Annotated in this window: 99 protein-coding genes and 4 pseudogenes (1 of these 103 cut by a window edge); 48 read left to right on the top strand and 55 right to left on the bottom strand. The window is 72.0% G+C overall.

All coding sequences use genetic code 11. The features are described 5' to 3' along the window. Positions 1-1016 precede the first annotated feature (1016 nt). On the top strand, positions 1017-1754 hold the full coding sequence (locus ACZ4QV_RS21535) for a bleomycin resistance protein (protein ID WP_467763264.1): 738 nt from the start codon (positions 1017-1019) through the stop codon (positions 1752-1754). A 248-nt stretch (positions 1755-2002) separates the two neighbouring features. Here ACZ4QV_RS21535 and ACZ4QV_RS21540 read toward each other — a convergent pair. After that, a pseudogene (locus ACZ4QV_RS21540) lies at positions 2003-2182 on the bottom strand (hypothetical protein); the annotation flags it as partial. A gap of 509 nt (positions 2183-2691) precedes the next feature. On the opposite strand from ACZ4QV_RS21540, the gene ACZ4QV_RS21545 reads away from it, so the two are divergent. Next, positions 2692-3051, top strand: a complete 360-nt coding sequence (locus ACZ4QV_RS21545) for a hypothetical protein (RefSeq protein WP_467763265.1) — start codon at positions 2692-2694, stop codon at positions 3049-3051. Between the two features lie 39 nt (positions 3052-3090). Here ACZ4QV_RS21545 and ACZ4QV_RS21550 read toward each other — a convergent pair whose 3' ends face one another. The 5 genes from ACZ4QV_RS21550 to ACZ4QV_RS21570 all read right to left on the bottom strand — a co-directional run bounded on the left by ACZ4QV_RS21550 (position 3091) and on the right by ACZ4QV_RS21570 (position 7075). Next, entirely contained in the window at positions 3091-3231 is a 141-nt protein-coding gene (locus ACZ4QV_RS21550) for a hypothetical protein (protein WP_467763266.1), read from the bottom strand. Between the two features lie 37 nt (positions 3232-3268). Then, positions 3269-3571, bottom strand: a complete 303-nt coding sequence (locus ACZ4QV_RS21555) for a hypothetical protein (RefSeq protein ID WP_361152706.1) — start codon at positions 3569-3571, stop codon at positions 3269-3271. Positions 3572-3731: 160 nt separating this feature from the next. Beyond that, on the bottom strand, positions 3732-4058 hold the full coding sequence (locus ACZ4QV_RS21560; protein WP_467763267.1) for a hypothetical protein: 327 nt from the start codon (positions 4056-4058) through the stop codon (positions 3732-3734). A gap of 358 nt (positions 4059-4416) precedes the next feature. Further along, positions 4417-6261, bottom strand: coding sequence for an RICIN domain-containing protein (locus tag ACZ4QV_RS21565; RefSeq protein ID WP_467763268.1), 1845 nt, complete (start codon positions 6259-6261; stop codon positions 4417-4419). 67 nt (positions 6262-6328) lie between these two features. Next, complete coding sequence (locus tag ACZ4QV_RS21570) at positions 6329-7075, bottom strand: hypothetical protein (RefSeq protein ID WP_361152699.1); 747 nt, start codon at positions 7073-7075, stop codon at positions 6329-6331. A 272-nt stretch (positions 7076-7347) separates the two neighbouring features. Between ACZ4QV_RS21570 and ACZ4QV_RS21575 the strand changes: the two genes are divergently transcribed. Next, complete coding sequence (locus ACZ4QV_RS21575; protein WP_361152696.1) at positions 7348-8445, top strand: hypothetical protein; 1098 nt, start codon at positions 7348-7350, stop codon at positions 8443-8445. A 40-nt stretch (positions 8446-8485) separates the two neighbouring features. Beyond that, entirely contained in the window at positions 8486-9007 is a 522-nt protein-coding gene (locus tag ACZ4QV_RS21580; RefSeq protein WP_361639197.1) for a hypothetical protein, read from the top strand. Between the two features lie 52 nt (positions 9008-9059). Here ACZ4QV_RS21580 and ACZ4QV_RS21585 read toward each other — a convergent pair whose 3' ends face one another. Next, entirely contained in the window at positions 9060-10475 is a 1416-nt protein-coding gene (locus ACZ4QV_RS21585; RefSeq protein WP_467763269.1) for an NHL domain-containing protein, read from the bottom strand. Positions 10476-10998: 523 nt separating this feature from the next. On the opposite strand from ACZ4QV_RS21585, the gene ACZ4QV_RS21590 reads away from it, so the two are divergent. After that, positions 10999-11430, top strand: coding sequence for a hypothetical protein (locus ACZ4QV_RS21590; RefSeq protein WP_361592356.1), 432 nt, complete (start codon positions 10999-11001; stop codon positions 11428-11430). An 89-nt stretch (positions 11431-11519) separates the two neighbouring features. On the opposite strand, the gene ACZ4QV_RS21595 is transcribed toward ACZ4QV_RS21590, so the two are convergent. Both ACZ4QV_RS21595 and ACZ4QV_RS21600 read right to left on the bottom strand, forming a co-directional pair. Continuing rightward, positions 11520-11999: a hypothetical protein gene (locus ACZ4QV_RS21595; protein ID WP_467763270.1), complete on the bottom strand. Its 480-nt coding sequence runs from the start codon at positions 11997-11999 to the stop codon at positions 11520-11522. A 227-nt stretch (positions 12000-12226) separates the two neighbouring features. After that, positions 12227-13180 carry a LysR family transcriptional regulator gene (locus ACZ4QV_RS21600; protein ID WP_361152681.1) on the bottom strand — a complete coding sequence of 318 codons (954 nt, stop codon included), beginning with the start codon at positions 13178-13180 and terminating at the stop codon, positions 12227-12229. A gap of 199 nt (positions 13181-13379) precedes the next feature. On the opposite strand from ACZ4QV_RS21600, the gene ACZ4QV_RS21605 reads away from it, so the two are divergent. The 3 genes from ACZ4QV_RS21605 (at position 13380) to ACZ4QV_RS21615 (ending at position 16744) form a co-directional block, all read left to right on the top strand. Next, positions 13380-14552 carry an epoxide hydrolase family protein gene (locus ACZ4QV_RS21605; protein WP_467763271.1) on the top strand — a complete coding sequence of 391 codons (1173 nt, stop codon included), beginning with the start codon at positions 13380-13382 and terminating at the stop codon, positions 14550-14552. Beyond that, complete coding sequence (locus ACZ4QV_RS21610) at positions 14549-15031, top strand: SDR family NAD(P)-dependent oxidoreductase (RefSeq protein WP_467763272.1); 483 nt, start codon at positions 14549-14551, stop codon at positions 15029-15031. The genes ACZ4QV_RS21605 and ACZ4QV_RS21610 overlap by 4 nt, the downstream gene beginning before the upstream one ends. A gap of 360 nt (positions 15032-15391) precedes the next feature. Continuing rightward, on the top strand, positions 15392-16744 hold the full coding sequence (locus ACZ4QV_RS21615; protein ID WP_467763273.1) for a fumarylacetoacetate hydrolase family protein: 1353 nt from the start codon (positions 15392-15394) through the stop codon (positions 16742-16744). Positions 16745-16789: 45 nt separating this feature from the next. Here the strand turns inward: ACZ4QV_RS21615 and ACZ4QV_RS21620 are convergent. The 6 genes and pseudogenes from ACZ4QV_RS21620 to ACZ4QV_RS21645 all read right to left on the bottom strand — a co-directional run. Continuing rightward, a pseudogene (locus ACZ4QV_RS21620) lies at positions 16790-17279 on the bottom strand (NF041680 family putative transposase); the annotation flags it as partial. 403 nt (positions 17280-17682) lie between these two features. Further along, positions 17683-18480, bottom strand: a complete 798-nt coding sequence (locus tag ACZ4QV_RS21625; RefSeq protein WP_361639216.1) for a DJ-1/PfpI family protein — start codon at positions 18478-18480, stop codon at positions 17683-17685. Positions 18481-18482: 2 nt separating this feature from the next. Then, on the bottom strand, positions 18483-19481 hold the full coding sequence (locus ACZ4QV_RS21630) for a GlxA family transcriptional regulator (protein ID WP_361152669.1): 999 nt from the start codon (positions 19479-19481) through the stop codon (positions 18483-18485). A gap of 115 nt (positions 19482-19596) precedes the next feature. Next, a complete protein-coding gene (locus ACZ4QV_RS21635) occupies positions 19597-20706 on the bottom strand; it encodes a trypsin-like serine peptidase (protein ID WP_361152667.1) in 1110 nt (369 codons plus the stop codon). Between the two features lie 137 nt (positions 20707-20843). Then, on the bottom strand, positions 20844-21686 hold the full coding sequence (locus ACZ4QV_RS21640) for a chymotrypsin family serine protease (RefSeq protein WP_467763274.1): 843 nt from the start codon (positions 21684-21686) through the stop codon (positions 20844-20846). A 31-nt stretch (positions 21687-21717) separates the two neighbouring features. After that, complete coding sequence (locus ACZ4QV_RS21645) at positions 21718-22815, bottom strand: alpha/beta hydrolase (RefSeq protein ID WP_361592343.1); 1098 nt, start codon at positions 22813-22815, stop codon at positions 21718-21720. A gap of 241 nt (positions 22816-23056) precedes the next feature. On the opposite strand from ACZ4QV_RS21645, the gene ACZ4QV_RS21650 reads away from it, so the two are divergent. Then, positions 23057-24028 (top strand): LuxR C-terminal-related transcriptional regulator, encoded by a 972-nt coding sequence (locus ACZ4QV_RS21650; RefSeq protein ID WP_361152661.1) that lies wholly within the window; start codon positions 23057-23059, stop codon positions 24026-24028. Positions 24029-24910: 882 nt separating this feature from the next. Here ACZ4QV_RS21650 and ACZ4QV_RS21655 read toward each other — a convergent pair. Next, entirely contained in the window at positions 24911-26446 is a 1536-nt protein-coding gene (locus tag ACZ4QV_RS21655) for a class I adenylate-forming enzyme family protein (RefSeq protein ID WP_361152658.1), read from the bottom strand. Between the two features lie 69 nt (positions 26447-26515). Beyond that, positions 26516-27349: a hypothetical protein gene (locus ACZ4QV_RS21660; protein ID WP_361620148.1), complete on the bottom strand. Its 834-nt coding sequence runs from the start codon at positions 27347-27349 to the stop codon at positions 26516-26518. Between the two features lie 176 nt (positions 27350-27525). On the opposite strand from ACZ4QV_RS21660, the gene ACZ4QV_RS21665 reads away from it, so the two are divergent. Both ACZ4QV_RS21665 and ACZ4QV_RS21670 read left to right on the top strand, forming a co-directional pair. Next, positions 27526-28248: a hypothetical protein gene (locus tag ACZ4QV_RS21665; protein WP_467763275.1), complete on the top strand. Its 723-nt coding sequence runs from the start codon at positions 27526-27528 to the stop codon at positions 28246-28248. 141 nt (positions 28249-28389) lie between these two features. Further along, positions 28390-28785 (top strand): STAS domain-containing protein, encoded by a 396-nt coding sequence (locus ACZ4QV_RS21670; protein ID WP_361152651.1) that lies wholly within the window; start codon positions 28390-28392, stop codon positions 28783-28785. A gap of 271 nt (positions 28786-29056) precedes the next feature. On the opposite strand, the gene ACZ4QV_RS21675 is transcribed toward ACZ4QV_RS21670, so the two are convergent. Beyond that, entirely contained in the window at positions 29057-29380 is a 324-nt protein-coding gene (locus tag ACZ4QV_RS21675) for an LPXTG cell wall anchor domain-containing protein (RefSeq protein ID WP_361639246.1), read from the bottom strand. A gap of 333 nt (positions 29381-29713) precedes the next feature. Next, a pseudogene (locus tag ACZ4QV_RS21680) lies at positions 29714-30238 on the bottom strand (chaplin); the annotation flags it as partial. Positions 30239-30557: 319 nt separating this feature from the next. Between ACZ4QV_RS21680 and ACZ4QV_RS21685 the strand changes: the two are divergent. Then, complete coding sequence (locus ACZ4QV_RS21685) at positions 30558-31019, top strand: lamin tail domain-containing protein (RefSeq protein ID WP_361152649.1); 462 nt, start codon at positions 30558-30560, stop codon at positions 31017-31019. A gap of 212 nt (positions 31020-31231) precedes the next feature. Continuing rightward, complete coding sequence (locus ACZ4QV_RS21690) at positions 31232-31732, top strand: hypothetical protein (RefSeq protein WP_361592580.1); 501 nt, start codon at positions 31232-31234, stop codon at positions 31730-31732. 32 nt (positions 31733-31764) lie between these two features. Here ACZ4QV_RS21690 and ACZ4QV_RS21695 read toward each other — a convergent pair whose 3' ends face one another. Beyond that, on the bottom strand, positions 31765-32490 hold the full coding sequence (locus ACZ4QV_RS21695) for a GAF domain-containing protein (RefSeq protein ID WP_361152645.1): 726 nt from the start codon (positions 32488-32490) through the stop codon (positions 31765-31767). A 169-nt stretch (positions 32491-32659) separates the two neighbouring features. Between ACZ4QV_RS21695 and ACZ4QV_RS21700 the strand changes: the two genes are divergently transcribed. Next, entirely contained in the window at positions 32660-32992 is a 333-nt protein-coding gene (locus tag ACZ4QV_RS21700; RefSeq protein ID WP_467763276.1) for a hypothetical protein, read from the top strand. A gap of 52 nt (positions 32993-33044) precedes the next feature. Here ACZ4QV_RS21700 and ACZ4QV_RS21705 read toward each other — a convergent pair whose 3' ends face one another. The 3 genes from ACZ4QV_RS21705 to ACZ4QV_RS21715 form a co-directional block, all read right to left on the bottom strand. Beyond that, positions 33045-33317: a hypothetical protein gene (locus ACZ4QV_RS21705; RefSeq protein WP_467763277.1), complete on the bottom strand. Its 273-nt coding sequence runs from the start codon at positions 33315-33317 to the stop codon at positions 33045-33047. A gap of 206 nt (positions 33318-33523) precedes the next feature. Further along, positions 33524-34288: a GNAT family N-acetyltransferase gene (locus tag ACZ4QV_RS21710; RefSeq protein WP_467763278.1), complete on the bottom strand. Its 765-nt coding sequence runs from the start codon at positions 34286-34288 to the stop codon at positions 33524-33526. Positions 34289-34869: 581 nt separating this feature from the next. Continuing rightward, entirely contained in the window at positions 34870-35106 is a 237-nt protein-coding gene (locus ACZ4QV_RS21715; protein WP_361152638.1) for a hypothetical protein, read from the bottom strand. A 71-nt stretch (positions 35107-35177) separates the two neighbouring features. Here ACZ4QV_RS21715 and ACZ4QV_RS21720 point away from each other — a divergent pair, with 71 nt between their 5' ends. Further along, positions 35178-35834, top strand: a complete 657-nt coding sequence (locus ACZ4QV_RS21720; protein ID WP_361152635.1) for a TetR/AcrR family transcriptional regulator — start codon at positions 35178-35180, stop codon at positions 35832-35834. Positions 35835-35924: 90 nt separating this feature from the next. Here the strand turns inward: ACZ4QV_RS21720 and ACZ4QV_RS21725 are convergent, their stop codons facing one another. Continuing rightward, entirely contained in the window at positions 35925-36542 is a 618-nt protein-coding gene (locus tag ACZ4QV_RS21725) for a TOPRIM nucleotidyl transferase/hydrolase domain-containing protein (RefSeq protein WP_361152633.1), read from the bottom strand. Between the two features lie 57 nt (positions 36543-36599). Next, on the bottom strand, positions 36600-37295 hold the full coding sequence (locus ACZ4QV_RS21730) for a TetR/AcrR family transcriptional regulator (protein ID WP_361152630.1): 696 nt from the start codon (positions 37293-37295) through the stop codon (positions 36600-36602). Positions 37296-37393: 98 nt separating this feature from the next. Between ACZ4QV_RS21730 and ACZ4QV_RS21735 the strand changes: the two genes are divergently transcribed. From ACZ4QV_RS21735 to ACZ4QV_RS21750, 4 genes are all read left to right on the top strand, one after another. Next, positions 37394-38614 (top strand): cytochrome P450, encoded by a 1221-nt coding sequence (locus ACZ4QV_RS21735; protein WP_361152627.1) that lies wholly within the window; start codon positions 37394-37396, stop codon positions 38612-38614. Between the two features lie 34 nt (positions 38615-38648). Next, the gene (locus tag ACZ4QV_RS21740; RefSeq protein WP_361152725.1) at positions 38649-38861 is read left to right on the top strand and encodes a ferredoxin; all 213 of its coding nucleotides are present in this window, start codon (positions 38649-38651) and stop codon (positions 38859-38861) included. Between the two features lie 291 nt (positions 38862-39152). Continuing rightward, positions 39153-40250, top strand: a complete 1098-nt coding sequence (locus ACZ4QV_RS21745) for an LPXTG cell wall anchor domain-containing protein (protein ID WP_467763279.1) — start codon at positions 39153-39155, stop codon at positions 40248-40250. 62 nt (positions 40251-40312) lie between these two features. After that, positions 40313-40900, top strand: coding sequence for a hypothetical protein (locus ACZ4QV_RS21750; protein ID WP_361152622.1), 588 nt, complete (start codon positions 40313-40315; stop codon positions 40898-40900). Between the two features lie 66 nt (positions 40901-40966). Here ACZ4QV_RS21750 and ACZ4QV_RS21755 read toward each other — a convergent pair whose 3' ends face one another. From ACZ4QV_RS21755 to ACZ4QV_RS21780, 6 genes are all read right to left on the bottom strand, one after another. Continuing rightward, the gene (locus ACZ4QV_RS21755) at positions 40967-42214 is read right to left on the bottom strand and encodes a sensor histidine kinase (protein ID WP_467763280.1); all 1248 of its coding nucleotides are present in this window, start codon (positions 42212-42214) and stop codon (positions 40967-40969) included. Between the two features lie 309 nt (positions 42215-42523). Then, a complete protein-coding gene (locus tag ACZ4QV_RS21760) occupies positions 42524-43360 on the bottom strand; it encodes a DUF6042 family protein (RefSeq protein ID WP_467763281.1) in 837 nt (278 codons plus the stop codon). Positions 43361-43477: 117 nt separating this feature from the next. Further along, positions 43478-44725: an FUSC family protein gene (locus tag ACZ4QV_RS21765; RefSeq protein WP_361639675.1), complete on the bottom strand. Its 1248-nt coding sequence runs from the start codon at positions 44723-44725 to the stop codon at positions 43478-43480. A 188-nt stretch (positions 44726-44913) separates the two neighbouring features. Continuing rightward, positions 44914-45741: a SigB/SigF/SigG family RNA polymerase sigma factor gene (locus ACZ4QV_RS21770; protein WP_361152615.1), complete on the bottom strand. Its 828-nt coding sequence runs from the start codon at positions 45739-45741 to the stop codon at positions 44914-44916. A 303-nt stretch (positions 45742-46044) separates the two neighbouring features. Next, positions 46045-46962, bottom strand: coding sequence for an aminoglycoside phosphotransferase family protein (locus tag ACZ4QV_RS21775; protein ID WP_467763282.1), 918 nt, complete (start codon positions 46960-46962; stop codon positions 46045-46047). Positions 46963-47101: 139 nt separating this feature from the next. Next, positions 47102-48451 (bottom strand): cytochrome P450, encoded by a 1350-nt coding sequence (locus ACZ4QV_RS21780; RefSeq protein ID WP_361152610.1) that lies wholly within the window; start codon positions 48449-48451, stop codon positions 47102-47104. A 421-nt stretch (positions 48452-48872) separates the two neighbouring features. On the opposite strand from ACZ4QV_RS21780, the gene ACZ4QV_RS21785 reads away from it, so the two are divergent. Further along, positions 48873-50258 carry a cytochrome P450 gene (locus ACZ4QV_RS21785; protein ID WP_361590825.1) on the top strand — a complete coding sequence of 462 codons (1386 nt, stop codon included), beginning with the start codon at positions 48873-48875 and terminating at the stop codon, positions 50256-50258. Between the two features lie 84 nt (positions 50259-50342). Here the strand turns inward: ACZ4QV_RS21785 and ACZ4QV_RS21790 are convergent, their stop codons facing one another. Further along, positions 50343-51635: a cytochrome P450 family protein gene (locus tag ACZ4QV_RS21790; RefSeq protein WP_361590823.1), complete on the bottom strand. Its 1293-nt coding sequence runs from the start codon at positions 51633-51635 to the stop codon at positions 50343-50345. Between the two features lie 609 nt (positions 51636-52244). Between ACZ4QV_RS21790 and ACZ4QV_RS21795 the strand changes: the two genes are divergently transcribed. After that, on the top strand, positions 52245-52586 hold the full coding sequence (locus ACZ4QV_RS21795; RefSeq protein WP_361152604.1) for a hypothetical protein: 342 nt from the start codon (positions 52245-52247) through the stop codon (positions 52584-52586). A gap of 160 nt (positions 52587-52746) precedes the next feature. Here ACZ4QV_RS21795 and ACZ4QV_RS21800 read toward each other — a convergent pair whose 3' ends face one another. Continuing rightward, entirely contained in the window at positions 52747-53106 is a 360-nt protein-coding gene (locus ACZ4QV_RS21800; RefSeq protein ID WP_467763347.1) for a MarR family winged helix-turn-helix transcriptional regulator, read from the bottom strand. A 277-nt stretch (positions 53107-53383) separates the two neighbouring features. Here ACZ4QV_RS21800 and ACZ4QV_RS21805 point away from each other — a divergent pair, with 277 nt between their 5' ends. Together ACZ4QV_RS21805 and ACZ4QV_RS21810 are read left to right on the top strand one after the other, a co-directional pair. Beyond that, on the top strand, positions 53384-53755 hold the full coding sequence (locus ACZ4QV_RS21805) for a VOC family protein (protein ID WP_361152601.1): 372 nt from the start codon (positions 53384-53386) through the stop codon (positions 53753-53755). A gap of 586 nt (positions 53756-54341) precedes the next feature. After that, positions 54342-54518 carry a hypothetical protein gene (locus tag ACZ4QV_RS21810; RefSeq protein WP_361590821.1) on the top strand — a complete coding sequence of 59 codons (177 nt, stop codon included), beginning with the start codon at positions 54342-54344 and terminating at the stop codon, positions 54516-54518. 16 nt (positions 54519-54534) lie between these two features. On the opposite strand, the gene ACZ4QV_RS21815 is transcribed toward ACZ4QV_RS21810, so the two are convergent. Beyond that, positions 54535-55044, bottom strand: a complete 510-nt coding sequence (locus ACZ4QV_RS21815; protein WP_361590819.1) for a DUF1360 domain-containing protein — start codon at positions 55042-55044, stop codon at positions 54535-54537. Between the two features lie 198 nt (positions 55045-55242). After that, on the bottom strand, positions 55243-56181 hold the full coding sequence (locus ACZ4QV_RS21820; protein WP_361152595.1) for an SCO4651 family lipoprotein: 939 nt from the start codon (positions 56179-56181) through the stop codon (positions 55243-55245). A gap of 267 nt (positions 56182-56448) precedes the next feature. Between ACZ4QV_RS21820 and ACZ4QV_RS21825 the strand changes: the two genes are divergently transcribed. The 4 genes from ACZ4QV_RS21825 (at position 56449) to dctA (ending at position 60555) form a co-directional block, all read left to right on the top strand. Continuing rightward, positions 56449-56850, top strand: coding sequence for an STAS domain-containing protein (locus tag ACZ4QV_RS21825; protein WP_361152593.1), 402 nt, complete (start codon positions 56449-56451; stop codon positions 56848-56850). Positions 56851-56946: 96 nt separating this feature from the next. Beyond that, a complete protein-coding gene (locus ACZ4QV_RS21830) occupies positions 56947-57831 on the top strand; it encodes a LysR family transcriptional regulator (RefSeq protein ID WP_361639663.1) in 885 nt (294 codons plus the stop codon). Positions 57832-57997: 166 nt separating this feature from the next. After that, on the top strand, positions 57998-59056 hold the full coding sequence (locus ACZ4QV_RS21835; protein WP_361152588.1) for a tartrate dehydrogenase: 1059 nt from the start codon (positions 57998-58000) through the stop codon (positions 59054-59056). Between the two features lie 146 nt (positions 59057-59202). After that, positions 59203-60555, top strand: a complete 1353-nt coding sequence (dctA, locus tag ACZ4QV_RS21840; RefSeq protein ID WP_467763283.1) for a C4-dicarboxylate transporter DctA — start codon at positions 59203-59205, stop codon at positions 60553-60555. On the opposite strand, the gene ACZ4QV_RS21845 is transcribed toward dctA, so the two are convergent. After that, positions 60509-61525: an SDR family NAD(P)-dependent oxidoreductase gene (locus tag ACZ4QV_RS21845; protein ID WP_467763284.1), complete on the bottom strand. Its 1017-nt coding sequence runs from the start codon at positions 61523-61525 to the stop codon at positions 60509-60511. The two genes, dctA and ACZ4QV_RS21845, sit on opposite strands and share 47 nt — an antisense overlap. A gap of 203 nt (positions 61526-61728) precedes the next feature. Here ACZ4QV_RS21845 and ACZ4QV_RS21850 point away from each other — a divergent pair, with 203 nt between their 5' ends. The 5 genes from ACZ4QV_RS21850 to ACZ4QV_RS21870 all read left to right on the top strand — a co-directional run bounded on the left by ACZ4QV_RS21850 (position 61729) and on the right by ACZ4QV_RS21870 (position 66887). Then, a complete protein-coding gene (locus tag ACZ4QV_RS21850) occupies positions 61729-62535 on the top strand; it encodes an alpha/beta fold hydrolase (RefSeq protein ID WP_467763285.1) in 807 nt (268 codons plus the stop codon). After that, positions 62532-63863: a PP2C family protein-serine/threonine phosphatase gene (locus ACZ4QV_RS21855; protein ID WP_361639657.1), complete on the top strand. Its 1332-nt coding sequence runs from the start codon at positions 62532-62534 to the stop codon at positions 63861-63863. Before ACZ4QV_RS21850 ends, ACZ4QV_RS21855 begins: the two co-directional genes overlap by 4 nt. Then, on the top strand, positions 63860-64198 hold the full coding sequence (locus ACZ4QV_RS21860; protein ID WP_361152576.1) for an STAS domain-containing protein: 339 nt from the start codon (positions 63860-63862) through the stop codon (positions 64196-64198). Before ACZ4QV_RS21855 ends, ACZ4QV_RS21860 begins: the two co-directional genes overlap by 4 nt. A gap of 565 nt (positions 64199-64763) precedes the next feature. Next, complete coding sequence (locus ACZ4QV_RS21865; protein ID WP_361152574.1) at positions 64764-66470, top strand: hypothetical protein; 1707 nt, start codon at positions 64764-64766, stop codon at positions 66468-66470. A 174-nt stretch (positions 66471-66644) separates the two neighbouring features. After that, on the top strand, positions 66645-66887 hold the full coding sequence (locus ACZ4QV_RS21870) for a hypothetical protein (protein WP_361590808.1): 243 nt from the start codon (positions 66645-66647) through the stop codon (positions 66885-66887). Positions 66888-66943: 56 nt separating this feature from the next. Here the strand turns inward: ACZ4QV_RS21870 and ACZ4QV_RS21875 are convergent, their stop codons facing one another. Both ACZ4QV_RS21875 and ACZ4QV_RS21880 read right to left on the bottom strand, forming a co-directional pair. Continuing rightward, positions 66944-67561: a GNAT family N-acetyltransferase gene (locus ACZ4QV_RS21875; RefSeq protein ID WP_361152569.1), complete on the bottom strand. Its 618-nt coding sequence runs from the start codon at positions 67559-67561 to the stop codon at positions 66944-66946. Between the two features lie 195 nt (positions 67562-67756). Next, complete coding sequence (locus tag ACZ4QV_RS21880) at positions 67757-68173, bottom strand: ATP-binding protein (RefSeq protein ID WP_361152567.1); 417 nt, start codon at positions 68171-68173, stop codon at positions 67757-67759. Between the two features lie 494 nt (positions 68174-68667). Between ACZ4QV_RS21880 and ACZ4QV_RS21885 the strand changes: the two genes are divergently transcribed. Both ACZ4QV_RS21885 and ACZ4QV_RS21890 read left to right on the top strand, forming a co-directional pair. Next, on the top strand, positions 68668-69228 hold the full coding sequence (locus ACZ4QV_RS21885) for an STAS domain-containing protein (RefSeq protein WP_361152564.1): 561 nt from the start codon (positions 68668-68670) through the stop codon (positions 69226-69228). Positions 69229-69412: 184 nt separating this feature from the next. Further along, complete coding sequence (locus ACZ4QV_RS21890) at positions 69413-69826, top strand: STAS domain-containing protein (protein WP_361152561.1); 414 nt, start codon at positions 69413-69415, stop codon at positions 69824-69826. Between the two features lie 84 nt (positions 69827-69910). Here ACZ4QV_RS21890 and ACZ4QV_RS21895 read toward each other — a convergent pair whose 3' ends face one another. The 5 genes from ACZ4QV_RS21895 to ACZ4QV_RS21915 all read right to left on the bottom strand — a co-directional run bounded on the left by ACZ4QV_RS21895 (position 69911) and on the right by ACZ4QV_RS21915 (position 74901). Next, positions 69911-70267, bottom strand: coding sequence for an STAS domain-containing protein (locus ACZ4QV_RS21895; RefSeq protein ID WP_361152558.1), 357 nt, complete (start codon positions 70265-70267; stop codon positions 69911-69913). A gap of 371 nt (positions 70268-70638) precedes the next feature. Continuing rightward, on the bottom strand, positions 70639-71025 hold the full coding sequence (locus ACZ4QV_RS21900; RefSeq protein WP_361152556.1) for an SH3 domain-containing protein: 387 nt from the start codon (positions 71023-71025) through the stop codon (positions 70639-70641). Positions 71026-71216: 191 nt separating this feature from the next. Next, a complete protein-coding gene (locus ACZ4QV_RS21905; protein WP_361590804.1) occupies positions 71217-72938 on the bottom strand; it encodes an acyl-CoA dehydrogenase family protein in 1722 nt (573 codons plus the stop codon). Positions 72939-73063: 125 nt separating this feature from the next. After that, positions 73064-73615, bottom strand: a complete 552-nt coding sequence (locus ACZ4QV_RS21910; RefSeq protein WP_361152552.1) for a PadR family transcriptional regulator — start codon at positions 73613-73615, stop codon at positions 73064-73066. An 86-nt stretch (positions 73616-73701) separates the two neighbouring features. Next, positions 73702-74901, bottom strand: coding sequence for a PP2C family protein-serine/threonine phosphatase (locus ACZ4QV_RS21915; protein ID WP_361152549.1), 1200 nt, complete (start codon positions 74899-74901; stop codon positions 73702-73704). Between the two features lie 771 nt (positions 74902-75672). Between ACZ4QV_RS21915 and ACZ4QV_RS21920 the strand changes: the two genes are divergently transcribed. Then, positions 75673-76857 carry a cytochrome P450 gene (locus ACZ4QV_RS21920; RefSeq protein WP_361590799.1) on the top strand — a complete coding sequence of 395 codons (1185 nt, stop codon included), beginning with the start codon at positions 75673-75675 and terminating at the stop codon, positions 76855-76857. A 164-nt stretch (positions 76858-77021) separates the two neighbouring features. Continuing rightward, positions 77022-78151, top strand: a pseudogene (locus ACZ4QV_RS21925) (ATP-binding cassette domain-containing protein); the annotation flags it as partial. Here the strand turns inward: ACZ4QV_RS21925 and ACZ4QV_RS21930 are convergent. Both ACZ4QV_RS21930 and ACZ4QV_RS21935 read right to left on the bottom strand, forming a co-directional pair. Then, entirely contained in the window at positions 78152-79069 is a 918-nt protein-coding gene (locus ACZ4QV_RS21930; protein WP_467763286.1) for an aminoglycoside phosphotransferase family protein, read from the bottom strand. A gap of 85 nt (positions 79070-79154) precedes the next feature. After that, positions 79155-81473, bottom strand: coding sequence for an ATP-binding cassette domain-containing protein (locus ACZ4QV_RS21935; RefSeq protein WP_467763287.1), 2319 nt, complete (start codon positions 81471-81473; stop codon positions 79155-79157). Positions 81474-81748: 275 nt separating this feature from the next. Here ACZ4QV_RS21935 and ACZ4QV_RS21940 point away from each other — a divergent pair, with 275 nt between their 5' ends. The 6 genes from ACZ4QV_RS21940 (at position 81749) to ACZ4QV_RS21965 (ending at position 91291) form a co-directional block, all read left to right on the top strand. Continuing rightward, positions 81749-83647, top strand: coding sequence for a hypothetical protein (locus ACZ4QV_RS21940; RefSeq protein ID WP_361590786.1), 1899 nt, complete (start codon positions 81749-81751; stop codon positions 83645-83647). Then, positions 83644-85227, top strand: coding sequence for a SagB family peptide dehydrogenase (locus ACZ4QV_RS21945; protein WP_361590784.1), 1584 nt, complete (start codon positions 83644-83646; stop codon positions 85225-85227). The genes ACZ4QV_RS21940 and ACZ4QV_RS21945 overlap by 4 nt, the downstream gene beginning before the upstream one ends. 145 nt (positions 85228-85372) lie before the next feature. Further along, positions 85373-85555 carry a hypothetical protein gene (locus tag ACZ4QV_RS21950; RefSeq protein WP_125043509.1) on the top strand — a complete coding sequence of 61 codons (183 nt, stop codon included), beginning with the start codon at positions 85373-85375 and terminating at the stop codon, positions 85553-85555. A gap of 94 nt (positions 85556-85649) precedes the next feature. After that, positions 85650-87602: a TOMM precursor leader peptide-binding protein gene (locus ACZ4QV_RS21955; RefSeq protein WP_361152721.1), complete on the top strand. Its 1953-nt coding sequence runs from the start codon at positions 85650-85652 to the stop codon at positions 87600-87602. Positions 87603-87696: 94 nt separating this feature from the next. Then, entirely contained in the window at positions 87697-90291 is a 2595-nt protein-coding gene (locus ACZ4QV_RS21960) for a lantibiotic dehydratase (RefSeq protein ID WP_361639598.1), read from the top strand. Continuing rightward, complete coding sequence (locus ACZ4QV_RS21965) at positions 90278-91291, top strand: lantibiotic dehydratase C-terminal domain-containing protein (RefSeq protein WP_467763288.1); 1014 nt, start codon at positions 90278-90280, stop codon at positions 91289-91291. Before ACZ4QV_RS21960 ends, ACZ4QV_RS21965 begins: the two co-directional genes overlap by 14 nt. 128 nt (positions 91292-91419) lie before the next feature. Here ACZ4QV_RS21965 and ACZ4QV_RS21970 read toward each other — a convergent pair whose 3' ends face one another. After that, positions 91420-94317: a helix-turn-helix transcriptional regulator gene (locus ACZ4QV_RS21970; RefSeq protein ID WP_467763289.1), complete on the bottom strand. Its 2898-nt coding sequence runs from the start codon at positions 94315-94317 to the stop codon at positions 91420-91422. Between the two features lie 303 nt (positions 94318-94620). On the opposite strand from ACZ4QV_RS21970, the gene ACZ4QV_RS21975 reads away from it, so the two are divergent. Both ACZ4QV_RS21975 and ACZ4QV_RS21980 read left to right on the top strand, forming a co-directional pair. After that, positions 94621-95400, top strand: a complete 780-nt coding sequence (locus ACZ4QV_RS21975; RefSeq protein WP_361152529.1) for an SDR family NAD(P)-dependent oxidoreductase — start codon at positions 94621-94623, stop codon at positions 95398-95400. 229 nt (positions 95401-95629) lie between these two features. Then, positions 95630-96037, top strand: a complete 408-nt coding sequence (locus tag ACZ4QV_RS21980; RefSeq protein ID WP_361152527.1) for a DUF779 domain-containing protein — start codon at positions 95630-95632, stop codon at positions 96035-96037. Positions 96038-96198: 161 nt separating this feature from the next. Here the strand turns inward: ACZ4QV_RS21980 and ACZ4QV_RS21985 are convergent, their stop codons facing one another. Next, positions 96199-97146, bottom strand: coding sequence for a hypothetical protein (locus tag ACZ4QV_RS21985; protein WP_361152524.1), 948 nt, complete (start codon positions 97144-97146; stop codon positions 96199-96201). 516 nt (positions 97147-97662) lie between these two features. Between ACZ4QV_RS21985 and ACZ4QV_RS21990 the strand changes: the two genes are divergently transcribed. Continuing rightward, positions 97663-98193, top strand: coding sequence for a methylated-DNA--[protein]-cysteine S-methyltransferase (locus tag ACZ4QV_RS21990; RefSeq protein WP_467763290.1), 531 nt, complete (start codon positions 97663-97665; stop codon positions 98191-98193). Between the two features lie 424 nt (positions 98194-98617). Then, on the top strand, positions 98618-99085 hold the full coding sequence (locus ACZ4QV_RS21995) for an RICIN domain-containing protein (protein WP_467763291.1): 468 nt from the start codon (positions 98618-98620) through the stop codon (positions 99083-99085). Positions 99086-99172: 87 nt separating this feature from the next. Here ACZ4QV_RS21995 and ACZ4QV_RS22000 read toward each other — a convergent pair whose 3' ends face one another. Beyond that, on the bottom strand, positions 99173-100282 hold the full coding sequence (locus tag ACZ4QV_RS22000; RefSeq protein WP_467763292.1) for a Gfo/Idh/MocA family protein: 1110 nt from the start codon (positions 100280-100282) through the stop codon (positions 99173-99175). Between the two features lie 136 nt (positions 100283-100418). On the opposite strand from ACZ4QV_RS22000, the gene ACZ4QV_RS22005 reads away from it, so the two are divergent. Together ACZ4QV_RS22005 and ACZ4QV_RS22010 are read left to right on the top strand one after the other, a co-directional pair. Continuing rightward, positions 100419-100766, top strand: coding sequence for an ArsR/SmtB family transcription factor (locus ACZ4QV_RS22005; RefSeq protein ID WP_361152515.1), 348 nt, complete (start codon positions 100419-100421; stop codon positions 100764-100766). A 43-nt stretch (positions 100767-100809) separates the two neighbouring features. Continuing rightward, positions 100810-101817: an NADP-dependent oxidoreductase gene (locus ACZ4QV_RS22010; protein ID WP_361152512.1), complete on the top strand. Its 1008-nt coding sequence runs from the start codon at positions 100810-100812 to the stop codon at positions 101815-101817. A gap of 111 nt (positions 101818-101928) precedes the next feature. On the opposite strand, the gene ACZ4QV_RS22015 is transcribed toward ACZ4QV_RS22010, so the two are convergent. The 7 genes from ACZ4QV_RS22015 to ACZ4QV_RS22045 all read right to left on the bottom strand — a co-directional run. Next, complete coding sequence (locus tag ACZ4QV_RS22015; protein WP_467763293.1) at positions 101929-102219, bottom strand: DUF5133 domain-containing protein; 291 nt, start codon at positions 102217-102219, stop codon at positions 101929-101931. A 50-nt stretch (positions 102220-102269) separates the two neighbouring features. After that, the gene (locus ACZ4QV_RS22020) at positions 102270-103175 is read right to left on the bottom strand and encodes an RNA polymerase sigma factor SigF (RefSeq protein WP_361152509.1); all 906 of its coding nucleotides are present in this window, start codon (positions 103173-103175) and stop codon (positions 102270-102272) included. Positions 103176-103409: 234 nt separating this feature from the next. After that, the gene (locus ACZ4QV_RS22025; RefSeq protein WP_361152507.1) at positions 103410-103820 is read right to left on the bottom strand and encodes a DUF3662 domain-containing protein; all 411 of its coding nucleotides are present in this window, start codon (positions 103818-103820) and stop codon (positions 103410-103412) included. Between the two features lie 429 nt (positions 103821-104249). Beyond that, complete coding sequence (locus ACZ4QV_RS22030; protein WP_361152504.1) at positions 104250-105083, bottom strand: ABC transporter permease; 834 nt, start codon at positions 105081-105083, stop codon at positions 104250-104252. Beyond that, positions 105080-106036 (bottom strand): ABC transporter ATP-binding protein, encoded by a 957-nt coding sequence (locus ACZ4QV_RS22035; protein WP_361152502.1) that lies wholly within the window; start codon positions 106034-106036, stop codon positions 105080-105082. The genes ACZ4QV_RS22030 and ACZ4QV_RS22035 overlap by 4 nt, the downstream gene beginning before the upstream one ends. Positions 106037-106092: 56 nt before the next feature. Continuing rightward, entirely contained in the window at positions 106093-110538 is a 4446-nt protein-coding gene (locus tag ACZ4QV_RS22040; RefSeq protein ID WP_467763294.1) for an amino acid adenylation domain-containing protein, read from the bottom strand. Continuing rightward, on the bottom strand, positions 110523-112768 hold the final stretch of the coding sequence (locus ACZ4QV_RS22045) for an amino acid adenylation domain-containing protein (protein ID WP_467763348.1). The gene runs 5305 nt beyond the window's last position; only the last 2246 of its 7551 coding nucleotides appear in the window; its start codon lies beyond the right edge, outside the window; its stop codon occupies positions 110523-110525. Before ACZ4QV_RS22045 ends, ACZ4QV_RS22040 begins: the two co-directional genes overlap by 16 nt.

The following is a 112768-nucleotide window of genomic DNA, read 5'->3' on the forward strand; positions in this document are numbered from 1 at the left end:
ACAGGATCAGGCGAAGGCCGCCTTCGCGTCCGCTGAACTGCGGAAACGCTGGTCAAGTTCGAATCGCGTTCGACGCCAGACCTTAAATGACAAGCCCAGCGGTTGTCTCGCTACTCATAGCGAAGATCGTAGGGGCGCCCCCACTCTTCTCAGCCGCCTGTCACCATGAGGCTCACAGCCCATTTCCCCAGGTAGGCGCGTTGAATTGTGAGCCTTTGGGCTGTGAGGTGCAGCGTGACAGCCCGTATCCATTGCCGTATCCACCGATAGCCGAGGACCTGGATCACACGATTCGGTGAACCGCTGCTCTGCAGGTACCGCTATCTACTCCTTGTGGGCGGCACGTTGTCAGTCCGCCTGCCTAGCGTCCGTTTCGAGGCAACTCCACGTACACCACTGGGCCGGTTCCTGGACTGCGAGCTGTCGGCCGGTCCCAAGCCGTTGCGCGAGAGCTTCCGCGCCCGTGGACGAAGCATCGCTCATCGGCATCGAGTCCACCGGCGCCTCGTACGGCGGAGCGGGCCTGCGGATGCGCGCCGTCGGCAATGAACTCGCCGCGCGCCTGACCGACGCCGTGCACCGCCTGGACCTCGACCACCGCGAGACGCCGGTGGGCCGCGCTCACGACGAAGAACAGGAGCTGGCCCGCATGCTGCTCGCCGCGGCCTGGTACCAGGTCCGCGCCCGTAATCGTCGCCTGCGGCAGGCCACCACCCTGGGCGGGCGAGGACGCCCGCGCTGGGCCAGAGCCCCCGGCGCAGACCGGTTCGCCACCCGCCCGGAGGCGATGGTGATACGGGTGAGGAACCTGGCAGATCACCGGCTGGCCGAAGCCGCCGCTGCCAGCGTTCACAGCCTGGCTACCAGCCGGCAGGGCCTCGTGCGCGAACGCCAACGCCGCGCACCCAAATCCACCCAAGCGGATGCCCGCGTACCGGTGCCGGGCGGCTCACGCTCGCCTCGGGGCCCGCTAGTCTGTGCCACAAGACATCTTTCGGCCGACCGAGGAGTCCAACATGGCCAACGAGGTGGCCATACCTCAGCTGCCCTGCCGCTCGATCGACGATGTCGTCCCGTTCTACGAGGCGTTGGGGTTCTTCACGATCTATCAGCAGATGCGCCCGAACCCCTACCTGGCCATGCGCCGCGAAGACCTGGAGATGCACTTCTTCGCCATCGAGGGCTTCGACCCTGCCGACTCCTACGGCGCGTGCGCGCTCTACGTCCCCGACACTGCCGCCCTGCACCGCGCTTTCGCGCAGGGCCTGCGCGCGGCGTACGGTAAGGTGCCCGTCTCCGGAATCCCGCGGATGACCACACCCCGCAAGCGCAAGAACGACGGCCGCCGCACGGGGTTCACCATGGTCGATCCGGGCGGCAACTGGATCCGGATCTTCACCACCCCGGAGAAGGACCAGCCGGGCGCCGCGCCGTCGCCGACGAACAAGCTGGCCACGGCCCTGGAAAACGCCGTCGTCCTCGGCGACTCCAAGGGAGACACCGCCCAGGCCGCAAAGATCCTGGACGCGAACCTGGCCCGGGAACAGGAGACAGCGCACCCCGCGGACCTGATCGAAGCCCTCGTGTACCGCGCGGACCTCGCCTTGCGCCAAGACGACCCCGAGCGGGCCCGGGCCCTGCTCGCCCTCGTGCGAGCGACACCCCTTCAGGACAGCGAGCGCAAACGTCTCACCGACTGCTTCGCCCTGGCCGAGGAAATGGCGAAGGACCTGCCTGAGGACACGCGCAACTGATACGTGGCGATGCAGTCGGCACAGCGCCTACCGCTGGCCAGCGGTACCGTATCTGACACTGCCGCGCCGTTTGCTGCCACCCGGCTATTGTCTCGGCCACCGTCATCCGCACGAGCCACAGCCGCTCAACAGACCCGAACATGCCCCGGCAGCTCACCGGCACGCTCGCGGGCCTCGTCCAGTTGCTCCCGCAAGATGTTCCACCGCGACTCCACTGCCATGGCCACCGAGTTCCCATACTGGCGCTGTCAGCTTTCGGACCAGACGAGCAGGTGTGTACAGGGCCATCCTGTGTCGGTGCGTTCGGCCTGGGCCTTGGTCTGGGCGAGGCGGTAGGAGTCGGTGCCGGTCTCGATGATGTGGCCGCCGAAGGACAGGCGGTCGACGATGGCCGCGCAGAGCCTGGGGACGGTGAAGGTCTTGGCCCAGCGTGCGCCGTGCGGCGCTTCGTTGTATCCCCGAAGCAGTCGGGATGAACATGGAGGTATGGTTCTTGGTTCGCCGGGCTTACTTGAGCGCGAAAGCGTGAGGGGACAACAGCATGCTCGGAAAGCGGTATCGGTCTGGAGGCGTCCAGGGCGGGGTGCCGCAAGGCCCGCGCGATATGGCTAAGGCTTGATTGCTCGAAGCCCAATTCCCAGCGGTGCGAAAGACACCCGTCGAAACGACGCCTGAATTCGACGTCACGCCATGTTTCGGTCGCGGTTGGAGGCTGGAGCAACCTCCATGGCGTTGAGCGCCTCCCAGCGAGGGTGGCAAAGGGAACGAGTGGGAGGCCTAGGTCACGCTAAACACGTACAGCGAAGACGTACCACGGGATCGCCGAAGCCATGCGGCTGGACTGCCTCCCGTCTCCCACCCCAGCAGCGGGGTACCGGACTCGGTCTCCAGTGCGGCAGCAGCGTCAATCGTCGGATGCGACGTCCTGACATGGCCAGTGGCAGCCGAGGGTCTGCCGGTGGAGCCGTTGGCCGGGGCGCTGTCGGACGAGCGGCGCGAGCAGCTGGGGGACATCGTCCCGTCGTGGTGCCCGGCCTGGCCGGTGGAGTGGCAGCGGGCCTTCCACCTCGTCCGACTCCATCTGGAGGCCGGCCGCCCACTGCCGACCGAGCCCGGCGACGTCGTGCACCAGGGCGAGGGCCTCGGCCGGTGGGTGCGCTCGGCCCGGCTCGGCTGGGACAACCTGACGACCGTGCAGCAGTGGATGTGCGAGCAGGGCCTCGGAATCGAGCCTGCGGCTGAGGACGAGAAGCCGCCGCCGCGCCGTACGCAGGCCGACAAGTGGGCGATGAACTAACAAAACTGCCAAGCAGTTCTACGAGCGCGAGGGCCACCTTCAGGTTTCGAGGTAGCACGTCGAGCGGATCGTCGGCGAGGACCAGGAGGAGCGGGAGCACAAGCTGGGGGCCCGGGTCAGCAACCAGCGCAGCCGGCCCGCGACACTGACACCGGAACGGGTGTGACAGATGTCTGCCATCGGAATGCGATGGGTACGACTCGATTCCTGTGGGGTGTTACAGGACGGCGATGTGGAACGGCTGCGCCGCCTCAGTCCCATTTTTGCCGGTCAGGACCTGCACGACATGCGGTCCCAGGCTGTGGACGTAGACCTCGGTCCCCCAGTTGGCCCCGCTGTCGGCGGTGACTTGCAGCGCGGCGTGAGTCACGTCGACGGTCTCGGCGATGATCACCTTGTAGGTGCCGGTGCCGACTTTCTCCACGCGGAGGATGTTCTTCGTCTTCTCCACGATCCCGTCGCGGGTCACCATGGCGGCGGCGCGGGCGTAGGGGGCGTACAGCCGGATGGGATCGGCCATGGCGTGACCTCCAGGTGGTTGTCTTGGCGAGGGCCGTTTTTCTCATACTGTGATCGGCCGGGTGAGATCGGGGCACGGACAGGTCGAAGGGCTCGTGCCCCGGGGTTGCCGTCTTGGTGAGGCGGCCCGACCGTGTCGGTGAGGGGCCGGCCAATGAGGCTTATAGAACGATCACGGTGAAGGGGCTGTCTACGCGGGCAGCGCCCGCGTACGTCGTCACGCCCAGGGTGTGCGGGTCGTCACTGGTTTCATAGGGGTTGATATAGATCTGGGCCGGGACGGACGAGTCAACCCGGCCGATCAGGGAGGCCAGCGGCACGGCTTTGTCCAGGTCGATGTCCTTGCTGACCTTCACGGAGTACCTGCCGTCTGCAATTCGTCGGACTTCGACGACGCCTTGGGCTCGTACGACGGTGCCATCCCCATTGACCACGGCCGCGGCTTGGGCATAGGGAGCGTTGGCCAGCGGGTAGGAGGGGGTGCTCACAGCTCGTTCCTCTTTCCTTAGGGAATGTCGGCCGCACCGGGAGGGGGCACATGTGGGTGTGGAAGCTAGCCTGTTCGTGACGGAACGGTCGGTTGGGATGGCGTGTTGGTGCCGCCGTTAATCGGCGCTGATGGCCTTGATGGGCGCGTCAGAATCTCCCGGTGCCGTGGGGAAGGGGCGCGACATGCGCCGGCTGGTCCGGATCTCGCTGTGGGGGTTGCGTCAGTCCGTACGTACCGAGGTTCCTCAGGATCGGCTTCGCGGCGGGGGCGTAGCGCGCCTCGTGTCGGAACGGGGTGACCGGGTTCTGGCACGCCGGCGGCGAGTCGCCGTGCCGTGACTGCGGCGCCTTGCGGGATTATCGGGTCCTGAAGCGACGGTGGAGGTTGCGGGCCACGTACACCCCGGGGCCGCCGAAGCCGATGATGTCGGTGCGTCCCTCTCCGGTGATGTCGGCGAGGAAGCGGGGGTGGCGGTCGATTCGCCAGGCGCCGGCGTCGTCGTGGTAACCGAAGCCGCGGCACACCAGTTGGGCCTGGTCGAACTGCCCGTCGCCGCGGTTGTGCGCCACCCAAACGCCTTCGTCGCCGAAGCCGATGATGTCCGGGGTGCTGTCGCCGGTGACGTCGGCCAAGAGCCGCAGGTGTTTCTCGCCCGTCCATCCCTGGGCGAGTCCGAAGTCGTTCAGGACGAGTTTCGCGGGCTCGAAGGTGCCGTCGCCGCGCCCGCGGGCGACGACGACGCCCTGCGGGCCGAAGCCGAGGATGTCCACTGCTCCGTCAGGGGTGGTCGGAAGCAGGAACCGGGGGTGTTCCTCGGCCGTGCTCCATCCCTGGTCGACCCCGAAGTCGTCGAGGACGTACAGGGGTTCGGTGAAGGTGCCGTCCTCGTTCTGGAGCGACAGCCACAGTCCGTCGTCGTGGAAGCCGGCGATGTCGGCACGTCCGTCGCCGGTGGTGTCGACGAGGAAGCGGGGGTGCTTGTCGGGCAGCCAACCACCCGCTTCCTCGTTGTGGCCGAACGCCTTGAGGGCGGGTTCCTCGGTGAGTGGTGCGAAGGCGCCGTCCTCGTCCTGGAGCGACAGCCAGAATCCGTCGTCGTGGAAGCCGGCGGCGTCGAGCCTGCCGTCGCCGGTGGTGTCGACGAGGAAGCGGGGGTGCTTGTCGGGCAGCCAGCCGCCCGCTTGGACACCGTGTCCGAAGGCCTGGAGGGCCGGCTCGGCCCCCGAGGGCTGGAACGTCCCGTCCTCATCGCGAGCAAAGACGCGCAGGCCGTCGGCGGAGAGGACGACGATGTCGGGGTTTCCGCCGCCTGTCGTGTCCGCGAGGGTCCACAGGTCCGCCGGGCTCGCGGAGGGGGCCGCTGCGTGCAGGACGCGTTCGTCGTCGAACGTGCCGTCGCCGCAGCTGGAGGCCGTGACCAGGCCCGTCGTGGGTTTGAGGCCGACGATGTCCGCTCCTCCCGATCCGGTGGTGTCGGCGAGGAACCGTGCGCCGGGCCCGGCCCACCAGGTGGGTCGCCCCTCGGGTGAGCGGTTGGCTCCGTCGCTCTTCCACCCGCCGGCCTCCTGGTCGCTCCCGAATGCCTCAAGAACCAGCAGCATGTCGCTGAAGGCGGGGGTGGCGCCGGGTGCCGGGCGCAGTGCGGGCGAGCGGGTCAGCCGCCAGGACTGGCGGCTGTTCCAGTGGCTCAGTGGTGCCCAGCGCAGCACCGGGTCGCTGGTGCGCTCGGGCTCGGCCGTGACGAATCGCCAGCGCTGGCTCTTGGCGTTCTCGTCGTACTCGCTCAGGACGACCGCGGTGTCGTCCGGGCTGGGGTCGGCGAGGTCGAGGACGGCGCCGTCGGTGGCGGTCTCGATGAAGTAGCAACCGGCTTCGCCCTCGACGGGGACGACATGCCACTGCTGGGCTTGCTCGTTGGCGGCGGCGTTCCACTGGCGGACACTGCGGTCGGCGGCGACTGGGTTGTCGAGCACCTTGCCGTCGGCCGCGTTACGGATCACGTACGCCTGCTCGTCCTGGGCCTGTCCGCCTTGTGCGGCCTGTACCGGGACGAGTTGCCACTGTTCCGGGCTCGGGTCGCCGTCCGGCAGGTCGCGGACGGCGAGCGACCCCTCCGCGCCCGGCGCGTCCTTGACGCCGAGGGCCTTGCCCGTGGCAGCGTTGACGATCTGCAGCTTCAGCTCTTGCGTGGGTACGGGCATCGTGCTGCCCCTTCCAGGCGGTGCGGGCGTAGGTCAGGGATGGGTCTGATGCGGCGGTGGACGCCGGTCACGTGAAGACGTGGTGGTAGGGAACGCTCCACTCGTTGGGCAACCGCGGGTAGAAGGTGTTGATGACCGTCCCGGTGAAGTCGCCGCCCCAGTTGTAGGTGAGGCGCACCTCGCTGTCGGCGGCCACCGCGTAGTCCTTGAACCCGAGGATGGTGTCGGGGTGGGTGATCGGCACGAACGTGATCCCGCCCCACGGCGTCACCGTGACGACCCAGAGCTGTGTGTCCTCGGGCGCGCCGTTCTTCCCGCGCCACTTGTCGTCGACCTTGTCCGGCAGTCCCACCTGGACGGTGTCGGCCGGGCTCGCGGGGGCGTCTTGGTGCACGGTGACACGCCGACGCTGCGGCTTCGGGGTGCCGTCGTCACCGCGCCCGGCATCGGTGTGCCCCGCAGCAACGGGGGCGGTCGGCCCTGGTCCGGTGGCGGGGGTGGGCGGCACCTGGCCCGCGGCGCTCTCGAGGAAGTACAGGGGGCGCTGCCCGAAGAAGCCAGCGGGGGTGATGTACCAGAGGTGGCCCTTCGCCTGCTTGGTGGCGTCGTCCAGTGCGGTGGCCAGCTCGACGCCCTTGTCGTGGACCGAGTCCGTCAGTTCGGCGGGCCGCAGATAGCCGCCGTTGAAGGCGTGGACGAGCATGACGGGCCGGTTCTCGACCAGTGCCGCCACGATCGCGTTGTCGTAGCTGTTGACCGCTACCGGGCCACCGACCACCAGGTTCGACATCGTGGTGCGTTCTTGGGTGTACATCGCGAAATACCTCACCTGTTCTGGATGTGGAGAACAATGCGTCCGGTGCTCAGCGATATCACCGATTAGCCGATGCGATCGACACCTGCCCGAAGTTACCCTGGAACAAGCGGAGTTGAGAGAGTGTGGGGCGTTTGTCACTCGATTGAGGGTGATGAACGGTGACACCTTTCGGTGAATTAAATGCCATGCTAGCTTCGATCGCCAGAACGCGTGCACATTCCGTTCACATTTGCCGAGCAATATTCGGCCACATTAGTCGAGGATGGGGAATGTCTTCCAACGCGTACAATCTGGGACGGACCAAGCGCCAGCCGCTGACGAAGAAGAACCTGAAGGAACTCCGCATCGACTGGCCGGCTCTGCTGAACCACCCCAACCTGGTCTACGTCGACGACGCAGGTGTGCCGCACAAACCCATCGGGCTCTCCGTGAACAAGCAGCGTTACGGCATCATGCCCGGGACCGTGACCGCGTTCCAGCTGGGCTGGATCGCCTACATGAACCTCGGGGAGCCGCTCGTCGAGGAGCGGTGCGACATCAGGCAGCCCCCGCCCGACATGTGCTCTTCGCGTACGTACGTCAACCGCAGTCAGACGTCCAAGATGACCTTCACCGACTCGGTCGACTTCAGCGTGTCGAACGACATCAAGTGGTCGCTCCAAGGGGATGCCAAGCTCACCTTCGGCGGCAGCATCAGCGCACAACTGCAACTGCAACTGCAGAACCAGCTGCGGATGGACCTCCAGGAGCAGATGCAGGCGCAGTGCCAGAACGAGGTGGCGAACAAGAACGCGAACACCGTGACGAACAAGAACAGCAAAGACAGCGTCGGAGTGGACAACGCGAACGCCACCGAGAACGCGGTGCGGAACGCGGCGACGAACTCCATGTCGAACACGGTGACGGAGTCGGTGGGTTTCACGACCACGGGCAGCGCCACCGGCACCGCCATGCTCAACGCCTCGCTGGCGCTGGGCATCCAAGGCTCCGTGAGCGGTTCCCTGAGCACCAGTTGGGCCTCGAAATCGCAGATCTCCGGTGAGGTCCCCCCGGGCGGCCGCGTGGAGAGCGTCGTCACCCAGCGGCGCTGCCACAAGCACTACTACTACGAGATCCCAGTGACCTTCTCCGGGTTCATCGCGGTGTACTACGACGTGCCGGTGGCGGTCCTGTCTCCCCCGCAGCCCGCCGACTATCCCGGCCTCGACCAGCTGGTCGCCCACCCCATCAGCCACCTCGGCCTGACCGCCGGCGGCTTCCACCTGCACGGGCTGGCCGAGGTCGTCTCCGTCCTGGACGTCCACCACACGATGTTCGACTGCCAGAGCCTGACCGACAGCGACCGCTCGCTGCACAAGCACACGTGAGCCGGCACCACGCCGAGCACGACGAGCAGAGGTGACCACCATGGTGTTCAACAGCATCTTCGACTTCGCCGGCCAGAGCGCGGGGTTCTTCTCCGTGACCCACGGCGACCGAACGCACCCGACCGCGGACCCCGGCTTCGACTTCGACTCCGACTTCGAGGAGGACGTCACCGACACCACATACGACGACAAGAGCACGAGCCTGTCCGCCGATGCGATCCACGGAGCTTCCTCGCGCGCGAAGATCGTACAGGAGCAATCGCCCGAAGCGCGCCTCATCATGGGCTTCCTCGGCTCCTTCGTCCAAAAGACCCAGCAGGCGGCCGGCCCGACGGGGTACACCCAGGATCTCGGCTCGGTGCCCACAGCAGCGTCCGAAGGCATGGAGCAGTCAAACGCGAAGATGGCGAACAACCCCGACCTGAAGAAGAACGAAGACCTGCAGAACAAACCGGACAAGGGCAAGTACACCGGCATGCCCAAGACGCCGGCGAAGCCCGAGGCGCCGGAGGCCGGCAAGGCACCCAAGGCGACCGCCGACAAGCCGCCCGGCTCCAAGTGACGCCTTGGTCGTGAAGGGGGCAGAGGCGGGAGCGCCTCTGCCCCCTTCGGCATCACGCGGGCAGCAGCTGCCACTGCCGGCCCTGGTGGTCGCCCTCCGCTCCGTCCTGCCTGATCGCCGTACGGGCGTTGGTGTCCGCTCGCAGGTACAGTCCGCTGTTGCGGTTCGCGATCTCGTACACATGCGGAGCGTCCGCCGCCGAGCCCAACGGGATCAGCCTCCACTGCTGGTGGTGCGCGTCGTCCCCCTCATAGGCGCGTTGCGCGATCACAGCGCCGGGCCACTCCTGCCCCCCGACGACCTCCAACGCCTTGCCGCTGCGCACGTTCTCGATCCGGTACAGGGCCTCGCCGTCGTCCTGGCCGACCACGACCAGCCGCCACCGCTGATGCCCCCGGGGAACGGGGAGGGTCTGATGGATCTCGGCACCGTCCTTGACGGACTCGCGCGCGACCGCCATCCGCAGCCTGCTGCGGGCGTTGGCCCAGCAGACCACCGTGCCGGACTTGGGCAGCCTCGGTGAAGCGATCTTCCGGACCCGGTTGTTGATGTGGTCGGCGATGTAAAGGGCGTCGATGCTGTTCAGTGCGAGTCCGAACGGGTTGTTCAGCTGGGCCGAGCCGGCCGGGCCGTCATCTCCGCCGAAGTCCGCCTCGCCCGTGCCGGCGACCGTGCTGATCGTCCCGTCCGCGGCGACCTTACGCACCCGGTGGTTGTACTGGTCGCAGAGGTGGACGCAGTCGGCACTGTCCACCGCCACCGCCACGGGGTGGTTCAGCCGGGCTGCTTCCGCCGCCCCGTCGTCACCACCGAAGTCCGCCTCGCCCGTGCCGGCGAACGTACTGATCGTCCCGTCCGCCGCGACCTTGCGAATCCTGTGGTTCTCGGCGTCGGCGATGTAGACGACGCCTGCGCTGTCCACCGCCACTGCGTGCGGGCCATTCAGCTGAGCCGCTTCCGCCGCCCCGCCGTCACCACCGAAGTCCGCCTCGCCCGTGCCGGCGAACGTACTGATCGTCCCGTCCGCCGCGACCTTGCGAATCCTGTGGTTGTTGTGGTCAGCGATATAGACGACGCCTGCGCTGTCCACCGCGACGCCGTACGGGCGGTCCAGCTCGGCGGCGGCGGCAGGACCGCCGTCGCCACCGGCACCCGCGGCGCCCGTGCCGGCGAACGTGCTGATCGTCCCGTCCGCCGTGACCTTGCGCACCCGGTGGTTGCCCGCGTCGGCGACATAAACCGCGCCCGTGCCGTCCACCGCCACCCCACGCGGGTGGTTCACCAGGGCGGAGACGGCCGGGCCGTCATCGCCCCCGTAATCCGCCTCCCCGGCCCCCGCGAACGTACTGATCTTCCCGTCCGCCGTGACCTTGCGGACCCGGTGGTTGCTGTATTCGGAAAAGTACACGGTGCCGGTGCCGTCCACCGCGACACCGTACGGATGGTTCGACTCAGCCGCTACAGCCAAGCCTTCGTCCCCGCCGGAGCCCGCCTCCCCGGTCCCCGCGAACGTGCTGATCAGCGGGTCGGAATCCGCGCCACCTGTGGCTGCCCCATGGGCAGTGCTCATCATCTTCCCCTCACCGTTCACCAATCGACCGCTACGGGCGCAGGCAATAGGTCGGCCATTTCCGGGCTGGTGCCGCACTGCCTGCACCGCTTGGTCGGCCTGGTCTTCTTGTCGAGCGGACGAATCCTGCGCTCACGCACGAAGCAACCGTCTGCTGCATGCGCTGCTCCCATGCTGGAGGCCGATAGATCACCGCCCGAGCCTGCGGCAGGCAAACCCCTCCATCCAGTGGTCCAGAAGCACCGCCCCACCACGCCCAGCGCATGTCGGCACGACCGACGCACAGCGTGCCCCTGTGCCCCGGCGCACGCGCCAAGATGCGGGCGCCAACAGCTGGTTGTGGTCGCCCCCCCTTCAGCAGCCCGCCTCCCCCGCCCCGCAGGAGTCTCCGGAACCGGAGCCGGGCCCGGCCACGGAGCCGATGCTGGACGCGAAGGCCGTCCTGGCGACGGCGGAGCGGTTCCCGTGGGCCACAGCCGCACCAGGCGAGCAGCACTGGCCGGACGGTGGTGACCTCCTGGACGTCGCTCTGAGCGCGGTGCGCCCCGAGGAACACGAGGGGTACATCGAGCGCCTGGAGGCGTTCGGGGAGCAGCACCGCGCCCGCCTGCAGGAGCTGCTACGCACCCACAGGCCGGGCAGCCGGCCCGCCTCGCACGGCCGGTACGCGCTGATCGGTCAGACCGAGACCCTGGTCATCCTGGAGCGGATGGAGGCCGTTCCGATGCTCCTGCGCGGTCAGTGGGAGAAGGAGCTGAAGGACGTCTTCCTGGCCGACCTCGAGTTCGCATGGGGCCGCGCATCCGCCTCAGCCGGTAGCAGCCAGGACGACCAGCGGGGCCGAACAGGGTGATCCTGCCCGGCCCCGCTGCTGTGTGGTCAGCAGAAATCAAACCAGGTCTTGGCGCCGACCCGGACAAGTGGCACCGTGTCCCCGGCCGATTAGGTTGCGGCCGGGACGGGTTCGGTGAGGCGGTCCATCCGCGTGCAGAGGGCCCTGCGGGGCGTCGCCCTTGGGGATGCGGATGGTCTTCGAGGGGTGCTGCGTTCCTCATCGCGGGCGGTCAGCGCGGGTTCAGGGCGCGCCTGGCGTCGTTGATGACGCGCGGGCCGCGGGTCGCCGCGCTTGCCCTCGGCCGCCGGCAGCCCGTACGCGCGCACCTGCTCGTACGTGAGCAGCACCCGGGCGACCCGGCTCCAGCAGCCGGTGCGTCCAACCCAGTCGCGTTCGATATCCATCCCGGAGGCGTCCAGGTCCCCGAGGTAAAGAAGGTGTGCCGCGCGCAGATCGCGGGCGGTGCGGCGGCGGACGACGTCGGCGTAGGACTGGGAGGCGAAGCCGCGCACCACCAGGACGGGGATGCCGTACTCGGCCGGCCAGCCCGTCAGCTGCTGCCGCAGGGTGTCCTTCTCGGCCGCCACATACAGCGCGTGTTGCCGGCCCGCGGTCCGGTCCAGGCGGAACCAGTCCGGCGTTGCCCGTACGAATGCGGTGGCGTCCGGCCAGCATGGCGGGACGTGGACGTCGCGGACGGTGGGTGTCGATCAGGTCGGGGAAACGGCCCTCGCGGCGGGCCGCTGTCGCCCGCCGCACCGGCTCCTCCACGAAGTGCGCCTTCAGTTCCTTTTCCCGCCGCGAGTACAGCATTTCACCGGACTGTTTTCGCCGGGATCTCGTCCAGCGGCAGGGGTGACACGGGCCGCCCTGCGCCGGTGAGGACAGCATCGGCGATCTTCCGGAGGCCTGTGACGAGCCGGTTGCGGTCGCCGACGCGGGTGGCCAGCACCACCTGGCTCGGCTCGACGCCGTGCAGTGGGACGGTGGTCAGGCCCGGATGCAACCCGGTCGCCGGGTCGAGCGGCGGGCCGATGGCCACGGCCTGACCTGAGGCAATGAGTTCGTGCTTGTCCTCCAGCGCCTCGACCTGGGGTCCCTCAGGGGCAGGCCGGCCGTCGGGACGGGGGTCGATGCGCCAGTAGGCGTTGAGCAGGGCATCGGACTGGCGCACGTGCGGGAGGGGCTCGTCGGCGATGTCGTCGAGGGTGACGGATTCCTTGCCGGCAAGGCGGTGGTCCCGAGAGACGACCAGCACGCGGGGTTCGTCGTAGAGGACGGCGACGCGGAGCCGGTCGGTGGGGAACGGCAGACGGGTCACCACCGCGTCCACTCGGTGTTCCAGCAGCGCACTCCGGGAGTCGTTCCAGGCGAGTAGCCGGGTGTGGACCTCGGCGTCAGGGTGGTGGCGGCGCATCGCCCGGACGGCGTCGGTGATGAGCAGGCCCTTGGTGTAGCCGATGGTGATCCCGGCGGGCCGGGCCGCGGCCCGGGTGCGCGCCATCGCCTCGGTCGCGGAGCGCAGCAGTCCGGTGGCAAGGGGCAGGAAGACCTCGCCGGCGTCGGTGAGTTTGCTGCCGTGGGTGGTGCGGTCGAGCAGGCGTACGCCGAGCTGCTGTTCCAGGCGCCGGATCTGCCGACTCAGCGAGGGCTGCGTGGTCCGCAGGGCCTCGGCGGCACGGCCGAAATGCCGATGCTCGGCGACGACCGTGAAGCACTGCACCAGCCGCAGATCGAGGTCGACGAGCGCGGGAAAAGGTTCGGGCACACGGTCAGCCTAGATCGCGTCGACGCCTATCGGTGATACGAAAAGTGTATTTCCGGATGCGGAAGAGTCATTGGACGAGGCGGCGGCGGGGCGGCATCGTGAAGGAGCCCGCCCGGCGTGATCAATCGGGCCGGACCCTCCGATACTTGCGCCCGCGGTTCACCGGGCGCGGATCCAACGCTCACCCCGAGGAAAGCCCATGCCATCGAGCACCACTGACTTCTCCCTGCCCGCCCCGGAAGGCGACAGTGTCGCGCGGTTCAGCATCCAGGTCGCGGACAGCGCTCTGGCCGACCTGACGGACCGGATCCGGCGGACGCGCTGGGCCGACCCCGAGACCGTGTCCGACGACAGCCAGGGCGTGCCCCTCGGCCAGCTCCGCGCGCTGCTGGAGTACTGGGCCGACGGCTACGACTGGCGCAAACTTGAAGCGTGGCTCAACGAGCTGGGCCAGTTCCGCACCACCATCGACGGCCTTGGTCTCCACTTCATGCAGGTGCGCTCCCCGCACCCCGACGCGACGCCGCTGTTGCTGCTGCACGGGTGGCCGGGATCGTTGCTGGAGTTCGTGAAGGCGATCGGCCCGCTCACCGACCCCACCTCGCACGGTGGCTCCGCTGCCGACGCGTTCCACGTGGTGATCCCGTCGATGCCAGGATACGGGTTCTCCGACCGGCCCACCGGCACCGGCTGGGACCCGGACCGGATCGCGCGGGCTTATCACGTACTCATGAAGCGTCTCGATTTTGAGACCTATCTCGCTCAAGGCGGCGACTGGGGTGGGGTCGTGGCGACCCGACTGGGCAAGCTACGGCCGGCTGGTCTGCGCGGCGTCCACCTGAACTTCCCGGAATACCTCGCCGCGCCACCGGCCGGTGCCGAGCCGACACCGGAGGAGCAGGCGGCGCTGGTTCAGGGCGGCCGGTTCTTCCAGCAGCACGGCGGCTATCACGTCCTGCAGCGCACCAAGCCGCAGACCATCGGGTACGCCCTGGCCGACTCCCCCGCCGGGCAGGCCGCCTGGATCTACGAGAAGTTCCTGGCCTGGGCCGACCTGGACGTGCTGAGCACCGACGAGATCCTGGACCACATCTCGTTGTACTGGCTGACCGGCACCGCCGCCTCGTCCGCGCGCCTGTACTGGGAGTACGCCCAGCAGCCCCTCGGTCTCACCGAGCTGGACCTGCCGGTGGGCGTCAGCGTCTTCCCGCGGGAGCTGACCCGTACTCCGCGGATCTGGGCCGAACGCGCCTACCACGACCTGCGCTACTTCAACGACGACATCGCTGCCGGCGGCCACTTCGCCGCTTTGGAGCAGCCGCAGCTGTTCGCCGAGGAGGTCCGCAAGTTCGCCCGGGCGGTGAACCAGTGAAGACGGTCGTGATCACCGGAGGCACGGACGGCATCGGTCGTGCCTTGGCTCACGCTCGTCTCGACCGCGGCGACCATGTCGTGATCGTCGGTACCAACCGGCACAAGGGCGAGAGTTCCCTGGCCGAGGCCGAGCAGAAGGGCGCCCGCGGCCGGGCCGCCTTCATCTCGGATGATCTCGAACTCATCGACGAGAACACCCGGCTCATCGAGGACCTCGGCGCCCGCCTCACCCGGCTCGACCTGCTCGTGCTGGACGCCCGCTGCCAGCGGGTCCGGCGGGCCGAGACCGCGGACGGCAGCGAGTCCGATTTCGCTCTGTCGTATCTGAGCCGAATCCCGCTCAGCCACGGGCTGCGGTGCCCGCTCGACCGCGCGGACAACGGCGTCGTGCTCACTTCGGCGGCACCGACGGATTCGGCGCGCCGCAATGGGACGACCTGCAGCAACCCAGGCGCTACCACTTCGTCTCGGCCATGATCCACGCCGGCATCCTGAACGCTCCGCCGGCGGTCGATCTCGTCGGGCGATACCCCGGATCGCGCACCCGTTACGTGAACAACTTCCCCGGCACCGCCGCTACGAGCTTCGCCGGGGGCTACCACGAAAACCCGGTGACGCCCGGTCAGGTCGCCGTGCTCCGGCGGACCGCCAAGCCGGTCGCGGCGGCCCTGACCGAGATCGCGCCGTCCCTGGACGCGCCGGGCACCGAGCGGATCACCGCGGTCAGTGAAGGCAGGGCCATCCGGCTCGCCCCCGCGGTTTCCCTGCCCGTCGATGCCGCCCCTCTCCACCAGTACACCCGAGAACTGCTGTCTGCACGAAACGAGGTTCCCCATCATGAAGTGGGTCAGTTACCGGTCCTTCGACGGAAGCGAGCGCTGCGGGCTGGTCGAGGACGGCCGGATCCTCGGGCACGCCGCGGGGGTCACGCTGCTGGACCTGTTGCGATCCGGGGAGAGCTTGGAGGCCGCCGGCGCGCTGGTGAGGTCGAACCCGGCCGAGGTCGTGGACCTGGCCTGGGCTGACGTCCTGGCCCCGGTCCCGGTGCCGCCGTCGGTCCGCGACTTCGCGGCCTTCGAGCGGCACGTCAGCAACGCGAGCCGCATCACCACCGGCGACCCTGCGATCAGCCCGATCTGGTACGGGGAACCGGTCTTCTACTTCTCCAACCCCGCCGCGATCCGGGGCCCGCGCGACGACGTTGCGGTTCCTTCGGGTACGAAGGAGTGGGACTTCGAGGTCGAGGTCGCCGCCGTAATCGCCGACGACTGCTCGGATCTGGACCCAGGGACGGCCGAGGAGCACATCGCCGGCTACCTGGTCTGCTGCGACTGGAGTGCCCGCGACGTCTCCGGCCGCGAGATGGGCTTCGTCTTCGGCCCGTCCAAGAGCAAGGACAGCGCGACCAGCCTCGGCCCGTACCTGGTCACCCCCGACGAGCTGGAACCCTACCGATCGGGCAAGGGGTACAGGCTGGCCATGACCGGCTCGGTCAACGGCGAGCGGTACGGGGGCGGCAGCTGGGACGAGATCCACTGGTCGTTCGCCGAGATGCTGGCGCACGCCTCCCGCGACACCACCCTGCGCGCCGGAGACATCATTGCCAGTGGCCCCGTGGGCACCGGCTGCATCCACGAGCTGTCGGAGCACCGCTCCTATCTCCAGCCCGGTGACACCGTACGCGTCGAGGTCGACCATCTGGGAGCGGTCCAGGCCCGCGTCACCGACAAGGCCGAGAAGTTCGTCCCCGAGTTGAAAATCTCCCGCAGCATCGACATCGCCGCACCACCCTCGGCCGTCTTCGACGTCATCACGGACCCACGCCGGCACACCGAATTCGACGGCTCCGGCACGGTCGGCACCATGACAGCCGGCCCGGACCGCCTGAGCCTGGGCGCGGAGTTCAGCGTCTCCATGGTGCAGTTCGACGTGCCGTACAAGGTGACCAACACGGTCCTGGAATACGAGGAGAACCGCCGCATCGCCTGGTCCCACCCCGGCCGGCACCGCTGGCGCTACCAACTGGAGCCGATCGAGGGCGGTACGCGGGTCACCGAGACCTGCGACTTCACCACCTCGCCCCGAGGCGAGCTGGTCGCCGCCTCCGGCTGGGGCCGCCGCGACGCCGAGGGCATCGAGAAGACCCTGCCCCGGCTCAAAGCGCTCGTCGAGAAGAACCACCGGGGTTGAGCCGGCACCGTTCTCTCCCCCGACAGCACACCCTGAGCTTGTTCTTTATGCTTTGTGCGCTGTGAGTTGATGACGTTCAGCGATGCTCTCGGGCCGTCTGGCTGTTCTGCCCACGTCGTATCGGGTGGCCGGCCGCCGGTTCTTCGAGCCGGCCGGCCGCCCGGGGGCGGGAGTTGGGGGTTTCGGTGCACGGGCGGGGCGGTGCAGGTGGGGCGGATGTTTCTGAAGCTCCGGCGGACGCGGGCCGGGGTGAGTCCGGCGGGTTCGGCCGGTTTCTGCCAGGGGCGGCGCAGATCGGCTGCGGCTTCGCGGATGAGGCGAAGTTGGGTGTGGGCGGCGATGACGAGCCACGTCCAGCGGTCCGCCGCCTCGGGAGTGCGGAGTTCGGGCCGCGTCCAGCCGAGCGTCTGAAGCGGAAGGTGTGTTCAAGATCGGACCTGCGGAGGAAGGCGTGCCAGCGCAGGTCGACGTCCGGGCCGCTCATGCCGGTCTTGGATAACCACAGCCACAAGGGCAGCGGTCCACGGTCGCCGGGCCGAGGCCAGCGCGTCACCGTTCGACTCCTCCCGGCCCGACCACCCCGCGAGGACGGCACCCAGGTACCGCACGAACTTCTCCGGTCCCTCACTGGCCACCGTCCCCAGCGCGTTGGCCGCCCTCCGTGAGCCTTGCCCGCACCGGGCGTCGTCCACGTCGGTGGCGATCCGGTACGCACCCTTGCCGTCGAGCTCCCGCATGGTCCGGCCCAACACGGCCTCCCTACGGGCACAGGGCGCACACCCCGGGTCCACCACGACCGCCAACGTGTGCCGCGCGTCGGCCTTCCCGGACTGCACGGAAGTCCGCTGCCCCCACCGTGTTGGCCGGCACGATGAGCGGCTTCCCCGCCGCCTCGCCCACGATGGCCTCTTCACCGTGGTGCTGCGGCTGGGCGAAGGTCAGACAGATGATCCGAAAGAAGCGGTCTGTGACGCGGCAAGCAGTTCCAACGCGCGTTGCTTCAACTGAGCGTCGGCGTTCGCGGCGTTGCCGGAGTCGAAGGGCGGGTCGGGGGCGTATTCGACGGCGAGCTGGATCGCTCGCGCCGTGTCCTCTCCCGCGATCAGGTAGGCGAGGTAGAGGGCCATGTCCACGCCCGCCGACACACCGGCCGCGGTGATGATCTTCCCGCTGCGTACATACCGCTGGGGCAGGTATGTCACGCCGAAGGCTGACTGCAGGTACTCGGCGGAAGCCCAGTAGGTCGTGGCCCGCTTGCCTTCCAGAAGCCCGGCCGCGGCCAGAATGAGGCTTCCGGTGCACACCGAAGTGGTCCAGACGCTGTGCCGGTGCATCTCCCGGATCCAGCCCAGCAGCGCCTTGTTGTTCATCGCGCCGAGGGTGCCGCGGTTGCCCGCGCCCGGTACGAGCAGGACGTCGAGCCGGTCGACCTCGGCGATGGAGCGGTCGGCGACCACGGCCACGTCACGGGTGTCGGTACGGACCGCACCCCGCTTCTCGGCGATCATCGTCACGGACGCACCCGGCAACCGTGCCAGGATTTCGGCCGGTCCGGTGGGGTCCAGCAGGCTGTAGCCGTCGTACAGGAGGATGCCGACGTGCGGCGCGCCCGGTGGCGGCGCGGCGTGTGCCGTGGCGGCGTGTGCCGTGCCGGCCAGGGCCGGCCCCGCGGCGGCGAGCACGGCAGTGGCCGCGCTGCCGCGCAGCATATTTCTGCGTGACGTCGAAGGTGTCATGGTCAGGGAGTGTGCCGCCCCGGAACCGGGCGGGCGGGCGGCATGTCCGGCATCTTGCGCATCCTGTCCCCGGTGACCCCATAGCGGCTCGACAACGCCTGGCGCAGCGTTTCCGATGAGGTGAAGCCACAGCGGCGGGCGATCGCCGCCATGGGCAGTGCGCTGGATCTCACCAGGTGGGCCGCGGCTTCGGTGCGCGCGGCGCGTACGGTGCGTGCCGGAGTGGTGCCGAGGCAGGCGGTGAACAGACGGGTCAGATGCCGGGTGCTGATGCCCGCCCGGGCCGCCAGGGCCGCTGGGCTCAGGTCCTCGGTCAGATGACCGTTGATGTAGCCGGTCAGATCCCGTACCAGCCGGTCCTGCGGCGGAGGGCCGGCCAGGAAGACGGAGATCTGGGCCTGGTCGGCCGGCCGGTGCAGATGGGTGACGAGTTCCCGGGCCACGGCGCGGGCCAGCGTCGGCCCGTGATCGTCCTCAAGGAGCGACAGCGTGAGGTCCAGTGCGCTGGTGACTCCGGCCGACGTGTAGATGTTGCCGTCGCGTATGCACAAGGGCGCTACGTCCACCGCCACCGTCGGGTGGCGCTCAGCCAGTCGGCTGCCCCACCCCCAATGGGTCGTCACCCTGCGGTGCTTCAGCAGACCGGCGGCGGCCAGCACGTAGGCCCCGGTGCACACTGCCGCCACCCGCCGGCTGCGTCCGGCCAGTCTGCGCACCTGCTCCAGCAGCAGCTCGTCCGCCGCCGCGTCCTCACAGCCGACACCGCCCACGACGATCAGCGTGTCCAGGCGGCCGGTCACCGTCCCCAGTTCCCGCTGCGCCCCCAGGGCGATCCCGGACGAGGTGTGGACAGCCCGGCGGCCGAGCGTTCCCAGCTCGATGGAGTAGGGCGGTGCCGCGCCGTAGCGGTTGGCGATGTCCAAAGCGCCGCTCGGGCAGGCGATGTCGAGAATCTGCGCACCGTCGTATCCCACGATCAGAACGCGCCGTTGGTCAGTCATACACCCGATAGCAGCACATCCGCCGACTCCGCCCGGGCGGAGTCGGCGGATGGGTGGAGCAATCCCGCTGCTACGGCCTCGCCGGCCCTTCACGGTGTCGGGCGCGTCGGCGGGCCTATGCCCGGCTCGCCGCCTGCGCGGCGTCGTAGACGGCCTGCTCCTCGGTTCCGAAATGGGTGGAACTCATGTTGGGGCCCTGCACCCAGCCGAGGATGCCGATGATCTGGGAGGGGTCGTCGTAGCGGGAGAAGACCCCGACCTGGAGGCCCGCACCGGTGGTGGGGTCGAAGTTCTGCAACAGGGCGCCGCCGCTGCAGCCGGGCGACTGGGCGCCGGCCATCACGTCGTTGTAGTAGACGGGGTCGTTGCGGGTGGTGCCCTGGGTCACCATGAGGCTGCGGCCGTCGAAGGTCCGCTGGAGTGGCGCGGGGACGTTGCCGGGGCGGTAGTAGTTGCGTTCGTTGATGGTCGGGTAGCCGAAGATGTGATTGCTCTGGTTCTGCGGCTGACTGAAGCCGACCTGTTGTCCTCCGGTGACCTCGCCGATCGGGCGCGGGTCGTCGGGGTTGGCCACCAGGACCGCGGCCATGTCACGTCCCAGCAGCCAGTCGGCGCTCTGGCTCCAGGTGTTGGTGATCCACTGGCGGGTCACTCCCCAGACTCCGTACGGGGCGATGTCCTTGCCGGGCAGTTGGGTGCTGGACGGATCGCGGGGCAGGTTCGCTCCGTTGAAGCCCGGTACGAAGACCATGTTGGTGGCGACGACATTGCCGAAGCCCACATTGATCGGGGTGTGGATGCGCAGGCAGTGGGCGGCGGTCAGCACGACGCTGCGGTTGGCGCTGCTGACGACGTTGCCGGAGCACGAGGACGTCGAGACGGCGCCGGTCTCCACGTCCGTGTACTCCATGAAGATCTTTCCGGCGGTGCGGGAGATGAGTCCGTGCTTGCGCGGCCACGGCTTGCTGAGGTCGTCCCAGCCTCCCGGCGGCGCGGTGGCGTCCCGGTCCTCGTTGTTGAGGCCGGCGTCGGCCATCTTTCCGAGGGTCCAGTACTCCACCTCGGCCCGGAGCCTCTTCTGGTAGTCGGGGCCGGCCGGGACCAGCGGGCTGAGCTCGAAGGCGGGAACTGCGGCCGCGCGTGCCGGGGGCGCCGCCGTGGTGAGCAGCGTGGCCACCAGCGCGAGCAGGCCGAGTACGGCGGTGATCACACGTCTGGACGGCATGGTGATGAGCAAGGCTCTCCCCTCCTGGGGCTCCTGGGGCGGTCCGTGGAGACGGGTCCGGTGGATGACCTGAGCGGCTTCTTCGGCCCGGCGGTACTGTGCGGGGCGCACCGGGGCGGGACGCGCCGGGGCGGGCCTCACGGGTTGGCGGTCACTTCGAAGCCCGCGCCGAAGACGCCGGGCGGCGCCGCGCGGTCGCGGGTGCGCAGGTCGGCGAGGATGTTGGCCGAGCTGGTGTACTCGAACGGCGGCAGGGACAGGGTGATCGCCTTGGTGATCCCGGCCCAGGGGCCGGAAGCCTGGAAGTTGTTGTCCTGGGAGGGAAGCTCGGTTCCCGGAACGTGCCAGATGGCCGGGCCGCCCGAGTCACCGGTCAGGTTCGCGGCCGCGGACCGGTAGATGCCGCCGGTGTTGTCCATGATGGTGCCGAACCACACACCCGTCTGGCCCGAGACGATGAGCTCGTTGTCGCCGGTGGCGAGCAGCCGCTCGGTGTCGAGTGCGGGGTGCGGGGCGTTCGGGCTGGGGGTCCCGTCGGGGACTTTCACCTCGCCGGTCTGCTTGAGGTAGGGGCCCTGCGAGGAGAGCGTCACCTGCGGAACCAGCTCGATGACCATGTAGTCCTTGGTCATGTGGCCGGTGCCCGAGCCCTCGGGGTCCTTGAAGTAGCGCACGTACCCGATCGGGCCGAACTCGGTGTCCGCCCGGTCGTACACGGGCGCTACATCGTCGGGGATCTCGCGGTCCGCGTACGTGCCGTCGGGGTCCTTGAGGCAGTGGCCCGCCGACATGGCGATGTGGTGGCCGTACTTGTCCGTGCCCACGGCGCCGATGGTGCAGAAGGCGAACGGCAGCGACGGACTGAAGAGGATCTGCATGCCGTTGTGGACGCGCTTGCCCGCCTCGGCCCGGGCGGCGCCGACCGCCACGGTCCAGATGACCGTGAGGCTCAGCAGCAGTATGCCCAGTCGTCTGATCATGTGCGCAGTCCTGTCTGTCGGGAGCGGAAGGTCAGGCAGATGCCGCGAAGGCCGCTTCGAGCCGCGGGACGAAGTCCACGAGGTCCTGCGCCCAGCAGCCGCTGGTGTGGCCGCCGTCGCACGCGGTGCCCCAGCCGGACCCGTCGCCGTAGTCCACGTAGTGCGCGGGATGTCCGAGGGCGTCCAGCCGCTCCTTGGCGTGCTGGGAGGCCGACTGCACCCAGAACTCGGGCTCGGAGGCACTGCCCTTGCCGTTGCCGGTGTAGATCGACACGCCCGTCCCGGCCCGGGCCAGGACGTCCATGTGTGAGACCGGGTCCGCCTCGTTCCAGCGCCAGTCGGCGCCCAGGATCGGGTACGGCGTGCCGAAGATGGCGTCGCTGGACACCGGGGGCCCGAAATCGAGGCTGCACGTGGGGTTGGAGCTGCCGCACAGCGGAGCGCCGATATTGGTGAGCGTGGCGACGACGGCCGCGCGCATGACGGCGTGGTTCATCGAGAGCTCGTTGGCACCGGAGAGTGTGGCGACCTGGCTGAACAGGCCGGGGTGCCGCTGGGCGTAGTGCAGGGCGCCGAAGCCCCCCATCGACAGGCCGGCGACGGCGCGCGCCTTCTTGTTCGCGTCGGTGCGCAGGTTGGCGTCGATGAACGGGATCACCTGGCTGATGTGGAAGTTCTCCCAGTTCTGCGCGCCGGCGACGGTGTCCTGGTCGAGCCAGTTGGCGTACCAGCCCCGACGGCCGCCGTCCGGAATGACCGTGATCATCGACTGCGCCGCGGTGAGAGCGGGGTAGGCCAGGTTCGGGTTACCCGGGTCGTCGGACGCGCCGTGCAGGAAGTACAGCACCGGGTAGCGCTTCTCGGGGCGGTCGGCGTAGTCGCCGGGCAGCAGTACCCGGATGCGGTGTTCACCGGCGACCTCGGGCGTGGTCACGGTGATGACGAAGTTGGTGGCGGAGCCGGTGGCGCCGCCGACCTGGGTCAGGCCGAAACCGTCGCTCATCTCCGGGGGCTTCGGGCCCGCTGCCTCGGCCCGGGGGGAAGGGGCGCCCAGCAGAAGGAGGGCTGCGGCCACGGCGACGACTGCTGCCTTCGCGCGCAGGAGCCGGGCGGGCAGAGCTGATCTCATCAGGTGTCCTCGGGTGGGCTGGAGGCCAGGTGTCCTCGGTGGGCTGGAGGCCAGATGTCCTCGGGGTGGGGTGAAGGCCATGGGGCGGGTGGTTCAGCCAGTCACCGGGAATCACACCGCAACGCCCCGCGTGGCGCCATAGGCCCAGGTGGCGCAGTTGGGCCACTGGCGCGAGTGCGCTACGTACGCAGTACGCTCCGGGAGCCGGACGGACCGGCCTCGGTACGGCGAGGGGGAAGTCGTGCGCGACGTGCTGGACCCGCACTCCGACCGCGGACGGGTCTACCGGCTTCTGGTCAGTCACCCGCACGAGTCCGCCGCACGGCTGGCGGCCCGGGCCGGCCTGAGCGAGACCGCCGTCCGTACGGTGCTCAAGGAACTCGCCGCCGAGAACGTCGTCGTCACGACGGCCCCCGAGGCTGCGGATGCCTCCTGGGAGGCGGCGCCGCCCACGCAGGTCGTCGAGGCGCTGCTCCAGCGCGATGACGCCTTGCGCACAGCATTGCGCCAGACCGGTACCGAGCTGGAACGGCTCTACCGTTTCGCCAGGAGGGACGCCGGCCACTACGGCGCGCTGGAAGTCGTCGAGGACCCCGCGCGCATGCTGGCGGTCAGTCGGCAGCTCCAGCAGTCAGCGCGCCGGCAGATCCGGGTCATCGACGTGCCGCCGTACTCCGGCACGGCCGAGCACTACCGCGCGCAGGAAACGCTGCAGCGTGAGCGGATGGCCGCCGGTGTCGTCTACCGCGCCATCTACCACGGCTCCGCGTTCGACGACCCCATCGCGTGGCCCAACATGGCCCGCATGATCGAGGCGGGGGAACAGGCACGGACCCTGGACGATCCACCCATGAAGCTGGCCATCTGCGACAGCGATCTGGTGGTGGTCACCCTCGCCGCCGACGACCACTGCGAGGTCGTGTCCCTGCTGATCCGTCCGTCCAGCCTGTCCCAGGCGCTGTCCAACGTCTTCGAGACCCTGTGGAGGCTCGCTGTTCCGGTCTCGGCAGCGGGTATCGGTACGCAGATCGACGCCCGGGACCGTCAGATCCTCACACTCATGGCCAGCGGTGCCACCGACGACGCGATCGCCAGGCACCTGGGGGTGGGCCGCCGCACCGTCGTACGGCGCGTCTCCGCGCTCCTGGACAGACTGGGCGCCACCACCCGTTTCCAGGCAGGGGTCCAGGCGGCACGACGCGGCTGGCTCTGAGAACACCGACCGACCGGCCCGAGCTGGCAGCAACCGCGCGATACGGCTTGCCTCTTGCTCGGTGGTCGCGGTGCGGACGGAGGCCGGGCTTCCGTGGTGAAGTTCTGGCCGTCGTTGCAGACCAGGCTGCCGTCTGTACGCTGCGTCGCCCGTGCCCGCTTCACCGAGGTACTGGATGCGGCGGTGCGCCGGTCGGCTGGAACAGGGTGCCCTGAGAAGAGTCTTCGGGGGAAGAGAGCGAACCTTGTGAGTGACATGTGACACCTGCCTCTACGCCGAAGGCGACCCGACAACCGCATCGACACCAAGGGGGCCTTCTCCCTGTCGAACCTTCTCCTAGGCATGGGCAGCGCGGCGCTCGCGGTCGGAACCGCAGGCGCGGCGGTAACCTCCGCACCGGCTCGCAAGGCGATCGTTGGCTGTGCGCCCACCATCGCAGAGGCAGGCGGAGCGCTCGTCGCGGCTGGTGCCCGGAGAAGTTCCTCTCCAAGGCATTCTCATGTCTCCAGCGACCCATCGCAGGGCCACCCCCATAGCGGCCCTAGCCATCCTCATTGCCCTCGGAATCGCCATCGGCAGCACCACCGATATCGGGATCTCCACCGCCCTGCTGGTAGAAGGCGGGGGCCTGTTGGTCGTGGCTGCGGTCATCGGCCTCTCTGGACGTCTCAGGAGGTAACCTCGCGCCCACGACCTGGGCGGCCTGAGACCTCCTGCCGATGGCATACATCTGGCGACAACTCCTGACCCACAAGTGGTCACGCCTCGACGCAGGCTCTTGACCAGCACGCGGTCCAGGCGTCGGAACCAGGCAGATGCCAGCGTTCCCATCGGACACGGAGGTCTTCCGCAGGACGGAGCCCGCAGGCACCCGGCACGACGTCAGCGGCCGTCCGAAGCGGCCCTGTCCTTGAGCGCCTGCCTGTCGACCTTGCCGTTACGGGTCACGGGCAGGCGCGCGACGACATCGACGGACTCCGGCACCATGTGGTCCAGCCCCAGCTCGGCCCGTACGTGGGCACGCAGGGCGGCGGGGTCGACGGGGGCGTCCGGATGCGGGGTGACGGTCGCGTGCACCCGCTCGCCGTCGCCCCCGTCCGGGACGCCGAAGACCGCCGCCGTACGGACGGACGGGTGGCTCAGCAACACCTCCTCCACGACCCGGGGATAGATCCGCATCCCCGACGCGTGCATGATCACTTCGTTCTTCCTGGCCTTCAGGAAGAGGGTGCCGGACGCGTCCAGACTGCCGATGTCCCCGGTGCGCAGCCAGCCGTCCCGGATCACCTCCGCCGTGGTGGCCGGATGGCCGAGGTAGCCCGCCATCACACCCGGGCCACGAACCCACACCTCCCCCGCCCGGCCCGCCGGCAGCCGCTGTCCGCCCTCGTCGCGTACCTCGACGCGCACGCCGGGGACCGGGCGGCCGGCCCCGGCCAGACTGTGCGGGCGGTCGGCGTGGTGTTCGCCGGGCTGGAGCAAGGTCACCACGCCCGCTTCGGTCAGGCCGTAGATGTGCTGCAGCACCGGGCCGAGACGGGCGAGGGCCTGTTGTTGACGGCGCAGCGGGGTGGGCGCGGCGCCGTAGCCGAGGCAGCGCAAGGAGGAATGATCGGTCACAGGAAGAGCCGGGTGGTCCAGGAGCTGGTACATCAGGGGCGAGGTCAGCACCAGCGCGTTGACGCGCTCCACGGCGACCGTCTCCAGGACCGCGCCGGGGTCGAATCCGTCGTGGAGCACCACGGTGCCTCCCGACAGGAGGGTGGGCAGCGCGAAGTGCCCGCTGATGTGGCTCATGGGTGTGCACACCAGCCGCCGTTCGCCGGGAACGGCCAGCCCGTGGCGGCCCACGAGCACGGTCAGGGCGTCGTACAGGCCGTGCGTGTGCACGACTGCTTTGGGCAGGCCCGTCGTGCCGCCCGTGCACAGCAAGGTCCGTACCCGCTCGACGGGCGCCGCGGGCAGTGGTCCGGGCTCGGCCGGCCGCGCGGCAGCCTCCGCCGCCAGGTCGCGGCAGGACGGTGCCGGGCCCAGGGACAGCAGCTCACCGATGCCGGCCGTCGCGGCCAGCGCCCGGGCGGCCGCGGCATGGCCGGGGGCGAAGACCAGCGCTCCCGCGCGGCTGTGCCGCAGCAGTTCCTCCCGCTCGGCGTTGGTCGCCCCCGGCGCCAGCAGGGCCAACTGGTACCCGAGCAGGTGGGTGGCGAGCTGGACGGCGACGACCTCCGGGCGGTTGTCCGCGAGGACGGCGACTCCGTCCCGCGCGCCGGGCGAGGAACGCAGGACGGCCGCGACGCCACGGACGGTCCGCGCCAACTGTCCGTACGTCCAGCGCCGGTCACCGTGGACCAACGCCTCGCGGCGCTCCCACGGGCCGTCAGCGGCTCGCATCAACCCCGCGGCGTAGTGCACTCCCATACCGTCCTCCGTCGCCGTCGCCGTCGCCGTCGCCGTCGCTGCCTGCTCGGCCTTCACCGTCCCGCATCACTACGGAGTCTGGCCCCTGGAAGAACGGCGTGCACGGGGGACGGCCGCGATGCTGCCCGCGACCACCGTGGTGACCAGTCCGGCCAATTGCAGTACGACGCCTCCGAAGCCGACCGGGTCGCCCGGGTCGGTCAGCGCCGCGAGGGATTCGGGATTGGAGAGCAGCCCGACGATGAAGGCCGTGCTCAGCGCAACGCTCAGCATGGGCATGAACCGGCCGGGCACCAGCGCGACGAGCAGAGCCAGCACGGCGAACATGGCCGGCCCCGGGCCGTCCCAGCGCAGCCCTTCGGGTGCCGCGTCGCCGATCGCGTCCGCCAGCATGCCCGCGACGGCGAACCACACGGCGGTACGGCGCGGATTCCGCGCGCTGAGCGGCTTGACGAGAGGTGCGGTCCGCTGACGGCGGTTGTGCCGAATGGCGAACCCGGCGGCCACCGACGACGACGCGAGACCCAGCAGCATCACGGCGTTGCCGGCGGCCAGCGCGGAGTTCGCGCTGGCGAGGTTGGCGGCCAGTTGTCCGCCGACCAGCCCGCCGATCGTGATCCACAAGGAGAGCAGCACCGCCGCAAGCGGTGACCAGGGCGTCCGCCGGTCCACCCAGACGATCACCGCGGCCGCCCCGATGTAGATGAGGCCGGGCGGGAATCCTGGGAACAGGGCGGGTTCGGCGAGCCATTGCACCACGATGCCCGCGGACGCCAGCACCTGACCGCCGATCGTCCCGGCCGTGGCGGGCGGGAGCGAGCGTAAGGACGACGGCGGAGAGGCGGGGGCCGGGACGTGGGTGCGGTTGCCGGTACGGGAAAGGTCGTGCGGTGAGTTCGTCATAGCCTTGAGCTTCGGCCGGTACGGTCCGGCGGGCATCCGTCGGTGGAAGGCCGTCGGCGTACTCCCGCGGACGCAGCCGGGCGGCCGTCCGTCATGGGGCGGAGCGCGGGAGGACTCCGGCGCGGCGCCCGGCACGGCTTCCATACGTCCGTGGCGTCAGCGGCCTCCATGCCGCCGTGGCCGCTGTGGCCGCCGTGGCCACCAGTAGGTTCGAGGCCATGTCGATGCTGTCCTTCCCGCTCACTCCCTCCTACCTCGACGACCTGCTGGAGCTCGCTGACGTCCCGTGGTGCTGCGATGCCTTCGACGCGGCCTTCCAACGCCGCGGCTGGGCCCGCCCGGCCACCGGCGGTGAACCCGCCGTCGGATGGCTGGACCACTGGCCGCTCGGTGCCCCGGACCCGTTGTCCTGGCATGTGCTGCTCGGCGAATACCCGGGCTGCTCGAAAACCGACGACCGGAGCGTCGCGTGCGACGAACCGGAATGCCACGAGGACTCCTTCCTCGCTTTTCCGCTGGCCTACGCGGCGATCGGGCTGACCGGATCCGGAACCGGGGAGCCGGTCGATCCGCGGGAACTGTGGGGCGATCCGCTTCCCTCCGAAGGCGTGTACAAGGCGCGTGCCACGCGGGAGGAATTCCTCGCCTGCTACGACCGTGCCGCGCACCTGCTCCAGGCCCGGCTGGGCACACCGCTCCCCACGCCGCCGCCCGTACAGTCGGACCCTCCCGAGCGACAGATTTCCTGGAGCCGCGGGAAGAGCCTGGTCAGCCTGTTCCTCGTCGACAACGTGTACAACTACAGCCAGGACGACTGGGTAGGCATCGACATCCGACCGCTCAGCCGAGTCTTCCGGGGCGAGGTGGAGGCTCGGCCGGCTTCGCCCCGGTGGGCGTAGGAAAAGTCGTCCTGGTGGGGCGGGGTGGCGCCGGTGGGGGGTGGGTATGCCAAAGGCACGGTAAGCGCGTTGTGCCGTCAGGGGCCGCGCGCTCCCGGCGGTCGAGGCGTCCAACTCTGTGTACGGAAGGCCGCCAACCCGTTGACCCGACCCGCTCTTTACCACCTGCTCCTCCTGCCTGACGGCTCCTGGGACGCGGTGGAGTGCCTGGCCGCCATGATCCGCCGCCGTGCCACGGTGCCCACCGTGATCGTCGATGTGTCGGCGGTCCACCGGCTGACCATCGATGCGCTGGCCGTCCTGGTCCGCAAGGCCATGCGGCTGCACACGGTCGGCGGTGCGCTGCTGCTGGCCGGCCCGCATCCCGCCGTACGCAAGCTCATCCAGCGCACCGCGACCGGCCCCCTGCTGCCCGTCTTCACGGGCAGTGCCGCCGCCGTTCGCGCGCTGGCCCAGGACGGCCGCGTCTGGCACCGGACGGAGCTGGCTTCCGGGCGGGGCACGCTCTTCCCCGACCCGCCGGTAGGGCACTGCTGAGAACACCCGGTGCCGGTCGTGTGAAGGGTGCGGTGGGGCGCGTTGCCGACTGTGGCGCACGGTCGTTGGCCCGGCGTGGAGGTCATCGTCGCGGGCATCGCAGACATCGCAGGCATCGCAGGCGCTGCGGGCATGGCAGGCGGAAAGGCAGCCGACGGCAACGGCGCGGACGGGACGTCGGTATCTCGCCCTGGCGGTCCCCGGCCGAGGCCGGGAACCGCCGTAGCGGCTGGTGGAGGAGGTGCGTCAGGACGTCAGACGCGCCGGGACGTCACGCGCGCGAGGTACGGCTGCGGCGGAAGAGCACCGCACCACCGAGCAGGAGCGCCGCGCCCGTGGCGGCCGTGGCACCGGCGTGACTGCTTCCCGTGTGCGCGAGGGTCGGCAGGTGGGCGTCCTGCGCGCTGTGCTCGACCTGCTGCCCCTTGCCGCCGGCCGGTGCCGCCGCGGACGACGGCCGGCTGTGCTGCGCCGCGGGCTCGGTCCGGGAGTCCACCGCGCCGGCCACCTCGGCCGGAGGCCGCTGCCCGGGCAGTCGGGGGTCGGAGGGCGGCTGGTGACCGCCCGGCCCCGGAGTGCCGGGAGTCTCGTGCACGGGAGGCCGGTGCCCCGGAGGCTGATGGCCGGGGGGCTTGTGGCCCGGGGGCTTGTGCCCAGGAGGCTGGTGGCTACCGGGCGGCTGGTGACTGCCGGGCGGCTGGTGACCAGGCGGCTTGGTCCCCGGGGGCTTGTGGCCAGGTGGCTGGTGACTGCCGGGCGGCTGGTGACCAGGCGGCTTGGTCCCCGGAGGCTTGTGACCAGGCGGCTTGTGCCCGGGAGGCTGGTGACTGCCGGGCGGCTGGTGACCCGGAGGCTTGGTCCCCGGGGGCTGGTGCCCCGGAGGCTTGTGGCCGGATGGCGGGTGATGTCCGCCGGGGTTGGCGCAGGTGTTGCCGAAAGCGGGGTTGAGCAGGCCGATGACGTCGACGGTGTTGCCGCAGAGGTTCACCGGCACGTGCACGGGCGCCTGGAGCAGGTTGCCCGCGATCACGCCCGGAGACCCGACGGAGGCCCCTTGCGCCCCGGCGTCGGCGTGGGCGGCACTCGCCCCCACGCCGGTCAGCATCCCGGTCGCCGTCGCGGCGACCAGCACGCTTCGTTTCACGATGTGTTGCACGTGTGGTCCTTCATCTTTCCGAAGGTGACGAACCGGGCGCCCACCGTTGACCGGGCACCCGCATCCCGAAAGGGATACCGCCCAGCACCCGGGACCGGGTAGCGCCGCCCGAAGGGCGAACACCCGGTCACTCCCGCTTCGTTGGTCAACCGCGACGGAGACGGGCAGCGGCGCTGAGCGCGTCGTATCGGACCAAACGAGTGATCCGCCCGAAGGAAACGCACGACTTTTTCGACTCCCGTGCACCGAAACGGTTCTCCGGCCGGCCGCGACTCCCTTACGAACCCTCCTCCGCATGGACACGCGTTCGCCACGACCGACCGCTCCCCTGCACGCCCGTACGGATCACCACACCCAACGACACCGGGACCACCGAGCCCCCAGGTCAGGAGCGCGTGCACGGCGGCGTGTCGGGGGCGCGCGAGGGCCGGTCGCGCGCCGAGGCGTACACCACGGGCACGGCGCGGGTGTGCGAATGTCCGTGTTGTGTAAAGGACGGTCGCCTCTTCAACCACGGGCCGCCGAGCGGGCGCACAGTGATGTCCGCCCGGCAGCAGTCCGGGCGTCGAGTCACACCGGCCCCGCCGTGTGCGGGACCGCCCGCAGGAGGTTCGTCATGTTCCGTTCCGCTCGTACGGCCGCCGTCGCTCTCGGCTCGGCCGCCCTGGTCGCCGTCGCAGCACTGCCCGCCGCCGCCACCGACGCGCACACGCTGCCGGCCAAGCACCGTTCCCCCGTCGTGATCGGCGCCGTGCAGGCCGACAGCCCCGGCCGCGACGACGGCTCCAACCGGTCCTTGAACGCCGAGTGGGTCACCGTCAAGAACACCGGACGCCGCGCGGTCGACCTCGACGGCTGGTCCCTGACCAGCGAGCGCACCCACCAGACCTACCGCTTCCGCCACCTGCGCCTCGGCGCCCACCAGGAAGTACGGGTCCACACCGGCAAGGGCCGCGACACCTGGCGCGACGTCCACCAGAACCGCCGCGACTACGTCTGGCACAACCACCGCGACACCGCCACCCTGCGCGACAACCACCGCCACGTGATCGACATCGAACGCTGGGGCCGCCGCTGACCATCGCGCCCGGGACCGCCGGCCGACGGCCCCGGGCGCCCAGGTGCGCCGCGGCCAAGAGGAGGGCCGCGGCGCACCGGCCTCGTCTGCGGCTGGGGCCTGAGGGGCTCCCGGGACGCATGATGGCAAGCTGGAGCGGCAGGAACAGGGCATCGGCACCCCGACAAACACGTTCCTCCACGTCCTTCACACGCCAAACCAGGGAAAAACCGTTGATACTGCTACAGGGGAGTGGCACCGCACTGTCCGGGCGGCTGCTGTACTCGGAATCGGAGTACAGCTTCCGGTACATCGTCGCCGACCGGGCGGACATGACCGGACGGGTCGGCCCCGACGGAGTGGCCAGCCTGTCGATCGGCACGCTCCAGGTCGAGGTCGGTGCGACGACACGGCAGCTCCTGTTCGTCTGGGGGCTGCACCCCCGGCAGAACTGGATCACATCGCCGCTCGGCACGCCGGACGCCCGGCCGGGACGGCTGACCGCCGGCCCGCGCGAGGGAGAGTTCGTGGCGGGCGAGGCTCGCGACCTGGGCCCCGGCACGTCCTGGACGGCCGCGTGGCCCACCCGGTTCGATCCGGACAGCGGTTGGCTCCGTGTGTCCCAGGACGAGTCCGCGGACGACGACCTGACGCAGATCGCCGACGGAATCGTCGTCGGCCGGCTCGCCGGCAGCCTCCACTCCCTCTGGCTCCACCCGGAGTTCACCGCGTAACGGCGTGCGTCGCGTACGGCGCCTGGCCACCGCTAACCCTCTTCGTGCGGCCACCCGCGGCGGTGCCTCAGCACCTCGCGGGCGAGGGCGGGCAGGGGGCGGCCGGTGGTGAAGGCGCTCGCGCGCAGGCGTGCCAGGGCTTCGCTGACCGAGATGCCCAGGAGGCCGGCCAGTGCGCCGGCGGCGCGGTAAGTGGTACCCCAGTGATCGTCGATGAGCCGGGCCGGACGCCAGGGCAAGGGGGCGTCCCTGTCGAAATACGGCAGGCACCGGTCGGCTATGACGGCGGCCGTCTCCCCCAGCACCTGCATGGTGTCGTCGAGCGTGGGGTCGTCCAGACGCAGAGGCCGGTACCGCAGACAGTCGGCCGTGGCGAGGGTGCGTGGGCCGAGCATGAGGGGGAAAGCGCAGACAGCGGCGGCGTGTTCGAGTTCCTCGTGCAGGCGGGGAGCGAAGAAGGGATACGGCATGGGGTGCGCCTGGACATCCGGGTAGAGCACCGGGCGGCCGGTGGCCGCCGCCTCCGGGCCAGGGCCTTCTCCCGTCTCGTACTGCACTTCCTCCAAGCGCAGGGCGGCCGGTCCGGTTGTCGCGAGCAGTTGGCGATCGGCCGGGGTGGTGGCCAGACACAAGGACACGTCGTCCACCGGCAGGCCGTGGCGGATCGCCGCGCACAGCCGTTGCGGGAGGCGGGTGTCGTCGCGTTCACGGGCCGCCGCACGGACCAGGCGGGCCGTCCTGTTGCCGAACGGTGTCACGGTCTCCCTCCGGGAAGCGTCGGTTCCTGTTTCCCCGAGTGCCCGTCTCGTCCAGGAAGCGAACCGGTCACTTCGCGGGAAATTCAGCGCACTGCGCGGCGCGATAACGTGGGACGTGCCGCAGATGTACGGGGGAAAGCGGCATCACCGACATCGTTATGGAGCACTTGTGGGGATCGAGCTGGAACTTCACTCCGGACGGCCTGCGCGCAGCAAGGCGTCCGAAGCCACCCTGTTGCAAGGGCCCTACGGGCACGGTGAAGCTTTGGCGGATGCTCTGGGGCCGTTCGACCGGTCCGGTCCCGGCAAACTGGCTTGGGTGGACCCTTACGGTGACACACTGTTCAACGAACAGGAAGCGGAAGCCGCGCTGCCGGAAGCCGCCGCTCTTTTCGAGCGGCGTTCGGACGCGTCGCAGAAGGCAGCTCTCCAGGACCTCATGGCATTTCTGAAGAGGTGCGCGGAAACGCCGGGAAGTCATCTGTGGTTCATGGGTGACTAGCCGAAAGCCGGGCGGCACGGCGCCGCCCGGCGGAAGGCCCGGATCGAGCGGGCTACGGAGTGGTGAACAGCCACCACGAGGTCGTGCCGTTCTGCGCGCAGAAGAACGACTGCCACTGACCGGCTTGCTGGCCCTGGTTTCCGGCGACCCAGCAGACTTCGAAGCTCGCATACGGACCGTAGGTCGCCGTGGGACCATGTACCGCTGCCGGAACGGCGGCCGCAGCCCGGGCGGCGGAACCGGAGACCTGCGGGGCTGCCGTCGCGGCCGACGGCAGTGCGAAAGCCGCGGAGGTCAGAACGACCACGGATACACCGCGCAGCATTTTCCTGAGCATGAAGATTCCCCCTCGTCGTCATCCGTGACAGGGGCGACCCTAGGCCCGTCGCGCGCAGCCGCACGATCACCCACACGGGTAACCTGCTTTCGGTGGGCCGTCTTGGGAAGCACAGGAATTCGCCCCGGCGCACCACCGCTTTCCACGCCCCCGCGCACACGCCTGCCGGCACCACGTTCCCCATCGTGCGGCGCTCAAGGAGTAATGGCGTATTCGGTGAATGTTCCGCAGGTGCGGAATCCCAGCCGCCGGTAGACGGGCTCGCCGTCCGCCGACGCTTGCAGGACGGCGGTCCGGTATCCCTCGTCGCGGGCGGCGTGGAGCGTGGCGAGCGTGATGGCGCCTCCGTAGCCGCGTCGGCGATGCGTGGCGAGGGTCGCGATGTTGTAGATCCCTGCCACGTCGGCGTGCAGGAAGACCTCTGCCGAGCAGACCGGTCGGCCCTCCAGGTACCCGATCAGGTACCGGGCCGGGCTCTCGGCGGCGAGGGCCCACTGGGCGGTTTCGGCGTAGAACTGCCGGACGGTGGCGGCCGGCGGGTCCCACAGCGTGGCGAGCACCCTGGCGTAGTCGGCAAGGTGCTCCCGGGTGGTCACCGGGCGGATGTCGAGGCGGCCGGTGTGCGGCCGCGGTGGGGCCTCGCGGAGGTCCAGCCACATGCCCGCCTCGGTCTCCGAGGCGCTCAGCCCCGCGGACTCCAGGTGCGCGGACAGGTCGGCCGGCGTCGAGGCAGGGCCCACCCACCACGAGAAGGGCCGGCCGGTGGCGGTGAGTTCCCGGACGGTCCGGCGGACGCGTCGCGGTGCGGCATCCGCGGTGAATCGCGCCGCTGCGACGATGTTGAAGGTGTCGTCGGCCAGCCCGCTGTCGGCGATCAGGAGGTCACCCGCCTCGACGACCGCCGCGCCGTCCAGACGCCGGTGCAGATGGCAGGCGTGCTCGGCCAGATTGCGTTCCATTCTGAGCTGCAGATCTGCCGGGCCGGCCGCCGGGGGGTGCGATGGGTTCGGTGGAGACATGGTGCTCCTATGCAACACCTTGGGTCGCGTGCCGGCATCTGAATTGTCCGCCGGCCCTGGTCGAGGTGCGGCCTTCATGCCACCACAGCCTTCGTGGCGCGGCGGGTCCGTCAGGCAGGCTGTGCGTTCCTGGTCGTCCAGGACGTCACCGATCCGCCGCGGGTCGGCGCCGTGGCAGACGGTGCCCCGCACGCGGCGCCGGATCTTGTACTGGTCGTCACCGGTCGGGAAGAAGCATTGCCGCGCCGCTCCCCCACCTCGCGGGAACGCCGGGCCGGTGCTGCCCGCGCGTTCGGGTGCCGTCTTGGGGCGCACCGCGCGGCGCCGGGGCAAGACGAAGATCAGGAGGAGGGAGTGCGGGAGAGTCGAAGAATCCTTTCGCCGAGCCTCGTACGGCGGCGGGCGGTTCCCGTCACCCACGTCAGCGTCACGCGGGCATTGTCGCGTCGGGACCTGTCGGGCCGGTCATCGGGCCGGCAAGAGGGGGTGTGGAAGTCCCGACGGCTCCGGTCCGGGAGTCGTCATCGCCGGCCGTCCCGACGCCGCGATCCCGGCTCCCCGCTCCCGCCGCCCTCGAACCGGCGGGCAGCGGCGCGCAGCCCGGCCTTCACCGCGGGATCCGCGCAGCGGCGTACTGCGGCGAGTCCGCCCCTGCGCCGGAGGGCCAGGGCAATGGCGAAGACCAGTAACGCCAGCACCACGAGGCCGCCGACGATCAGGCCGACCCTGATGAGCATGAGATGGAAGTACGTCTCCACGGAGCACTCTCCCTCGATGTATCACGCCTGTGATACATCCCGTTGTATCACAGGCGTGATAGAAAGGCGGCATGCCCCGACACGTGGACCCGGAGGCGCGCCGTCGCCTCGTCGTCGACGCGCTGTTCCGCGTCGTCGTCCGCGACGGTCTGCAGCGCGCCTCGCTGCGCGCCGTCGCCGACGAGGCCCGGCTCAACATCGGTTCACTGCGGCACTACTTCGACAGCCAGCAGGACCTGATGCGCTTCGCCATGCAGTCGATGCTCGACCGGGTCGAACGCCGCCTGCTCGAACACGTCGAGCGGATCGGAGACCTGGGGCGGCACCCCCGCCCCGAACAGCTCCGGCTCACCGCCGGGTTCCTGGCCGAGCTGCTGCCGCTCGACGAACGCCGCCGTGCCGAGGTCACCGTCTTCCTGGACTTCAACACCGCGGCCCGTACCGACCCGGCCTTCGGCGACCTGTCGCGCCGGACCGCCGAAGGCACCAGCAATCTGGTGCGCCGCGCGCTCACGCGGCTCGTCGCGACAGAGGCCCTGCGGCCCGGCCTCGACATCGGCATCGAGACCGAGCGGCTGACGGCACTTCTGGACGGGCTCGGCCTCAGAGCGGTCCTGCACCCCGCGAGCCTGTCCCCGCGCACCTGTGCCGACGTGCTGGCCGCCCATCTCGGCGAGCTGTCGCTGCCTGCCGCGGGCACCGACTCGGACTCGACGCGGACCGCGTAGCGGCGTACGCCAGGTACACGGTGCACGGCACCTGAGCGCGCCACCCCGCACGGTGACGCTCGGGCCCGGGCGGCGGCCCCGCCCCGTCGTTCACAGAATCCTGAGGAGGTCGTCGAGCGGGGCCGGCACCCGTTCGGGGCCGAGGGCCGCCACGAGGAGACGGCCGTAGCGGATCTTGCGTCCTTTCTTCGTGCCGAGGAAGCGCCGCAACTGCTGGTGCCGGGGCCGGCCGTGCTGTGCGGGCTGGCGCAGGAAGGTCTGCCAGGCGCGCAGGTCGCCCTCGGCCCGTACGATCTCCTCGGCCCGCGCCGTGCCCAGCGTGCGGATCAGCTCGTCCTCCAGGTCCGTCACGCAGACGAAGAATCCGGTGCCCGGCACCCGTGCCCGTTTCAGGCCGCGCTCGTAGAACCGCTGCTCGCCCTCGTCGCACAGTCCGGCCAGGCGCAGGCCGAGGCCGGGCGGACCGAGGAGTCCGGCGTAGCGACCGACGCACATCGCCCCGCCCATCGGGAGGACGCACACCCCCTCGGCGGCTAGGTCCCGGCCCCGCCGTTCGGCCAGCGCCTCAACGGCCGCGTGGTCGCTAGGCCCTTCCAGCAGTACCGCCGTCCGCACTCCCAGGCGCACGGCCAGATCACTCGCGGGCCCGGCCGGACCACCGCCGGCCCAGCCGCCGACCGCGTCCCGGAACGCGCGCATGTCAGCCATGGAGCGAGTCTGCGCCTCCGCCGACGGCGCGGCACGGGATTTTCGGTGGACCGGCGGTCACCGCTCCTCGCGCGGTCCGCCGGAGCGGGGCGTCAGCCTCGGAGCCGGGGCCAGGACCAACGGCAGGTAGACATCGTCGATGATCTCGATGATGGTCTCGTCCTCCACCGGGGCCCCGAAGAGCAGGAACTCGTTGCGGAGCAGGTCGGTGGCGACGCTGGCCCGCCGTGAGACCGGTACCCACTCCTCGACCTCACCGCGCTCGACGGCCCGCCGCAGGATGGTCCGGACCGCCACCGGACCGACGGTGTGGATGCGTTCACGGATCAGCCGGGCGAACTCGGGGTCGCGGGTCAGGTCCACCAGCAGGCCGCGCATGATGCCGCCGATCGGACTGTCCATCTTGGCGGACACCTGCCGCAGCAGGGCGATCATGTCGGCGCGCAGCGTGCCGGTGTCGGGCAGTTCGAGGCCGGACAGGCCGCGCGCCTGCCAGGCGTCCAGGGCCAGTTCGGCGCGCCCGGTCCACCGGCGGTACAGGACGGCCTTGCTCGTACGGGCGCGGACGGCGACGCGCTCCATGGTCAGCGCGGCGTAGCCCACCTCGGCCAGTTCGTCGAACGCCGCCATCAGGATGGCGTGTTCGAGTTCCTCGCCGCGGCGTCGCGGCCCTTTGCGGTGGTCGGCGGCCGGCGGGGCGGGCCGGTCGTCGGCGTTCGAAGACAGCGTGGCTCCTTGGAGTGTGCACAGCATGCCGAGAGGACGTTGCGTTCTCTAAGGGAGCACTCTAGCCTCCAAGTTAGAGAACTGACCGTTCTTTAAAGAGGCTGTCAGCACCTTCAAGGGGACCGATGACCGAGACCTCCGCAACGCTCCGTACGACCGACGCCCCCGCCTTCCCCAGCAACCGCACCTGCCCGTACCAATTACCCGCTTCCTACGCCCGGCTGCGCGACGAGCAGGACGCGCTGCGGCCGGTGACCCTCTACGACGGCCGACGGGCCTGGGTGGTCACCAAGCACGAGACCGCCCGCAAGCTGCTCGCCGACCCCCGGCTGTCCTCCGACCGCAACCACCCGACCTTCCCGCTCATCTCCCCACGCCTGGAGGCGCTGCGCGACCGCCGGCCCGCCTTCATCGGCATGGACCCGCCCGAGCACGGCAAGCGGCGCCGGATGACGATCAGTGAGTTCACCGTCAAGCGCATCAAGGGCATGCGCCCGGACGTCGAACGCATCGTCCACGGGTTCCTCGACGACATGCTCGCGGCAGGCCCGCCCGCCGACCTGGTCAGCCAGTTCGCGCTGCCGGTGCCCTCGATGGTGATCTGCCAGTTGCTGGGCGTCCCGTACGCCGATCACGACTTCTTCCAGGACGCCAGCAAGCGCCTGGTGCAGTCCACGAGCGTGGAGGACGCGACCGGTGCGCGCGACGACCTGGAGCGGTACCTGGACGAGCTGATCACCGGCCTGGCGGCCGAGCCCGGGTCCGGCCTGCTCAGCGCGCTGGTCCACCGGCAGCTCGCGGAGGGCACGATCGACCGCGGAGAACTGATCTCCAACGCCCTGCTCCTGCTCATCGCCGGCCACGAGACCACCGCGTCGATGACCTCCCTCAGCGTCATCACCCTGCTCGACCACCCCGACCAACTGGCCGCCCTGCGGGCCGATCCGGCGCTCGTCCCCGGCGCCGTCGAAGAACTGCTGCGCTACCTCGCCATCGCCGACGTCGCGGGCAGCCGGGTCGCCACCGCCGACATCGAGATCGGCGGGCAGCTGATCCGGGCCGGCGAGGGCGTGATCGTCACCAACTCCATCGCCAACCGCGACGCGGAGGTCTTCCGCGATCCCGACACCTTCGACATCCACCGCTCGGCCCGGCACCATCTCTCGTTCGGCTACGGCGTCCACCAGTGCCTCGGCCAGAACCTGGCCCGGCTCGAACTGGAGATCATCCTGACCGCGCTGTTCGAGCGCATCCCCACCCTGCGACTGGCCACCCCGGTCGAGCGCCTGGAACTGCGCCCCGGCACCACCATCCAGGGCGTCAACGAACTCCCCGTCACCTGGTGACCGGGACCGAGGAGGTGGAGAAGAGGTGGAACCGATGAAGGTGACCGCCGACCGAGCGGTCTGCGTCGGCGCCGGAATGTGCGCGCTGACCGCGCCCGACGTCTTCGACCAGGACGAGGACGGCATCGTCACCGTACTCGTCCCCGAGCCCGGCGACGACCACCGGGACGCCGCCCTCGAAGCCGGGATGCTGTGTCCGTCCGGCGCGCTGCGGGTGGAGGAACAGAGAGGAACAGCGGCGGAATGACGGCGAAGTCGGAGTCCGTCCGGCTTCGGTGAAGCTCGCCGATCACTTGCCACGGCCGCCGGCGCAGGGCGGGGCCCGAGGGTGGGTGGTCGGCGTTTCCGCATGTGACGGTGCACCGGCCGCGTTACGTACGTAACCGTCGGCCCCCCGGGTTTCACCTACGCAACATCTACCTGCCCCTTTACTCAAGCACGTTGAGTACACAACCGATCCCCCGCACAGTCCGTCAGGATAGGTGGACAGATGCTCATGCCACCCGAAGTGGCACTTGGGATTCGAGAGGTGTGCTGGATGAAGATACGCCGTGCCCTGACGGCCGCCGCGGCGGCCGCCGTACTAGCACCCGTCGCCGTCATGGCCGCGCCCGCCGCGTTCGCGACGGAGCCGGCGCCCGGGGCCGGTGTCCGTACCCCTGTCTCCGCCGACTCCACGGAAGCCGAGACCCCGGACAAGACCGGCACAAGCAACAAGGCCGACAAGGGTGATAGCAAAGACGAGAAGGACAAGGTTGCCGATAAGACCGGCAAGGCCGACGAGGCGGGCAAGGACGGCAAGGCCACGGGTACCGGTCCTGCCGCCGGTGAGGGGAAGGCCCCCAAGGGCGACGAAGGCACGAAGGGCTCCGACGGCACCAAGGGGGGCGAGAGCACCGAAGGCCAGGACCAGACCTGTGCGTTCGCGTCCGACCAGCTTCGGGTGGCGGTCAACAAGGTACCCGCCCAGCTGGTCGCGGGCGGCGCCTGGACGCGGTTCACCATGACGCTCGACAACACCACCGGCAAGGCCATGGAGCAGGTGCAGCCGTTCCTGCACGTGTCGTCCTCGCAGGACGTCGACCGGCCGTACTGGGAGCTGGACACCGAGTACCGCGACATCAAGACGGGCACCTGGAAGACTTTCCACGACGCGGAGACGCGGACCCTGTTCGGCTCCTTCGCGATCGGCGCGCACAAGAGCGTCACGCTGGAGCTGCGTACCCGTGTGGTGAAGAACGCCAAGCCCGGCTCCGGCTTCATGCTCGCCGCGGGCGACTACCGCAACCGCGACGGTTCCTGCGGCTCGGCCAAGGAGACCTGGGTCGACTTCAAGATGCTGCCCGCCGGCAGCAAGCCCACGCAGCCCCCGGCCACGAAGCCGGGCCAGTCCGGCAAGCCGGGCGGCGACGCGGCCCAGACCGGCCAGAACGCCACGCACGGCGGTGCCGCCGGTGGCTCCGACGGTGGTGCCGGGCCGCAGGGCGGTCAGCTCGCGCAGACCGGCTCCCCCACCGCACTGCCGACCGTCGCGCTCGCCGGCGGTGCCGCGATGGCGGTCGGCGCGGGAGCCGTGTTCGGGTCGCGTCGGCGCCGGGGCGCGGCAGCTCAGGGCGGCACGGACGCCACCGCGTGAGCGGCGGGACCGCGCCCCTCACGATCCGCGAACGAACGAAGAAGTACGAGAAAGAGGTTTCCATGAAGATACGCCGTGCCCTTTCGGCCTCGGTGGCGACGGCCGTCCTGCTCCCGGTGGCGCTGGCCGCGGCGCCCGTCGCGCAAGCGGCTCCCGCCGCGGAGATGCCGGACTGCCACGAGATCGGGGGGCACCACAACCAGGCGTTCGTGGGCCGGTCCTTCGGCGTACCCGAGACGATCACCCTCGGGAACGAGTGGAAGCCCTTCAACGCCACCCTCACCAACACCTCGACGAAGGAGATGAAGTCCTTCAGCCTCAGCGCCCGGGTGAGCAACCACGTCTACAACCCGGGTGAGCGCTACCTGAGCCCCTACGCCGACCTGCAGTACTGGGACCCGGCGCAGAAGGCGTGGAAGACGCTGCGCGAAGGCGATGTCGCCTCGGGCGCCATCCCGGCGCCCAAGACGCTCAAGCCGCGTGAATCCGTCCACGTGCAGTTGCGGTTCAGGGTCCGGGAAGGGCTGCCCCTGGAGCAGGCGTACGACGCGTTCGCCTATCTGACCGGCACCTTCGTCGACCGGTACAACGGCATGGACTGCACGGTGAGTGATTCCGCCGGGGACACCTTCGCCATTGTGGGCAAGTAGGTCACCGGCCCGTAGACGGCCCGGCAGCCCTGTACCCGGCCGGTCCTCCGGCCGGGTACGGGCTTCTCACAGCGGCAGGACGACGCGGACGGTCAGTCCGCCGCCCTCGCGGGGCGTCGCCGTGGTGGTGCCGTCGTGCGCGCGTACCGCCGAGCGCACGATGGACAGGCCGAGGCCGACGCCCTTGTCGCTGCCGGTGCGTTCCGTCCGCAGGCGCCGGAACGGCTCGAAGAGGTTCTCCACCTCGTAGGCCGGGACGGCCGGGCCGGTGTTGGAGACCACCAGCACCGCACAGCCCGGCTGCGGCTCGGTGATCACCTCGATCCATCCGTCCCGGGGGACGTTGTAGCGCACCGCGTTCTGCACGAGGTTGAGCGCGATGCGCTCCAGCAGCACGCCGTTGCCCTGCACGAACGCCTGCCGGCGCACGCCGCGGATCTCCACACCCTTGGCCTGCGCCTCGGTGCGGGCCTGGTCGACGGCCTGCGAGGCCACCTCGGCCAGATCCACCGGCTTCTTGTCCACGATCTTGTTCTCGCTGCGGGCCAGCAGCAGCAGACCCTCGACGAGCTGCTCACTGCGCTCGTTGGTCGCCAGCAGCGTCTTGCCCAGCTGCGCCAGCTCCGGCGAGGCGTCCGGGTCGGCGAGCTGGACCTCCAGCAGCGTCCGGTTGATCGCCAGCGGCGTGCGCAGCTCGTGCGAGGCGTTGGCGACGAAACGGCGCTGCGACTCGAAGGCCCGGTCCAGCCGGTCCAGCATCTCGTCGAAGGTGTCCGCCAGCTCCTTGAGCTCGTCGTCCGGACCGCCCAGCTCGATCCGGCGGTGCAGGTCCGAGCCCGCCACCCGCTGCGCGGTACGGGTGATCCGGCCCAGCGGCGACAGGACGCGCCCCGCCATCGCGTACCCGAAGGCGAACGCGACGACGGTCAGGCCCAGCAGCGCCAGCAGCGAACGGTTGAGAAAGGTCTGGAGCACCGAGGCACGCTGCTCGCGGAGGCAGTTGCTGATGGCCGCGTTGATGTCGTCGACCGTGGCGACGGACTGGAGGTCCCGGCAGTTCACGTTGCCCAGGCTGATGTCCGTACCGAAGACCTGGAACTCCGGGGTGCCCTCCTTGAGGGTGTTCGCCGCGAACATGTAGATGATCGCGAGCAGCACGACGCCGGCCATCAGGAACATGCCGCCGTACAGCAGCGTGAGCCGTATCCGGATGGTCGGCCGGAGCCATCGCACCGGGTGGAGCGCGGGCTCCGGACCGACGGAAGGTTTCGGCGGCAGGGCCACCGGCGGGTGCGGCTCGGCGGGGACGGTCACGGCGGTCAGCCCCGGCAGCCCCGCAGAACGGACAGGGCAACCGATATGGGGACGGGGACGGGAAACGAGCCCACTGCTGATCCTTCCTCAGGTGGTGCGCAGTACGGCAGTAAACGGCAGTACGGCAGTACGCGGCGGTGAAAACCCTGCCCATCCTGCACGGAAGTGCGGTAAATCGGCAGTAAGCATCGGGCGGCCGAACGGTCCGCGCCACCGCTCGGCCGCCCCCGTCGGCTCCGGCAGCTCCGTCCGCGCCGCCTCCGAGCATCCGCGTGGCCCTTCGGGCGGGACAGGCCGGACACCGAGCCGTCAGACGGTGCGTACCACCACGTGGCGGCCGTCGTCGATACGGGCCCAGTCCATGGCGATCAGGAAGCGGCTCTGCCCGGTGAGATCCTCCGCCGCGACGGTGACGGGCGGCTGGCCGCGGTACAGCCGGATCTCACCCGTCTCGGTGGCGAGGTGGTCGAGGGCGTCCCGCAGCCTGCCCGCGCCGAAGCCGGTGGCCTGCTTCAGCCGTTGCAGTGTCGTGATGAACTGCGCCGGGCGGCCGAGCGTGTGGGTGACGTGGTCCAGCAGGGCGCGTTCGGCCGGCTCGACATCCTGCACCCGCCGGAGGTGCCGGAGGCGTCCGACGAGCGTTTCGGGCAGCCGCAGTACGTCCTCCGGGCGTGGCAAGTGCTCGGGCATCGACCACCGCCCGTCCTCGCACCGGGCGATCCCCAGGCGCTCCATGACCGCCGCCAGGTCCCGCACGGTGGACGGCGCCGGGAGGCCGGCCGCGCGCAGCGCCTCTTCGCACCACGCACGGTGCGTCCGCGCGTCCGCCGTGATCTGAGCGGCTTCCGCCGGGCTCCGTGCCGCCTCCACGGCCTCCGCGTCCAGCCACGCCAGCGGCGACTCCAGTCCCCGGCCGCCGAGACCGCGCGGGGCACGCCGGGGGTCGTCGCCGAAGACCTGTACGGCGACGGCGTCGAGATCTCCCCTCAGCTGCCGGGCCGTCGCTGTGCTGAGCAGCATCACCGTCCACATGGCCTGGTGGAGCGGCATGACGACGGGCCAGCCGCTCTCGAACCAGTCTCTGTGGATGCACAGTGGCTGCCCCTCGTCCGAGTGGAGGGGAGTGTCGATGATCTCAGCAGGCATGTCGTTCTCCTTGTCGGTTGAAAGGACTAACGACGGCGGGCGGCGCACGGTGCTGGTGCCAACCGGCTCCTGACATCACCCGGACAGGTCCGCACCTGGGGGAATCCGGCACCGTCCTCACGCGTCGACCTGCTGCTGGAGTACGTCACAGGTGTACTGGAACTCGTCCATCAGCCGGGTGGCCTCCACCACGAGCACTCCGTAGGGACAGGCCGGGTCGGTCAGCGGCAGCCCGTCCTGCTCGGCCTGTTCGGTCACCCGGCGGCAGCACTCCTGGGCCTGGTCCGCCAGTCCGCACAGTTCGCCTGCCTGGTCGGTCAGCGATTCCTCGGTCAGCTGCCCCAGGACCTGGGTGATCCGGGAGACGGACTCCAGGAAGTCGGCGTAGCCGCGCAGGAAGCGGCGGTCCCGTTCGCCGCCGTCCTGGCGCCACTGGTCGAGGCTGCGGGTGAGCGAGGCCAACTGGTACATGGTCCGCTCCAGTGCCCTGAGCACCGTGCCGTACCCTTCGAAGCTCTTACGGCCCCGGTGGCGGCCCAGGCGGTTGCGCGGGTTGTAGTAGAGGCTCTCGCGCGCCGTCCGCAGCCCGTTCTCGGCCTGGGTGATCAGCCCGCCGGTCTGTTCGGCGCGGCTGCGCCAGTGGCTGATGCGCTCCTCCTCCATCTCGCCCTCCCGCATCGCCGGGTACATGTCGCTGACCAGGTCGCAGAGGGCGCGGGCGAGGGTGTGGATGCCGTGTTCGGCGCTGCGGTAGCGCAGGGGCGGGACCAGGGCGATGTTGACGATGACGCCGACGCCGCAGCCGATGAGGACCAGCAGGATGATCTGCCCCAGGTGAGCGATCTTGCCGATCCCGGACGGTGCCGAGACATAGGTGGAGAAGGCGAAGAAGGCCGCCGTCGCCACCTGGGAACCCTGCGAACCGAGGGCGGGCCACCGGCCGATGGTGAGCGCCACCACCGCCACGAGGGCGAAGGTGAGCAGGTCCGGGCCGGCCAGGTACCCGAGGACGGCCTGCACGGCGACCCCGGTCGCCACCGCCCCCACGTACCGCAGCGACTGCAGCAGGGACTGGTACACCGTCACCTGCATGATCAGGACGGCGGAGAACGGCGCGAACGCCGGCGACTCCGCGTCGAGCAGGTTGTAGGAGAACACCCAGGCGACGGTCGCCGCCAGTGTGCTCTTGCCGATCAGCAGCAGCGTGTGGCGTTCGTGTCCCGCCGAGCCCCAGGCTCGGATCCACCACTGCCGCACCCGGGCGATGCGGCCCTGCTCGGCAGGCTGCTCGCGGTGGCCCTGCGAGGTCGCCTGCCGTGCGGGCCCGCGCCGTACGGACTCTTGCTTCCGCGCCTGACCGGCCATGCACGCTCCGTTCCTCTTCCGGTCCGCTTCTGTCGGTGGACCGTACGTTTTCACTCGGTACCCCGTCGGCGCGGTCACACCTCCTGCCTCGTCCGTCTCGACAGCGCGGAAACAGGGCGGAACCCTGGCCGAACCCGGACGGAAGCCGGGCGTGAGAGGTGTGGCCGCGTACGCAGCCGTACGGTGGCTCAGGCCGCCTTGCGGTACTGCTCCGCCGGGGCCCGGGTCGCCTCCGTACGTATCCGGGCCAGCGCCCGGTTGAGCAGGCGGGAGACATGCATCTGTGACACACCCAGTTCGGCGGCGATGGCGCTCTGCGTCCTGTCCTCGAAGAACCGCAGGTACAGGATGCGGCGGTCCCGCTCGGGCAACCGGGCCAGCACCGGCTTGACCGTCTCGCGGTCCTCGACGAGCGCGAAGGCGTCTTCGAGCGCGCCGAGGACGTGCAGCAGGGTGTGCGCGTCACCGCCTTCGCCACCGTGGTCGAGGGCGGCGTCCAGGGACAGCGACCGGTAGCTCTCCAGCGCCCGCAGCCCCAGCGCGACATCCTTCTCGGGCAGCCGGGTGTACGCGGCGATCTCTTCGGTGCTGGGCGTACGCCCGTCCAGGGTGGTGCCGAGTTCCTTGATCGCCGGACGGACCTTGTTGCGCAGTTCCTGGATGCGGCGCGGCACGTGCACGTGCCAGGTGTGGTCGCGGAAGTGCCGCTTGAGCTCGCCCGTGATGGTGGGCACCGCGAACTGCTCGAACGCGTCCGCGCGGTCGGGGTCGAACCGGTCGACGGCCTTGACCAGGCCGAGGGCGGCGACCTGCTTGAGGTCGTCGAGGTGCTCGCCGCGCTCCCGCAGCCGGTACGCGAGACGGTGGGCCATCGGCAGCCAGGCGGTGATGATGCGCCGGCGTATCTGCTCCTTGACCGGCCCGTCCTCCAGCGTTGCCAGCAGACGGAACTCGTCACTGGTGTCGACATCCTTGGCACCGCGCTCATGGGGGCGCGCGGTCGCGGGGGTGGCCATCGCCGGCTCTCCTTTACCGCTTCACTCGGGTTCACGTGGGGTGGTCACAGGCAGGCGAGAGGCCGGTCCGGAAAACGACAGACGGGCCCCTCGGCAGAAATAAGGGAAGGGTGCCTACGGTTCCGAAGCACTGCCGCTCGTGTGTCCCGGCCGACCGGCCTTACACCCGGCATTCGGGCGTTGCCGCTGTGGTGTGAGTCACGGAGCGGGCGCCCCGCTGTACGGCCCCGCAGTACGGTCATCCCGTCGCACGGCCGGCCCGGTGCGCGGCCCCGCGCATGAGCACCGTGCGCGCGCCCCGCTCTACCGGAGCGGCAACGCCTCCGCGACGGTGACCTGCGACGGGGCGAGTGCCGTCGCCCCGTCCTCGATGTCCCACAGGGAGTTCTGCAGCAGCCGGCCCAGCGTCCAGCCGGCCGCCCGCTCGCGGTCCAGCCCGAGCGCCTCGGTGAGCAGGTCGAACCGGCGGCGTACCACGCGGTGCGCCCGGCCCGTCGCGGCGATGTCCTCCCACCCGCTGTCCAGGGCGGGCCACAGGTCGAAGCCGGGGTCACCGGCCAGCGGTTCCGGGTCGATGGCCAGCCACGGCTCGCGCTGCCCGGCGAGCACGTTGCCGTAATGCAGGTCCCAGTGCAGCAACCGGTCCCCCGGCTCGGCGGCCAGGTCGGCCACCACCGAGGCCCAGCGCCGCAGGTGCTGCCGGTCGGCGGGGTCGGACAGCGCCGTCACCGCCGCGGGCGTCTGCTCCAGCATGCCGGCGGCGATGTCGCCGAGTCCGCGCAGGCCCTCCGGGGCGGGGACGGCGACGAGGCGCCGCAGCAGTCCGGCCAGGATGGTCATCGCGGTGTCGTCGTCCGCGACGGACGCGAGCGTACGGGCCCCGTCCAGCCGCTCCAGCAGCATGACGCCGCCCGTCCGGTCGTGCGCCATCAGCCGTACGGCGCCGTCACCGTTCCAGGTGCGCAGTCCGACCAGCGCGGCGTCGGTCTCCTCCGTGGGCGGCTGGAACCGCAGTACGGCGTGCGTCCCGTCCGTACGCAGGACCGGCAGGACGAGCGAGGCCATCCCGGACCGGGCCGCGCCGTCCCGCCTCAGTTCCCAGCGCTCCAGGAACTGCGCGACCTGGGCGGGCAGGGCGGCGAGCCAGGCTCGTCCGGCGTCGCTCTTGCCGTACGACGCGACCAGCGCGTCCGGGACGTCGACGCGTTCCGAGATGTTCATCAGGGGGTTCCTCATGCCGGGGCCGGGACCGGGCCGGGGCGGCCGGGCCGGAGCTGCCCGGGCCGGGGCCCCGGGGCCGCGCCGCGAACCTATCGGAGTTCCTCGCGGCGCGATCTTGCGTGGTGGCTTTCCGGCCACGTCAGGGACGGCGCTCCGTGACCGTCATGGGGATACGGTCGGCCGCCGCCACCGCCGAGGCGATCTCCTTCGGGGTGTGGCCGGGGACGGGGACGAGCTTCCACCGCGGGAGCCAGGTGGCCAGGGCGATGGTCGCCTCGGTGTAGATGAACTGGTCGCCGAGGCACTTGCGGTTGCCGGCACCGAAGGGGATGAACGTCTCGCGGCCGAGACCGGCTTCCCGCTGCCGTTCGGGCAGCCACCGGTCGGGGTCGAAGCGGTCGGCGTGGGCGTAGACGTTCGGGTCGCGGTGCAGGGCGTAGAGGCTGAAGGCGACCTCGGTGCCGGCGGGCAGCCGCACGCCGTTCAGGACCACCGGCTCGGTGGCCCGGCGCATGAGGAGGGTGACGCCGTGCAGGCGGATCACCTCGTCCAGGACCCGGCGGACGGTCGGCAGGAGGGGTACGTCCTCGATGGTCACCGGGCGGTCGCCGACGACCTCCGCGATCTCCGCCACCATCTGCCGCTCCACCTCGGGGTGCCCGGCCAGTTCGTGGAAGGCCCAGGCGAGCGTGCCCGCCGTGGTCTCGGCGCCGGCGAAGAGGATGGTGCTCAGCTCGTCCCGTACCTCGGTGTCGGACAGCCGGTCGCCCTCCGCGAGCAGCAGCGACAGCAGGTCGTCGTGGCCGGTGTGCTGCTCGGTACGGGCGGTCCTGATCACCTCGTCGATGACCTGGCGCAGCTCCGCCACCGCGGCGTCGAACTCGCGGTTGGGGCGGATCGGCAGCCGGTCCAGGATCTTCGGGGAGGCCGCGCGGAGCAGCAGGTTCTTCAGGGCGATCGGCAGGTTCCTGCGGATCGCCTCCACCGCGGGCCGGCCGATGTCCGAGGAGAACATGGTGGAGGCCAGCGTCTCGATGCTGAAGGAGGCCATTTCGTGGGCCACGTCGAGTTCCTGACCGGCCGTCCACCGGTCGGAGACGGCGCGGGCGTTGCGCCGCATCGTGTCGGAGTAGGCCGCGATGCGGTCCTTGGCGAACATCGGCTGGATGAGCCGCCGGTGTGCGCGGTGCAGTTCGCCGTTGGCGTTGGCGAGGCCGTTGCCCGCGAGGGGCCGCAGCCGGTCGAAGAAACGTCCCTTCTCGAAGGAGCGGGCCTGGCGCACCGTCACCTCGTGCACGACCTCGGCGGACGTCGCGACGTATATGGGCATCGTGCCGAGGTTCAGGCGTACGAGTTCGCCGTGCGCCCGCAGGGACGTCAGGAACCCGAACGGGTCGCGCCACAAGCTCACCGCGTGCCCGAGCAGCGGCACCGCCCCGGGCGCGCGCGGGACCGACTCCGAACCGACCGACTGCTCCGCTACTGCCACGACTCGTCCTTTGCTCGGGCGGAGCGCCGCACCGGGAGGTACGGCGCACGCCGGCGGACCGGAGCGGAAGAGGCACCGTCAGGGGCGGCGCGGGACGGCGGCGTTGTGCCCGCCGCGCATCTGTCGTGCCGCACCGACACCGCTGGCCCTCCGTTCCGGTACGACCGGCCATCCATCATGATCAATTGTCCGGCAGGTCCCGTAAAGGGGGCGTCCCGGGCCGGTTTCCGCCCCGAAGGGACCGTTCACCTTCTCCTTCCGTGCCCTTCCCGGCCCGTTCCGTTTGGCCCGGTGCCGCACCGGCCGCAGGGCGTGCGGACCGCGCACGGGTCGCGTGCGGACCGCGTACGGGCTGCGTGCGGGAGCGCCATGCCCCGGCGATATGCTGCGCGTTGCCCCGCCGTTGCTTCTCGGAGGACCTGTGACCAGCCCCTTTCCCGGCTCCCCCAGCACCCCGTCCCTGCCGTCCCCGCCCGCGCAGTGCCCTGCTCACGCACAGGGAGCCGGCGGACTGCGGCGGCTGTACGGGCCCGAGGCGGAACGCGCACCGCACGATCTGTACGAGCGGCTCCGCCAGGAGCACGGGCCGGTGGCGCCCGTACTGCTGCCCGGCGAGATCAGGGCGTGGCTCGTCCTGGGACACCAGGAGAATCTGGAGGTCCTGCGCAACCCGCTGCTGTTCTCGGCGGACTCCCGCCGCTGGAACGTCCGCCTGGCGCCCGACTCGCCGCTGCTGCCCATCACCGCGTACCAGCCGGTCATCGCCTTCGCCGACGGCGACGAGCACGCGCGGCTGCGCAGCGCGGTCACCGACAGCCTGGCGCGCATCAACCGGCACGGGAACCGCCGCTACGTGGTGCGTTACACGGACCGTCTGCTCCACGCGTTCGCCGCGGCCGGCCAGGCCGACCTGGTGACCGACTTCGCGGAGAAGCTGCCGATCCTGGTGCTGAGCCGGCAGTTCGGCATACCCGAGCAGGACGCGCTGCCGCTGGGTGAGGCCGTACGCGATCTGGTGCGGCCCACCGAGACCGCCGTGAAGAGCAACCAGATCGTCGTCGAGACCATGGAAGAGCTGATCCGGCGCAAGAAGGCCGCGCCCGGCGACGACCTCACCAGTTGGCTGCTGCGCCACGAGGCGGGCCTGTCCGACGACGAGGTGCTCCAGCACCTGCGGCACGCGCTGGTCGCCGCGAACGAGAACACCGCCAACCTGGTGGCGAACACGCTGCGGATGGTGCTCACCGACCGCCGCTTCCGCGGCCATCTGGCGGGCGGTCAGATGACGCTGCCGGACGCGCTGGACCAGGTGATGTGGGACCAGCCGCCGCTCTCGCTGATCCCGAACCGCTGGGCCACCGGCGACACGGTGCTCGGCGGACAGCGGATCAACGGCGGCGACATGGTGCTGCTCGGCCTGTCCGCCGGCAACCGCGACCCCGCCGTACGCCCGGACCTGTCCACGCCCGTGCACGGCAACCGTTCGCATCTGGCGTTCGGCAAGGGCCCGCACGAGTGCCCCGGCATGGACATCGGACGGGCCATCGCCGACACGGCCATCGACACGCTGCTCGCGCGGCTACCCGACATTCAACTGGCGGTGCCGGAGTCCGAGTTGTCGGTCACCACGTCGATGGTGTCCAGCCGGCTGAACACCCTTCCCGTGCACTTCACCCCGCAGCGGCCCAAGCAGGGGGCGTCCGCGGGCGCCCAGCCGCAGCCCCGCGTCGAGTCCCGGGGCACGGCCGGCACGGCTGCCACGGCACCGGACCGTGGGTCGTGGCGGAAGCGGATTCTTCCGCGGTAGACGAAGAGCGGCAGGTCAGGAGCCCGGGGCTGGGACCGCGTACCGGTGGAGTCACCGCCGCGGTCACAGCCCCCGGACGTACCGTCAACTGCGCGGCCGCCCGGCGTTCAGCCGGACCGGCAGGGCACGGACGCCCTGGACGGAGATGGACGCGAGCCGCTCCGGGGTGCCGGCGGCCTCCAGGTCCGGGTAGCGGGTGAAGAGCGCCTTCAGCGCGATCCTCGCTTCCAGGCGCGCCAGGCGCGCTCCCAGGCAGTAGTGCGCGCCGTGACCGAACGCGAGGTGGTCACGGCGCGTGGGGCGGGCCGGGTCGAAGACGTCGGGGTCCGTGTGCCGGCCCGGGTCGCGGCCCGCCGCGTACAGGCCGGCGAGGACGGGTTCACCCCGGGCCACCCGGACACCGGCTATGTCGACGTCCTCGACGGCGTATCGCATCAGGGCGTGCCGCACCGGCGAGGAGAACCGGAGGGTCTCGTCGACCAGCGCGGTCCAGACGTCGTCGTCCGTGTCGTCGGCCCCGGCGTCCGCGGGCCCGGTGCCCGAATCCGCGGTCCCGGCGCCCGTGCTGCCGTCGTCGGTGCCCACTTCGGTACGGGCGCCACGGCCGCCGCCGTGAGCGTAGGGGCACGCGCCCCCTCCACTCCCCCGTCGGGCCGCTTCGCGGACGTTCGCCAGCGCGTCCGGGTGCTCCAGGAGCGCGTGCACCGCGCTGCTGATGAGGTTGAGCGTGGTCTCGTGTCCGGCGATGAGGATCAGGAAGAGCGTCTCGACCAGTTCCTCCTCGCTGAGCCGGTCGCCGTCGTCGTGTGCCTGGATCAGGGCGCTGGTCAGGTCGTCGCCCGGCGCCGTCCGCTTGGTGGCGATCAGCGCGGTCAGCGACCGGTGGATCTCCGCCTGGGCGACCCGGATGTCCTCCGCGCCGTCCTCCTGCGGGGTGACCAGGCGTTCGAAGGCGCTGCGCAGCCCGGACACCGCGGCGTCCGGTACGCCCAGCACCTCGCAGATGACCCGTACCGGAAGCCGGTAGGCGAAGCGGTCGCGCAGGTCGACCGGTTCCCGCGGGTCCGCCTCCGCGAGGTCGTCGAGCAGTTGCTCGGCGATCTCCGTGATCCGGCCTTCGAGCGCCGCGATCGGCGCCCGGGTGAACGCGCTGCTCGCCAGTTTCCGCAGCCGCCGGTGATCGTCACCGCCGGCGTGCAGCATGCCGGCACCGCGGATGACGGCGATCAGTTCCCAGTGGTCTGGGACCCGGCCGGAGACCAGGTCCGGCCAGTGCGCGGCGTCCTTGGTCAGTTCCGGGTGACCGAGGACCAGCCGGGCGGTGGGGTGGTCCACCGCCGCCCAGGCCGCCACGTCACCCGGAAGTCTCACCGGCACCAGGCCCCCTTCCGCATGGAGCTGTCTCGCCTCCTTCGCGGGGTCGGCTTGGGGGACCAACGGGAACAACGGACGGTGCGTCAGCGACACGACAACTCCAGGAACAACCATCATTACGGACACATACGACGAGAACCCACATCACGAGCCCCGTCCCACCATCTGCCCCCACCTTCACCTGGTTGAATCCACAGCACCAGGTGCCGTCGCCCACACCGGCCCGCGAACACCCGGACCACCCGGGCCTCCGGCCCCGCCCGCAAGGTGTCAGGTGCGCCAGACCGGACGGCCGAAGACGGAAGCAATTGGCCGGGGTGCGGCTGTCCCGTGCGGCCCACGGGGATTCCGGCGCTCCGGCACGGGCGGGATTCCGCCAGAAAACCTGCTCCTCCGGCGACGCTGCCGACGCAGCGGTCCCCCACCTCCCACCGGCGCCGTTCCCGCACGAGGCCACGCCGCGACGTGCCGTGGAGCGGCGGATGGCCACATCCTCGGCCTGCGCACCGAGCGAACCAGTCGGCGTCATTCGCCCTGCGGAACCCGGCCCCCGCGGGGCTACCTTGACTGACGGCCCGGGGAGCGGCCCCGAGCCGTAGCGAGGGGGAAGACATGGCCAACGCGGACTTCCGGGCCAGGACGTCGATCCGCCGGAACCAGGCCTGGACATCCGGTGACGGCAACACCCTTCTGCGCCTGCAGGAGGACGGCAACTTCGTCGTCTACCGCCAAGGCAAGGCGGCCTGGCAGGCGGACAACGTGTACCCGAACGGCGACACGGCCTCCTTCGAGATGGACGGCGACCTCGTCGTCTACGACTCCGGCGGCCGGCAGATCTGGCACTCCGACACCAGCGGCAACCACGGAGCCCTGTTCTCCGTGCAGGACGACGGCAACGTCGTCATCTACAACGCCGACGGCCGCCCGATCTGGCAGACCAACACCGCGGGCTGACACCGCGTACCGGTACGGCGAACCGGGCCCCTGCCGAGTTCCGCGATCCAGCGGCGGCGGGGGCTTGCGCCGTGTGGCGGCTGCCGTCCGAACACCCCCGGCCACCGGCGGGGAGCCCGACCGCTCGTACCCGGCCAGTACCCGATCCGTACCTGACGCCTCAGTCGCCGAGGGCCTCCGCCATGCGGTCGAGGTCGGCAAGGAGGGCGGTCAGACGCTGCTGCGGAATGGCGGCGACCATCCGCCGTTCGACGGCGTAGACGGCGCCGCGGGCCAGTTCGAGGCGGTCGCGGCCCGCGTCGGTCAGATGGGCGGGAAGGGCGCGGCCGTGGTCCGTGGTGCGCGGCCGGGAGACCAGCTCCGCGTCCTGCAGGCCGCGCAGTACGACGTTCATGGACTGCCGCGTGACGAACGTGCCGCGGGCGAGTTCGGCGTTGGACAGACCGGGCCGGTGGTCGAGCAGTTCGAGGCAGGAGTACTGCGGCACCGTCAGGCCGTACTCGCGCAGGGCCTTGTCCATGGCTCCGCGCAGGGCGGCGGCGGAGCGTTTGAGGCGGTACCCCACGTGCTCGGTGATGTCCTGGGCGGGGTGCGGCAGTCGCACGGGACTCCGGCCCTCCGCGGGCCTCCCGCCTTGTGCGGGCTTCCCGCCCTCCGCGGGCTTCGGGTGTGCTGCGGGCTTCCGGTCTTCCATGTCAGGAGTTTGACACAGCTTCCCGCCGTACGTACATTCCTCGATGTCAGAGTCCTGACATCACGGTCCCGGCATGCCGGACACCACGGAATGGGGAAGACCTATGACCGCCACCCTCCTCGGCCCCGACTTCGTCGCTCTGCAGGTACGCGACGTCGAAGCGGCAGCCGCCTTCTGCGAGAAGCACCTCGGTCTGCGCCGGGCCCCCGCGTCGCCCCCCGGCGCGGTGGTGTTCGCCACCGAGCCCGTCGCGTTCGCCGTCCGCGAGCCGCTGCCGGGCGTGGACCTCGACGGGGCCGACCGGCCCGGCCTCGGCGTGGCCCTGTGGTTCCGCACCACGGACGCCCAGGAACTGCACGACCAGCTCACCGCCGCCGGGGTGACCGTCCTCAGCCCGCCGCGGGACACTCCGTTCGGCCGGGCCTTCACCTTCGCCGGCCCCGAGGGGTACGCCATCACGGCGCACGGAAACTGACCGGCGACCCGGGCGACGACCGCGGCGGGGGCATCGAGGATCACCTCGCCGTGGCAGGGTCACTGGTCGGGGGTGTCGCCGCGGTCGAGCTGCGGACGGCGTGCGATGCGGAGGGGCGGGAGGGCCGGGGGCGGCGTGCGGCTTCGCCGGGGCGGTGAAGTGCTGTGGGCGGAGCCGAGCGTCACGGATGGAGCAGCGCTCCGCCGGTGGAGCAGCGCTCTTCGGGGGAGTGCGGCTGCGCGGCGGAGCAGTGGGCCGGGTTCCGGGCGGGTGCCCGTCCGGGGCCCGGTCGTGCGGCGGCCTCTGAGGCGGCTGAACAGTGGCGGGATGCGCCGTGGATGATTTCTGCGCCCCCTGATGACGACCCGTGCTCCGGTATGCGCTTCGTGCGCCGGTGCCGCGCGTCCGCGGCCTCGGCGTAACCGTTCCTAGGGGGTTTTGTGATGTTTTTGTAGGCGCACTCTGTGCTTGGGGGAGTCATGGACTTCGGGGGCCGGGGGGAGGGCATCATGTGTGACAGCCGGTATGGCGCCCAGGTCATCCACGGGCCCGACGGCAGATCGTCATGCAACTGCGGAGCAGCCGGATGGCAGAGAACCATGGTGTCCCGACGGAGGAAAGTGTGAGCGCCGGCGAACCGCTGTCGGTGTACTTCACCTCCGCCACCTGCCCGGAGTGCCAGAGCGCGAACGACGGCCTCAACGGCCGTTTCGCCTGCGGCGCTTGCGGCACCACCTATGCATTGGAGCCGCCGAAACTCTGAACTCCCGGGCAGGACGTCACCCTTCGGCCCGCTCCTGCGTGATGCTCCAGGCGTACTGCAGCCAGTCCGAGATCGTGACGGCGCTCAGTCCGCAGGCGGCCAGCCGGGTGGCACGCGGGGCGACGGCGTAACCGCAGGCCAGCGAAGTGCCGACCCAGGCGGCGAGGCAGAAGGGGCAAGCGAGCAGTTCGCCGGTGGCCAGGCGGAGCCCGTGACCTCGGGGCTCGTCCATGACTTCGCTGGCGCTGATGGTTCCCGTACGCCGGGTGAACGGCGCCCGCACCAGGCTGGTGATCTTGTCCTTGGCCAGCAGCCGCGACGCCTTGTACGTCGCGGCCCCCAGGAGCAGCACGTCCCACGGTGGCACACGGGCGGGCAGCGTACGTCCGGACCTCCGGAAGCCCAGCGCGAACAGGGCCGTGGCCGTCACATAGGCCCCGGACAGCACGGCGTAGCCCCGCAGGGGCACCTCCTCCGCTTCCGGGCCGCCGGGCCCGCTTTCTTCGGGGCGCGGGTTGACTGCCATGCTGCCTCCTACGACGACGTCGAGGCTGGACCGGTACCCCCGGAATCGCCCGGTGCACGCCGATGGGGCGAGATACGACCGAACGTGTCACCGGCTTCTTCGGCGCTCCCACGGCTGCACATCCGCCCACCGGGCCCACGGGGGCCGGAACGTGGCGCCCGCGAGAGCGCCTGCGCCCCGGCCCGGCGCGTCCACACGTCAGGCGGTGCCGCTACCGCCCTTCGCCTGGTCCTTGATCTCCTTGAGTATCTGGAGCAGGTCGGCCGTCTCGCCGGCGGCCGGAGCCTTCACCGACGCCGTGGTGCCGTAGTCGGAGTAGGTCGAGGTGACACGCATCGTGCCCTGCGGCGTCTTGATCTGCGAGTCCATCTTCACCGGGTACTGGTCACCGTCGACCCAGACGTCGTAGTCGTACCCCTTGATGCCGGTCTTCTCCATGTTCGCGACCAGCTTCTCGCGCTCGGCGGGCGTGAGGAGCTCCACGGTCTTGCGGCCCTTGACGGCCTCCTGGACCGTCAGCGAACCCCGGTAGTGCCGCACCTTCCGGCCGTCCACCTCGGCGGGGCCGAGGTCCTTGATGTCCCGGGAGTTGAGCAGCATGGCGAGCTGCTGGGACGGGTCCTGCTGCATGTCCTGCAGGCCGGCGGTCATCTGCTGGGCGGCCTTGCCGCCGGCGTCCGCCGCGGCCGCCTTCAGGTCGATCTTGGCCCACTTCTTGTCACCGTAACCGTCGGCCGGCGTGCCCTTACCGGTGCGCAGGTCCGTGTAGATGGCGTCGTCGGCCCAGATCACATGGTTCTTCTCGGCGTCGCCGGCCGCGGCGCCGGGCTTGCTCTCGCTCACCGTCACGTCCATGGCCAGCGGGTGCCAGCCCATGACGCCGGCCACCCGGGTCTCGCCGCCGTTTTTCAGCGACATGGGCACCGACATGGTCATCGAGACCTTGGCGGTCTTCGCCGCCGCCGTCTTCTTGTACGCCGCCGTGAGCGCCTGCACCGACGCACTCTGCCCCGCGCCCTGCTCGGCGCTCTGCCCCGCCTTGGTCTTGTCGCCGCCGTCCTGGCAGCTCGTCAGGCTCGCCGTCACGGCCACGGCCGCCAGCGTCACTCCCGCGCGCCGCGCGATGTGCTTCTGCACGTCCCACCCCTGTTGCTCCACCCGTGACGGTGCTGCGTACACGCCACCCGGGTCATTCCTGTTATCTACGCAACGCAGAGTAATGCATAGGTCTGACATTCCGGTTCGAATTACTCCTCGCCCGCCGGCACCACGCGCAAGTGTGCGACCGCGCCATGGGCACTAATTTTCGCGTACGTCGGCGGAGGCGTAACACGCGCGTCGTCGGAGAACCCGGACATTCGCGCAGCGCGCTTCCCGAACCGCTCCGACGAAAGGTGGCCGGCCATGACCTCGCCCGCCGCGGGTTCCCACTACCACTTGCTCACCCTCACCGGCCATCCGCCGACGGCCGCCGCACGCCTGGTCAGGGCAGTCCGGTCCGGGGCGACGACCCCGACGGTGCTGGTGGACGTGACCGCGACCGGTGACCTGGACGTGGAGGCGCTGGGCGCGCTGGCCCGCCTCTCGATGCTGCTGCGTTCGGTCGGGGGCGGAGTGGTGCTGGTCGGCGCCAGTCCCGTGGCGCGCCAATTGACCGCCCGTACCGGCACCGCCTGGCTGCTGCCCGCCCACCGCGACGTCGAGGCGGCGGTGGCGTCCCTGCCCGCCTCCGGGCGGCCGTGGACGGTCACCGAACTGGCGCCGGGCTGCAGCAGCGCCTTACCCCAGCCCGCGGAGGGCGGCTGAGCGGCGCGGAAGGAGGGGCCGTCCAGGCCCGGTGGGCGAACGGGCCCGGTGGGCGTACGGGTGGGACCCGGTGGACGTACGGGTGAGAATCGGCGGATGGACATCCGGCAGCTGGAGTACTTCCTCGCCATCGTCGACCAGGGCGGTTTCCACCGGGCCGCCGCGGCCCTGTACGTCTCCCAGCCGTCGTTGTCGCAGTCGGTCCGGGCGCTCGAACGAGACCTGGGCAGCGACCTCTTCCACCGCGTCGGCCGGCGGGCGGTGCTCACGGAGGCGGGCCGGGCCCTGATCGAACCGGCCCGTGCGACGGTACGGAGCCTGGCCACCGCGCGGGCCAGTGTCGCGGCGGTGCACGAACTGCGTACCGGCCGGGTGGACGTGGCCGCCATGCCGTCCCAGGCAGTGGAGCCGCTGACCACGATGATCCGCGCCTTCAGCGGACGCCACCCGGGGGTGTCCGTGGTCATCAAGGCCGCGTTCACCTCCCGGGACGTGGTCGAGATGGTCCGCACCGGCACCGTCGAACTCGGACTGCTGGCCACCACGGGCCCGCTGCCGGACAAGGAGGTGGTGTCGCTGCCCGCGGGGGAACAGCGCTTCGTGCTCGTGGTCGCCCCCGACGGCCCGTTCGCCGGGCGGCGCGAAGTGGCCTGCGAGGAACTGGCGGGGCAGCGGCTGATCGTCGGGCAGCGGGGCACCGGGATGCGCGCCTACGTGGACGGCCTGCGCGAACGCGGGGTCGCGTACACCGTCGCCGCCGAGACCGAGCACCGGGTCGCCCTGCTCCCCCTGGTCCTGGCGGGGGTGGGATCGGCGGTGGTGACGGAGGCCTGGCGGGCCATGGCCGAACAGGCCGGCGCCCGGGTGCTGGAGATCGCACCGCGGAGCACGCTGAACATCGGGCTGGTCAGCCGCCGTACGGGGATGTCCCCGGCCGCACGGGCCTTCGTGACGGCGGCACTGCCCCAGGCAGGGTACTGACGACGCGCGTGCGGACCCGCCCACGGCGTACCACCGTCCGAGCGCCGGCTCCGGTCCGCCCCCACCACCGCTGGGAGCCCCCACCGCCGCTGATAGCCCCCGCTGATCAGGCAGATCGGAACTGCGTCTTGGACCGCCGGCAGGCCCCGTTGCTGCAATCGGACCCATGACGAACCACCGTATTGCCCTGATCCCCGGCGACGGCATCGGCACCGAGGTCCTGCCCCCGGCGCAGCAGGTGCTCGACGCCGTCGGCCGCCGCCACGGCTTCGCGTTCTCCTGCACCTCGTACGACGACTGGTCCTGCGAACGCTACTTGCGAGAGGGCGCGATGATGCCCGCGGACGGCCTGGACCAGTTGCGCGACAAGGACGCCGTCCTGCTCGGCGCGGTCGGCCGCCCGGACGTACCGGACCATGTCTCGCTGTGGGGGCTGCTGATCCCCATCCGCCGCGGCTTCCGCCAGTACGTCAACCTGCGGCCGGTGCGCGTCTTCGAGGGGATCGACAGCCCGGTGCGGGGCGCCGCGGCCGGAGAGGTGGACTTCGTCGTCGTACGCGAGAACGTCGAAGGCGAGTACAGCGAGATCGGCGGACGCCTGAACCGCGGGTTCCCCGAGGAGGCGGCCGTGCAGGAGTCGGTGTTCACCCGCGCCGGGGTGACCCGGGTGCTGGACTACGCCTTCGAGCTGGCGGCGAGCCGCGGGGGCAGGCTGACCTCGGCCACCAAGTCGAACGGCATCGTGCACACCCTGCCCTTCTGGGACGAGCTGGTGGCCGAACGCGGCGCCGCGCACCCCGGGGTGGCCTGGGACCAGGAGCACATCGACGCGCTGGCCGCCAAGTTCGTGCTGGAACCGGCCCGGTTCGACGTGGTGGTGGGCTCCAACCTCTTCGGCGACATCCTCAGTGACCTGGCGGCCGCCGTGGCCGGCTCCATCGGCATCGCGCCGGCCGCCAACCTCAACCCGGAACGCGAGTTCCCCTCGATGTTCGAGCCGGTGCACGGTTCGGCACCCGACATCGCGGGGCGCGGTGTCGCCAACCCCCTGGGGGCGATCTGGTCCGCCGCCCTCATGCTCGACCACCTCGGACACCCCGGTGCGGCCAAGGACGTCACCGACGCCATCGCGGCAGTCCTGGCCAAGACGGACGTCCGCACGCCCGACCTGGGCGGCACCGCCACGACGGCGGAGTTCACCGAAGCGCTCCTCGAACTCCTGTGATCTGTCCACCTCTTCGCGAACCCGTCTCTTCCCGATCCCGTTCTCTCGTCCGCCCGTCCCTTCCCTGACCCGACTCTCCCCTGACCCGACTCTCCCCTGACCGGTCCGCGCCCGGCTGTGTCCGTTCCCCGACGAGGTGATACGCCATGGCACCACCCGAGTCCGCCGTGCCGGCCGGGCCACCGGCCAAACCCTGGTACCGGCAGCTCTACTTCTGGGTGCTGACCGCCATCGTCGCCGGCATCGTGACCGGCTGGCTGTGGCCGTCGGCCGGAGCGGCGCTGGGGCCGGTCGGCACCACGTTCGTGTCCGCGATCAAGATGCTGATCGCGCCGATCGTCTTTCTGACCGTCGTGGCCGGGATCGGCAGCGTCGACAGCCTCGGCCGGGTGGGCCGCGTCGGTCTGAAGTCGCTGGCCTACTTCCAGGCGGGCACCCTGCTCGCCCTCCTCCTGGGGCTGCTCGCCGTCAACGTCTTCCAGCCCGGCGCCGGCGTGCATGCCGACCCCGGCAGTCTGCGGCTGGAGGGCGACGCCGCCCGGTACGCGGAACGCGGGTCGGGCCAGAGCTGGTGGCACTTCCTCACCGACCTGGTGCCGAGCAGCGCGGCCGGCGCCTTCGCCGAGGGCGACGTCCTCCAGGTCATCTTCCTCTCGGTGCTCTTCGGTGTCGCCCTGAAGACCGTGGGTGCGGCCGGGCAGCCGATCGTGGACGGTGTGGCGCGGCTCGGCGCCGTGGTGTTCAAGATCCTGCACTACGTCATGCTGGCCGCCCCCGTCGGCGCGTTCGGCGCGATGGCGTACACCATCGGTACGTACGGCATCTCCACCCTCACCAGCCTCGGCCGGCTCATCGCCCTCTTCTACGGCACGTCGCTGTTCTTCGTCGTCGTGGTCCTGGGCGGTGTCACCGCGCTGCTGAGGATCAGCTTCTTCCGGCTGCTGTCCTACCTGCGCGAGGAGTTCCTGCTGGTCCTGGGCACCTCGTCCTCCGAGAGCGCCCTCCCCCGGCTCATGGCCAAGCTCGAAGGACTCGGCATCCGCCGCGACATCGTCGGCCTGACCGTGCCCACCGGCTACTCCTTCAACCTCGACGGCAGCTCGATCTATCTCTCGCTGGCCGCCGTCTACATCGCCCAGGCCACCGACACACCGCTCGGCCTCGGCCAACAGCTCGGTCTGCTCGCCGTCATGCTGCTGACCTCCAAAGGCTCCGGCGGTGTCACGGGCGCGGGGTTCATCGCCCTGGCCGCCACCCTCTCGACCGTGGGGACCGTACCGGCCGCCGGCCTCATGCTGATCTTCGGAATCGACAAGTTCATGTCCGAGTGCCGCGCCCTGACGAACCTCGCCGGCAACAGCGTCGCCACCCTCGTCGTCGCCCGCTGGGAGCGCGCCCTCGACAGCGCGCGGGTCAACCAGGTCCTGCGCGCCGAACGGGCCGCCCGGCCGCTCACCCGAAGCCCAGATCCGGCTCCGCGCCGATCAGCTCACAGCTGACGTCCCACAGCCGCTCCGCGACGGCGGTGTCCTTCAGGTGGTCCCACACCGGCTCCCCACGGGGCTCCCCGCGCAGTCCGAAAATCCTCGGGCCCCACAGTCGGCCGCCGGTCGCCAGCGGGTCGAGCACGGCCCGTACGACAGGCCAGGCCCCCGCGTCCTTGCCCTGGACGAGGAGACCGGCGGGCAGCCCGCGCAGCCGCTCGCCGGAGGTCCGTACGTGCACCGGCGGACGCGAGGGCGTGAGGGAGTCCAGTGCGCCGCCGGGGTGGGCCACCAGGCTGCGTACGGGGCTGCCGGCCGCGCGCAGACGGCGGTCGAGGGTGAGACCGAAGTACATCTGCGCCAGCTTCGACCGGCCGTAGGTCCGCTTCGGACGGTAGTCGTCCCCGGTGGACTGCAGGTCGGCCAGGTCGAGCCGTTCGGTCTTCGCCGCGAAGCTGCCGACGGTCACGACGCGGGCGGCCGGCGCGGCCGCGAGCAGGGGGGCGAGCCACCGGGTCAGGGCGACGTGGCCGAGGTGGTTGGTACCGAACATCAGCTCATGGCCGTCCCCGGTCGTCCGCCGGGGCGGATCGTCGAGCGCCACCCCGGCGTTGTGGACCACCGCGTCGAGGTGTCCGAGGGCGAGCGAGCCGGCCGCGGCTTCGAGGGACGGCAGGTCGGCCAGGTCCAGCGGGATGTGGCGGACACGGGCGTCGGGGACGCGGGAGCGGATGCAGGCCGCGGCGGCCGCCGCCTTCGTGCTGTTCCGGCTGCCGAGGACGACGGTGGCCCCGGTTCCGGCGAGCTGTTCCGCGACGAAGTAGCCGATGCCCGCGTTGCCGCCGGTGACCAGAAAGGTTCTCCCCTCGGCGGGCGGCAGCCGCCGCACGTCCCACGGCGGGGACGGCGACCGGCGCGGGGGCCGGGGCGGGGCGGAGGACCGGGCGGCGTTCCGGGCGGCGGGCTGGGCTTCGTCGGACATCATGACTCCTCGATCGCGTGCGGCAGGCGGCCGTGGCCGCGGGTGCCCCGGCCGTCCGCTGCGGCGCCGGGCCGTCCCGTACGCCAAGATCGCGGCGGCTTCCGACAGGTGACCGACACACCGCCGACACCGCTCCCGCACGGGTCCGGCGCCCCGCCGCCGGGCGCGTCCCGGACCGGTCGTCGAGGAATGCAAGGATGGGCCGTATGGACATCCTGCGCAGGAACAACGTCACCGTCACCGGTAACCCGGAGGGGCCGGTGGTGGTGCTGGCGCACGGTTTCGGCTGTGACCAGAACATGTGGCGTCTGACCGTGCCTGCCCTGACCGACGCCTACCGGGTGGTGCTGTTCGACTACGTCGGCTGCGGCCGCTCCGACCTGTCGGCGTTCCAGGAGGACCGTTACGCCTCCCTCGACGGCTACGCCCAGGACGTGGTGGAGGTGGCCGAGGCCCTCGACCTGCGCGACGCCACCTTCGTCGGGCACTCGGTCAGTGCCATGACCGGTGTGCTCGCCGCCCGGCGGGCCCCGGAGCGCGTCGGCTCCCTGGTGATGGTCGCCCCCTCCCCGCGCTACATCGACGACGAGAGCTACCGCGGCGGCTTCACCGCCGAGGACATCGACGAGCTGCTGGCCTCGCTGGACTCCAACTATCTGGGCTGGTCGGCCACCATGGCCCCGGTGATCATGGGCAACCCGGACCGTCCCGAGCTGGGCGAGGAGCTGACCAACAGCTTCTGCGCGACCGACCCCGACATGGCCCGCGTCTTCGCCCGTACCACCTTCCTGTCCGACTCCCGCGACGACCTGAAGACGGTCGAGGTGCCCACGCTCGTCCTGGAATGCACCCAGGACGTGATCGCCCCGCGCGAGGTCGGCGCGTACGTGCACGCCCAGGTCCCCGGCTCGACGCTGGTCACCCTGGACGCCACCGGCCACTGCCCGCACCTGTCCGCGCCCCAGGCCACCAACGAAGCGATCACCGGCTTCCTCGCGGGGCTGCGGTCATGAGCCGCGCCGGACAGGAGGAACCCGACCCGCACCGGGCGGGCGGCGACAGCACCACGAACGCCGCGTTCGCGGCGCTGCTGGAGGACAGCGCCGAGGAGCTCTACGACTCCGCCCCGTGCGGCTACGTCTCGACGCTGATGGACGGCACCATCGCGAAGATCAACGCGACGCTGCTGGACTGGCTCGGTCTGGCCCGCGAGGCGGTGGTCGGGCGGATGCGCTTCACCGACCTGCTCACCGTGGGCGGCAAGCTCTACCACGAGACGCACTTCGCCCCGCTGCTGCGGATGCAGGGCGAGATCAACGGCATCGCGCTGGAGGTCAGGCGCGCCGACGGCCCGCGGATACCGGTCCTGGTCTCCTCGACCGTCAAGTACGGCAGCGAGGGCGAGCCGCTGCTGATCCGTACCACCCTCTTCGACGCGCGGGACCGCCGCGCGTACGAGGAGGAGCTGCTGCGGCGGCAGCGGGAGGCGGAAGAGGCCCGCAAGCGGGCGGAGGCGGACCGCGCGCGGTTGCAGGAGGCGCTGGCCGTTCTCCAGCAGAGCCTGCTGCCCGCCGTACTGCCCGACATACCCGGCCTCGAAGTGGCCACGTACTACCACACCGCCTCCCCCGACCGGCTCGGCGGCGACTTCTACGACCTGTTCGCCCTGGACGGCAAGCGCTGGGCGTTCTTCCTGGGGGACGTGAGCGGCAAGGGGCCCAGGGCCGCCGCCCTGACGTCACTGACCCGCTACACCCTGCGTGCCGCCGCCCTGCACGACCCGGACCCGGTGGCCACCCTGGCCACCTTGAACACGGTGCTGCACGAGCGCTACAGCGGCGGCGACCCGCGCTACTGCACCGCCATATTCGGCGTGCTGGAACCCGCCCCGGACACCGGCGAGGTGGCCGTACGACTCGCCTCGGGCGGCCATCCTCCGGCGCTGGTCCTGCGCGCGGACGGCACGTGCGACTTCCTGCCCACCCCGGGCGGGCTGCTCGTCGGCATCCTGCCCGACCCGCGGTTCACCACCGCCGTCACCACCCTCGCGCCGGGCGACAGCCTGCTGCTCTACACCGACGGCATCACCGAGGCCCGCACGGGCCCCGACCGCGCGCTGTACGGGGACGACGCCCTGCGCACGTTCGCCACCGGCCACAGCGGGTCGCCACCGCACACCGTGATCCAGGCGCTGACCGGGCTGCTGGACAGTTTCGGTGACGGTCTGGACGACGACACCGCCCTGCTCGCCCTGGGAGTTCCGGCCGGCGCCCACCCCGGCGCCTCCGCTCCGCCCGCCCCTGCCCCTGCCCCTGCCCCTTCGACCCCACCCCAGAGATGAGCGCACTGAAGATAACCCCCCGGGACGCCGCGACCGGTCCTGTACTGGAAATCGCCGGGGACCTCGACTACGACCATGCCGACGAGCTGCGCTCCGTCGTCTCCGGCCTCACGCTGGAGCCGGGTCAGCGCCTGGTGCTGGACCTGCGGGCGATGGAGTTCTGCGACTCCAGCGGCATCACCGCCCTGCTGGCGGCCCGGCACCACGCGATCGCCGCCGAGGCGGACGTGGCCCTGGCCGCCGTACCCGCCAACACGCTGCGCGTCCTGCGTTACGTCGGCCTCGACCAGATCTTCACCTGCCACCCCGACAGCGAGGTGGCAACCGCCCCTTGAGGGGGGCGGACCGGTCGAAAGGCGGATGCTTCAGGGAGACACCGCGGAGTTCGCTCGTCTGGCAGCTCTTCGGCGTCGGCGGAACGACCCAGCGCTCTTTCGCCGATGCACCGCGCGCCCGTCCGGGAGCCTTCGCCGGATACGCGGGTCCGGACGTGGGCGCGTACGACCTCGCGCACCGATTCCTGTTCTTGTACGCCGAATTGGTGCCGTATCGCAGGTGGGTCGAGGCGACCCTGCCGGTACGGACGGCCCGGATGGGCACCACCCACCGGCTGTACGTCGCCGACAACTCCGCGCTCGCCGACTCCCTGGGCGGCCCCGACCCGATCCTGATCACGCAGGCCCTCGCGACCCGCACCGCCGAGCGCGTCTTCGGGCAGGCCCTCGGCGGGGACACCTCGGTCCGTACCGGCTCCCCGTGGGATCGACCGGCGTACACGTCAGCCGCCGCCGCGCCGAACGGGGCCTGTGCACGGGCCCGTGCGGTGACCCCGTCGACGTTCACTCGTTTGAAGGGGACAGGTGCCCTGCAGCCCTCAGCCTTCGGGAGGCGCTCCGCCCCATGGTCACGTCGCAGCGCCGCTCCCCGGACGGCCGTGAACGGATCACGCTCCGCGAAGCCGAGGCGGGCCTCGTCGAGCACTACACCGCGCTGGTCCGTCTCGCCTACCTCACCCTGCCGCCGACGCTCAGCAGACACCGCAGAGTGCTGACAGCTCACGGCCTGGTGCAACGCGCCCTGCCCGGCTTCCGGCTCCGCAAGGCCGCCCCGCGGGTCCCGGCCCAGCGCCCGGGGCCGACGCGGCTCGGGCCCGAACGGCTCGGGCCCGCGTGGGTACGGGAGCGGGTGCTGCGCACGGCGCTGGCGTACGAGCGCCGTCCCCGCAGGTGGCCGAAGAGCCTGCCGCCGCCGCGCGCGCTGCGGCCCATGCTGCCGGTGGTGTGGGGGCTGCGGCTGTTCCCGCGCGCGGGCGGACGAGAGGAGATCGCCCTGGGGCAGGCGCTGTCCGGCCTGTCCGCCGACGTCCGGGCGGCCTTCGTGCTCTCCCGGGCGGACGAACTGCCCGACGCCCAGGTCCGGGCGCTGCTCGAAGCCGCCGGCGTCGGCCATCCGGACCGGTCCCTGCGGGTCGCGCGGCAACTCGACGCCCCGGCCGTCGCCGCCGCCCAGACGCTCCTGCGGTCGGCGGAGTTCAACGCCTGCTCGGTGCAGACCCGGCCCACCGACCTGCTGCGCCGCAGACAGCGGTGCCGCCTCGCCGGGGCCGTGGCCGCGGTGGTGGCGGTCGGTGCCGTGGTCCTGACCGCCACCGGCTCGGCGCCGGACCCTCGGACCGCGCGCCCGGCCCTCGGTCCGGTCACCGCCGCGGACCTGGTACGGGCACCCCGCACGACAGGGGCCGGCGCCTCCCGGGCCGACTTCACCGCCTGGCCGCCCCGCGGCGTACGGACCCGGGACCGGGACCTGCTCGACCGTGCCCTCGCGACCTGGTCCCGGCCGCCGCGCGGCACCCGCCTCAGCCGTACGCCCGACACCTTCACCGGCCCTCCCCCGCACGGTACGCAGTTGTTGTACGCGGGAGAGGTGGCGGGCGACGCCGTGGTACTGCTCCACGACGGCCTGCGTACCGTCCGCTACAGCGAACCCCTCTCCCCCGGCGGCCACGCCAAGCTCCACTTCGCCCGTACGGACAGCAGCGACGCGACGACGGCCGCCGCACTCGTCGTCAGCCGGACGCGCGGCGCGGCGCGCTACCTGACCGCCCCGTGGATCGCGGCTTCGGCGACGCGTGATCTGCTGCGGCCCGACGTGCCCGCACGGCCGGTGCGGGTCTCGGCCGAAGGCATCACCGAACCGCTGCGCGGTCCCGCCGCTTCCGGCCCCTGCGATTCCTGGCCCGCCCTCCAACTGCGTTCCTCGGCCCGGGCCGTCGGGCAGCGCGCCTTCCTCGTCACCGATCTCGGCGACCTCGTACCCGCCCACCTGACCTACACCCCGCTGCCCGGCCGTGGCACCCCGGCCCGGCAGCCCCGCGAGGCCACCGGCGCGGCCGCACTGGCGAGCTGGGCACACACGGCCTGCCACCTGGCCGGGCTGCCCGAGGGCGTACGCGCGGTGAACGTATCGGACTTCGCGGGACAGCCCCTTCCCGGGGGAGCCGGCCGGGCCGTGTGGTCCTGCGTGCGGGCCGACACCTGGCGCGGCCCGGACGAGGTGAGCGTACGGATCTCCTGTCCGCGCCCGGTGGAAGGCGGGCGAGCGCCGTAGGCGTAGGGCGCGCAGGCCGGTTTGTTCCGAGCGCGGCCGGCCTCGTCGGCTTCGTGTAGTACGGACCGGTCAGGCCACCGGTCGAGGTACCGGGGAGAGGATGAGCGGGCACGCGTCGGTGGACAGTGACCGTCCGCTGGGTGATGAACAGCTTGCAGCTTGGGGGCCGCCCGGTTGGCCGTGCACGACCGCGAGCGGCAGGTGTGCTTCCGCGACGACACCGGGCGCTGGAACACCGATCCCGGCTACCCGGACGGGCTGTACCTCAAGGTCGACTGCCGCTCCGTGGCCGGGCGGCGGTGGACCCTGGGCGTCTGGCGCGTGGACGAGCCCGACCGCCGGCCCGACCTGGCACATGTCCGTACGCCGCGAGGAGTTCGACCGGTGGTACGCCCGTCCGCAGGCGGCGGACGGTGACGGCGGAGCGCTCGGCTCCGGATGACGCTCGCGCTCCGCCGTCCGTCCTTGAGTGCTCAGGCGCTGTCAGGGGTGCGGGGGTCGCGCCGCATGGACCACAGCACCGGGCCGCCGCCCGGGAGTTCCATTTCCCCGCGTACGACGAAACCGAAGTGCTCGTAGACGGGGACGTTGGACGGCTTGGACGACTCCAGGTAGACGGGCAGGCCCGCCGCGTCGGCCTGGGCCAGGCCGGAGCGCAGCAGCGCGGCGCCGTGTCCCCGGCCCTGGGCGGCGGGGTCGGCGCCGATCACCGCGAGGTACCAGTGCGGCTCCTGGGGTGCGTGCTCGGCCGCTGCCATGACGGTGTCGCGGAACAGCGGAGCCCGGTCGCCGAGGATGTCCTGGAGTTCCTGGACGGTCTCCGCGTCGGGGACGGCCTTCGCCTGCCCCTCCGGCGGTACCCAGAAGGCGGCTGCCGCGTCGGTGCGCTCGCAGACGCCGTGGTGGGCGTACTGCCGGGTGAACAGCGTGGTGAAGTAACGGCCCAGTCCGGCCTCGCGGGAGGCGTCGTCGGGGAAGAACCAGCGCATCATCGGGTCGTCGTCGAAGGCGCGGGCCAGGGTACTGCTGACCAGTCGGGCGTCGTCGACCGTCGCCCTCTGCGGGGTGTTCGTTATCGGCACACCGGTCATTCTGCACCCGCGGTGATCTTCGGTGGTCGGCGGGTGGTCCGTCCGCCGTACCGGACCGCCGTGCCGCCGTACAGCAGCGCCTGCGGGGCGGACAGCACCGGGCCGCCGAACCGCCCTGCCGCCGCGGCGCCCGCCGAGCGGTGGGCGGCTCCCGGTGCGCGGCCCGCGTCCCGCCTGCCGACGTACGGTCCGCGCTCATCCGGCGTTCAGGGTGGCCCGGATCGTCTTGCCGCCTGCCGGGCCGTCGAGGACGTCGAGGGTGTGCGCGAGGGCGTGCACGATCAGCAGTCCGCGGCCGCTCTCGTCGCCGTCGCCGGCCGGGTGGAGCCGGGGCCGGTCCGGGCAGTCGTCGCTCACCTCGACGGTCAGGGTGCCGTCCTGGACGCACAGGCGCAGCCGACAACTGCTGCGGGTGTGCCGGGTGACGTTGGCGACCAGTTCGGTGACGATCAGGAAGGCGTCCGCCGGATCGGCGGGGCAGGGCGCGGCTTTCCCGTCCCGGGTCAGGAAGGCGGCGGTCAGCCAACGGGCCCAGAAGACGGTTTCGTGGGCGTGGGGTAAGAGGTATTCGACCCGCGTCGTCCGGACGCGGGCGCGACGACGGGTACGCAACGTTCGGCTCACTCCCCCCAAGGGCCAGTCGGCCCCCTTGGGTTACGCCTCGGTGGCCGGATCGCGGCGGCTGGTCTGTACCACCCATGCCCCGTTCGGGTGACAGCCACGCACGGTTCCGCCGTAGTACGGGTCATACGGTGGCGTGACCACCGTCTGCGGACGCCGCCTGCCCGACCGGACGGCGAACGCCGGCGGTCCCGGCCGTGCGCACCGGCCGTCCGTCCGGTCCGCGGGCGCCGCGGCCGTCGGCCGGCACCGGCCTCGCACAGTGACGGGGTGGCCGTTCAGGTGTCCGGGGGCCGCGTGCCTCCGGTGGGACGCTCCCCCGGCGCGTGCTTGTCCGTGCGGAAACGGGGCATCACACCGGTTGAGGCCGACGGGCGGGCCGCGGCGAACGCCCTGCACCGCATCGGACCGCCCACACGCTCGGCCACGACTGCCCGGCCACCTCCCTGCGGGCCGGGACTCGTCCACCGACGGAGGAGACGCCTGTGTCTGGTCTCTCACGCTGCTTCCGTGGCCGCGTCGCTCCCCGCCGCCTCGTCCGTACCGGCGCCCGCTGGTGGCGGTACGAGGGCCGGCCGCGCAGGCGGCCCTCGGACTCGTACCCGAACAGTGACGGCCCCTGCTGGCGCGCGCGGCGGGACGGCGGGACGCTGCTGCTGTCGGTCTGCGGCGACCTGGACCTGGAGCTCGCCCGGCGCCTGGGCCCGGCCCTGTCCCAGGTGTCCTCGCGGTCCGTCCACACGGTGGTGCTGGATCTGAGCCGGGTCACCTTCTTCGACTGCAGCGGACTGCGGTGGCTGTGCGAGGTGCGGTCCCGGGTGGCCGCGCACGGCGGAGAGACCTACCTGCGCCAGCCGCCGCGCTGCGTGTACCGCGTACTGCAACTCGCGCCGCTGTCCCGGCCGTTCGCCTTGCTTCCGGCCGCCCCCGCCGCCCGCCCCGCGGGGGCGGCGGGAAGCAGCCGTTCGGTGGGCAGCGGTTCCCGCCGCCTCGCCGTGCGGCGCCGGCGGGCCGCGTACGGGGCCACGCGGCCGCACCGCAGCTAAGGATGCTGGGTGGGCCCGTTCGCCGGGCGGCATCCGGCCCGCGTCCGGCATCCGGACCCTTCTCCCGGAGGTGGCGCAACTCGCCGCCTCCGGGCCGGACACGCCTGGTACCGGTGCCTGCGTACGGATAGCGTGGTCGGCCCGGCCCCATGGGTGTTGGTGCGAACGCGCTCGGAGGTGCGACATGCCGCACGCTGACGGGTTGCTGGTCAACATGGTCGCCGACTGTGACGCGTGTGCGGTGGTACGCGTCAGCGGAGCTCTCGACCACGCCGGGGAACAGTTCTTCCGTACGACGATGGGCGGCCACGTCGACGCCGGTTACCGCTATGTGGTCCTGGACTGCGCGGCGCTGGTCTACTGCAACTCCCGCGGCCTGAACTGCCTGCTCGGGCTGCACTGGCTGCTCAGCCGTCGCCGCGGCCGTCTCCTGCTCGCCTGTGTGGGGCGCCGGGTGCTGTGGATGCTGGAGCACACCGGCAGCAAGGAGGTGCTGGCCGTCTTCCCCACCGTGACCCGGGCGCTGGCCAGCCTGCCCGTGCACCACCGTCCCGCCTGGCCGCCCCCGCACCCGGTCGGCGCCGGCCCCGGGGCCTGACTCCAGGGCCTGACTCCGGGCCGGGCCGGCGTCATCGGCACACCCGTCACGGGACCACCCGTCACCGGCACACCCGCAGGCGGTTCATCCCCCGGCGGCCTCCGGCGCCCGGCCGCCCCAGGCGTCCTCGACGCTGGCGTAGCGGGGGAACTGTTCGGCGTAGCCGGTCAGCCGGAACAGCAGGTCGACGGCCTCGTGATCGTAGACGACCCGCACCCAGCCGCCGACCGCCTCGCAGCGCGCCTGGGCCTTCATCAGTTCCTGCAGCCCGCTGCTGTCGATGAAGACCACCTGCCGCAGGTCGGCGACGACGAAGGCCGGGAGTGCAGCATCGTTCCCTCTGAGCTGGTCCCGGAACGCCGACGCCGTGGCCAGGTCGATCTCGCCCACCGGGCAGACCACCCGGCAGCCCTCCCTCAGCTCGGGACACCGGGTGTTCATGGCGGCCAACTCCTCGGGGACTGCGCGGCGCGGCCCGCACGACCGGGTCTGCGGCGGACTGCTGGCAGCTTACGGACACCACACGCGCAGACGAAGCCGAATGTTCACTCATCAATGAAAACTTCACGAAAGACTTCTACTGATCGTCCAGCGATCGTTTTCGCCCATCCAACGCCGCAGTTCGATCAGATCACGCAGCCCGATCATCCAATAATCCGCGCACCGGTTCGAGAGGCGGCGTGGAGGGGGCATGGAGTGGCATGGAAGGGGTGGCCGCGGCCCGGAAAGGCGCGCTCAGCCCGAGGAGCGGGCCCGCGGTGGCGACGGGCCCGCTCCTGAGGTCGTGCGGAGGGTACGGGTAATGCGTCAGATCAGCACTTGTTGTCCGGGTGGTCGGAACCGCCGTCGTCGAGGTTCTTGTTGTAGACCCAGCCGTCGACGTTGAGACCGTCGATCCGTACGTGCGTCCACTTGTTGCCGGCGGAGTTCTTCACCCAGCAGTGGTAGAACAGCGTGCGCGCGGTGCCGACCGTGGCGACCACACCGCATTCCTTGTTGGGGCCGGTGCGGACCTTGACGCTGTCGCCCTTCGCGGTGCCCTTGCCGGAGGACTTGTTCGACCAGCCGGGGTGGGTACACGCGTCCGCACCGGTGGGCGCGGCGCTGGCGGACGGCGCGGTGACGGTGAGCGTGGCACCTGACAGGAGCAGCGGTGCGGCGATGGCCGCGGCGAGTCTCGCGCGCTTCTTCAGTGTCATGGTCTTCCCCCTTGCTCGGCGGGCGCCCGTACGGCCGGCCCGGTTGCACTGAGCATGGCGTGCCCGGGAGAGATGTGCGGGACGCGAGGGACATCTGGCCAGAAGTCGCACTGGAGGGGCTAGTTCCTGAGTGCTCCCGGTGTGCCTCCCCCGGTGACCGTTGATCACCTCGCGTCCGCACGGCCATCGTCCTACGGCGCCATCTCGTACGCCCCCGACAGCGCCTCGACGCGCTCCCAGACCCGCGCGGAGCGGGCTTCGTCGACGACGGGGCGGCGGACCGCGGACAGGGCCCAGGTCTGCTGGGCGTCGGTGGCCGAGTCCTTGCCGTGCAGTTCGACGGCGTGCGCGGAGAAGTCGCGGACGAGGACGGCGAACAGCTCGTCCAGGACGTCCGCGTCGAGGTCCGTCAGGCGGGCCTGTTCGAGGACGAGCTGGCCGTGGACGACCAACGCGAACAACTGGCCGACGGCGAGCAGCAGGTCGAGGTCGCGGCTCTGCTCCTCGTCGGGGGCGGCGGTGGTGACGAACGCGCACAGCGCGTCCGCCTGCTCGCGGAAGCGGGCGACGTTGGGCACCTCGGCGTACGCGTCGTAGGCGGCGCGCCAGTCGTGGAACCGTACGGCTCCCAGGCCGCGGGCCGGGCCCTGGCGGAAGAGGAAGGCGTCGTCGGCCGCGTCGAGGCGGGTCGGTACGGGCGCGTACTCGGCCGGGTTCAGCAGGTGGTTGCCCATGAACTTGAGGATCAGCGCGAGGTTGACGTGGACGGTGCCCTCCAGCTTCGGCAACCCGCGGATCTCGGTGGCGGCCTGCGCGAAGTAGGTGTCCTTCTCGAAGCCCTTGGCCGCGATGACGTCCCACATCAGGTCGATGACCTTCTCGCCCTCGGTGGTCACCTTCATCTTCGTCATGGGGTTGAAGAGCAGGTAGCGGCGGTCGTCGGGGCCGGCGGAGCGGAAGTAGTCGACGGCCCGGTCGCTGAACAGCTTCATCCCGACCAGGCGGACGTAGGCGTCGGTCAGCTCACGGCGCACGTGCGGGAAGGCGGTGACCGGGCGGCCGTACAGGATGCGGTTGCGGGCGTGGGTGACGGCCTCGTACATCGCGTGCTCGCAGATGCCGATCGAGGCGGTGCAGAGGTTGAACTTGCCGACGTTGACGGTGTTGAGCGCGGCGTCGAAGGCGGCGCGGCCGGTGTGCAGGACGTCGTCCGGCCCGACCGGGTAGTTCTCCAGGCGGAACTCGCTGACGTACTTCGAGGAGTCGACGACGTTCTTCACCAGGTGGTACGCCGGGTGGCGGCTGTCGGCGGCGAAGAAGACGTAGCCGTCGGGGCCCTCGACGTCGGTGCGGCGGCCGAAGACGGAGACGAGTCCGGCGGCGTTGCCGTTGCCGATGTAGTACTTGGCGCCGCTGGCCAGGAAGCCGCCGTCGCCGTCGGGCTCCAGCAGCATGTCGGTGTGGTAGATGTCGGCGCCGTGCGTCTTCTCCGACAGACCGAAGGCGAACACCTCGCCGTCCGCGAGGAGTTCGGCCGCGCGGGCGCGGGCGGCGGCGTTGTCGCTCTGCCAGACCGGGCCGAGCCCGAGGATGGTGACCTGCCACGCGTACCAGTAGTCGAGCCCGTAGAAGCCGAAGATCTCGTTGAGGGCGGCGATCCGGGCGGTGTCCCAGCGCTTGTCCTGCTGCCCGCCCGCGGCGGCGGCCGGGGTGAGGAAGGTGGCGAACAGTCCTTCCTTGCCCGCGAACGCGAGGAAGTCGGCCAGCCAGGCGCGGGAGCGGTAGTCCTCGATCAGCCGGCGCTTGCCGCGGTCCTCGAACCAGTCGACGGTGGCGCGCAGCAGCCTGCGCGTCTCGGGGTCGAAGTGCGCCGGGTCGTAGGTGCGCGGGTTGAAGAGCAGCGGGTCGGCCATGGGGTCCGCCTTTCGGGGTGAGGGTGGGTGGAGAGAGCCGGGTCACGGGCCCGGGCCGTCGGCGACGGGCAGGCGACCGGCTCGGCGCTGTGGTGCTCCGGTTCAGGGCCCAGGGGGCTCAGTGCCTAGGGCCGCAAGGCATGGAGCGTGTCGAGCACGTCCTCCAGCCAGGTGATCGTCATGCGCTCGTAGGCGATGCCGCCGCGCAGCACGGCGTGCTGGAGCTGCTGCCCGGCGTCGAGGGCGGCGGGTGCGTCGGGGCCGGTGAAGTCGCGCCGTTCCCCCGCCAGGTAGTGCGCGAGCCGGTCGGTGTGCACCTGGTGGTGCCGTTCGACCTCGTGGATCAGCGCGGCCGGGTCGTCGAAGGCCGCGCCGCGGATCTTGACGGCGAGGTCGTGCCGTACGCTCTCCGGCTCGATCGGCTCGTGCAGCCAGGAGGAGAGGGCGGTCCGTCCGAGGGCGGCGACGGAGTACTCCTTCTTGTCCGGTCGCCCCTGTTGCGGCACCTCGCGGACGTCTACCCAGCCGTCGGTCTCCATGCGCTTGAGGACGCGGTAGATCTGCTGGTGGGTGGCGGTCCAGAAGTAGCCGATGGACCGCTCGAACCGGCGGGCCAGCTCATAGCCGGAGCCCGGCTTCTCCAGCAGGGAGACGAGGATCGCGTGTTCGAGCGCCATGCCCCGATCCTGCTATGCAACGAGTTGCATAGACAAGCGGCACCGCGCAGGTGAGACGCGGGTCACCCGGCCGCGCTCCGGCCTCCTCAGCGGTCGGGCTTGGGACGGGTCTCCGGTCCCGGCAGCCGCGGACCGCGCCGTTCCTTGCGGTACGGGCGGAGGGGGTCGCGCGCGGTCGTCGCGCCGGACGCCGGGACGGACCGGCCCCGCGCACCGGACGCGCCCCGGACGTCCGGCGAGGGCACCGGCGGGCAGGACTCGACCAGGATGAACGCCACGTCGTCGGCGAGGGCGCCGTCCGTGTGGCGGAGCAGGGCCTCCTGGACCGCGTCGGCCGCGTCGTCGAGCGCCGCCCGTGAGCAGGCGGACCGCAGACCGGCGAGGTCGACCATGTCGCCCTCGGGGCTGCGGGCCTCGGCCAGGCCGTCGGTGTAGAACAGCAGGCGGTCGCCGGGGCCGAGGACCACGTCCTGGACGACCGGCGCGGGGTGCAGTCCCAGCGGGGTGGTCGGTTCGGCCGGGGCGAGCAGGCGGGGCGGGGCGTCGGCGGGCAGGAGCAGGGGCGGGTGGTGGCCGCAGTTGGCCAGGCCGACCCGGGTACCGGCGGGCCGGCCGGTGGTGCGGAACTCGGCGGCCAGGGCGGTGACGAAGTCCTCCGCGCCGAGCAGGGCGGCCAGGCGCCGGTCGGTGGCGTCCAGCACGGCGGGCAGGTCGGGGCGGGTGTAGGCGCTGTCGCGGAAGAAGCTGATGACGGCGGCGGACAGGCGTACGGCCCGCAGGCCGTTGCCGCGGACGTCGCCGATCAGCAGGCGCAGGCCGGCGGGGGTGTGCGCGAAGGCGTACAGGTCTCCGCCGAGCAGGGCCTGGGGTGAGGCGGAGCGGTAGCGGGCGCACACGGCCACGTCGCCTAGCCGGAAGGTGGTGGGCTGGAGGATGGCGCGCTGGGCGACGGACGAGGTCTCGGTCAGCTCGCCTTCGTGAGCCACCCGCCGGGCGGCGCTCCAGGTGGCGTACGCGCCGCCCAGCGCGAGCACGGTCAGGCGCACCAGCACGCCCTGTCCACCGATGTCGCCCTCCCACACCGCGACACCGGCGGCCAGCAGCACCACGTACAGGGCGACGGAGCCGGTGCGGGGGCCGTCGAGCCGGGTGGCCGCCAGCAGCGTACAGATCATCAGCAGTCCGACCAGACTCTGCGCCGGACCCAGTACGAGATCACCGACGGCTATGGGGACGCCCGGCAGCAGCGCGAACAGCAGCCCGCTGCGGTCGCGGTCCAGGCGCATACACCCTCCTCCTGCTCCTCCTGCCTCGCGGCGCGGAAGGTCACCGTGAGCATGCGCGCCACCGTCCGGTCCATCCGGGCCGGATGTCGGCAACCGAACGGAATCGACGGACGCAGATCACGTAAGGGGCATTGCCGACCGGCCTTGACCTCTCCTGCACCTTGCGGAGGAGATATGCCCGCTGGCCAGTCCGCTTGCACATGCCGTACGGAAGGACGTCCACGGGTCGACACGGCGGCGCGGCCGACGCGGGCGGCAGCTTCTACCGGCGATGTCCAACACGGGCAACCCGCCGGTTGGACAGGCCCGTTGTCCGCCCGCCCGTCCAACTGGCCGCGGTTGACCCGCTGCTCCGGCGAACAGCAGAGTGAGGCAAATCGATTCATCACTGTCCGGAATCACCGGCCGGCAGCCGATGGCGAATACACGGCAAACGCGCGGAATTCGCGGAGCGTGCCGAAAGCACGCAATGCGAAGCGCACGCCATGCGTCGTGTCCCGGCCGTGGAGATTTCGGCTCGTCACGCTCGCTGCGGCCTACCGCGGCCTTTCGGAGAAGGACGCATGAACGGTCCGGTGCCCTGCCGGATCGTGTCCCTCCCGGCGCGAGGCGGAAGACCCGGGCGCGGAAAGGACGGGCCCGAGGAATGGACCCGGCGCCGGCCACCGGCCACCCCTCTTCGGGGCCGGCGCCGTCTCGGCGGTGAGCGGACGCTTTCGCCCCGCTGCCGCCGGTGTTCCACCGCGGCGGTGGTGGAGAAGGGATGTCAGGATGACCCAGCCCCAGGAAATGCCCGTACACCTGCGCCGGGACCGGTTCGACCCGGTCCCCGAACTCCGGCGGCAGACACGGGAGGCGCCGCTGACGGAGGCCGACATCGACTTCGGCCCCCTGGGCCGGGTGAAATGGCTCGCCACCGGAGAGACCGAGATACGGGAGGTGCTGGGCGACCTGACGCGGTTCAGCTCCGCACTGCCCGACGGCGAGGACGGGTCGGGCACCCCGGCCCTGCCGGGGAACCTGCTGACGTGCGACCCGCCCGACCACACCCGGCTGCGGAAGATGGTGGCGCCGGAGTTCACGGCCCGGCGGACCCGCAGGCTGGAGCCGCGCCTCCACGAGATCGTGGCGGAGTGCCTGACCACCATGGAACGGGTCGGGCCGCCGGCCGACTTCATGCGGCACTTCGCCTGGCCCATGGCGGGACTGATCACCTGCGAGCTGCTGGGCATTCCCCGGGACGACCGGGCGGAACTGGCCCGCTACCTGGACATCTCGCAGAACGACGCCGGGTCGCCGGAGCAGCAGACGGCCACCGGGAAGGCGTACTGGGCGTACATGGTCACGCTCGCCAACCGGCAGCGCCGCGACCCCGGAGACGGCCTGTTCGGCTCGGTGGTGCGCGCGCACGGCGCGGACATCAGCGACGAGGAACTGGCCGGCATCGGCGCGACCTTCGTGTCCGACGGCTTCCTCCAGGTCTCCAGCATGCTGGGACTGGGCACCCTGGCGCTGCTCGACCACCCCGACCAGCTCGCGCTGCTCCGGGAGCGGCCGGAGCTGATCGACCGGGCCGTGGAGGAGCTGCTGCGGTACGTCACCGTCATCCACACCGTGGCGCCCCGCACCGCCCGGGAGGACGTGGCCGTCGGGGACCACGTGATCAAGGCCGGTGAGCAGGTGGCCTGTTCCCTGTTCGCCGTCAATCGCGCGCAGGGCGGGGACGAGACCGACCGCTTCGACATCACCCGGGAGGCCGCACCGCACATGGCTTTCGGGTACGGCATCCACCACTGCGTCGCCGCCCCGCTGGTCAAGCGGGAGATGGCCGCCGTCTACCCGGCGCTGCTGCGGAGGTTTCCCGGACTGCGGCTCGCGGTGCCGCCGGAGGAGGTCCGCTTCCGGGGCTCGCAGACACGGCAGTTCAGCCTGGAGGACCTGCCCGTCGCCTGGTGAAGTAACGCCGGTCACTTCCGCGCGCCCGGCGCGCCCGCCACGTCCGGCGGGCGTGCCGGGCGCACTGCGTACGGGGACCGCACTGGCTCCTTGCCGTAACGGCCCGCGCCTTGGAGCGGGCCGTTACTGCCCTCTGCCCGCGGCCGGTTGGACCCGCGGGGAGGGCGGAGTCGTTGAACGCCACCGCGCAGGGCGCTCGCACCGTCGAGGCGTTCCGGTTGCGGGGGCGCCGGGTACGGGAGGCGGACCGCGCCGTGGGCTGCGCGTACCGGGCGGGGCGGCGCACGCTGGCGCTGCGTACGGTGCTGTTCCCGGTCACGGAGTTCGCGCACGCGCTGCCCATGGTGCTGATTCTGCTGGTCGGCGGGGCCGCGTACCTCGACGGGAAGGTCGGTCTCGGCGTGGTGGTGACCGGCAGCCTCTACATGAGGCGGCTCGTCGACCCGCTCGACCGAGCGCCGACCTGGGTGGAGCAGGTGCAACGCAGTAGCGCTTCGCTGGCCCGCGTCAAGGGCGTCGGGCTGGTCGCCGGTGCACCGGCGACGGACGTGCGGCAGCCGGCCGACGACCGTATCGGGGTGCGCGGGGTGCGTTACGCCTATCCGTCGGGCGCCCACGACGTCCTGCGCGACGCCAACCTGACGGGGTGTCCGGGCGAGCGGCTGGCGCTGGTGGGCACCTCGGGAGCCGGGAAGTCCACCCTCGGCAAGCTGCTGTCCGGCGTGGACGTGCCGTCGTCGGGGTCGGTCCTGGCGGGCGGGGTGCCGGTGGCGGAGCTGGCCGCGGCGGACGAGCTGGGCAACCGGGTCGTCCTGATCACCCAGGCGCACCACGTGTTCACGGGCACGCTCCGGGACAACCTGACGGCGGCGGCGCCGGACGCCGACGACGACGCGCTGCGCACGGCGCTCGCGCTGGTCGGGGCCGACTGGGCGGGCGCCCTGCCGGACGGGCTGGACACCGTACTGGGCACGGGCGGCGTCCACCTGGACGCGGCGCAGGCCCAGCAGCTCACCTGGCCCGGGTGGAGCTGGCCGACCCGCACACGCTCGTCCTCGACGAGGCCACCTCGCTGCTGGACCCGTCGACGGCACGGCACGCCGCGCGGGCGATGGCGGCGGCCCGCGCGGACCGTACGGTGATCTCCATCGCCCACCGGCTGCAGACCGCCCACGACGCCGGCCGGGTCGCCGTCATGGAGGCGGGCCGCATCGTCGAGCTGGGCTCCCCCGCGGACCTGATCGCCGCGGACGGCCCGTACGCGGCGCTCGGGCGGTCCTGGCACGGTGCGTGATCACCGCCGGCCGGACGCGGTGAGACGTCGCAGGGCGGCTTGGGCGGGCGGGCCCCAGGTGGCCTTGCCGCCGGGACGGCCGTGGACACCGGCGTCTCCGATGAGGAGACCGCCGAGGGCGCGCAGCACCGCCCAGCCCCGGGCGCGGCGCAGGGTCGCGGCGTCCGGGCCCGGCTGGTAGGCGGCGTGGAAGCGGTCGGCGGCGCCGTCCGGCAGCAGGAGCCACGCGGCGGCGAGGTCGAAGGCGGGGTCGCCGGCGAACAGGTCGCCGAAGTCGATCACGCCGGTGACGATGCCGTCCGTGGTCAGGACGTTGGCCGGATGCAGGTCGCCGTGGAGCCAGAGACGCGGGCCCGGCCATTCGGGCGCGGCGGCGGCGTCCTCCCAGACCGCGCGGACCGCGTCCGGGTCGTGGACCAGGCCCAGTTCGACGACCGAGGCGAGCCCTTGGGTGAAGGACTGGGCGGTGTCGGCCAGCGGGCCCCCGCGGTCCCGGCCGTCGGGCGCCTCGTCGGGTGCGGGGCGGTGCAGGGCCGTCAGGAAGGCGGCCAAGGTGTCGGCGGCTTCCGCGCCACGCGTCGCGGGGGCGCGGTCGGCGGGCTCGCCCGGTACCCAGGTGGTGACGAGCCAGGGCCGCGGAAACCGTTGCGAGGGTTCACCGAGGCGCTGCGGTACGGGGATCGGGAGCGGCAGGTGCGGGGCGAGGGCGGGCAGCCAGGCGTGTTCCTTGCGCAGCAGCGCGTCCGCGGTCTCCGTCGCCCAGGGCATCCGGACGGCGAGGTCGTCACCGAGCCGCCACACCTGGTTGTCCCAGCCGAGCGCTCCGAGTGTCACCGGGCGGTCCGCCAGGTCCGGGTGCTGCTCGCGCAGCAGGTTCCGGATCAGTTCCGCCGTGATGTCCGTCTCGGTGACCGTCATGGGCAGCAACGATAACCGGGGGGGGGCGGCCCGGCCCGTACGGAGCCGGGCGGCCGCGCCGGGCCCCCGGCCCTCTCGCCGGCTCTCAGTGCCCGGCGCGGCCGTGCTCGTCGGGCCGGGCCCGGCCGACGTACTCCCGAAGGTGCCGGGCCGTCAGCGTGTCGCTCTCGGCGACCAGTTCGGCGGGTGTGCCGGTGAAGACGACCTGCCCGCCGTCGTGTCCGGCCCCCGGGCCGAGGTCCACGATCCAGTCCGCGTGGGCCATCACCGCCTGGTGGTGCTCGATGACGATCACCGAGTTGCCGTCGTCCACCAGCCGGTCGAGCAGGGCGAGCAACTGGTCGACATCGGCCATGTGCAGGCCGGTGGTGGGCTCGTCCAGGACGTACGTGGTCGCCTTCTCGTTCATGTGGACGGCCAGTTTGAGGCGCTGCCGTTCGCCGCCGGAAAGGGTGTTGAGCGGCTGTCCCAGGCGCAGGTAGCCCAGCCCGACGCCGGCGAGCCGCCCGAGGAGGGCCTGGGTCTGCCCGGAGGGGAAGAAGTCCCGTGCCTGGGCGACGGACATGGCCAGCACCTCGCTGATGTCCTTGCCGCGCAGCTTGTACGTGAGCACCTTCGGCGTGAAGCGTCTGCCCTCGCACTCCTCGCACACCGACGCCACCCCCGCCGTCATCGCGAGGTCGGTGAAGACCAGCCCGATGCCGTTGCAGTGCGGGCAGGCGCCCTCCGAGTTGGCGCTGAACAGTGCCGCCTTGACGCCGTTGGCCTTGGCGAAGGCGGTACGGATCGGGCCGAGCAGGCCGGTGTAGGTGGCCGGGTTGGAGCGGCGTGAGCCGCGGATCGGCGACTGGTCGGCGACGGCGACGCCGTCGCGCCCGGCGACGTACCCGTGGATCAGCGAGCTCTTGCCGGAGCCCGCGACGCCGGTGACGACGGTCAGCACCCCCAGCGGTATCTCCACGCTGACGTCCCGCAGGTTGTGCCGGTCCGCGCCCTGGACCGCCAGGGTGCCGCGCGGCGCGCGCACCGGGTCGCGCAGCCGGGCCCGGTGCTCCAGGTACCGCCCGGTCAGTGTCCCGGAGTCGCGCAGCCCCGGCACGTCACCGGAGTAGCAGATCCGCCCGCCGTCCGTACCGGCGCCGGGGCCGAGGTCCACGACGTGGTCGGCGATCGTGATGACCTCCGGCTTGTGCTCGACGACGAGTACGGTGTTGCCCTTGTCGCGCAGGCGCAGCAGCAGGTCGTTCATCCGCCGGATGTCGTGCAGGTGGAGCCCGACGGTGGGCTCGTCGAAGACGTAGGTGACGTCGCTGAGGCTGGACCCGAGGTGCCGCACCATCTTCACGCGCTGCGCCTCGCCGCCGGAGAGGGTGCCGGCGGGCCGGTCCAGGCTCAGGTAGCCGAGGCCGATCTCCACGAGGGAGTCGAGCAGGTGCCGCAGGGTGGCGAGGAGCGGCGCCACGGAGGGGTCCTCGACCGTGCGCAGGAACGCGGCGAGGTCGCTGATCTGCAGGGCTGAGCAACGGGCGATGGTGACGCCGTCGATGGTGGAGGAGAGCGCGGCGGCGCTCAGCCGGGTGCCCGCGCAGGCGGGGCAGTCGGCGAAGGTGACGGCCCGGTCCACGAAGGCCCGGATGTGGGGCTGCAACGCGTCGCGGTCCTTGGCCAGGAACAGCCGCCGGACCTTGGTGACGAGTCCTTCGTACGTCGTGTTGAGGGCGGCGGCCTTCACCTTGGTCGCGGGCTTGTGGAGGAAGTCCTGCCACTCCCGCTCGGTGTAGTCCTTGAGTTTCCTGTCCGGCGGGAAGAAGCCGGAGCCCGCCATGACCTGCCAGTACCAGGAGCCCACGGCGAAGTTGGGCACCGTGACGGCGCCCTCGTCGAGGGAGAGCTCGCGGTCCACGAGCTGGTCGACGTCGATCGTCGACACCTGGCCGATGCCCTCGCACCGCGGGCACATGCCTTCGGCGCTGTTGAAGCTGAAGGCGCTGGAGGTGCCGATGTGCGGGGTGCCGAGGCGGCTGAAGACGATCCGCAGCATGGTGTACGCGTCGGTGGCGGTGCCCACCGTGGAGCGGGAGTTGGCGCCCATCCGCTCCTGGTCGACGATGATCGCGGCGCTCAGGTTGCGCAGTGCGTCCACGTCCGGGCGCCCCAGGCTCGGCATGAAGGACTGGACGAACGCGGTGTACGTCTCGTTGATCAGCCGCTGCGCCTCGGCGGCGATGGTCCCGAAGACCAGCGAGGACTTGCCCGACCCGGAGACCCCGGTGAAGACGGTGAGCCGCCGCTTGGGCAGGTCCAGGGAGACGTCGGCCAGGTTGTTCTCCCGTGCGCCGCGTACCTCGATGACGTGGTGCAGATCCGCGGCGGCCGGCCGGGGGCGGGTGGGATCGGCGGGCATGTCGAATCTCTTCTCCTCCGGTACGGCGGTACGGCGGCCGGGCGGCGGTGGCACGCGCGGCCGGGCGCGGCGGAGGCGGGCAGCGGACCCGGACCCCCGTCGTGCCGGGGTACTCTCCCACACTTTCCGCGTACGGCGTACGGAGTTTTTTTGTCGGCGGCCCGCCGCCGGACCGCGGACCGATCACTGTGGTCGGTCTACGGTCCGGCCGTAGAGACGTGTCGCGCGGGCGGTGGTGACACTCGGGGGCGATCCGCCGACCCCGAGGACAGACGATGCGACCGAAACTCAAGCCCGATGTGCTGTACGTGCCCACCGCGGACGGGGTGCACCTGTTCGGCGCCGGCGCCAACCTCGAACTGCGGGGCGGCGCCATCTACCAGTGGGTGGACCGGCTGGCGCCGCACCTGAACGGCACCACCACCCTGGACAACCTGCTGCGCGGCCTGCCGGACGACAAGCGGGCCGTGGTCGCGGCCCTGCTGAAGCGCCTGGAGGACGGCGGCTGCCTGACCGACGCGGAAGCGGACGAGCCGCACGGCCTGACCGACCGCGAGCTGGAGACGTACGCGCCGGAGATCGCCTTCGTGGAGTACCACCGCGGTTCGGCGGCCCGGCGCTTCGAGACGTACCGCAACAGCTCGGTGGTGGTGCTGGGAGCCGGACCCGCGTTCACGGCGCTCATCGCTTCGGCGCTGCACTCGGGTGTCCGGCGGCTGCGCGCCGTGTGCACCCCGGAGTTCCCCACCGACGAGGACCGGCTGACCGAACTGACCGGTGGGTCCGAGCGGCGCGACCCGGACCAGGAGCTGATCCGGACGGTACTGTCCGGAGATTCCGACGCGGAACTCGCGGCGGCGCTGGAGGGCGCCGACGCCGTGCTGCACGTGTCCTCGGCGCCGGTGACGGACCGGGCCGTACGGCTGCACCGGCTGTGCGAGCGGGCCGGTCAGCTCCTGGTCCAGGGGGTCGTGCTGGACGACGTGGCGTGGCTGGGGCCGTCCGGCGCCGCCTGGGCGTCGGCCTGGCAGCGCCTCGCGGCGCCGGAGCCGTCGCGGCCCAGCGCCTTCCTCACCGGGCCGACCGCTGCGGTGGTCGCCGGTCACCTGGGCCTGGCCTGCTTCACCGCGCTGACGGGCGCACGGGACGACGGGCCGCCGACACTGACCCGGATCGACCTGGAGACCCTGCGCACCTCGACGCACCCCTTCCTCCCCCACCCGTCGGCGGGGGAAGCGCCGGAGGAGAGCGCCGAGGAGTTCGGGCAGCGCGTCGAACGGCTCCGCTCGGCCGAGGCGCTGCTCCCGGCGGAGTTCTCCGCACGCGCCGCGGCCTGCTTCGACCGGTACACGGGAGTGCTGCGGGCGCTGGAGGAGGGCGACTTCACGCAGCTTCCGCTGAACGTGACCGAGGCGGTACGGCCCGAGGGGACCGGCGAGCGGGTCTTCGGCTGGGGCACCGGCTTCGCCGAGGCCCGGCAGCGGGCGGCGCTGCGCGGGCTGGCCCGGTACGCGGTGACGGCGCCCGACCCCCGGCGCTTCACCGAGGACGGCTCGGTACGGGGCTGGGACCTCGCCGGCAAGGAGGTCACGACGGTGCCGGCCGGGGACGTGTTCACGCCAGGACCCGGCGTGGCCGCCGCGCTCGACTGGACCGGGGCGGTCACCGCGGCGGTGGCACAGCAGTGTGCGCGGCTCGCGGTGGAGGACGTACGGGCGGGCGCGGCCGAGCCGGTCCGGCTGGACGTGGCAGGCGCCTCGCTGGACGAGGCGGGCCGCCGCCACCTGGACATGCTGCGTCCGGCGGGCGGCGAGGTCACGGCCGCCGACATCGGTACCGCGCTCGGTGTGCCGGTCCTGGCCTGGTGGCAGGGTGTCCGGCCGGTCGGGGTGACCTGCGGCCCCGACGCGGTGACCGACGGCCTCGAACTGGTCCTGCTGGACCGGCAGTCCGAGCTGACCGGCGAGTCCGCGTACGCTCCGCAGCCGGTCCCCGGACTCGGCGCGCCGCCGCGCGGGCCGGGCGGCGCGGCCGTACCGGCGGACGCGGACCTGCCCGCGCTGGTGGAGGCGCTGGCCTCGCGGGGGCGGTCCCCGGTCGTGGTACCGCTCGATCACGACCCGGCCGTGCACGAGGTGCTGCCGAACGTCGTACGGGTGGTGCTCGCCGGATGACCGGGGCCGCCACCGACGAGGCCGGAGCGCTGGGGCTGCGGTTCTGGTACGACACCTTCGAGGGCGTACGGGAGCTGTTCGCCGAGGGCCACGGTTCCGAGGGCGGGCCGGACGATCCGCTGCCGAGCAAGACCTACCGCGGGCTGCCCCGCCACGTGCTGGCCGCCCCGCCCCGGCGCATCGGTGACGCGCGCTGGTCGTTCCCCGGCTTCCGGGACCGGCACCCCGAAGGCCCGCCGCGCAGGCCCTGGGACGGGAGCACGCTGTCCGCGCTGCTGCACCACACCTACGGTCTCGGCCGGATGGAGCTGGGCCCGCAGGCCGCGTGGCCGTACCACCGGCTGGTGGCGTCGGCGCGCTGCTTCTACCCGGTGGAACTGTACGTGTGGCTGGACGGCGACACCGGGGGCGTACCGGCGGGGTGTTACCACTACGACCCGCTCCACCACGCGCTGACCGCGCTGCGGCCCGGCGGCATCCCGGAGGAGCTGCGGGCGGCGGTGGCCTGCAAGGGCCGTGACACGGTCGCGCTGGTGCTGCTCTCCGCGTACTTCCGCAAGACCGCCTTCCGGTACCGCGACTACGCCTACCGGCTGTGCGCGCAGGAGTCCGGCATGGTCGCCGGCAACGCCCTGCTGGTGGCCGGCGCACTCGGCCTGGACGCCCGGGTCCACCACCGGTTCCTGGACGAGCCGGTGAACCGGGCGCTGGGCCTGGACGGCACGGAGGAGACCGCGTTCGCCGTGCTGGAGATCGGGGCGCGGGGCGGCGGGGCCGCGGCTCCGGCGCAGGACCTGGCGCCCCTCGTGACGGAGCATGTCCGTACCAGCCAGGAGGACGCGGCGCGCTGGTCCCGGCTGACCGCACTGGACGCCGGAAGCCGGCTGACCGGTGCGGCGCGCTTCGAACCGGTCGCCCCGGCCCCTTTCCACCAGCCCGCCGACGGCCCTGCGGAGCCCTTCGCCGACGACGGCCGGCCGCCGGGGAGCGTCGAGTTGGGCGACGCGCTGCGGCGCAGGGACTCGGGCGGGCGGATGTTCCAGCCGGACCGGGCCGCGTTGCCGGAGCAGCAGCTCGCGGACCTCCTGCGGTACGCGCTGGACCCGGTGCCCTCCGACCACGGCGGCACGCCGCTGCGGCCGTTGCTGGACTGCCACGTACTGGCCCTCAACACCACGGGCCGGGCCGCAGGACTGTACCGGCTGGACCCGTCCCCCGCACTCGTCCCCGTACCCGGACGCGACGGGCGGCCTACGGTGGCCATGCTGTGCGACCGCACCCCCTCGGTGAACACCGCGCGCGCCAACGCGGTCGTCTTCCTCACCGTGGACCGCTACGAGGGCGCCCGCCGGTTCGGGGACCGCGGCTACCGCGTCCTGCACCACGAGGGCGGCATCGTGGCCCAGCGGCTGAGCGTGCTGGCCGCCGCCGAGGGCCTCTCGGCCCGGATCACCAACGGGTACGACGACCGGGTCGTGCGGGAGCTGCTGGGCGGCGGGGACGCGCACGTACCGATCTTCGCGATCGTGCTGGGCCGGCGGCAGGCCACCTCCCAGTACGAACCCCCGCTGGCCTGGTGACCACAGGCACCGTAGGCCGCGGGCGCCCGGCAGACCCTACGGGTCCTCCGTAGAGACCCGGGGCCCCCGTGGATCACAGAATCGGCTCGGACAGCGGGCGACCGCCGCCCGCAGTCGTCACCCACAGAGGAAGGAGGGACACGTCATGGACGCGAACCTGGTGCTGGACCTCGATGACCTGAGCGTGGACCAGCTCGACATTCTCCCGACCGCGCCCGGCTCCACCCTGGAGTCGATCAACGTCGGCCACGCCATGGTCGAGATCGGCGCTTCGAACTGCACCTCGAAGGGCTCGCCCGCGAGCTGCTGTTCTTGCTGCTGCTGCTGATCAGGCTGCACGACAGGGCCGTGTCCGGCGCGTTCCGCGCGTCGGGCACGGCCCGGTGCCACTGACGGGACTGGGAAGACGGGACGTGCGAAGGATGCAGGAGGCGATCGTGCCGGAGCGGCCGACCGGACTCGCAGTACGGGGCGAGGGGCTGCTCGCCCAGGCGGTCCGCGCAGCGGTCTCCCGCCGGCACCCGCCGGCCGCCGAGGACAGCGACCGGTGCGCCGGGCTGCTCACCGTGGACGACGGCTGGCAGGACGCCGACCGGACGCGCCGCCCGGACCTGCCGTGGCTGCCCGTCCGGGTGGAGCTGGGCAACGTGGTCATCGGGCCGCTCGAACTGCCGGGGCGTCCTGGATGCGCCCAGTGCGCCCGTACCCGCAGGCAGCGGGCCCTGGGGCAGGACAGCCCGCGCGCCGAACTGCTGCGCCGGCACGGCGATCAGCTCGCCGGACGGCCGTCCCCGCTGCTGTCCGCCTGGGCACGCGACACCGTCGCCGCCTTCGTGGAGGCGGAAGCCACCGCCGTGCTCGACGACCCGGAGCGCGCCGGCACCCGCAACGCGATCACCCTCATCGGTCTGGCCGGTCTCACCGCCGACTCCCACCCCTTCCTGCCCGACCCCTGCTGCCCCCGCTGCGGCAGCCTCCCCGACGACGGGCCGCCGGTCCTGATGGACACACCGCGGCCCAAACTCGACCGGGACACCTACCGCGTACGCAGCCTCGACACCGGCTGGGACGATCTGCTGCGGACCTACGTGGACGGGCACACCGGCATCGTCCAGCAGCTCGACGTACGGACCGACTACGCCTACCCCATGGTCTCCGCACCGCTGCGGCTGCCCGACGGCATCCAGGAAGCGGGTTTCGGCCGCGGCCTGGACTACACCGGCTGCGAACGCACCGCGCTGGCCGAGGCGTTGGAGCGGCTGGGCGGCGCCCGGCCCGGTGGCCGGCGCACGACGGTGCGCGCGGGTTACGAGCAGGTCGCCGATCGCGCTGTCTGCCCCACCGACCTGGGCCTGTACCCGCCGGACCGCTACGCGGACCCGGAGTTCCCCTATCCGGCGTTCACCCCCGACCTGGAGATCAACTGGGTGTGGGGGCACTCCTTCGGCCGCGGCGGCCCCGTGCTGGTGCCCGAGGACTACGCCTACTACCGCACCCGGCACGGGAACGACACGGCCCGCCCGCTGGCGTACGAGGTCTCCAACGGCTGCGCCCTCGGCGGCTGCCTGGAGGAGGCCGCGCTGCACGGCATCCTGGAGCTGGCCGAGCGGGACGCCTTCCTGCTCACCTGGTACGCCCGGCTGCCGGTGCCGCGGGTGGACCTGGACACCGTGGCCGACCCGGCGGTCCGGCTGCTGGTGGAACGCATCCGGCAGGACACCGGACACCGCGTCGCCGCGTTCGCCACCACGCCCGAGCACGGCATCGCCACGTCCTGGGTGATGGCCGTACACCCCGGTGACGGGTCGGAGCCCGCCGCGATCTGTGCCGCCGGCGCCCATGTCGAACCCGAGAAGGCGCTGCTCAACGGTCTGCTGGAGCTGACCGCGAACCTGGGCTGGAACCGCGCCGCCTACCGCGAGGAGCTGCGCCGGATCGAGGGCATGGTCGCCGACCCGCACGAGGTGCGGGAGATGCGCGACCACGCGCTGCTGTACTGCCATCCGGACGCCTACGACCGGTTCGCCTTCCTGCCCGGCGAGGAGACGGCGCGGCCGGTGGCCGAGGCGTTCGCCCGCGCCACCTGCCGGCCGCGCCACGCGGACCTCCGCGACGACCTCGCCGAGGTGGTCGAGCGTTTCACCGCCCGCGGCCTGGACGTGATCGTGGTCGACCAGACCACCGACGAGCACCGCGCCGCCGGCTTCGCCTGCGCGAAGGTGATCATTCCCGGTCTGCTGCCGATGACCTTCGGGCACCGGATGCGCCGTACCCACGGACTGCCCCGGCTGTACGACCTGCCGGCCCGGCTCGGGTACCGGGACGGGCCGCTGGAGCCGGCCGACGTCAACCCGCATCCGCACCCGTTCCCGTGACGCCCCGGCCGTCCCCTTCCCCGAACTCCCCGTACGGCCGGGGCCCCTTCTCCGCACGACCAGAACCGACCCGCACGCGAAGGCAGGGACAACGATGAGTGGCTTCCACGTCGCGGACACGTTCGGCGTACGCATCGGTGGTCTGCCGGTGTCGGTGCTGGACGGTCTGCGGTCGGACGAGGTGTGGCGGCGGACCGGCGCGCTGCTCGACGGCGCGCGGGAACTGGCCGAGCGGGGCGCGGAACTCTCCGACGCGCTCTACGCGTTGATCGGACAGGACACCGGCGTCAAACCGGCGCTGGTCGCGCTGCGCCGGGCGGTGCACAACCAGCGGACGCCGGGCGAGCGCTGCTGGAACGACGAGGTGCGCGCCGCCCTGCCCGCCGCGGTGGTGGCGGACGTCGAGCGGTGGGCGGAACTGCTGGAGGCCCACCGGGCCGACACCGCCGCGCTGGACGACCTGCTCCCGCAGGACGCGGCCGACCGCCACGCCGTCCTGCGCGAGGCGGCCGCGCAGCCGGTGTTCCGGCACGGCCTGATCCAGGGCAGCCCGGTCCTCCACGAACAACTGCGCAAGTGGCTGGCGCGTCCCGAAGGCGCCGTGCCGGACCGCAAGCTGGCGCTCCGGCTGGCCAAGTACCTCGCCCGGGTGGCGGCCAAGACCAGCCCGTTCAGCACCTTCACCGTCAGCGGCCTCGGCCGGTGGGACGGGCCGCGCCCGGACGCGGGCGGACCGGCGGTGCGCGACACCGTCGAGATCAACCTGTGGCTCGTCCAGCAGCTCGTACGGCGGCTGCGCGAACACCCGGCCCTGGCGCCCGCCGTCCGGCTGCGGGTCAACCCGAGCGCCCACCCGGCCGACGGCCACTGGGAGTTCCTGGGCCCCGGCGAGGAGGAGCCGCTGCGCACCCTGCCGGTGTCCGCGCCGGTCCAGGCGTGCCTGGATTTCCTCTCCGACGGCGCCCGCCCGCGGCACGAGGTGGCCGCCCACCTGACCGCACGGAGCGGCGCCTCCCCGGAGCAGGCCGAGCGTTATCTCGCGCGGCTCGCCGAAGTCGGGGTGCTGGAGGTCGTGCCCCCGTTCTCCGAGCAGGCGGCGGACCCGCTGGCCGAGCTGCGGGCGTGGGTGGACACCGGCGGCCCGGAGCTGGCCGAGGTGTCGGCGCGGCTCAAGGAGGTGGCCGCGCTGCTGGACGGGTACCCGGAGCTGACCGACCCGGACGCCCGCCAACGGCGCAACCAGGAGATCCACCGGGCGCTGGGCCGGGTCGCCGAACTCGTCGGCCCGGAGCACGTCATCGTGCCGCCCAAGAACTACATCATCGAGAACGCCCTGCTCGTCGGGCCGCCTCCGGCCCAGGACCGGCAGGCGTGGGAACCGGTGCTGCGCGACCTGGACACCGTCCGCCGCTGCTACGCGGCGCTCGACCCGGCGCTGCCCGGACGGGTGGCGCTGGCCCGGCTGTTCTCCACGCGCTTCGGGGCCGGCGCGGGCGTGCCGTTCCTGGCGTTCCACCGTGCCGTCCAGGAAGAGATGCGCACGGACCCGCAGTTGCCCGGCCTGCTGTCCGTCTCGCAGCACGGCTACGCGCCGCTCGCCGACAGCCCGCTGCCCCGGATCAAGGAGCTGCTGCGGATACGCGCCGGGCTCACCGGCGCGGCCCTGAACGCGCGGCCGGACGCCGACGGGGTGGTGCACGTCGACCCCGCGCGGCTGGCCGCGCTGGCCGACCGCTGGCCCGCGTGGATGCGGCCGCCCGGTTCGGTCGCGTTCTACGGTCAACTGACCGGCGGGCCCGAGGACCCGGCCGGGTTCGTGGTGAACGCCGTCAACGCGGGCCACGGGCGGGGCCGCGACCGGATCCGGCGGCTGCTCGGCCAGGCCGGTGTCACCGTGGCGGGCGAACCGTCCGGCCCGCCCGGCGACGTCATCCTGGCGGACACCTGCCGCCACTACGGCAGCAACGTGGGCCTGCGCGACCTGACCATGACCGACGAGATCGACTACCCCGGCGCGGCGAGCCCGCGCCCGGCGGAGCGGCGCATCCCGCTGCGCGACCTGGAGGTGCGCCACGACCCGGTGCTGGACCTCCTCGTGCTGTGGTCGCGCACCCGCGACCGCGAGGTGCGGCCGGTGCACCCCAGCCTGATCGCGGAGTTCTGGCTGCCGCCGGCGATGCGGCTGCTGATCCAGGCGTTCGGCGACACACCGACGCTGCTGATCCCCGGGCGGCGGATGTTCGGCGACATCTCCCCCGCCACGCAGCAGGGTCTGCTGCACGAGCCCAGGATCACGATCGGCACGGTCACGGTCAGCCGCCGCCAGTGGGTGTTCCGCACCGACGAGGCACCGGTACGCGCCAAGGGTGAGGCGGACCGCCCGTACCTGCTGCGGCTGGCCGCCTGGCTGCGCGAACACGGCATCCCCGAGCGCTGCTTCGTGCGCGCGCTGGACCCGTCCATGCTGACCGACGGCAACGTCTGGCAGCTCAAGTCACGCAAACCGCTGTACATCGACTTCGCGAACCTGCTCCTGACCGGACTGTTCGAGCGGATGCTCGCCGAGCGGGGCAACCTGCTGTTCCTCCAAGAAGCCCTGCCCGACCCGTCCGCCGCGCCGTACTACGGCGACGCCGGTGTCCGCGTCACCGAACACCTCGTGGAGGTCGGTCACCATGGCCGTAGCTGACCGTTCCCTGGACCCCGGCACCGCCGACGCGTCCGACTGGGTGTGCGCCCACGTCTTCCAGGACACCGGCCACGACGCCCTGCTCACCGGCTGTCTGCGGCCGCTGGTCAAGGAGCTGTCCGCCGACGGGCTGCTGCACCGGTACTTCTTCCTGCGGTACTGGGAAGGCGGCCCGCACGTACGGCTGCGCTTCCTGCCCACCGGTACGGCGGCCTCGCACGAGGTACGACAGCGGTCCGCCACGGCGATCGGCGCGTACCTGCGGGACCACCCGGCGCCCGGCACGGTGGACCGCACTCGGTACGCCGGGCTGGCCGGCGAACTGGCCGCCCTGGAGGACCTCCCGGACCACGACCGGGAACTGCGGCCCAACAACACGGTCGAGTTCCTGCCGTACCAGCGCGAGCACGCGGTGTACGGGCACGGCCCGGCCATGGCCGCGACCGAGGAACACTTCCAGGAGTCCAGCGAACTGGCCCTGGCGCTGATCGCCGCCGGTACGACCGATCAGCAGCGGGCGCTGATCGCCCTGGACCTGATGCTGGCCGTACTGGCCCTGTGCGACGAACTGCGCGCCCAGTGGGTGGACAGCGGGCAGCCGTTGATCCCCTTCGCCGAGGGCACCGAACCCGCCGCCACCGAAGAGCACTACCTGGCCCGGCGGGAACACCTGCGGGAGCGCGCGCTCCGCGTGTGGCGGCTCGCCCCGGACCCCGCCGGGGCGACCCCGCAGGCGCACTGGCTGCGGTCGCTGCGCAAGCTGCGGGACCGGCTCAGCGGCTGGGAGGACTCCGGCGCGTTCACCTCCGAGTGGGCCCGCTCGCCGCTGAACCAGGGCCCGGACCTGGCCGCGCTGCCGCACCCGGCCACCACGCTGATCCTGCTGCGCTGCGCGCACCTGGCGAACAACCGGCTCGGGCTGACCCTGAGCGAGGAGAACCACCTGCGCTTCCTGGCAGGCCGGATCGTCACCGACCTGCCGTCGCTGCCGGTGCGCTGACCCCCCGGGCCCGCCGCAAGCCGACGGTCCGCCGCCCCTCCGGACCCGCCGGTCGCCATCGGCCCGCCGCTCCCTCCCGGCCCGCCGGTCGCCATCGGCCCGCCGCTCCCGTGCGGCGGGCCCGCCCGTCACCTCGACGGGCTGGGCCGCAGCTCCGCGGACCGGGGGACGTCGTGCCACCTGGACGGACGGACCGGGGCGTCGGCGCACGGCTGCCCGGGCGGCAGGGCCCGGGAACAGGAGCACGGTTCGGGTCCGGCGTGACGGGTGCGGCCGTCGGCCGGCTGGGCCGCCGGGCGTGCCAGGTCCTCCGGCGGCTCGGCGGACGGCTCCGCCGGGATCGCCCCGGCCAGTCCCTGGCGCCCTGCTATGCCCAGCTTCCGGTACACACCGGACAGATGGAACTCCACCGTACGCATGGTCAGGAACAGCATCTGCGAGATCTGCCGGTTGGTGTGTCCGCTCCGGGCCAGCCCGGCGATCTTCAGTTCCTGCGGGGTCAGCAGCGGATGCGTACGGACCGGCTTGTCGTGGGCCGGTGCGGGCTCCGGCGCCGCGCGCAGCCGCCGGACCAGCGGCGCGGCACCGCACTCACCGGCCAGGGCCAGCGCCGCGGCACACTCGCGGTCCGCCTCGGCCGGCCGTCCGGCGGCACGCAACGCGGCGGCCAGGTCGGCCCTGGCCACGGCGAGTTCCAGGCGGGCGGGCGACGCTTCGAGGTGGCGCACCGCCTCGGTCAGCAGGATCAGCCTGCGCTCCCCCGACCGGGTCATCGCCAGGGCGTGCCGGGCGACGCCGATCGTGCGGGGCGTCCCCCAGCGGCGGGCGGCCTCCAGTTCCTCGCGCGCCAGGGTCTCGGCCCGGTCGGTGGCGCCGTCGGCGGCCAGGGCGAGCGCCGCGCGGGAGCGCCACGGCAGCACCGCCGGGCTGACGGCGCCCCGGCGCACCAACTGCCGCCCGGCGGCCAGCAGGTCCCTGGCCGCGCGGCCCGGCTCCCCGCGCAGCCGCCACAGGGCCGCCCGGGCGGCGAGCAGGTACGGGCCCTCGTAGCGGCCGCGCAGGTCGTCGTCCGGGCCGTGGTCGGCGAGGCCGTGCGCGGCCAGCAGCGCGGCGGCCTCGTCCTGGTCGCCCGAGTGCGCCAGCGCCTCCACCAGGCCGGCCACCGCGAAGCCGGTGACGGTCGGCAGCGCTGCGCTGCCGGGGCCGATCTCCTCGACCACCGGCCGCAGGATCGCCACCGCACCCGGCAGGTCCCCGGCGACCCGGCAGATCCGGGCGCGGAAGATGTCCGCCGCCAGCCCGGCCCGCCGGCCCGACATGGCGCGGCTGAGCCTGCCGGTGCGCCAGCAGTGGGCCCGCGCCTCGACGAGTTCGTCGGCGCGGATCAGGGTCGCGCAGCTCTGCCAGAGGCGCCCGAGGTCGCCGCCCTCCGCGCCGGCCAGCGCCTCGCGCGCCGGCGCGAGGGCCGCTTCCCGGTCCGCTCCCCGGTCGGCGGCGATGGCGGCCCGCAGGTTGGCCAGTTCCCTGCTCCGTCCGCCCTCGGCCGGCCCCGGTGCGCCGGTGTCCGCGTCCGCCAGCCGCCGGGCCTCGGCCGAGGGGCCGGCCGCGTCGAGCAGGGAGACGGTCGCCTTCCGGAGGGTGAGCCTGCGCACCGCCGCCGGGTGGCCGGCGCCGATCCGTTCGGCCGTCTCGTCCAGTACGGAGGCGGCGTCCGCCGGCCTCGCCCGGTCGATGAGCATGCCGGCCACGTCCAGGGCCAGTTCGGCACAGACCTCGGGGTCCTCGGACTCGCGCAGCAGGGTGTCCAGTTCGCTCAGTGCGTGGTCCGGGTCGACGAAGGTCTCGGCCTCGGCCAGTTCACGCCGGACGGCCGAGCGGACGTCCGCGGGCAGCCGGTCCCGCAGCACACACCGCAGATAGCGGCTCGCCTCCTCGGCCCGCCCCTCGTGCAGCAGTTTGCGTGCCGCGGTACGCAGCGGCTCGACCGCCCAGTCCAGCCCGGTCGGGCCCGCCGCGGCGAGCTGCTGGGCGACCCGTTCCGCGCCCCACTGCTCGTCCCGCATGAACCGGGCCACCTTCAGGTGCGCGGCGATCCGGGAGCCGACGGGCATCCCGGCGAGCACCACGGTGCCCAGCAGCGGGTGCCGGAACGCCGGCGGCACCCGGTTGGCGAGCACCTGCCGGGCCACGAGGGCGTCGATGGCGTGCAGGGCGTCCGGCACCGGCAGCTCGGCCAGCGCGGCGGCGTGGGCGACCTCCGCGCTGTCGCCCAGAACCGCGACAGCCCTGGCCATGGCCAGGGCTGGTCGGGGCAGGTCGTCGAGCCACCGCCGGGTACATCGCAGCGCTTCCGGTCCGGCCGCGCCGCGCAGCTCCCGCGCCGTGACGGCCGTGCCGGGGCGGCCGGCCAGGTGGGCGAGCAGCAGACCGGGGTTGCCGCCGGTCAGTTCGTGGCACACGGCGGCGGCCGCGGCGTCGAGGGTGAGGCCGCAGTGCCGCGCGGCGAACTCGGCGATCCCGGCCTCGGGCAGGCCGGTCAGCTCCAGGTGCTCGGCGCGGCCGAGGAGTTCGGCCGCGCCGGCGGTCCGGCCGGTTGCCGGTTCGTCGCCGACCGCTGCGACGATCAGCAGCGGTACGGGCCGGTCGAGCGAGGCCAGGGCCGTCAGCCACCGTGCCGACGACGCGTCCACGTCCATGAGGTCGTCGACGCACAGCGCGAGGGGCGTGCGGGCCATGACCTCCCGGCCGCGGGCGACGTAGCCGTCCAGGGTGTCCGTCCCGTCGTCCGGGCGGCCGAGGGCCTGACGGGCCGCGGCGAACAGGGCGTCCCGCACGGCCGGTCCCCCGGCGGCGGTCCCCACCCGGAAGCCCGCGTCCGCGGCGCGGGCCGCAGCCGCCTCCAGCAGCGCGCTCTTGCCGACGCCCCGCTCCCCCCGCACCGCGACGATCACCGGTACGCCGCCGCCTGCCCGCCCGATCAACCCGTCCAGCCGGGCCAGCTCCGCTTCACGACCGGTTAACGGCATCGACAGCCCTCCCCATAGACATGAATATGTCGGGACGTCCTTACACCCGACAGGTTCTTCCATCTTTCATCCTGATACGTGCCGTGCCCGGGCTGCGGTCGTCAACCGGGCCAAGAACGGCTGGTTCGCTATCCCCGGCGGCCGATTCCGCACTGCCGAGGGCGCGGTTCCACGACGTCGGACCGCCGGTCCGGCCCCGGCTCCCAGGCGTGTCCGGGCCGTCGCCGTCCCGCCGTGCCCGAGGCGGGTCCGTACCGCCGCCCCGGCGGCCCCCGGCGCCCGGTCCCCGTCTAAGGTGCGGCAATGACTTCGCACACCTATCTCGCCGAACTGTTCTCGCTGGACGGGACGGTCGCCGTGGTGACCGGCGGCAGTTCCGGGATCGGGCGTTCCATCAGTGGGGCGCTCGCCCGCTCCGGCGCGAGCGTCGTGGCCGTGGCGCGCAAGGAGGCGGAACTCCGGGCCACGGTCGACGAGCTGACGGCCGACGGCTGCCGGGCGGCGTGGGTGAGCGCCGACCTCGGTACGCGAGCGGGCGTGCGCGAAGCCGCCGACCGGGCGGCCGGCGTGTTCGGCGAACCGGACATCCTCGTCAACTGCGCCGGGGTCAACCTGCGGCCGCCGATGGGCGAACTGGACGACGAGGTGTGGGACACCACGATGGCGGTGAACCTGGAGGCGCCCTACCTCCTGGGGCAGCGCTTCGGCCCCGGCATGGCCGAGCGGGGCTTCGGCAGGATCATCCACATCACGTCCCAGCAGGCGCACCGGGCGTTCGTCCAGAGCGGCGCGTACGGCGTGTCCAAGGGGGCGCTGGAGTCGCTGGCCCGCTCCCAGGCCGAGGCATGGTCACCGTACGGCGTCACGTGCAACACGCTCGTGCCGGGCTTCGTCATGACGCCGCTCAACGCCCGGCTGTCGTCCGACCCGGAGACGGTGGCGGCGCTGGCCGCCCGCACCATGACCGGACGCAACGGCCTCGCCGAGGACTTCGCGGGCGCCGCGGTCTTCCTGGCGAGCCGCGCCTCGGCGTACGTCACCGGGCAGTCGCTCTTCGTGGACGGCGGCCTGTCGGTCCACTGAACAGGCGCGGTACGGGCGGCCCGGCAGCGGTGCTCCGTCGCTTGCCGCTCCTGCCGGGCGGCCGGCCACCCCCTGACTACACTGCTCGCAGCGCCGGCCCGGCAGCACCGGCCGGCCGTCTCCGCGGCATCCACCCGGAGTTGCACCGCACCTGGTCCGGACGAACGGCGAAGGAGGGGCACATGAACCGCTACGGGCCCGAGAGGCCGGGGCCGTCCCGGAGGACGCCATGAGCGCCGGGGCCGAGCACGGTACCGGACACCGTACCGAGCGCATCGCCCTGACCCCGGCGGCCGGAGAACTGCTCCGGCGGCTCCGGGAGGCGCACGGGCCGCTGATGTTCCACCAGTCCGGCGGGTGCTGCGACGGCAGCTCCCCGATGTGTTACCCGGCGGGCGAATTCCGTACCGGCGCGGCGGACGTGCTGCTGGGGCGGCTGCCCGTGCCCGGCGTCGCCGAGACCGTGGACTTCTGGATGGCGGCGGACCAGTTCGCCCGCTGGCGGCACACCCATCTGACGGTGGACGTCGTACCGGGACGCGGCGGGGGCTTCTCGCTCGAAGCTCCCGAAGGGGTGCGCTTCCTGATCCGCTCGCGGCTGTTCAGCGAGGAGGAGCGGGCGCGGCTCGGCGACTGAGCACCGGCCGGGCCCCGGCCACGGAACTGGTGAGGCCCCGCGCACGGGGGATGACGCGGGGCCTCATCCCGTTGAACGACCGGACCGGGGAGGGGGTTCCCCGTCGAGGCGGACTTTACGAAAAGTTTTCGTCTCCCGGCACAGCCGCCCGTCCGCCGCGCTCACGCCTCGTCCTGCACCAGCCGCTCCAGCATGTCCTGGAATTCGAGGTCCACGACCACCCGCAGCCCGTCCCCGTCCGACTCGCTCAGCCGCGTCATCGCACCGTGCCGCCACCAGAACACATGGGGGCTGATCGCCCCGGCCGCGTCCTCGTGGCCCGCCGCGGCGAACTGCGCCATGGCCTGGAGCGCCGGGACGACCTGCGCGTCGTGGATGGGGTGGAAGGCCAGTTGGTGGCGGAACGGCATCGCGACCAGCGCGCCGTCCCCCGTCAGCGGCGTCCCCATGATCCGCTCGACCAGGTCGTCCAGGACCAGCACCCGGCTGGCGGTGAAGAACGAGTCGCCCAGCACCACTTCGAAGGACGAGCCGTCCCCGCGCCGTACCGTCTCGTGCCCTTCCACCGGCAGCGCCCGCAGATTGTTCAGCGCCCGGATGCGCAGCTCGGCCACCTCGCCGAGGTCGGCCAGGGAGTCCTCGCCGAGCATCTGCACCGCCTCGGGCAGGTCCAGGGCGAGCACCTCGCGCAGCCCGGGGGCCGGCGCCCGCCCGTACCGGAAGGACTCGGCGGGCGGCAGTGTCTCCTCGGCGACGACCCGCGGGAACAGCCGGGCCCGGATCTCGTCCTCCGGCAGGGTCTCCATCGGCTGCGGGCCGTCCATGGTGCGCAGCACCTTGCCCACGTGGTCGCGGATCATCGCGGGCCACACCCGTTCGCCGCGCCGGTCGCGGTGGCACACCGCGGCGAGGTTGCCCAGGCCGAACTGCCGCCCGCCGGAGTCGGCGACGACCCCCGCGTACACCGTGACCTCCAGGCCGCGCTCGGCGAACGCCTGCCGGACCTGCGAGCGGAAGACGCCGCCCTCCCGCTCCGAGAAGAACGCGAACTCCCCGTCGCGCGGGGCTTCGCGCGGGTCCCGCTTCGGTCCACGGCGGAACAAGCCCATCTCTTCCTCCCGGCGACGGCCACGATGCCGCCGATCGTAACGGGTGGGCCGGAGCCCCTCGACCGGTCCCCGGCCCGGCCGCGCCCCGGCTCCCCCGCCTCACCGCCGCACGGCCCGCCGGGGTCCTGCATGGTCATCATGCCCAGGAAGCGGGCCGGTCATGGCGCCCGCGAGCAGCGGAAACGGAGGCCGGGCCGGGGACCCGGGCAGGCGCCACCCGAGCCGCGGGGACGGACAGGTGACCGCGGGCCGCGGGCGCGGGCGGCCACCGCCCAGGGCGCGATACGCTGCGGGGCCGCCCGGCGGGTGGCCGGTTCCGGCAGCGCCCGCGCGGCCGCCGTGGACCGGACGCGCCGTCCACAGGCGGTACGCCGACAGCCTCCGCCCCCGCCCCACCGGCGGGAACGCGACGTCCGGATACCGCCAGCCGTCATGTGACCGCGGCGGCACAGTGGGTGTGACGGACGAGCCGGTGAACGGCTCAAGAGCACGGAGAACAGAGAAAGGGGCCGGACGATGACGGCCACGACGGTCCACACGACACTCGGCAGCCCGCTGGGCGACCTGCTGCTGGTGGGTGAGCCGTCCGCCACCGCGCCGGGCGGCACCGCGCTGGCCTCGCTGTCCGTACCGGACCAGAAGGGCGGCGCCACGGTCGACGGGGCGTGGACCCACGACCCCGCGGCCTTCACCGAGATCGCCGCGCAGCTCACCGCGTACTTCGAAGGGACCCGTACCCGCTTCGGCATCGCGTACGTGTCCGGCGGCACCCCCTTCCAGCAGCGCGTCTGGCAGGCGCTGGAGGACATTCCGTACGGCGAGACGTGCACCTACGGCGACATCGCCGCCCGCATCGGCGCCCCGCGCGCGGCGGTACGCGCGGTCGGTACCGCCATCGGCCGGAACCCGCTGCTGATCGTCCGCCCCTGCCACCGGGTCATCGGCGCCGACGGCACACTCACCGGTTACGCGGGCGGCCTGCGCCGCAAGGAACAACTGCTGCGCCTCGAAGGCGCGGCGTGCGTGCCGGGCGCCCTCCCGGCCTGACCGGCTCCGCACCCGCGCGGGCATGGGGAACGGCGCCAAGTCCCCTGTCCCGGCGCCGTTCCGCCCGCCGCTCCTCCCTTCCCCCCACCACCCGCTCATCGCGGGCCGGGAGGAGCGGCCGGGCAGCGGCTGGACCCGAGTCGGACGATCCCCCGCACCACCCGACCCAGGCAGCCTCGGCCGGAGCCCGCCCACGACGGGAACGGGCCTCCGAAGCCATGCCGAGTATATTGGCTCGGAGCCAGTCAACGCAGCGGCTGCACCATGACCATTTTCGAGCGGCCCTCCCGGCACCCCCGATGATCATGGTTCGGCCGTCTCCCGTACGGCCTTCCGGCGCGGGAACCCCGTCCACCCCACCCGTATTCGTACACTTGAGCGACATGGCGGCGACCGGGCCGCGACAGCGGAAAAAGGGGCGGACGTGAGTGGTGCCAAGGGTCTTGCGGCGGTCGGCGAGGGGGCGTATGCGCTCCGCAATGTGGGCAGCGGCCTGCTGCTGGAGGTCGAGGACGGCCGCAAGGGCAGCGGGGCGAACGTGCGACAGGGCACGGAGGACGGTTCACCGGCCCAGCTCTGGCGGGTCACCGAGGTCCACCCCGGCAGCGGACTGCGCCATCTGACCAACGTGGGCAGCGGCAAGCGCCTGGACGTCACCGGCGCCTCCACCGAGAACGGCGCCAACGTCCAGCAGTGGAAGGCCAACAACTACGGCGCGCAGGAGTGGCTGCTGGAGCAGGACGTGGCCGTGCCCGGCACGTTCACGCTGACCAACTACGCCAGCGGGCTGCTGCTGGAGGTCGCCGACGACAGCACGGAGCCGGGGGCCAACGTCCAGCAGTGGGAGGACCGGGACCGCCCGGGCCAGTGGTGGAAGCTGGAGAGCCGCTGACACACAGCGGCCCGCGGCCCGGACGCCCGGAGTCCGGATCTGCCGCCACCGCCCGGGCGCCGGACCTCCGGCGGGTCTGCCGCGCCGTCAGAATCCGGCGGCGCGCTCGATGCGGTCGAGCAGGCGGTGGCGGCGTACGGCGTGGGCGAAGTCCGGGGCGTGGTGGGTGCCGTCCGTGAGGTCGCGGTGGATCTGCTCGTAGGCGTGGGCCACGGTGTACGCGACTTCCGTGGTGCGGCCGGCGAGCGCGGGGAGCGCCGCGCCGTACGAGCCGGGGACCGGCAGTTCCGCCGGCTGCGCCCCCTCTCCCCGCGCGCCGTACACGGTGACCTGGCCGAACTGCAGATGCCCCGAGTCCCCGGTGACCAGCAGGTCGCCGGCGGTCCCGTTGATCTCCCAGTGGAAGTTGGTGGCGCGGGACAGGCCGCCGCGGAAGTGGAGCGAGGCCACCGCGCCGCCTTCGAGCACGCCGCTGACGGCGATCTGGTCCGGCACGTCCATCCGCGCCGGTTCGCCGGTCAGCTCGTCGTGCACCTTCGGGCGGCGGGTCGCCATGGCGGCGCCGAGGTCGGTGAACTCGCCGAGTGCCATGGTCACGGCGTCGACGGTGTGCCCGAAGGGGATGGTGAGCAGGGAGCCGCCGTTGCGGCGGTCGAGGAGGTAGGCGCCGTCCGGTTCGAACCGCGGCCCCCAGCGGCGGCCCGAGGCGATGACACTGGTGGAGAGCACTTCCCCCACGTATCCGTCGGCGATCAGGTCCCGTACGTACCGGACGGGCGGCGCGGAGCGGGCCTGGAGTCCGACGAAGGTGCGGACGCCCCGGGCCTCGGCGACGGCGGCCAGTTCCTCGGTCTCCGCGAGGCCGTTGCCGAGCGGCCACTCGCTGAGCACCGCTTTACCGGCTTCGAGGGCGGCCCGTACCAGTTCGCGGTGGTGCGGGATCTTCACGGCGACGACCACGAGGCCGACCTCGTCGCTCCGCACGAGTTCCCGGGCGCTGCCGAAGGCGAGCGGAACGCCGTACTTCTCCCCCGCCGCGCGAGCGGACTCCGGGGTGGTCGCGGAGAGGGCGCGCAGCTCGAATCCCGGTACGGCGGCGAGTGCGGGCAGGTGGGCGCGGGCGGCCCAGCCGCCGGAGGCGCTGAGGCCGATGACGCCGACGCCGATCGGGGCGGCGGAGGGAGGGTGCGCGGGCATGGCGGTTTCCTTTCACCGGTCACGCGGTGGGGTGCTCGGTACCGAGCGACACTCACGACCGTAACCCATGTTCACGCTTAAGTGAACATGCATCCCGGGGCGGTCACGGACGGGACCGGTGGGGGATACTGAGGCCATGGCCAGCCGTACGTCCTCCCCCCTGCTCCACCCCGACGAGCAGGACTTCGACCTGTTCGCCGTCATGAGCGCGCTCACCGACCCGGTCCGGCTGAGCATCGTCCTGCGGCTCGCCACCGAGTCGGCGGTGCCCTGCGGCACCTTCGACCTGCCCATCGCCAAGTCCGCGCTCAGCCGGCACCTGCGGGTGCTGCGCGAGGCTGGCGTCATCAGCCAGCGGGACGAAGGCACCCGCCGGGTCAACTCGTTGCGCGCGCAGGAACTGGACCGCCGCTTCCCGGGCCTGCTCACTCTCGTACTGAAGGAAGGCGCCGAGCGGGGCGCGCCGCAGCCGGCGGCCGGCTGAGACAGACATCCGCCACGCGCACGGCTCACGAGGGGAACGGCACATGCCGACCACGGCGCAGGAATGGCAGCTGGCCGCACGGCCCGTGGGACGCCCCGTGCCCGGCGACTTCAGGCTGGTGGAGCGAGAGTTGCCACCGCTCGCCGAGGGGGAGGTCCTGGTGCGCAACCGGTTCCTCTCGGTGGACCCGTACATGCGGGCCCTGATGGGCACCGAACACTCCGGTTCCCTGGCCTACCGGCCGGGCCGGCCGATGAGCGGCGGCGCCGTCGGCGAGGTGGTGGAGTCACGGTCGGCCCGCCTCGCCCCGGGGGACCTGGTCCTCAGCGATCTCGGGTGGCGCACGGCGGCCGTCGCGCCGGCCGCGCGTTTCACGAAACGGGAGCGGATCGCGGACGTACCGGACTCCGCGTATCTCGGGGTGCTCGGGATGCCGGGGCTCAGCGCGTACGTCGGCCTCACCGAGATCGCCGGTCTGCGGGCGGGCGACACCGTGTTCGTCTCCGGCGCGGCCGGCGCGGTCGGCAGCCTGGCCGGCCAGATCGCCCGGCTGCGCGGCGCCGCGGCGGTGTACGGCAGCGCCGGATCACCGGAGAAGGTGACCTACCTGACGGACACCCTCGGGTTCACCGCCGCCTTCGACTACAAGGACGGCGATGTACGCGGCCAGCTCGCACGGATCGCGCCGCACGGCATCGACGTCTGCTTCGACAACGTCGGGGGCGAGCATTTGGAGGCCGCCATCGACCTGCTCAAGCGCGACGGCCGGGCAGCGCTGTGCGGAGCCATATCCGAGTACAACGGCACCACGGCGCCACCGGGCCCCCGCAACATGACCGAACTGGTCAAGAAGCGCCTCACCCTGCGCGGCTTCGAGGTCGGCGACCACTCCGCCCTGCGCCCGCGGTTCGAACGCGAGGCGGCACGGTGGCTGGCCGACGGGCAGCTCCTCTTCCGGGAGACGGTCGAGGACGGGATCGACCGGGCGGTGGACGCCTTCCTCGGGATGATGGACGGCCGTAACGTCGGGAAGATGCTGGTACGGCTCTGAGAACGCCACCGGCAGAACGGCGGTACGGCTCCGAGCAGGACCCGCGCGCCATGCACGAGCCCCCTCCCCGCGTACGGCAGGAAGGGGGCCGGGGCGCTCACGCCGCCGCGCTCAAGCGGTGAGCTGCACGTCGGGACCGGGTGCTGCCGGGGCCGTGTCCTCGATCCGGTGCGAGGCGTCCGTCACGCGGGGCGCGGCAGCGAGCTGCCGGTGTGCGACGGCGAGGGCGTCCTCGGTGCTCCGGGTTCCCGTCGAGACGCACAGGGTGTACGAGACGTCCTCCAGCCGCTGTCGCGACGCGGGCGTGCCCTGCTCCGCGTGGAGAATCCGCAGCGTCTCGTACTGCTCGACAAGATCCCGCAGAATCGCGGGGTGGGCCGTCAACACGGTCTTTCCCTCCATGGCCGTAGGGTTTTTCACGGAGTTTCACATCGAGGTGCCGGGCGGACGCGTCAGGCTTCGACGCACAAGCCCGTGCGGAGCTTGCCGAGGGTGCGGGCCAGGAGCCGGGACACATGCATCTGGGAGATGCCGAGCGCCTCGCCTATCTTGGACTGCGTCATCTCCTGGCCGAACCGCATCTCGATGATCTGGCGTTCCCGGTCGTCCAGTTCCTGGATCAGCGGGGCGAGGGCGTGCAGGTTCTCGACGGTCTCGATGGCGGGGTCGGTCTCGCCCATGGTGTCGGCCACCGTACGGGCCTTGCCGCTCGCCGGGCCGTCGTCGGACTGCTCGTTGGGCGAGTCCAGGGAGCCGGCGGCGTAGCCGTTGGCGGCGACGAGGCCGTCCAGGACCTCTTCCTCGGTGATCTTCAGATGGGTGGCCAGGTCCTTGACCGTGGGGTCGCGGTCGAGGGCTCCGGCCAGCTGCTCCTTGGCCTTGGCTATCTCCACCCGCAGCTCCTGGAGCCGGCGCGGGACGTGCACCGCCCAACTGGTGTCGCGGAAGAAGCGCTTGATCTCGCCGACGATGTACGGCACCGCGAAGGAGGTGAACTCCACCTCGCGCGACAGGTCGAACCGGTCGATCGCCTTGATCAGGCCGATCGTGCCGACCTGGATGATGTCTTCCATCTCACCGCTGCCGCGGTTGCGGAACCTGCTGGCGGCGAACCGCACCAGGGACAGGTTCATCTCGATGAGCGTGTTGCGCGCGTACTGGTACTCGTGTGTGCCCTCTTCAAGGTGGCAGAGCTGCTCGAAGAACAGCTTGGAGAGCTCACGCGCATCCTTGGGAGCGACCTTCCCCGCGTCCTCGACCCACGGCAGTCCCTCGGCAACGCCCCGTGACTCGCTCGCCGGCTGGTCCGTACCGGCCGTCTTTCCGAGTTCCACAGTCTGCACTGCTGCCGTTGTCATGACTCGCCCTTTCCTGCGTCGACGACGATGTGAGGGAGCGGGTTCCCAGATCCACACCACTCATTCCTCACAGATCAAAAACAGTCGGCGCAGGTCGGGCCATCAGTGGCGCAATACAGACCAACAGAGGTGACGAAAAGGTACATTGGACGTGAATGGCGCAACTCGGGCAAGAGGGCCGTGCGGTGGCTCTCAGGGGGCGTGCCTCAGGCAGCATGCCCCGTGGGGTGCGTCTCACGAGGGCGCTGTCGTGCGGGGCGCCTCCGGGGGCGTTTCGCTGAACGCGTCCGCCGGTATGTTGGACATGGCCTGACTGGTGATGCGGTAGCGCCCGTCGAGGGGTTCCTCGGCGCCGGTCACGTGGACGGTGAGCGGACCGGCCCACTCGTAGTCGTGCTCGGCGGCGTGCCGGGCCAGGACATCGGTCAGTTCCTGGCCGATCTGCCCGTCACGCTCGCCGAGCTGCTCGTGGACGGCGGGGGTCAGTTCCACCTTGTAGGCGTTGGGGACGAGGACGCGGCGCCTGCCGCACACCACGGCGTGGCGGTCGCATTCGCGCCGCAGGTCGTCGCAGAGCTCGACCGGATCGTTGCCGAGCACCTTGTCGACCAGCGCGCTCTCCCAGTGCTCCACCGTCTTCTCCATGCGCGTGAGCATTCCCATGCCCCGCCGGGTGCCCGGTTCGCGATGTCCCATGCGGCGCGGCGGGCATCGGCGGCGGAGCGGCGGGGTCGCGGACGGCGACGGCGCGCCGGGGGTGCGTTCTCCTTATCGGTTACGGGGGTTGTGTCTCCGGTACCGGTTACGGGTGCCGGATCTCCGGCGGGACCGGCGGCGCGGGAGCGGTGGGAGCCGCCGGGGCGTCGAACGGCGGGGGTTCCTCCGCCGCCGACTGCGGGCGGGCCGGCCGTGGTACGGCCGGAGCCGGGGGCGGAGCGGGCGCGACGGGCTCGGGTACGGGCGGGCGGGGCGGAGCCGGAATCCGGGCCCCGGGTTCCGCGTTCTCGGACGAGGTGGACATGGTGCTTCCCTTCTGGGAGTTCGGCTGGGCCGGGAACGGCAGAAGACGGCAGGTCATCGCAGGACACGGCGGGCGAACGAGCGCATGGCGAGCCACCCGAACCCCACCGCACCCACCAGGAGGGCCGTCAGGAAGGCCCAGGCGGGCATGGAGTCGATCTGCGGCGTGAGGACGGCGCGCAGGCCCTCGTTCATGTAGACCATCGGGTTCAGGAGTACGGCGTACTGCAGCCAGGGCGTGCTCTCCAACGCCGTCCAGGGGAAGTACACGCAGCCGAGCATCATCGCGGGGAACATCACCAGGGTGAACAGGACCTGGATCTGGCGCGGATCGATGCGAGTGGCCAGGTACATGCCGATCGACGCGGCCAGCACCGCGCCCGCCAGCAGGACGAGGACCAGCATCGGCCAGTCGGCGACCGCCACGGCGGGTCCGTGGCCCTGGGCGTGCACCAGCAGGACGACGGGGAAGACCAGCAGGCCGGCGACGAGTCCCTCGACCACGGCGGAGAGGATCTTCTGCAGGCCGAGCACCCGGACGGACACCGGGGCGAGCGCCCGGTCCTCGATGGCGCCGGGCCCGGACAACTCCATGACCAGCGGGAACGTCACGGCCGCCATCGCCTGGAGGACCATGGAGGAGCCCACCAGCCCCGGCACCATGACCGTCGAGAACGCCTCTCCCCCGGGCCCGGCACCGCCGCCCCCGACCTTCGGCAGCACGTACGCGAAGACGAAGACGAACAGCAGCGGCTGGATGACGATACGGACGGCGCTCATCACGAAGGTGCGCCGCAGCACTCTGGCGTCGCGCGCCATCATGGCCGCGAAGGTGTGCAGTGCGCGGCTGCCGGCGGCCGGTGCCCGGGTGGGCACGGTGGTGGTCATTCGCGGAACTCCCGTCCGGTGAGGGTCAAGAACACGGTTTCCAGGCTGGGGGCGGTCTGGGACGCGTCGACGACGGTGAGTCCGGCCTTGGCGGCCAGCGCCACCAGGTCACTGAGCACCCCGTCGGGGTCTTCGGCGAAGACCCGTACCTGTCCCTCCGTGGCCTCCACCCGGTCGGCCCGCGCCAGCGCGCGCACCGCGGCGAGGTCGAAGTCGCCGCCCTCGTGGACGACGGTGACCACGGTCTCCGCACCGACCGACGCGCGCAGGGCCTGGACGCTGTCGCAGGCCAGGACCCGGCCGTGGTCGATCACGGCGAGCCGGTCGCACAGCGTCTCGGCTTCCTCCATGTGGTGCGTGGTGAGCAGGATCGTCTGCCCTTCGGCCTGCAGTCCGCGCAGGACGTCCCAGAGGTGGAGGCGGGACTGCGGGTCGAGGCCGGCCGTCGGTTCGTCGAGGAAGAGCACGTCCGGGCGGTGCACGAGGGCCCGCGCGATCATGACGCGTTTGAGCTGGCCGCCGGAGAGTTCGAAGACCCGGGCCCGGGCGCGGTCGGTCAGCCCGAAGAGGTCGAGCAGGGCCCGCGCCCTGGCCCGGGCGTCCCGGCGGCCGAGGCCGAAGTACCGGCCGCGGAACTCCAGGTTCTCGGCCACGGTCAGTTCCATGTCGAGCGTGTTGTCCTGCGCCACCACGCCGATGCGCCGCTTGACCGCCACCGCGTCGGCGGCCACGTCCAGGCCGCAGACCTCCGCGCGGCCCGCCGTGGGCCGGACCATGGTCGTCAGCATGCCGATGGTGGTGGACTTGCCGGCGCCGTTGGGTCCGAGCAGTCCGAAGAACTCCCCCTCCGCCACGCTCAGCCCGAGACCGCGGACGGCCTCCGTCTCGCCGCCGCCCGGTCCTGGGTAGCTCTTGCGCAGACCGTCGGCGTGGATCGCCGGATTGCCGGTCATCGGGGCACCTTCCTGTTGTCGCCCCGTCACCGGGGCCGTTGTCGCGGGGTGTCCGGTCATGTACGGTCGCTCGCCTTCTGGCGGAGGGCACCGTCCGCCGGTGCGGTGGGTGCGGTGCCAGGAAAGGCCGGCAGGTCCGGCAGGTCGGTCAGATCCGTCCGGAGCCGGCCGATCCTGGCCGCGGGCTCCGCCGCGACCTGCCGCAGGACGCCGGTCAGGTCGGCCGCGAACACCTCGGCAGTCGGTCGCTCGTACGCGTCGGTGCTGTACCAGACGACGCCTTCGACACCGGCCGGGCCGCTCCCGGGAACCCGCAGCTCGCGCAGGGTGACGGCCAGTTCGCTGCGGGCCGCGCCCCGGTTGCGGTGCGCGGGGTGCAGGGGCTGTGCCGTCAGCCCCGGCAGGGCCCAGGGCGGTTCGGGCAGGTTCTCCATGCCGGTGATCATCTGGAACGGGCGCCGGCCCAGGCGTTCCTCGACGAGCTGGGACGGCAGGTCCTGGTGGGCGTAGGCGGCGAGGTCGGCCGCGCGGACCCGCCGGACGAGTTCGGCGAACGTCGGGTCGCCGTCCGCGTCCGCGCGCAGCACCAGGTGGTCGGCGAACAGGCCCACCACGTCGCTCGTCGCGTGGTCGGCCCGGCCCGCGGAGACCGTGCCCATCGGTACGTTCACCGCGCCCCGCCGCGCCCACAGGGCGGCGATGGCCGCCCGCAGCACCATGAACAGGGTCGCCCGTTCGCGCCGGGCGGTCTCCAGCAGTGCCCGGTGCGCGGCCTCGTCGATCGCGAAGGGGACGCTGCCGCCCAGGCCGGTGGGTTCGGCCGGCGGTGTCCGGTCCCGGCGGAGCAGGGGCGCTTCCGGCAGGTCGGCGAGTACGCCGGTCCAGTACGCGAGGCGCTGTCCGAACGGGCTGTCCGGCTCGTCCACGCGTGCCGTCTGCTCGTCGAGGCGTACGGCGAAGTCGGCGTACTGGACGGGCAGCGGCGCCCACCGGGGCGCGCCGCCGGACGCCCGCGCGGTGTACGCGGTGGACAGGTCGCGGGCGATCAGCCCGGTCGACCAGCCGTCCGCGGCGATGTGGTGCACCACGATCTGGAGCACGTGGTCGTCGGGTGCGAGGGCGAAGAGGGCCGCCCTGCTCGGTGGCCCGGCGGCCAGGTCGAAGGGCCGGTCGCGGGCCGTGTCCAGCGCCCCGGGCAGTTCGTCCTCGGTGACGGGGACGGCGGTCAGCGGTGTCCGGCCGGGGTCGGTGACCTGCTGCCCGCCGGTCTCCGGGTAGCGGGTGCGCAGGGCTTCGTGCCGGGTCAGCACGTCGTGCCAGGCCGCTTCGAGTGCGTCCGTGCGCAGCGGGCCGCCGAGGCGGACCGTCAGCGGGATGTTGTACCGGCTCTCGCCGGAGAGCATGGACCGCTGGCCGGGGGTCAGCGGTATGACGTCGGGGCGCGGCCCCGCGGCCGGTCCGTGCCGGTCGCCGGTGCCGGCCAGCCGGGCGGCCAGGGCGGCCGGGGACGGCGCCTCGAAGAGCACCCGCACTTCGAGGTCCTTGCCCAGGACGGCCTGGACGCGCCCGGCCAGGCGGGTCGCCAGCAGCGAGTCGCCGCCGAGGTCGAAGAACCCGTCCTCGGCGCCGACCCGTGGCACGCCCAGGACTTCGGCGAACAGGGCGCAGAGGATTTCTTCGGCGGGCGAGCCGGGGCCGCGTCCGCCGTAGCCGGACGGGTGGTCGGGGGCGGGCAGGGCGGCCCGGTCGACCTTGCCGTTGACGGTCAGCGGCAGCGCGTCCAGGACGACCGTCGCCGACGGCACCATGTAGTCCGGCAGCCGCTCGGCGACGAACTCCCGCGTCCCGGAGGCGTCCCCGACGACGTACACGACCAGCCGCTTGTCCCCGGGCCGGTCCTCGCGCACGATCACCGCCGCCTGCCGTACCCCCGGGCACTGCCCGAGCACCGCTTCGACCTCGGCCAACTCGATACGGAAACCCCGCACCTTCACCTGGTCGTCGGCCCGCCCGAGGAAGACCAGGTTCTCGTCGTGGTCCCAACGCACCAGGTCGCCGGTCCGGTACATCCGTCCCCCGCCGTACGGGCACGCCACGAACCGTTCGGCGGTCGGCGCCGCACGGCCGAGGTATCCCTGCGCGACGCCCTCCCCGGCGATGTACAGCTCCCCGGTGACCTCGGGCGGCACCGGCCGCAGCGCCGCGTCCAGCACGTACACCCGTACCGCGGTGCGCGGCCCGCCGATCGGCAGGACGGCCGGGGCGGGCGCGCCGGGCCCGACGACGAAGACCGTGGCGCACAGGGTGGTCTCGGTCGGCCCGTACAGATGACTGACGGTGACGTCGGGGCAGGCGCCCCGGACACCGGCGACGGCCTCGGCCGGTACCGCGTCGCCGCCCGTCAGGACGTGCCGGAGACCGGCGAAGCACTCGGGGGCCTCCTGCGCGAGGACGCGGAACAGCCCGGCCGTGAGGTGCACGGCCGTCAGTCCGTGGTCGGTGACCAGGCGGGCCAGTGTCTTCGCGGTGAGGTCGGCCGGTGGCGCGATCACCACCCGGCCGCCGTTGAGGAGCGGCACCCACAGTTCGAGGGTGGAGGCGTCGAAGGTGTGCGGGGCGTGGAAGAGGACGCGGCCGGCGGCGATGCCGTCCCAGCAGGTGTCCTGGGCGAGGGCGGCGACGTTGCCGTGGGTGGTGACGACGCCCTTGGGTGTCCCGGTGGATCCGGAGGTGTACATCACGTACAGGCCGGAGTCCGGTGCAACCGGGGCCGTGAGCGGAGCGCCGGAGTGGTGGCGCAGCGCGTCCTCGACGTCGGTCTCCGTCAGGACGACGGCGGACGCGGCGTTCTCGAACAGCGTGCGTACCCGCCTGGCCGGCTGTGCGGTGTCCACCGGCACGGCCACCGCACCCGCCTTGGCGATGCCCAGCAGGGCCACGACCAGTTCGGGTGAGCGGGCGAGCGTGACGACCACCCGGTCCCCAGGCCGGGCGCCCGACGTGTGCAGATGCCGGGCGACCTGGTTGGCGCGGGCGTCGAGGTCGCCGTACGTCAGGGTCGTCTCTCCGGCCACCACGGCGATGTCGTGCCGGTGCTGCCGTACGGTCCGTGCGAAGAGGCCGGTGACGGTCGTCGGCGGGGGCCCCGGGGGGCCGGTGTGCACGCCGTGCAGCAGCCGCTCCCGTTCGCCGTCGACGAGGATGTCGAGGTCGCCGGCGCGGAAGTCCGGGTCGGCGACCACCTGGTGCAGGATGCGGGTGAACCGTGCGGCGAGGAGCCGTGCGCTCCGGGCGCTGATCAGCTCCGGGCGGTGGGTCAGGAGGAACAGCAGCTCGGGGCCCGGGAAGGCGGCCAGGCTGACCGGGTAGTGGCTGACGTTGTGCCCGCGTACGGGGGTGAGCTTCAGCGGCGGCCCGTTCTCCTTCGCGGGCGCGCCGCGCGGGAAGCTCTCGTAGACCAGCAGGCTGTCGAACCCGGCTCCGGGGCCGCCGGCCTTCTGGATCTCGCTGAGCCCCAGGTACTGGTGGGACATCAGCGCGCCCTGCCGGGTCTGCACCTCGGCGAGCAGTGCGGACACCGGCCGGGAGGCCGTCAGCGGGACCCGTACCGGAACGGTGTTGATGAAGAGCCCGAGCATGGACTCGACGCCGCGCAGCTCGGTGGGCCGGGCTGCCACGGTCGCGCCGAACACCACGTCGTCCCGGCCCAGCAGGCGGCCGAGGAGCAGCGCCCAGGCTCCCTGGACGAAGGTGTTGGGGGTCAGACCGTGGCGGCGGGCGCGTTCGGTGAGCGCCGTGGTGGTCTGCCGGTCCAGTTTCGTGTGCACCTGGCCGTGCCCGGCGGACGGCGGCCGGCCGGCCGTCGGTGCCAGCAGTGTCGGCTCGCGGAGCCCGGCGAGGTCGGCCCGCCAGGCGGCGCGGGCCGACTCCTTGTCCTGGGCGTTCAGCCAGCCGAGGTAGTCGCGGTAGGGCGTCACGGGCGGCAGGCCGGAGGGGTCGCCGCCCGCCTCGTAGAGGGTCCACAGCTCGTGCTGGAGGGTCGGCAGCGACCAGCCGTCCATCAGGATGTGGTGGTTGGTGAGGACGAGGCGGTGCCGGGCCGGTCCGAGCCGGAGCAGGACGAGCCGGAGCAGCGGCGGTACGGCCAGGTCGAAGCGCCGGGCGCGTTCCTCGTCCGCGAGGCGTTCCGCCTCGGCGAGGGCGTCCTGGGGCGGCCTGCCGGTCAGGTCGACGTTCCGCCAGGGCAGTTTTACGCGGGCCGGGATGACCTGGACGGGGTGTTCGAGGCCCGGTGGCTGGCGGAAGCAGGCGCGCAAGGTGGCGTGCCGGACCACCAGGGCCTGCCAGGACGCCCGCAGCGCGGCCGTGTCGAGGTCGCCCTCGATGTCCAGGACGTCCTGGACGACGTAGGTGTCCTCGGCCTGCCCGTCGTACAGGGAGTGGAACAGCAGCCCCTCCTGCAGCGGTGTCAGCGGCCACACGTCTTCTATGCGGCGGTCCACGGCATACCTCCTCCACCGGGTTCTTCGTTGAAGTCGTCCTCCAGCGCCTCCAGTTGCCCCAGCGTCAGGTCGACCAGCGGCAGGTCGGAGGGGACCAGGCCGCCCGCGTCCGGTGCTTCGGAGAGTGCGGCCAGGCCGGCCAGCAGGCCGGTCCAGCGGTCGGCCAGCCGGACCGCGGCGTCTTCGGTGAGGGCGCCCGCCAGCCAGGACACCAGCAGCACCAGTTCCGGGCCGGCGTCGCCGTCGCGGACCAGGCCGCCGAACTCCAGCGCGTGCAGGGCGGGCAGTTCCGGGTCCGCGTCGGCGCCCATGGAGCGGGGTCCGGCCGGCTGCCAGTCGCCCGCCTCCGGGCCCGCGACGGAGAACCGGCCCAGGTAGTTGAACCCGGCCGTGGGCGCGGGCAGCCCGCCCCCGTACGGCTGGGCGGCCTGTTCCTTGACCCGCTTGAGCAGCCTGTCGGCGGCCGGGCCTCCCGCGCGCACCTCGTCGAAGTCGGTGCTGCCCGCGTCCAGCCGGACCGGGCGCAGGGTGGTGAACCAGCCCACCGTGCGCGACAGGTCCAGGTCGCCGTCGCGGCCGTGCCCCTCGATGTCGAGGTCGACCGGGCCCGGCCGTTCCTCGGTGAGGGCCGCTACGAGCGCGGCGAGCAGGACGTCGCCCGTCGTGGCGTGGAAGGCCGCGGGGACGGTGGTCAGCACCGCGGACGCCGTGCGCGCGGGCACGGTGAACGTCCGCTGCCGTAGCTGTCCTTCGGTGCCCTGCGCCGGACCGGCGGCCCGCGGCGGGCCGGCCGCCGCCACCTGCCGGGCGTGGGTGCGGAACGAGGCGGCGACCGGTGCCAGGCTCCCGTCGGGGTCCGTCCAGGCCGCGGCGAGGTCCGGCAGCAGGATGCGCCAGGACACCGCGTCGAAGACCAGGTGGTGGACGACGACCGCGAGCCGTCCCGGCCGTCCGCTCCCCCGGTCGCACCAGACGGCCCGCAGGGTGGTGCCGGTCCGCGGGTCGAGGCGGCCGGACGCCGCCCGCGCCTCGGTGTCGATCAGCTCCTCCAGTGCCTGCTCCGTCAGCCCCTCGGCGTCCACCCGCCGGACCCGGTCCGGTACGGGTGCCGCGTCGCCGACTTCCAGGTACGGTTCGGCGTCGTCCGGGACGACCAGGCGGGCCCGGAGCATCGCGTGGTGGGCCACCACCTTCTCGACGGCCTGCGTCAGCCGGTCCTGCCCGGCGTCGGCGGGGACGCGTACGACGGTCCACTGCGCGAACCTGGCGGCCAGCGTGGCCGGTCCGCCGCGTGCGGTCAGCTCGCGCATGACCGGGGTGAGGGGGACGGTTCCGTGGCCGTCCTCGTGCCGGAGCTCGTCCTCGGTGACGGGCTCGGCGACCAGGGCGAGGGCTTCGGGGGTCTTCTGCTGGAAGACGTCCGAGGCGCTGATGCGGTATCCGGCCTTGGCGGCGCGGGCGACGAGCAGCAGGGAGACGATGCTGTCCCCGCCGAGTGCGAAGAAGCTCGCGTCCGCGGCGACCGGGAGGGCCGGCTGGACCTGCCCCTCCGGCTGGTCCTGCTCCTCGTCCGTACCGGTTGCCGCTTCCCCTTCCGGCGTTCCGAGGCCCAGGAGTTCCGCGAAGAGGCGGCAGAAGAGCGTTTCGAGCGGGGTGCGGGGCGCGCGGGCCGATGCGGCTGCCGCCGCCGCGTAGTCGGGGGCGGGGAGGGCGGCCCGGTCGACCTTGCCGTTGACGGACAGCGGCAGCGCGTCCAGGACGACCGTCGCCGACGGCACCATGTAGTCCGGCAGCCGCTCGGCCACGAACTCCCGCGTCCCGGAGGCGTCCCCGACGACGTACACGACCAGCCGCTTGTCCCCGGGCCGGTCCTCCCGTACGACGACGGCGGCCTGCTCCACCCCCGGGCACTGCCCGAGCACCGCTTCGACCTCCGCCAACTCGATACGGAAACCCCGCACCTTCACCTGATCGTCGGCCCGCCCGAGGAAGACCAGGTCCCCGTCCCGGTCCCAACGCACCAGGTCGCCGGTCCGGTACATCCGCCCGCCCCCGTACGGGCACGCCACGAACCGCTCCGCCGTCAGCGCCGCACGGCCGAGGTACCCCCGCGCGACGCCCTCCCCCGCGATGTACAGCTCACCCGGCACGCCCACCGGGACGGGCCGCAGGAACCGGTCCAGGGCGAAGACCGCGAAGCCGTCACGCGGCCGGCCGATCGGCAGGACGG

The organism is Streptomyces sp. NPDC026394, assembly GCF_055567735.1.

Coding starts and splice junctions, on each gene's coding strand:
- ACZ4QV_RS21590 (WP_361592356.1), top strand. CDS start 10,999: ATGCTGGACGCGAAGGCCGTCCTGGCGACGGCGGAGCGGTTCCCGTGG.
- ACZ4QV_RS22025 (WP_361152507.1), bottom strand. CDS start 103,820: ATGGAGAAGACGGTGGAGCACTGGGAGAGCGCGCTGGTCGACAAGGTG.
- ACZ4QV_RS21875 (WP_361152569.1), bottom strand. CDS start 67,561: ATGACCGGTGTGCCGATAACGAACACCCCGCAGAGGGCGACGGTCGAC.
- ACZ4QV_RS21730 (WP_361152630.1), bottom strand. CDS start 37,295: ATGCTGTGCACACTCCAAGGAGCCACGCTGTCTTCGAACGCCGACGAC.
- ACZ4QV_RS21580 (WP_361639197.1), top strand. CDS start 8,486: ATGGTGTTCAACAGCATCTTCGACTTCGCCGGCCAGAGCGCGGGGTTC.
- ACZ4QV_RS21970 (WP_467763289.1), bottom strand. CDS start 94,317: ATGCCGTTAACCGGTCGTGAAGCGGAGCTGGCCCGGCTGGACGGGTTG.
- ACZ4QV_RS21965 (WP_467763288.1), top strand. CDS start 90,278: ATGGCCGTAGCTGACCGTTCCCTGGACCCCGGCACCGCCGACGCGTCC.
- ACZ4QV_RS21915 (WP_361152549.1), bottom strand. CDS start 74,901: ATGCGCCTGGACCGCGACCGCAGCGGGCTGCTGTTCGCGCTGCTGCCG.
- ACZ4QV_RS21625 (WP_361639216.1), bottom strand. CDS start 18,480: ATGACACCTTCGACGTCACGCAGAAATATGCTGCGCGGCAGCGCGGCC.
- ACZ4QV_RS21605 (WP_467763271.1), top strand. CDS start 13,380: ATGCCATCGAGCACCACTGACTTCTCCCTGCCCGCCCCGGAAGGCGAC.
- ACZ4QV_RS21835 (WP_361152588.1), top strand. CDS start 57,998: ATGACGAACCACCGTATTGCCCTGATCCCCGGCGACGGCATCGGCACC.
- ACZ4QV_RS21565 (WP_467763268.1), bottom strand. CDS start 6,261: ATGCCCGTACCCACGCAAGAGCTGAAGCTGCAGATCGTCAACGCTGCC.
- ACZ4QV_RS21795 (WP_361152604.1), top strand. CDS start 52,245: ATGGCCAACGCGGACTTCCGGGCCAGGACGTCGATCCGCCGGAACCAG.
- ACZ4QV_RS21895 (WP_361152558.1), bottom strand. CDS start 70,267: ATGAACACCCGGTGTCCCGAGCTGAGGGAGGGCTGCCGGGTGGTCTGC.
- ACZ4QV_RS21745 (WP_467763279.1), top strand. CDS start 39,153: ATGAAGATACGCCGTGCCCTGACGGCCGCCGCGGCGGCCGCCGTACTA.
- ACZ4QV_RS21960 (WP_361639598.1), top strand. CDS start 87,697: ATGAGTGGCTTCCACGTCGCGGACACGTTCGGCGTACGCATCGGTGGT.
- ACZ4QV_RS21535 (WP_467763264.1), top strand. CDS start 1,017: ATGGCCAACGAGGTGGCCATACCTCAGCTGCCCTGCCGCTCGATCGAC.
- ACZ4QV_RS22015 (WP_467763293.1), bottom strand. CDS start 102,219: ATGGAGGGAAAGACCGTGTTGACGGCCCACCCCGCGATTCTGCGGGAT.
- ACZ4QV_RS21640 (WP_467763274.1), bottom strand. CDS start 21,686: ATGATCAGACGACTGGGCATACTGCTGCTGAGCCTCACGGTCATCTGG.
- ACZ4QV_RS21655 (WP_361152658.1), bottom strand. CDS start 26,446: ATGGGAGTGCACTACGCCGCGGGGTTGATGCGAGCCGCTGACGGCCCG.
- ACZ4QV_RS21740 (WP_361152725.1), top strand. CDS start 38,649: ATGAAGGTGACCGCCGACCGAGCGGTCTGCGTCGGCGCCGGAATGTGC.
- ACZ4QV_RS21815 (WP_361590819.1), bottom strand. CDS start 55,044: ATGGCAGTCAACCCGCGCCCCGAAGAAAGCGGGCCCGGCGGCCCGGAA.
- ACZ4QV_RS21770 (WP_361152615.1), bottom strand. CDS start 45,741: ATGGCCACCCCCGCGACCGCGCGCCCCCATGAGCGCGGTGCCAAGGAT.
- ACZ4QV_RS21550 (WP_467763266.1), bottom strand. CDS start 3,231: ATGGCAGACATCTGTCACACCCGTTCCGGTGTCAGTGTCGCGGGCCGG.
- ACZ4QV_RS21685 (WP_361152649.1), top strand. CDS start 30,558: ATGTTCCGTTCCGCTCGTACGGCCGCCGTCGCTCTCGGCTCGGCCGCC.
- ACZ4QV_RS22035 (WP_361152502.1), bottom strand. CDS start 106,036: ATGACCGGCAATCCGGCGATCCACGCCGACGGTCTGCGCAAGAGCTAC.
- ACZ4QV_RS21555 (WP_361152706.1), bottom strand. CDS start 3,571: ATGGCCGATCCCATCCGGCTGTACGCCCCCTACGCCCGCGCCGCCGCC.
- ACZ4QV_RS21775 (WP_467763282.1), bottom strand. CDS start 46,962: ATGAACATCTCGGAACGCGTCGACGTCCCGGACGCGCTGGTCGCGTCG.
- ACZ4QV_RS21810 (WP_361590821.1), top strand. CDS start 54,342: ATGGCAGAGAACCATGGTGTCCCGACGGAGGAAAGTGTGAGCGCCGGC.
- ACZ4QV_RS21705 (WP_467763277.1), bottom strand. CDS start 33,317: ATGCTGCGCGGTGTATCCGTGGTCGTTCTGACCTCCGCGGCTTTCGCA.
- ACZ4QV_RS21990 (WP_467763290.1), top strand. CDS start 97,663: ATGACGGCCACGACGGTCCACACGACACTCGGCAGCCCGCTGGGCGAC.
- dctA (WP_467763283.1), top strand. CDS start 59,203: ATGGCACCACCCGAGTCCGCCGTGCCGGCCGGGCCACCGGCCAAACCC.
- ACZ4QV_RS21635 (WP_361152667.1), bottom strand. CDS start 20,706: ATGCCGTCCAGACGTGTGATCACCGCCGTACTCGGCCTGCTCGCGCTG.
- ACZ4QV_RS21930 (WP_467763286.1), bottom strand. CDS start 79,069: ATGACGGTCACCGAGACGGACATCACGGCGGAACTGATCCGGAACCTG.
- ACZ4QV_RS21645 (WP_361592343.1), bottom strand. CDS start 22,815: ATGAGATCAGCTCTGCCCGCCCGGCTCCTGCGCGCGAAGGCAGCAGTC.
- ACZ4QV_RS21735 (WP_361152627.1), top strand. CDS start 37,394: ATGACCGAGACCTCCGCAACGCTCCGTACGACCGACGCCCCCGCCTTC.
- ACZ4QV_RS21905 (WP_361590804.1), bottom strand. CDS start 72,938: ATGGCCGACCCGCTGCTCTTCAACCCGCGCACCTACGACCCGGCGCAC.
- ACZ4QV_RS21980 (WP_361152527.1), top strand. CDS start 95,630: ATGAGCGCCGGGGCCGAGCACGGTACCGGACACCGTACCGAGCGCATC.
- ACZ4QV_RS21910 (WP_361152552.1), bottom strand. CDS start 73,615: ATGGCGCTCGAACACGCGATCCTCGTCTCCCTGCTGGAGAAGCCGGGC.
- ACZ4QV_RS21760 (WP_467763281.1), bottom strand. CDS start 43,360: ATGCCTGCTGAGATCATCGACACTCCCCTCCACTCGGACGAGGGGCAG.
- ACZ4QV_RS21950 (WP_125043509.1), top strand. CDS start 85,373: ATGGACGCGAACCTGGTGCTGGACCTCGATGACCTGAGCGTGGACCAG.
- ACZ4QV_RS21575 (WP_361152696.1), top strand. CDS start 7,348: ATGTCTTCCAACGCGTACAATCTGGGACGGACCAAGCGCCAGCCGCTG.
- ACZ4QV_RS21800 (WP_467763347.1), bottom strand. CDS start 53,106: ATGGACAAGGCCCTGCGCGAGTACGGCCTGACGGTGCCGCAGTACTCC.
- ACZ4QV_RS21570 (WP_361152699.1), bottom strand. CDS start 7,075: ATGTACACCCAAGAACGCACCACGATGTCGAACCTGGTGGTCGGTGGC.
- ACZ4QV_RS21630 (WP_361152669.1), bottom strand. CDS start 19,481: ATGACTGACCAACGGCGCGTTCTGATCGTGGGATACGACGGTGCGCAG.
- ACZ4QV_RS21825 (WP_361152593.1), top strand. CDS start 56,449: ATGACCTCGCCCGCCGCGGGTTCCCACTACCACTTGCTCACCCTCACC.
- ACZ4QV_RS22000 (WP_467763292.1), bottom strand. CDS start 100,282: ATGCCCGCGCACCCTCCCTCCGCCGCCCCGATCGGCGTCGGCGTCATC.
- ACZ4QV_RS21985 (WP_361152524.1), bottom strand. CDS start 97,146: ATGGGCTTGTTCCGCCGTGGACCGAAGCGGGACCCGCGCGAAGCCCCG.
- ACZ4QV_RS21850 (WP_467763285.1), top strand. CDS start 61,729: ATGGACATCCTGCGCAGGAACAACGTCACCGTCACCGGTAACCCGGAG.
- ACZ4QV_RS21940 (WP_361590786.1), top strand. CDS start 81,749: ATGCGACCGAAACTCAAGCCCGATGTGCTGTACGTGCCCACCGCGGAC.
- ACZ4QV_RS21865 (WP_361152574.1), top strand. CDS start 64,764: ATGGTCACGTCGCAGCGCCGCTCCCCGGACGGCCGTGAACGGATCACG.
- ACZ4QV_RS21935 (WP_467763287.1), bottom strand. CDS start 81,473: ATGCCCGCCGATCCCACCCGCCCCCGGCCGGCCGCCGCGGATCTGCAC.
- ACZ4QV_RS21765 (WP_361639675.1), bottom strand. CDS start 44,725: ATGGCCGGTCAGGCGCGGAAGCAAGAGTCCGTACGGCGCGGGCCCGCA.
- ACZ4QV_RS21805 (WP_361152601.1), top strand. CDS start 53,384: ATGACCGCCACCCTCCTCGGCCCCGACTTCGTCGCTCTGCAGGTACGC.
- ACZ4QV_RS21920 (WP_361590799.1), top strand. CDS start 75,673: ATGACCCAGCCCCAGGAAATGCCCGTACACCTGCGCCGGGACCGGTTC.
- ACZ4QV_RS21855 (WP_361639657.1), top strand. CDS start 62,532: ATGAGCCGCGCCGGACAGGAGGAACCCGACCCGCACCGGGCGGGCGGC.
- ACZ4QV_RS22010 (WP_361152512.1), top strand. CDS start 100,810: ATGCCGACCACGGCGCAGGAATGGCAGCTGGCCGCACGGCCCGTGGGA.
- ACZ4QV_RS21720 (WP_361152635.1), top strand. CDS start 35,178: ATGCCCCGACACGTGGACCCGGAGGCGCGCCGTCGCCTCGTCGTCGAC.
- ACZ4QV_RS21955 (WP_361152721.1), top strand. CDS start 85,650: ATGCAGGAGGCGATCGTGCCGGAGCGGCCGACCGGACTCGCAGTACGG.
- ACZ4QV_RS21845 (WP_467763284.1), bottom strand. CDS start 61,525: ATGATGTCCGACGAAGCCCAGCCCGCCGCCCGGAACGCCGCCCGGTCC.
- ACZ4QV_RS21710 (WP_467763278.1), bottom strand. CDS start 34,288: ATGGAACGCAATCTGGCCGAGCACGCCTGCCATCTGCACCGGCGTCTG.
- ACZ4QV_RS21660 (WP_361620148.1), bottom strand. CDS start 27,349: ATGACGAACTCACCGCACGACCTTTCCCGTACCGGCAACCGCACCCAC.
- ACZ4QV_RS21890 (WP_361152561.1), top strand. CDS start 69,413: ATGCCGCACGCTGACGGGTTGCTGGTCAACATGGTCGCCGACTGTGAC.
- ACZ4QV_RS21725 (WP_361152633.1), bottom strand. CDS start 36,542: ATGGCTGACATGCGCGCGTTCCGGGACGCGGTCGGCGGCTGGGCCGGC.
- ACZ4QV_RS21900 (WP_361152556.1), bottom strand. CDS start 71,025: ATGACACTGAAGAAGCGCGCGAGACTCGCCGCGGCCATCGCCGCACCG.
- ACZ4QV_RS21830 (WP_361639663.1), top strand. CDS start 56,947: ATGGACATCCGGCAGCTGGAGTACTTCCTCGCCATCGTCGACCAGGGC.
- ACZ4QV_RS21945 (WP_361590784.1), top strand. CDS start 83,644: ATGACCGGGGCCGCCACCGACGAGGCCGGAGCGCTGGGGCTGCGGTTC.
- ACZ4QV_RS21975 (WP_361152529.1), top strand. CDS start 94,621: ATGACTTCGCACACCTATCTCGCCGAACTGTTCTCGCTGGACGGGACG.
- ACZ4QV_RS21615 (WP_467763273.1), top strand. CDS start 15,392: ATGAAGTGGGTCAGTTACCGGTCCTTCGACGGAAGCGAGCGCTGCGGG.
- ACZ4QV_RS21750 (WP_361152622.1), top strand. CDS start 40,313: ATGAAGATACGCCGTGCCCTTTCGGCCTCGGTGGCGACGGCCGTCCTG.
- ACZ4QV_RS22005 (WP_361152515.1), top strand. CDS start 100,419: ATGGCCAGCCGTACGTCCTCCCCCCTGCTCCACCCCGACGAGCAGGAC.
- ACZ4QV_RS22020 (WP_361152509.1), bottom strand. CDS start 103,175: ATGACAACGGCAGCAGTGCAGACTGTGGAACTCGGAAAGACGGCCGGT.
- ACZ4QV_RS21860 (WP_361152576.1), top strand. CDS start 63,860: ATGAGCGCACTGAAGATAACCCCCCGGGACGCCGCGACCGGTCCTGTA.
- ACZ4QV_RS22030 (WP_361152504.1), bottom strand. CDS start 105,083: ATGACCACCACCGTGCCCACCCGGGCACCGGCCGCCGGCAGCCGCGCA.